This window comes from Sphingobium limneticum, from assembly GCF_008710165.1.
Taxonomy (GTDB): Bacteria; Pseudomonadota; Alphaproteobacteria; order Sphingomonadales; family Sphingomonadaceae; genus Sphingobium; species Sphingobium limneticum.
The window spans coordinates 1-115,343 of sequence record NZ_VYQA01000016.1; the positions used below are offsets into that span (position 1 = coordinate 1).

Annotated in this window: 86 protein-coding genes and 1 riboswitch (1 of these 87 running past the window's edge); of the genes, 41 read left to right on the plus strand and 45 right to left on the minus strand. The window is 62.6% G+C overall.

Annotated features, from left to right (window positions below; genetic code table 11):
- Nucleotides 1-115: 115 nt before the first annotated feature.
- The gene (locus F4U95_RS18320; protein WP_150412116.1) at nt 116-1,195 is read right to left on the minus strand and encodes a glycosyltransferase family 4 protein; all 1,080 of its coding nucleotides are present in this window, start codon (nt 1,193-1,195) and stop codon (nt 116-118) included.
- 322 nt (nt 1,196-1,517) lie between these two features.
- On the opposite strand from F4U95_RS18320, the gene F4U95_RS18325 reads away from it, so the two are divergent.
- Nucleotides 1,518-3,518, plus strand: a complete 2,001-nt coding sequence (locus F4U95_RS18325; RefSeq protein ID WP_150412115.1) for a hypothetical protein — start codon at nt 1,518-1,520, stop codon at nt 3,516-3,518.
- Here F4U95_RS18325 and F4U95_RS18330 read toward each other — a convergent pair.
- Nucleotides 3,441-4,562: a hypothetical protein gene (locus F4U95_RS18330; protein ID WP_150412114.1), complete on the minus strand. Its 1,122-nt coding sequence runs from the start codon at nt 4,560-4,562 to the stop codon at nt 3,441-3,443. The two genes, F4U95_RS18325 and F4U95_RS18330, sit on opposite strands and share 78 nt — an antisense overlap.
- A 64-nt stretch (nt 4,563-4,626) precedes the next feature.
- Nucleotides 4,627-5,460 carry a WecB/TagA/CpsF family glycosyltransferase gene (locus F4U95_RS18335; protein ID WP_120253475.1) on the minus strand — a complete coding sequence of 278 codons (834 nt, stop codon included), beginning with the start codon at nt 5,458-5,460 and terminating at the stop codon, nt 4,627-4,629.
- 286 nt (nt 5,461-5,746) lie between these two features.
- On the opposite strand from F4U95_RS18335, the gene F4U95_RS18340 reads away from it, so the two are divergent.
- The 6 genes from F4U95_RS18340 to F4U95_RS18365 all read left to right on the plus strand — a co-directional run bounded on the left by F4U95_RS18340 (nt 5,747) and on the right by F4U95_RS18365 (nt 12,065).
- Nucleotides 5,747-6,361: a polysaccharide biosynthesis/export family protein gene (locus F4U95_RS18340; protein ID WP_246171638.1), complete on the plus strand. Its 615-nt coding sequence runs from the start codon at nt 5,747-5,749 to the stop codon at nt 6,359-6,361.
- On the plus strand, nt 6,342-7,550 hold the full coding sequence (locus F4U95_RS18345; protein WP_120252606.1) for a hypothetical protein: 1,209 nt from the start codon (nt 6,342-6,344) through the stop codon (nt 7,548-7,550). Before F4U95_RS18340 ends, F4U95_RS18345 begins: the two co-directional genes overlap by 20 nt.
- On the plus strand, nt 7,547-9,037 hold the full coding sequence (locus F4U95_RS18350) for a GumC family protein (RefSeq protein ID WP_120252607.1): 1,491 nt from the start codon (nt 7,547-7,549) through the stop codon (nt 9,035-9,037). The genes F4U95_RS18345 and F4U95_RS18350 overlap by 4 nt, the downstream gene beginning before the upstream one ends.
- Nucleotides 9,037-9,786 (plus strand): CpsD/CapB family tyrosine-protein kinase, encoded by a 750-nt coding sequence (locus F4U95_RS18355; RefSeq protein ID WP_161601901.1) that lies wholly within the window; start codon nt 9,037-9,039, stop codon nt 9,784-9,786. The genes F4U95_RS18350 and F4U95_RS18355 overlap by 1 nt, the downstream gene beginning before the upstream one ends.
- Nucleotides 9,787-9,940: 154 nt before the next feature.
- Nucleotides 9,941-11,107, plus strand: a complete 1,167-nt coding sequence (locus F4U95_RS18360) for a DegT/DnrJ/EryC1/StrS family aminotransferase (RefSeq protein ID WP_120252609.1) — start codon at nt 9,941-9,943, stop codon at nt 11,105-11,107.
- Between the two features lie 259 nt (nt 11,108-11,366).
- Nucleotides 11,367-12,065, plus strand: a complete 699-nt coding sequence (locus F4U95_RS18365; RefSeq protein WP_150412113.1) for a hypothetical protein — start codon at nt 11,367-11,369, stop codon at nt 12,063-12,065.
- Between the two features lie 81 nt (nt 12,066-12,146).
- Here F4U95_RS18365 and F4U95_RS18370 read toward each other — a convergent pair whose 3' ends face one another.
- From F4U95_RS18370 to F4U95_RS18380, 3 genes are all read right to left on the minus strand, one after another.
- Complete coding sequence (locus tag F4U95_RS18370; protein ID WP_246171639.1) at nt 12,147-13,574, minus strand: esterase-like activity of phytase family protein; 1,428 nt, start codon at nt 13,572-13,574, stop codon at nt 12,147-12,149.
- A 22-nt stretch (nt 13,575-13,596) separates the two neighbouring features.
- On the minus strand, nt 13,597-15,972 hold the full coding sequence (locus F4U95_RS18375) for a TonB-dependent receptor (RefSeq protein ID WP_232016493.1): 2,376 nt from the start codon (nt 15,970-15,972) through the stop codon (nt 13,597-13,599).
- Nucleotides 15,973-16,202: 230 nt separating this feature from the next.
- The gene (locus F4U95_RS18380; protein ID WP_120252612.1) at nt 16,203-17,183 is read right to left on the minus strand and encodes a threonine ammonia-lyase; all 981 of its coding nucleotides are present in this window, start codon (nt 17,181-17,183) and stop codon (nt 16,203-16,205) included.
- A gap of 183 nt (nt 17,184-17,366) precedes the next feature.
- Here F4U95_RS18380 and F4U95_RS24935 point away from each other — a divergent pair, with 183 nt between their 5' ends.
- A complete protein-coding gene (locus F4U95_RS24935) occupies nt 17,367-17,780 on the plus strand; it encodes a hypothetical protein (protein ID WP_161600415.1) in 414 nt (137 codons plus the stop codon).
- Nucleotides 17,781-17,791: 11 nt separating this feature from the next.
- On the opposite strand, the gene F4U95_RS18390 is transcribed toward F4U95_RS24935, so the two are convergent.
- Nucleotides 17,792-19,243 (minus strand): NAD(P)(+) transhydrogenase (Re/Si-specific) subunit beta, encoded by a 1,452-nt coding sequence (locus tag F4U95_RS18390; RefSeq protein WP_120252613.1) that lies wholly within the window; start codon nt 19,241-19,243, stop codon nt 17,792-17,794.
- Between the two features lie 10 nt (nt 19,244-19,253).
- Entirely contained in the window at nt 19,254-20,828 is a 1,575-nt protein-coding gene (locus F4U95_RS18395; protein WP_120252614.1) for a Re/Si-specific NAD(P)(+) transhydrogenase subunit alpha, read from the minus strand.
- 260 nt (nt 20,829-21,088) lie between these two features.
- Nucleotides 21,089-21,199, plus strand: a riboswitch (TPP riboswitch).
- Nucleotides 21,200-21,233: 34 nt separating this feature from the next.
- On the opposite strand from F4U95_RS18395, the gene F4U95_RS18400 reads away from it, so the two are divergent.
- The 7 genes from F4U95_RS18400 to F4U95_RS18430 all read left to right on the plus strand — a co-directional run bounded on the left by F4U95_RS18400 (nt 21,234) and on the right by F4U95_RS18430 (nt 30,989).
- A complete protein-coding gene (locus tag F4U95_RS18400) occupies nt 21,234-23,525 on the plus strand; it encodes a TonB-dependent receptor (RefSeq protein ID WP_120252615.1) in 2,292 nt (763 codons plus the stop codon).
- Between the two features lie 2 nt (nt 23,526-23,527).
- Nucleotides 23,528-24,643 (plus strand): phosphotransferase enzyme family protein, encoded by a 1,116-nt coding sequence (locus F4U95_RS18405; protein WP_120252616.1) that lies wholly within the window; start codon nt 23,528-23,530, stop codon nt 24,641-24,643.
- A complete protein-coding gene (gene pnuC / locus F4U95_RS18410; RefSeq protein ID WP_120252617.1) occupies nt 24,643-25,209 on the plus strand; it encodes a nicotinamide riboside transporter PnuC in 567 nt (188 codons plus the stop codon). Before F4U95_RS18405 ends, pnuC begins: the two co-directional genes overlap by 1 nt.
- 241 nt (nt 25,210-25,450) lie before the next feature.
- On the plus strand, nt 25,451-26,311 hold the full coding sequence (locus F4U95_RS18415; RefSeq protein WP_120252618.1) for a TauD/TfdA dioxygenase family protein: 861 nt from the start codon (nt 25,451-25,453) through the stop codon (nt 26,309-26,311).
- Nucleotides 26,312-26,324: 13 nt separating this feature from the next.
- Nucleotides 26,325-27,374, plus strand: a complete 1,050-nt coding sequence (locus F4U95_RS18420; RefSeq protein ID WP_150426652.1) for an ABC transporter substrate-binding protein — start codon at nt 26,325-26,327, stop codon at nt 27,372-27,374.
- A gap of 9 nt (nt 27,375-27,383) precedes the next feature.
- A complete protein-coding gene (locus F4U95_RS18425) occupies nt 27,384-28,325 on the plus strand; it encodes an ABC transporter substrate-binding protein (protein WP_232016495.1) in 942 nt (313 codons plus the stop codon).
- A 129-nt stretch (nt 28,326-28,454) separates the two neighbouring features.
- Nucleotides 28,455-30,989, plus strand: a complete 2,535-nt coding sequence (locus tag F4U95_RS18430) for a TonB-dependent receptor plug domain-containing protein (protein WP_150426653.1) — start codon at nt 28,455-28,457, stop codon at nt 30,987-30,989.
- A gap of 46 nt (nt 30,990-31,035) precedes the next feature.
- On the opposite strand, the gene F4U95_RS18435 is transcribed toward F4U95_RS18430, so the two are convergent.
- From F4U95_RS18435 to F4U95_RS18450, 4 genes are all read right to left on the minus strand, one after another.
- Complete coding sequence (locus F4U95_RS18435) at nt 31,036-31,710, minus strand: peroxiredoxin-like family protein (RefSeq protein WP_120252622.1); 675 nt, start codon at nt 31,708-31,710, stop codon at nt 31,036-31,038.
- A gap of 225 nt (nt 31,711-31,935) precedes the next feature.
- On the minus strand, nt 31,936-33,168 hold the full coding sequence (locus F4U95_RS18440; RefSeq protein ID WP_120252623.1) for an FAD-dependent oxidoreductase: 1,233 nt from the start codon (nt 33,166-33,168) through the stop codon (nt 31,936-31,938).
- 49 nt (nt 33,169-33,217) lie between these two features.
- Entirely contained in the window at nt 33,218-36,613 is a 3,396-nt protein-coding gene (locus F4U95_RS18445) for an acyl-[ACP]--phospholipid O-acyltransferase (protein WP_172598861.1), read from the minus strand.
- Nucleotides 36,614-36,665: 52 nt separating this feature from the next.
- Complete coding sequence (locus tag F4U95_RS18450) at nt 36,666-39,614, minus strand: DUF2339 domain-containing protein (RefSeq protein ID WP_150412112.1); 2,949 nt, start codon at nt 39,612-39,614, stop codon at nt 36,666-36,668.
- 98 nt (nt 39,615-39,712) lie between these two features.
- Between F4U95_RS18450 and F4U95_RS18455 the strand changes: the two genes are divergently transcribed.
- Nucleotides 39,713-40,312: a TetR/AcrR family transcriptional regulator gene (locus F4U95_RS18455; protein ID WP_120252625.1), complete on the plus strand. Its 600-nt coding sequence runs from the start codon at nt 39,713-39,715 to the stop codon at nt 40,310-40,312.
- A 28-nt stretch (nt 40,313-40,340) separates the two neighbouring features.
- Nucleotides 40,341-41,492, plus strand: a complete 1,152-nt coding sequence (locus tag F4U95_RS18460) for a sterol desaturase family protein (RefSeq protein WP_120252626.1) — start codon at nt 40,341-40,343, stop codon at nt 41,490-41,492.
- A gap of 33 nt (nt 41,493-41,525) precedes the next feature.
- Here F4U95_RS18460 and F4U95_RS18465 read toward each other — a convergent pair whose 3' ends face one another.
- On the minus strand, nt 41,526-41,849 hold the full coding sequence (locus F4U95_RS18465; RefSeq protein ID WP_145986277.1) for a hypothetical protein: 324 nt from the start codon (nt 41,847-41,849) through the stop codon (nt 41,526-41,528).
- Between the two features lie 109 nt (nt 41,850-41,958).
- Between F4U95_RS18465 and F4U95_RS18470 the strand changes: the two genes are divergently transcribed.
- The 6 genes from F4U95_RS18470 to F4U95_RS18495 all read left to right on the plus strand — a co-directional run bounded on the left by F4U95_RS18470 (nt 41,959) and on the right by F4U95_RS18495 (nt 49,576).
- Complete coding sequence (locus F4U95_RS18470; protein ID WP_232016497.1) at nt 41,959-44,388, plus strand: glucose/quinate/shikimate family membrane-bound PQQ-dependent dehydrogenase; 2,430 nt, start codon at nt 41,959-41,961, stop codon at nt 44,386-44,388.
- A gap of 137 nt (nt 44,389-44,525) precedes the next feature.
- Nucleotides 44,526-45,890, plus strand: a complete 1,365-nt coding sequence (locus F4U95_RS18475) for a carbohydrate porin (RefSeq protein ID WP_246171640.1) — start codon at nt 44,526-44,528, stop codon at nt 45,888-45,890.
- A 9-nt stretch (nt 45,891-45,899) separates the two neighbouring features.
- Entirely contained in the window at nt 45,900-46,112 is a 213-nt protein-coding gene (locus F4U95_RS18480) for a hypothetical protein (protein ID WP_120252629.1), read from the plus strand.
- Nucleotides 46,103-47,428: an NAD(P)/FAD-dependent oxidoreductase gene (locus tag F4U95_RS18485; RefSeq protein WP_425505080.1), complete on the plus strand. Its 1,326-nt coding sequence runs from the start codon at nt 46,103-46,105 to the stop codon at nt 47,426-47,428. The genes F4U95_RS18480 and F4U95_RS18485 overlap by 10 nt, the downstream gene beginning before the upstream one ends.
- A 212-nt stretch (nt 47,429-47,640) precedes the next feature.
- Nucleotides 47,641-48,000, plus strand: a complete 360-nt coding sequence (locus tag F4U95_RS18490; RefSeq protein WP_145986278.1) for a hypothetical protein — start codon at nt 47,641-47,643, stop codon at nt 47,998-48,000.
- A 328-nt stretch (nt 48,001-48,328) separates the two neighbouring features.
- The gene (locus F4U95_RS18495) at nt 48,329-49,576 is read left to right on the plus strand and encodes an aminotransferase class V-fold PLP-dependent enzyme (protein WP_343032341.1); all 1,248 of its coding nucleotides are present in this window, start codon (nt 48,329-48,331) and stop codon (nt 49,574-49,576) included.
- A gap of 303 nt (nt 49,577-49,879) precedes the next feature.
- On the opposite strand, the gene F4U95_RS18500 is transcribed toward F4U95_RS18495, so the two are convergent.
- From F4U95_RS18500 to F4U95_RS18530, 7 genes are all read right to left on the minus strand, one after another.
- The gene (locus F4U95_RS18500; protein WP_120252633.1) at nt 49,880-51,136 is read right to left on the minus strand and encodes an MFS transporter; all 1,257 of its coding nucleotides are present in this window, start codon (nt 51,134-51,136) and stop codon (nt 49,880-49,882) included.
- A 34-nt stretch (nt 51,137-51,170) separates the two neighbouring features.
- Nucleotides 51,171-52,814: a sulfatase family protein gene (locus F4U95_RS18505; RefSeq protein ID WP_120252634.1), complete on the minus strand. Its 1,644-nt coding sequence runs from the start codon at nt 52,812-52,814 to the stop codon at nt 51,171-51,173.
- A complete protein-coding gene (locus F4U95_RS18510) occupies nt 52,811-53,743 on the minus strand; it encodes a formylglycine-generating enzyme family protein (RefSeq protein ID WP_120253480.1) in 933 nt (310 codons plus the stop codon). Before F4U95_RS18510 ends, F4U95_RS18505 begins: the two co-directional genes overlap by 4 nt.
- Before the next feature lie 8 nt (nt 53,744-53,751).
- A complete protein-coding gene (locus F4U95_RS18515) occupies nt 53,752-55,680 on the minus strand; it encodes a glycoside hydrolase family 3 protein (RefSeq protein ID WP_120252635.1) in 1,929 nt (642 codons plus the stop codon).
- Nucleotides 55,674-57,383: a glycoside hydrolase family 3 protein gene (locus F4U95_RS18520; protein WP_120252636.1), complete on the minus strand. Its 1,710-nt coding sequence runs from the start codon at nt 57,381-57,383 to the stop codon at nt 55,674-55,676. Before F4U95_RS18520 ends, F4U95_RS18515 begins: the two co-directional genes overlap by 7 nt.
- Nucleotides 57,380-59,086 carry an arylsulfatase gene (locus F4U95_RS18525; RefSeq protein WP_232016500.1) on the minus strand — a complete coding sequence of 569 codons (1,707 nt, stop codon included), beginning with the start codon at nt 59,084-59,086 and terminating at the stop codon, nt 57,380-57,382. Before F4U95_RS18525 ends, F4U95_RS18520 begins: the two co-directional genes overlap by 4 nt.
- Nucleotides 59,087-59,147: 61 nt before the next feature.
- Nucleotides 59,148-61,523: a TonB-dependent receptor gene (locus F4U95_RS18530; protein ID WP_120252637.1), complete on the minus strand. Its 2,376-nt coding sequence runs from the start codon at nt 61,521-61,523 to the stop codon at nt 59,148-59,150.
- A 253-nt stretch (nt 61,524-61,776) separates the two neighbouring features.
- Between F4U95_RS18530 and F4U95_RS18535 the strand changes: the two genes are divergently transcribed.
- Both F4U95_RS18535 and F4U95_RS18540 read left to right on the plus strand, forming a co-directional pair.
- Complete coding sequence (locus F4U95_RS18535) at nt 61,777-62,832, plus strand: LacI family DNA-binding transcriptional regulator (protein WP_120252638.1); 1,056 nt, start codon at nt 61,777-61,779, stop codon at nt 62,830-62,832.
- Nucleotides 62,833-63,068: 236 nt separating this feature from the next.
- Nucleotides 63,069-63,812, plus strand: coding sequence for a MerR family transcriptional regulator (locus F4U95_RS18540; RefSeq protein WP_120252639.1), 744 nt, complete (start codon nt 63,069-63,071; stop codon nt 63,810-63,812).
- Here the strand turns inward: F4U95_RS18540 and F4U95_RS18545 are convergent.
- A complete protein-coding gene (locus tag F4U95_RS18545) occupies nt 63,787-64,896 on the minus strand; it encodes an NAD(P)-dependent alcohol dehydrogenase (protein WP_232016502.1) in 1,110 nt (369 codons plus the stop codon). The two genes, F4U95_RS18540 and F4U95_RS18545, sit on opposite strands and share 26 nt — an antisense overlap.
- 215 nt (nt 64,897-65,111) lie before the next feature.
- Between F4U95_RS18545 and F4U95_RS18550 the strand changes: the two genes are divergently transcribed.
- The 6 genes from F4U95_RS18550 (at nt 65,112) to pyrC (ending at nt 75,028) form a co-directional block, all read left to right on the plus strand.
- The gene (locus F4U95_RS18550) at nt 65,112-66,413 is read left to right on the plus strand and encodes a cytochrome P450 (protein ID WP_120252640.1); all 1,302 of its coding nucleotides are present in this window, start codon (nt 65,112-65,114) and stop codon (nt 66,411-66,413) included.
- An 85-nt stretch (nt 66,414-66,498) separates the two neighbouring features.
- Nucleotides 66,499-68,862 carry a TonB-dependent receptor gene (locus tag F4U95_RS18555; RefSeq protein WP_197716483.1) on the plus strand — a complete coding sequence of 788 codons (2,364 nt, stop codon included), beginning with the start codon at nt 66,499-66,501 and terminating at the stop codon, nt 68,860-68,862.
- A gap of 66 nt (nt 68,863-68,928) precedes the next feature.
- Entirely contained in the window at nt 68,929-70,437 is a 1,509-nt protein-coding gene (locus tag F4U95_RS18560) for an aldehyde dehydrogenase family protein (RefSeq protein WP_232016503.1), read from the plus strand.
- Between the two features lie 420 nt (nt 70,438-70,857).
- Entirely contained in the window at nt 70,858-73,056 is a 2,199-nt protein-coding gene (locus F4U95_RS18565) for a TonB-dependent receptor (RefSeq protein ID WP_120252642.1), read from the plus strand.
- A gap of 30 nt (nt 73,057-73,086) precedes the next feature.
- The gene (locus F4U95_RS18570; protein WP_150426654.1) at nt 73,087-73,929 is read left to right on the plus strand and encodes an NADPH-dependent oxidoreductase; all 843 of its coding nucleotides are present in this window, start codon (nt 73,087-73,089) and stop codon (nt 73,927-73,929) included.
- Between the two features lie 61 nt (nt 73,930-73,990).
- Nucleotides 73,991-75,028, plus strand: coding sequence for a dihydroorotase (pyrC, locus tag F4U95_RS18575; protein WP_120252644.1), 1,038 nt, complete (start codon nt 73,991-73,993; stop codon nt 75,026-75,028).
- 66 nt (nt 75,029-75,094) lie between these two features.
- On the opposite strand, the gene F4U95_RS18580 is transcribed toward pyrC, so the two are convergent.
- The 5 genes from F4U95_RS18580 to F4U95_RS18600 form a co-directional block, all read right to left on the minus strand.
- Nucleotides 75,095-77,629, minus strand: a complete 2,535-nt coding sequence (locus F4U95_RS18580; RefSeq protein WP_120252645.1) for a PepSY domain-containing protein — start codon at nt 77,627-77,629, stop codon at nt 75,095-75,097.
- A 152-nt stretch (nt 77,630-77,781) separates the two neighbouring features.
- Nucleotides 77,782-78,693, minus strand: a complete 912-nt coding sequence (locus tag F4U95_RS18585; protein ID WP_150426655.1) for a CmcJ/NvfI family oxidoreductase — start codon at nt 78,691-78,693, stop codon at nt 77,782-77,784.
- The gene (locus F4U95_RS18590; RefSeq protein WP_120252647.1) at nt 78,693-80,129 is read right to left on the minus strand and encodes an aldehyde dehydrogenase family protein; all 1,437 of its coding nucleotides are present in this window, start codon (nt 80,127-80,129) and stop codon (nt 78,693-78,695) included. The genes F4U95_RS18585 and F4U95_RS18590 overlap by 1 nt, the downstream gene beginning before the upstream one ends.
- 11 nt (nt 80,130-80,140) lie before the next feature.
- The gene (locus tag F4U95_RS18595; protein WP_232016512.1) at nt 80,141-80,962 is read right to left on the minus strand and encodes a glutathione S-transferase family protein; all 822 of its coding nucleotides are present in this window, start codon (nt 80,960-80,962) and stop codon (nt 80,141-80,143) included.
- 3 nt (nt 80,963-80,965) lie between these two features.
- Complete coding sequence (locus F4U95_RS18600; protein ID WP_120252648.1) at nt 80,966-81,718, minus strand: glutathione S-transferase family protein; 753 nt, start codon at nt 81,716-81,718, stop codon at nt 80,966-80,968.
- 220 nt (nt 81,719-81,938) lie between these two features.
- Between F4U95_RS18600 and F4U95_RS18605 the strand changes: the two genes are divergently transcribed.
- The 4 genes from F4U95_RS18605 (at nt 81,939) to F4U95_RS18620 (ending at nt 84,082) form a co-directional block, all read left to right on the plus strand.
- A complete protein-coding gene (locus tag F4U95_RS18605; RefSeq protein WP_232016514.1) occupies nt 81,939-82,610 on the plus strand; it encodes a glutathione S-transferase family protein in 672 nt (223 codons plus the stop codon).
- Nucleotides 82,607-83,029 (plus strand): acyl-CoA thioesterase, encoded by a 423-nt coding sequence (locus tag F4U95_RS18610; protein WP_120252649.1) that lies wholly within the window; start codon nt 82,607-82,609, stop codon nt 83,027-83,029. The genes F4U95_RS18605 and F4U95_RS18610 overlap by 4 nt, the downstream gene beginning before the upstream one ends.
- 65 nt (nt 83,030-83,094) lie before the next feature.
- Complete coding sequence (locus F4U95_RS18615; RefSeq protein WP_120252650.1) at nt 83,095-83,766, plus strand: DUF4197 domain-containing protein; 672 nt, start codon at nt 83,095-83,097, stop codon at nt 83,764-83,766.
- Between the two features lie 52 nt (nt 83,767-83,818).
- Nucleotides 83,819-84,082, plus strand: coding sequence for a hypothetical protein (locus tag F4U95_RS18620; RefSeq protein ID WP_120252651.1), 264 nt, complete (start codon nt 83,819-83,821; stop codon nt 84,080-84,082).
- Between the two features lie 19 nt (nt 84,083-84,101).
- Here the strand turns inward: F4U95_RS18620 and F4U95_RS18625 are convergent, their stop codons facing one another.
- Complete coding sequence (locus F4U95_RS18625) at nt 84,102-84,938, minus strand: helix-turn-helix transcriptional regulator (RefSeq protein ID WP_120252652.1); 837 nt, start codon at nt 84,936-84,938, stop codon at nt 84,102-84,104.
- A gap of 137 nt (nt 84,939-85,075) precedes the next feature.
- Between F4U95_RS18625 and F4U95_RS18630 the strand changes: the two genes are divergently transcribed.
- Genes F4U95_RS18630 through F4U95_RS18640 form a run of 3 tightly spaced genes read left to right on the plus strand, consistent with a single transcriptional unit; the run spans nt 85,076 to nt 87,769 of the window.
- On the plus strand, nt 85,076-85,933 hold the full coding sequence (locus F4U95_RS18630; protein WP_269462553.1) for a beta-keto acid cleavage family enzyme: 858 nt from the start codon (nt 85,076-85,078) through the stop codon (nt 85,931-85,933).
- A gap of 13 nt (nt 85,934-85,946) precedes the next feature.
- Nucleotides 85,947-86,879, plus strand: coding sequence for an SDR family NAD(P)-dependent oxidoreductase (locus F4U95_RS18635; protein ID WP_120252654.1), 933 nt, complete (start codon nt 85,947-85,949; stop codon nt 86,877-86,879).
- A complete protein-coding gene (locus F4U95_RS18640; RefSeq protein WP_120252655.1) occupies nt 86,876-87,769 on the plus strand; it encodes an SDR family oxidoreductase in 894 nt (297 codons plus the stop codon). The genes F4U95_RS18635 and F4U95_RS18640 overlap by 4 nt, the downstream gene beginning before the upstream one ends.
- 335 nt (nt 87,770-88,104) lie before the next feature.
- Here F4U95_RS18640 and F4U95_RS18645 read toward each other — a convergent pair whose 3' ends face one another.
- From F4U95_RS18645 to F4U95_RS18675, 7 genes are all read right to left on the minus strand, one after another.
- On the minus strand, nt 88,105-88,977 hold the full coding sequence (locus F4U95_RS18645) for an amidohydrolase family protein (RefSeq protein WP_120252656.1): 873 nt from the start codon (nt 88,975-88,977) through the stop codon (nt 88,105-88,107).
- The gene (locus F4U95_RS18650; RefSeq protein ID WP_120252657.1) at nt 88,967-91,096 is read right to left on the minus strand and encodes a PQQ-dependent dehydrogenase, methanol/ethanol family; all 2,130 of its coding nucleotides are present in this window, start codon (nt 91,094-91,096) and stop codon (nt 88,967-88,969) included. The genes F4U95_RS18645 and F4U95_RS18650 overlap by 11 nt, the downstream gene beginning before the upstream one ends.
- 43 nt (nt 91,097-91,139) lie before the next feature.
- The gene (locus F4U95_RS18655) at nt 91,140-92,702 is read right to left on the minus strand and encodes an AMP-binding protein (protein WP_120252658.1); all 1,563 of its coding nucleotides are present in this window, start codon (nt 92,700-92,702) and stop codon (nt 91,140-91,142) included.
- Between the two features lie 4 nt (nt 92,703-92,706).
- On the minus strand, nt 92,707-93,456 hold the full coding sequence (locus tag F4U95_RS18660; RefSeq protein WP_120252659.1) for a glutathione S-transferase family protein: 750 nt from the start codon (nt 93,454-93,456) through the stop codon (nt 92,707-92,709).
- Complete coding sequence (locus F4U95_RS18665) at nt 93,453-94,220, minus strand: glutathione S-transferase family protein (protein WP_150412171.1); 768 nt, start codon at nt 94,218-94,220, stop codon at nt 93,453-93,455. Before F4U95_RS18665 ends, F4U95_RS18660 begins: the two co-directional genes overlap by 4 nt.
- Before the next feature lie 75 nt (nt 94,221-94,295).
- The gene (locus F4U95_RS18670) at nt 94,296-96,797 is read right to left on the minus strand and encodes a TonB-dependent receptor (RefSeq protein ID WP_232016518.1); all 2,502 of its coding nucleotides are present in this window, start codon (nt 96,795-96,797) and stop codon (nt 94,296-94,298) included.
- 274 nt (nt 96,798-97,071) lie between these two features.
- Nucleotides 97,072-97,536, minus strand: coding sequence for a Saro_0803 family transcriptional regulator (locus F4U95_RS18675; RefSeq protein WP_120252661.1), 465 nt, complete (start codon nt 97,534-97,536; stop codon nt 97,072-97,074).
- A 103-nt stretch (nt 97,537-97,639) separates the two neighbouring features.
- Here F4U95_RS18675 and F4U95_RS18680 point away from each other — a divergent pair, with 103 nt between their 5' ends.
- Nucleotides 97,640-99,109: a lignostilbene-alpha,beta-dioxygenase gene (locus tag F4U95_RS18680; protein ID WP_150426656.1), complete on the plus strand. Its 1,470-nt coding sequence runs from the start codon at nt 97,640-97,642 to the stop codon at nt 99,107-99,109.
- 104 nt (nt 99,110-99,213) lie between these two features.
- Nucleotides 99,214-101,721, plus strand: coding sequence for a porin family protein (locus tag F4U95_RS18685; protein WP_120252662.1), 2,508 nt, complete (start codon nt 99,214-99,216; stop codon nt 101,719-101,721).
- Nucleotides 101,722-101,808: 87 nt separating this feature from the next.
- Here F4U95_RS18685 and F4U95_RS18690 read toward each other — a convergent pair whose 3' ends face one another.
- Genes F4U95_RS18690 through F4U95_RS18710 form a run of 5 tightly spaced genes read right to left on the minus strand, consistent with a single transcriptional unit; the run spans nt 101,809 to nt 108,121 of the window.
- Nucleotides 101,809-103,413: an MFS transporter gene (locus F4U95_RS18690; RefSeq protein WP_120252663.1), complete on the minus strand. Its 1,605-nt coding sequence runs from the start codon at nt 103,411-103,413 to the stop codon at nt 101,809-101,811.
- Nucleotides 103,410-104,465: an amidohydrolase family protein gene (locus F4U95_RS18695; protein ID WP_120252664.1), complete on the minus strand. Its 1,056-nt coding sequence runs from the start codon at nt 104,463-104,465 to the stop codon at nt 103,410-103,412. Before F4U95_RS18695 ends, F4U95_RS18690 begins: the two co-directional genes overlap by 4 nt.
- 3 nt (nt 104,466-104,468) lie before the next feature.
- Entirely contained in the window at nt 104,469-105,896 is a 1,428-nt protein-coding gene (locus tag F4U95_RS18700) for an NAD-dependent succinate-semialdehyde dehydrogenase (RefSeq protein WP_120252665.1), read from the minus strand.
- A 5-nt stretch (nt 105,897-105,901) separates the two neighbouring features.
- Nucleotides 105,902-106,660 (minus strand): nuclear transport factor 2 family protein, encoded by a 759-nt coding sequence (locus tag F4U95_RS18705; protein ID WP_120252666.1) that lies wholly within the window; start codon nt 106,658-106,660, stop codon nt 105,902-105,904.
- Between the two features lie 30 nt (nt 106,661-106,690).
- Nucleotides 106,691-108,121 (minus strand): MFS transporter, encoded by a 1,431-nt coding sequence (locus F4U95_RS18710; protein ID WP_120252667.1) that lies wholly within the window; start codon nt 108,119-108,121, stop codon nt 106,691-106,693.
- Nucleotides 108,122-108,269: 148 nt separating this feature from the next.
- Between F4U95_RS18710 and F4U95_RS18715 the strand changes: the two genes are divergently transcribed.
- Entirely contained in the window at nt 108,270-109,172 is a 903-nt protein-coding gene (locus tag F4U95_RS18715; protein WP_120252668.1) for an SDR family NAD(P)-dependent oxidoreductase, read from the plus strand.
- Nucleotides 109,173-109,175: 3 nt separating this feature from the next.
- Here the strand turns inward: F4U95_RS18715 and F4U95_RS18720 are convergent, their stop codons facing one another.
- From F4U95_RS18720 to F4U95_RS18745, 6 genes are all read right to left on the minus strand, one after another.
- Nucleotides 109,176-109,751 carry a hypothetical protein gene (locus F4U95_RS18720; RefSeq protein ID WP_120252669.1) on the minus strand — a complete coding sequence of 192 codons (576 nt, stop codon included), beginning with the start codon at nt 109,749-109,751 and terminating at the stop codon, nt 109,176-109,178.
- 134 nt (nt 109,752-109,885) lie between these two features.
- Nucleotides 109,886-111,271: a sensor histidine kinase gene (locus F4U95_RS18725; protein WP_120252670.1), complete on the minus strand. Its 1,386-nt coding sequence runs from the start codon at nt 111,269-111,271 to the stop codon at nt 109,886-109,888.
- 2 nt (nt 111,272-111,273) lie between these two features.
- The gene (locus F4U95_RS18730; protein ID WP_120253487.1) at nt 111,274-111,957 is read right to left on the minus strand and encodes a winged helix-turn-helix domain-containing protein; all 684 of its coding nucleotides are present in this window, start codon (nt 111,955-111,957) and stop codon (nt 111,274-111,276) included.
- Nucleotides 111,958-111,965: 8 nt separating this feature from the next.
- Nucleotides 111,966-114,557, minus strand: a complete 2,592-nt coding sequence (mprF, locus tag F4U95_RS18735; protein ID WP_120252671.1) for a bifunctional lysylphosphatidylglycerol flippase/synthetase MprF — start codon at nt 114,555-114,557, stop codon at nt 111,966-111,968.
- Nucleotides 114,554-115,285, minus strand: a complete 732-nt coding sequence (locus F4U95_RS18740; RefSeq protein WP_120252672.1) for an AcvB/VirJ family lysyl-phosphatidylglycerol hydrolase — start codon at nt 115,283-115,285, stop codon at nt 114,554-114,556. The genes mprF and F4U95_RS18740 overlap by 4 nt, the downstream gene beginning before the upstream one ends.
- Nucleotides 115,282-115,343, minus strand: the 3' end of a protein-coding gene (locus F4U95_RS18745) for a trifunctional glycoside hydrolase family 18/polysaccharide deacetylase/glycosyltransferase family 2 protein (RefSeq protein WP_120252673.1). The gene runs 3,316 nt beyond the window's last position; the window shows 62 of its 3,378 coding nt (coding positions 3,317-3,378); the start codon falls outside the window, past its right edge; the stop codon is at nt 115,282-115,284. The genes F4U95_RS18740 and F4U95_RS18745 overlap by 4 nt, the downstream gene beginning before the upstream one ends.

Here is a 115,343-nt window from a genome sequence, read left to right on the forward strand (position 1 = left end):
CGGAACCCGAGCTTCGCAGCTCACGTAGGAAAACAACCCTTCGCTCCGGTAATCGCCGCCCCGCATCTCAAATCCTTCAACCTCAGTTGAAGGCGTCTGAATCACCTCAAGCGGCTCAAGGAAAGAGCCTTTTTCCGCAACCTGCTAAGGCCATCGCCTCCAGCACCACGCCTCCGCCAAATTCCCTTATGCTGGGACAGGCCAGAAAATCGCAATCGACCAACAATGTCTGCACCTGCCGATGCTCTACTGCGCCATGAATCGTGACCGCTTTATCGACGCGCATTTCCCTGACCAGCGCGGCGATAATATCGCGTTCCGGCCCGTCGCCGATGATGTCGAGATGCAGGGCATTCGCCCGCAACATGTCTTGTACCGCGCGGATTAGGACATCGGCGCATTTATACGGCACCAGCCGCCCGACAAACGCGCCACGCAGCGGCGCCTGCGCGCGCCTCGTCCGGCGCAAGGCAAAGCGAGCAGGGTCGATGCCATTTTCGGGAAGGTGAAAGCTGCGCGGTCGCGCCTGCTCCGGTAATTCCGAAAGGCTATGGAGCGATCCTGCCAATATCGCTGCAGCGTCGCGGCGGGTCGCCTTATAGCCAGGCAGCCATTTATAGGCGCCGCGCAGTTGCGACAGCCATTCCCGTTCGCGCGTTCGGCGATCCGCAAATCCGTCTGGCCATGGCAGCCCGCCATTGAGCGGCCCGACCACCAGCGGCACGCCCAATCGCTTGAGCCGGGCGGCAAGATAGGAGGGGGTCGTCGGGCTCATCGGCGTCAGGCGATGCACGATGTCATAGGCGCCGGCCTTCAAAGCGGGCCGGAACTTATCCCAGACCGCTTTTTCGAACGCATAGCATCCGATCGGCGCCAACGCCTGATAGATCGTCCAGCCACGATTGTCGCTCGCGCCCAGAAATCGCGCGACGCGAAATATCGTGCGCACCACGGCTTCGGTGTCGATGGTGGAAAAATCGCGGCCTTCCTGCCAGTCCATGGCCATGATGGCCGGACGATTGCGGATATGGGTCACCAGATGCACGTCCGCCTGCCGGGCCAGCGCCTCGGCAATGCACCACCCGATCAGCGGCACGCTCACCATGTCGGGATTGGCGATCTCCGCCAGCAGCAGCACGGTGTGGCGCCTTCGCACGGTCGGTGTGGATTTCTTCCCGGTACATTCAACCACCATAATATCGCTACCTGTCGCATCGGGGGCGGGGGGCTAGAATGGGGGCAGGAGCATGCCTCCTCGAACCCATGTGTCCGCTCACTATATGGACACAGCCTGCAACATCCGATCATGCCCATTGGGAGGGGATAAGTGCGTGGGGAAATCTCCGGCAATTTCAGGCATCACGCGCATGGATGTTCTGTGTCGGAAACCCGCCGCTTTGTTCGTGATGTTGTGTCTGGTGGGGTGCGGGGAAGGTGGCGTCGCCGCCGCGACGGATAAAGACCGCGCGGCGGCGACGCCGGTTTCGCGCTCCGTTTCGAGGCCGGCCCCGGGTGGTATGGCGATGGGCACCAATCTGGACGGCCTTGCCTATTGGAGCAGCGCCATGCCGGTGCTGGACCTGATGAAATCCGCGAGCGTCTGGCTGCCGCAGGCCGAAGGTGTCTACGACACGGGAGAAGCCATAGCGCAGGACCGTAACGGTTGGCCTCTGCTGCCGGTGGACGCCGCTATGCGCCGTTACCGCACGCTGCTCGTCAACATCCTGCATGACAATCCCGCTGCGCTGCCCGCCGAACGCTATGTCGTCCTCTATGAAGGCCATGGTGCGATCACGGCCGTCGATGTGGACGGAGCGCGGGTCTTATCCCGGATCGATGGGGAGTTGCATGTAAGCGCCGGGCGCGGCGGAAGCCTTTACTTGCGCATCGACGCCGATGGAGAGGGGCGTGATCCGATACGGAATATACGCGTCGTCAGGGCAGATTATCTGCCGCTCTACCGGGCCGGGCTGACATTCGACCCGGAGTTTCTAGAACGGATCAAATCCTTCCATGCGCTGCGCTTCATGGACTGGATGAACAGCAATGCGTTGTTCGCGCCCATAGGTGGTCCGCTGACGGACGAGGCGGCCATCGAGCGTGCGCCGCAACTGGACTGGGCGGATCGGCCCAGGCCCACGTCCATGCGTTGGGGGGAGGGCAGCCGCGGGGTGCCGGTCGAAGCCATGGTCGAACTGGCCAATCGTACGGGCGCCGAGCCGTGGTTCACCATGCCCGTCAACGCTAGCGACGATTATGTCCGCGGCTTTGCCTCCTATGTCCACGCGCAGCTGCGTCCCGACCTCAAAGTCCATGTCGAACTTTCCAATGAAGTCTGGAACTGGATATTCCCGCAGGCGCGCTATGCCCGCGCTCGCGCCCGCGCGATTTTCGGCCCCGATGGCGACGGGCTGGAATGGTATGGCATGCGCGCGGCGCAGGTGGGCATGATCTGGAAGCGGGCGTTCGGCGAAGCGGAGAAACGCGGGTTGCGATCGGGCAGGGTGGCGATGGTGTTCGGCACCCAGTTTGGCTGGCGCGGGCTGGAAGCGACCGGTCTTGAAACCCGGCATTGGCGCGACGGCAACGGACGGCCGATGCATGCCGCCGACTATTTCGACGAATATGCCATCACCGGCTATTATGATGGCACGATGAACGTCGATGACGCCGTGCCCATCGTCCAAAGCTGGTGGAAGGATGAGGATGGCGGCTATGGTCGTGCGATCGCAGAACTGAACGAGCGGATTACAGACTTCAACGCGCCGCTCTATCAATATCATGCAGGACGCGCGCGCGCGCATGGCCTTCGCCTCGTCAGCTATGAAAGCGGCTTTGGCGAATATACGCCCATATCCCAGCATGCTAATCAGCCTTACACGGATTTTCTGGCAAAATTGCAGCGCAGGCCGGAATTCAAGGCACTGGAAACCGCCAACTACAGCGCCTTTGCGCAAGCGGGCGGCAGCCTCTTCATGAACTTCGGCATCATCGGCACACCGTCCAAATGGGGGAACTGGTCGGCGCTCGAAACGATCCGGCAGACTGGTTCGCCACGATATGATGCGTTGATGACATGGCTGCGCTTGCATCCGCCCTCTTCGGCACGCGGACCGGCCATTGCCTATGCCGACGCCCGGATCGCACTGGGTGGGACGCAGGGAGAAACCTTTACCGGAACCGCACATGGCTATGATGTGCTGGTCGGAGGCAGCGGTAATGATCGCTTCTTTGCCGGGCGGGGATCGGGCAGCCGCATCGATGGGGGCGGGGGGCATGATATGCTTGTCCTGCCGGAGCGTCGGACATCCTATCGCTTCCAGGCGCAGCCATCGCAGGCCGTGGTGCAGGTGATCGGTCCTACCGGCGTGCAAAGCCTGACCCGCATCTCCAATGTGCGCTTTTCGGACGGGGCGCTGATCGACCTTGCAAGGCTCGTATCAGAGGATCGGAACGACCGGCTCGTCGGTGTGAAACGGGTTGCTGGCGTCTCTGCGCCTGAACAGGCCGGGCCATGAAAGGCGCAGCTTTATCCATCGCAGCCAGATTTTGGCGTCAGGATTGCGGCGCCATTGCAGATCGCGCTGATAGGCCAGGTAGGCAGGCGCAAAATCGTCGCTGAGATAGGACAGGCAGGCGTCGCTTGACATCGGTCTATATGGCCCGGCCAGGTCGGTCGTGAAATTCCACGCCATCTGTTGCAGTCTCTGCGCCGTGTCCTCTCGCATGCCAAAAGGGCGCTCGGGCGTATGAATGGCCCGCCCATATATTATCGCGGACGTCAGCAGCGCGACGAAATATGTGCCTGTCTCGGTAAGGTGGACGTCGTCCCGGAAAAGCGTGGCCATTGTCGCTCGCGCATCATGTCCTTTCAACCCGGGAACGGACATGGGCGACAGCGCCTGCTCGACCAGTGCGGCCAGCGCCGATCCGGCCGGGATCGTCATCAGGCGGTCGGCGCGGCCGGATGCCGCAAGATCATGGTTGACCCGATCCGCGACGCATCGCCATATGGGAGCAGCCGATCGCTCATAGGCGATCCATGATGCAGGATTGTCCATGTCGGCAACGGTCATCCACGCTTCAAAAACATAGGTCCGTGCCTGCGGATTCTGTTCGACCATGCGGTCATGAAAATCGCGCAAATATCGTATCATGTCGTTTCGCACGACAGCGTCCAGCAAGCTATGCTGTTCCGTGATGATCAACGTGTCATAGGGCTGGTTTCCATAGGAACCTGCCCGCTGAAGTTCCGACAGCACATCTATCGGCTGGTCATTCCTGTTTGTCCCCGCGGCATAGCCGGTCCAGCGGCCTGCACCCTGTCCCATGGTGCGATCCTTTATGGACGAGCCGGCCAGCTGCTGCATGTCCCATAGCAGAGGGCGGTCGATGCTTGCGGCAAGGCGTTCGAGATATTCAGGGAAGGGATGGTCCATCAGGCTATGGCCCGACAGGAACAGCCGCCGTGGACCGTCCGGACGCTGGTGGGATGCTGCCATCGGTGCCGCGATACCCGTCATCTGCGTCACGACCGGCGTCGCCGGACCGATTTGCGACAAAGCGACAGTCGCGATCCATAAGCTTTTGCGTCCATGCCGATGCCTCATGTCGTTCGACGGCGGATCACTTCGCCCGTCGGCGTTGCCATTGGCGAAAGATCTGGAAGATAAGGGGACCATCCACCAGATAGCGGCGCCACAATCGCCTGGGATCACGCGTCAGTCGAAACAGCCATTCCAGGCAAAGACGTTGCAGGATTTTGGGCGCCCGAGCCTGTTCCTCGGTCAGGAATTGCAAACTGGCCCCGATGCAAAGCCCGATCCCTACGGCCTGGCCGGTCCGGCTGATGCGGTAGGCGAGCAGTTCCTGCTGCGGGGATCCCACGGCAATGAAGACATAGCGGGCCTGCGCCGCAATGGTGAAGCGTACGGCATTTTGCGTCGCATCGGCATCGTGAATGAAACCCATTGGCGGCTCATGATGGATCAGCTGTGACAGGCCGAAGCGCTGTCGCAATATATCGACCATATCAGGGTTTCCGCCAATGATCGCGATCCGATCGTCAGCCTGAGCGATGTCTCGCAGCAGCGCGACGGTCAGGTCGCTGCCCGGCACGACCGGCAACGCCACACCAGCCCGTCGCGCCAGCTTTCCCAATATGCGGCTGTCGCACAGCGTGATCCAGGCATTGCGATAGATGGGCCACAGATCGGATCGCTTGCACTGGATGCGGACGACATGATCGACATTGGGCGTGACGATATAGGCAAAAGCCGCGTCTGTCGGTCGCCGTTCGATATCGTCCAACAGCTGGGCCTGATCACGCAGGCTGAATGCAAAGTCGAAAAATTCAAATGTCTGCGCCGGTGAATGATATTGCGAATATTGCGGAGCAACGGATTCTTCACCAATGTTCGCAGGGACTGCGTGCGTGGGAACGGACAATGTGAGGGACATGAAATCTTCCATCCTCGGCAGATGTGGGATGAGATCGGATCCGCACTGAACAGATTTGAAATTTCTATACATCCGCGCCGCAACATCGTGGCCGATTTAATATACGGGGGCATTATATCCCCGTATATTCTATCTACGGGTAAAAGCGCGGGCACCTATTCCGCATTTCAAGTGGTCAGAAATAGGACCATCCTCGAACGACTGACGGACACCTGTCGATCAAACTAGACTCGGCGCTCAACTGCTGGGGGCTGTCACGATGCTTGGCGCGCGATCCGATATTTATTTGCGCAAGCTGCTGCTTGTTGTCTCGCTACTACTGCTTTTTGCCGGCCCCTTTGCTGCCATCGCACAGCCCATAACGCCTCTGGCCCCACCAAGCGGTTCCGACCCTGAATATCGCATCAATCCGGGTGACGAACTCGACATATTGATTTGGGGGGAAGAGCGGTTGCAGCGCGTCGTGCGCGTCCTGCCCGATGGTACCTTCACCTTCCCCCTGGCGGGACGGATCGCGGCTGCCGATCGCACCGTGACGGAAATCGCCAACCAGATCCGGCTCAACATCGCACCCAATTACCGGGAAGGCGCGCCGGACATCACCGTTGCCGTGAGGGAGGCCACAGGCATGCGCTTCTATGTGATGGGCAAGGTCCGCACGCCGGGCGGATTTTCGTCCGGCAAGGCAGTCAACGTGATCCAGGCTCTGAGCATGGCCGGCGGGTTGGCGGAGTTTGCGGACGTAAAGAACGCCATCATCCTCAGGCATACGGCGCAAGGGCAGACGGTAGAGCGGGTGCGCCTTTCTGCCTTGCTGAAGGGCGCGCGCGGCATTGATCCGGGGCGGCTCGCCGCGCCTCTTCCTCTGCTGGAGGCGGGCGATGTCCTTCTCATTCCCTGATCGTCAGGCATGGGCCGCGGCCATCGTCATCCCGGCGATGATCGTCGTGCCGGCCAATAGCCGCACCGAACCGCGGCTGGACGTCGATATGTCGGTTCTGGCATCTCCCAATCCCCTGTTGCTGCAAGGCGAACGCAGAGGCGCGACCTCGCTAGAAGTGGCTGCATCGCCCGGCATCACCATCACCTCGCCAGGTGGATCGACCATGGATGCTGGCGGCACGATCAGATATCGCAACTATACACGGCGATATGGCCATTATCTGCTGGGCGATTTCCGTGTCGAGGGGCGCTATCGCGATAGCGAGTATCTCACTGTCGGTGGATGGGCGGGATATAGTCGGGCTCTGGCGATCGACCTGCTTGCATCCAGCGATGATGCGGCCGGCGATCCGCGCGGCATTCGCAACAGCTGGTATGGCGGCGTCGATGCGGCGTGGCGCCCCAATATCTATACGCTCATCACGCCGGACATAAGATTTGAACGAGCCGTCTATGCGGACAGCGATCTGCTGCGCAACGCAAACGCCTTGACCTTCAGCCTGGCTTACGCTCGCCGTGTCGGCCCTCGCACAAGTATAGGACTGCGCGCCCGCGATACCATGAATTCCGTGACCGGCATGGCCGGCATGAACAGTATGGCACTTTACGCCACGCTCAATCGCCAACTGGGGCCACGCGCACGCCTGCTGGCAGAACTCGGCGTGGAACGGGCAGGGCGTCAGATCGAATGGCTGGAAGACGTCAAAATGCGTCGGCCAGGCCGCACCCTGCTTGCAGGCCGGGTCGATCTGTGTCGGGAGCCGGAGGAAGGCGACCATGCGTTGACGGGCTGTTTTTCCGCCATGCTGAACTCGGAAATCAGCGGCTTTGGCGGCCTGCGCCGCGACGCGACGGTGTCGATATCGCTCAGCAAGGCTCTGGGCGAGCATTTCAAGCTGCGCGGTGTCAGCGAATATCGCCATTCCTCGCTGATCGGCGGATCGCTCGTGAGCGCACCTGCCCCAGGCATGCGGACTAGTACGACGGATGCGGTGCGTAACATCGTGATGCTGGACTGGAAGTTGCGCCCTAATGTGACTTTGACCGGCAGCGCTCAATATCTTCGCCGTCAACTGGTTACGGGAAAGCGTATCGGATCGGCCTTTATCGGCCTTCAACTGCGCTACCATTTCGGACAACGCAAATGAACGAAGATCTTAGCCAGAATGGCAGCGTGATCAGCCTGCCGGAACTCCTGGCCATTATTTACAGGCGGCGTTGGTGGATCATGGTACCGACGCTGATCGGGATATTGGTGGCGCTGGCGATCGCGCTGTTGATGACGCCAGCCTATCGTTCGCAAGCCACGCTGCTGATAGATTCGCCGCAGATCCCGACCAGCTTCGCCCCGGTGCGGACCGCCAATTACGCCAATGAACGTGTGGCAAAGATCCGGCAACAGATCATGAGCCGTTCCAACCTGACCAGATTGATCCGGGAAGGGGGGCTTTACGAACGGGAGCAGCGTTCGATGTCGTTCGACGACCTGCTAGGGGTCATGCGCAGCGCCATCGCCGTCGATCTGGTAAGCGCCAGCGGGAACCAGCGTCCGGGCGCTGCGACCGACACGATCGCATTCGACCTGTCCTTCACCTATTTCGACCCTGACGCCACCCATGCCGTCGCCGAGAAACTCGTCGCGATGTTCATGACCGAGGACAAGAGGCTACGGACCGAGCAGGCCGTGGGCACCGCTGCCTTTCTGGGGCGGCGCGTCGATGATTTACGTAATCAGATGGTCGCGCTGGAAGGCAAACGCCGGGAGATAGAGAGCCGTTATGCCGGCGCTCTTCCAGATCAGGTAGCGTTGAGCGCGCAATCGGGGTCATCGCTGCGTTCGGAGGTGTCCCGGCTGGATGCGGAAACACAAGGCCTTGTGCAGCAGAACAGCCTGCTTGCGACGCGGAGCGAGGAAATCGCGGCCGCGCCTCGGCCAGAATTGGACGCGTTGCGCAAGGCCGAAGAACGTGTCGCGCAATTGGGCGCCACTTATTCGGACACGCATCCTGATGTGATCGCTGCGCAAATTGCCGTCGATCGGCAGCGGCGCGTCGCTCAAAGGTCGGCGGGGCCGATGCCGGGCAGCGGCGCGGTAGCGTCTGAAATGGGGGCCACGCGCGCGCGTATCGCTATGCTGGCCGCACGCCGGAACGAACTGGTGGGAACGATCGCGCAGATGGAGCGTGTAACGGCGCTTGCGCCGCAAGCGACCTATGAGTTGAACAATCTGGAACGCGATTACGACAATCTGAAACGCCAATATCAGGACGTGCGCGACACGCAGATGGAGGCGCAGGTCGCCGCCAGCCTTCAGGCAGAGGATAAGGGCGAGCGATTTTCGGTCGTGAACGCGGCCAGTGCGCCGCTCGACCCCATTCGTCCCAAAAGAATGCAACTGCTGATCAGCGGCCTTCTGGGCGGGTTCGTCGTCGGATTGATGTTGGTCATAATTTGGGAATTCATCGCCGGCCCGATCCATGGCGAGGGTGCGGTGGCGCGGTTGATGGACTGTCCGCCGCTTGCCGTCATCCCGATATTGGCGCCCGGCATGGCGATGCCGATATTGGAGCGCGCGCGCCGCTTCTTGCGGTTGCCGTCTAAACGGTCCGACATCCTTCGATCGGGAGTGGAATGATGGCGACCATAGCCAAGGGCACCGCGATCACGGTCGCACATGCAGCCGGAAGACGAGATGTCATTCTCGACCGGTCGCTGCTGCTCGACAATGGCATATTCGGGCTGGAACATATGGATCAGCGCGCACGCAGCTTCATCCTGCTGCGGTCCCAGATCATGAACGGCTTTCACGCCGATGGCGGCAGGATATTGGCGATTACGTCGACCCAGGCGGGCAACGGAAAGACGTTCGTCACCACAAATCTGGCGACGGCGCTGTGCCTGATCCAACCGACGATATTGATCGATTTCGACCTTCGCCGGCCGACGATGGCGGATCGCTTTGGGCTGACGGTGAAGGCCGGCGTGGACGATTATCTGCTGGGCGACTGCGAATGGGAAGATGTCGGGCAAAAGGCGAGAGGACTGGATCTGACATTATTCCCGGTTCGGCTGCCTCGGCAGGATTCCTCGACCCTTCTTGCGTCGGGGCGAATGGCAGGAGCGATACGGGCGATTCAGTCGGCATCCCATCAACCCATCTGCATTATCGACACGCCACCTGCCCTTGTTCTGGACGACATCATGCTGATCGGGCGCAATGCCGACGGTATCGTGATGGTGATAGAGGAAGGGCGCACCACGGCGAGGGATGTGAAGCAAGTCTTGCGGCTGCTCAGCCCGACGCGGATTGTCGGATCGGTGCTGAACAAGTCCATAACCGCGAGGCGGGATCGTTATGGATATGATTATTATGAAGCACCCTGATCGCCGCCATGGCCTGTGGGATGAAGGTCTGGATTTCCCCCACGCATTCCGCTGTCTCCGCGGGCACATGACGATCCTCTATAGCAGATGGCAGGTCCGGCATGCGCCTTTGCAATGTCGTATGACCCTTGCCTGACAAGGTGGAGATGGACGCATGACTCCTCGTGAACTGCTTGCTGCGATCCCCCCCGTGTCTCCCCCACTGACTTTGGTGCAGGAACAATGGCCGACACCCGTTACCCAGCCCTTCATGCCGCCATTGGCTGAATATATGCCTTATCTTCAGACCATCTGGGCCAATCGGTGGCTGACCAACTCCGGGCCGTTCCACCAGGAACTGGAGCGGGCTTTGGAGCAGCATCTGGGCGTGCCGCATCTTTCCCTGATATCCAACGGAACCACCGCCCTATGGATAGCCTTGCAGGCGCTCCGGATCGGTGGTGAAGTCATAACGACGCCATTTTCCTTCGTGGCGACCGCGCACGCGCTGCGCCTTGTCGGCGCGACGCCGGTCTTCGTCGATATTGACGAGGCCGACTGCAACCTCTCACCGCAAGGCATAGAGGCCGCCATCACCGAGAGGACCACCGCCATCTTGCCGGTGCATTGTTTCGGCCATCCCTGCGACGTGAAGGCAATCGGCGAGGTCGCCGACATTCATGACCTCAAGGTGATTTATGACGCGGCCCATGCCTTTGGCGTGCAGGCTGATGGATCAAGCATTCTGTGCCATGGCGACCTGTCGACTGTCAGTTTCCATGCGACCAAGGTTTTCAGCACGATAGAAGGGGGGGCGATCATATCGCCTGACGCGCGGACCAAGGCGAAGATCGACCGGCTGCGCAACTTCGGGTTCGTCGGCGACATGACGCTGGCGGGGGCATCCATCAATGGCAAGCTGAATGAACTCCAGGCGGCATTTGGCCTTTTGCAACTGCGCTATATCGACGACATCATCGCGCGGCGGGCCGCGATCAGCGCGCGTTACCATAGTGCTTTGGCGGAAATGGCGGGTATCATGCCGTTCCACGCCATTGGCGCGACCACGCTCAATCACGCCTATTTCCCCGTACGCGTAACGGAAGAATATGCAGTCAGCAGCGATACATTATGCCGCGAACTGCAATCTGTGGGCATCATGGCGCGGCGCTATTTCCATCCCCTGATCTGCGACATGCCCGGTTATCGCGACCTTCCCTCGGCACGTCAGGCCCTTCCGGTCGCGCGCCGTATCGCACGCCAGATATTGTGCCTGCCGATCCACGCCAATCTGAGCGATGAGCAGGTCGATCGGGCCGTTGGAATATTGGCTCGTGCCTGAGGTGAATATGCGCGATGCGATGGCATGGATGCGCGATCTGCCTGCCCGCATGGCGCTGCGTTGCGCCAATATGCGAATAATCAACCGGCGCCTGGAAAGAGGTCACGCCAAGAGGCTGGCCCGGCATGAGGGTAAAGCGCCCAAGCTGTCGGGGATCGACCTGGAGATCGTGGAGGGACTGCGGCGGGACGGGATTTTCGTGACAAATCTGGCGGCGCTGGGATTGCCCGGTTCGGACGCGATGCTGGCCGCAGGGCGGATGGTCGGCGATGCCTTCTCGGTGGAGGCGCGGCAGCAGTCCGCCGATGGGGCTGCATTGACGATCGCCCCACCCGCTTCGGTCGCGTCGCGGCCAGAGATATTCGCATGGGGATTGCATGAGCGCCTGCTGGATATCGTCGAGGCCTATCTCGGCGTTCCAGTCGGCTATGATGGCGTCAATTTGATCTACACGGTATCTGGCGGCCGGGAAGCGGGTCCGCGTTGCTGGCATCGGGACTGGGAGGACCGGCGCACCATAAAGATCGGCATCTACTGCAACGATGTCGTGGCGGGCGGCGGCCCGTTTCAGCTCATACGCCGCCGCGACCCCACACAGGGCGGGCCTCACGGCTATCACTACAGCTTGGCTGACGATAATATGCTGACGGAAAAACTCGGCGCGGACTATCATCAGGATATCGTCAGTTGCGAAGGTCCGGCAGGAACCGTCTTCTTCTGCGAGACGGCGCTGCATTTCCATCGAGGCGAGCCGGCTGTTCACGCAGATCGCCAGGCATTGTTTCACAGCTATTTTGCGCGCAGACCGCGTCACCCTTTTCTTTGCGAACGGTCGGGATTGAGCCGAAAGCAGATTTCCCACCTCGCCGGGCCATTAAGTCTTCGTCAACGTGCAAGTGCGTGTTGGCGGCGAGATCTGCCTTGGTTCGTCCGGCTCATTCCTCCGGCGAGGATCTAGGCTCAAAATCTATCAATTGTCCGGGCTAATGACGATAGGTTGTTTTTGAAGTCGATCCCAAGTCAACCATCGATCATGTCTTCATGAAGGTGCCGGCAGCCGCACCTGATAAACCAATATGCGGTTGTCATTGTCCAGGTCGGAATCGCAGGATTGCCCGGACATGCGGCAGTGGCGCGCGATGAAGTCATTATCGTTGCCGACGAGCAGGAAATAATCGCCGGGCCGCCCCGGTTGCAGGGTCGGAACCAGGTCCATCGCTTCCCATTTCTCGGACAGGGCATCAACGCTCAGACCGAACCGCGCAAGTTGAACGGGATTGAGCATGTCGATCAGTTCGCCATGTTCGGCAGGAACGATATCCGGCTTGAGTGCCGTTCCGGCCGGGTCTTGGAGCAAGGATATGGTGTCATTTTCATAGGGAAGACCGGCAATGTTGGTCGCATGGCTGACGTCGACCAGCAGAATCTTCTTGTAGACGATGGGCGTTTTGGGATCTGCGCCGCGTCCGGCCGCATCGCGCGCCAGCATCAAGAAGCGATGATCGTCGATCGCCAATATCTCGCTCTGCGCGGCGGTGCGGTCGGGGCGCTGCCCCTTGCCATCCTTGTCATAGGCCGGAAGCTTTACGACATGATGGGCAATGGGTTGCGAAGGGGTTGGTGTTCGGCTGATGTCATATATCAGCACGCGGCTGTTGATGCGGCCCGCGGCGTTGCCCGTCGCGCTGTCCTGGACAAGGGCGCTTTGCAGGACAACGAACAATCTATGTCCATCGGGCGATATCGATAGGCCTTCTGGACCCTGATTATTGCGTCGCCCCGTATCTGGCGCTTGCAGGGATCCGAAATAGGGGCGCCCATTGGACATTGGCATGACTGCGGCGGGCGGACGGATCACACCGCGCAGCTTTCCGCCGCGATCGAAATAATAGATGTTGGCCGTATATTCGTCACCGATGTAGAAATGGCCATCGCGCGTGAATTGCAGCGATTCTGCGTCGAGCGATATCTTGCCCATGCCGGTGCCATCGGCTGGCGCGGGCAGGATGATGCCTCGCTCGGTCTTCGTGCCGGCGGCCGGGTCCGCGCCTGTAAAGGGCCGGCCGTCAAAGTCGCGCAGCTTCAATCCGCCGTCGGGTGTAAAAGTCAGTTGGCCGTCGCCGGGCGTGAAGCGTAGCCGGAACCGGTTCAGTCGCGCGGGGTAATCGAAAAACAGTTTGGCCGCCGGATCGTTGCGACCCCGATCCGGCAAGGTCCACAATATGCCCTCATAATGGTCGCCGACGCGTCTCCAGCTGCCGGGCGCGATCTTCAGAGAGGAGAAAGACCCCAGCGTGTCACCCAGGAAATCGATGGTGTCGGCTGGCAATTGCCCGGCGCCGACCAGGCCTTGATCGACAAAGACCTGATCGTGAAACGGGATATTACGGACGTCGGGAACCTTGTTCCCGTCAGTCCCGGCGATCGCCCCCTCTCCGCCGGCAAGGGGGGAGAGAAGGGCCGTCAATAGCCAAATGATGGTCAGATGTTTAGAAAGCAACGCCGATGGTCCCGAACACTTGCCGCGGTGCCGACGAATGGAACACCAGGATAGAGCCGGTCGGGTCGTTCGGCGCGAACACGCTATTGTCGAAATTGGAAGCATAGCGCTTGTCGGTCAGGTTGGTGACGTTGAGCGACAGCTTCGTATTCTTCAGCGGACCCAGATCGCCAAAGCTGTAGCTGACGCCCAGATCGACCGTCGCATAACCGCCAAAACCCTGATCGTTCATATAGGTGTAATAGCGCTTGCCGGTATATTTGCCCATCACCGATGCGGAGAAGCCGCCATAGTTCAGCGTCAGGGCGCTGGAATATAGCTGCTTGGGCGTATCGACCTGCTGCTTGCCATGGGTGGCGTACAGCACGCAGGTGGCGGTGCAGAAGTTCAGATCCTGATCATAGACCGTCTTGTTCAAGGAGGCGGAATTATACCAGCTCAACCACGGCGCCGGCTTCCACAGGACACCGAGTTCCAGGCCCTTTGCAGTGACGCTGCCGGCGTTGTGGAAGGAATTGCCACAGCCCGGATTTTGCTGCTGGTTCGTCGGGCACGGATTATATTGCAACAGCCGGTCGTCGAATTTCACCCAATAGCCGGTTGCCGAAACCTGAAGCGTGCGGCCGACATAGCGATAGCCGCCCTCGACGCTGCGCGACGTTTCCGGTTTCAGCGTGGCGCCCTGGGCGTTCCAGATCGGCTGTGTCACCGATTGCGGCCCAAGTTTGAAACCACCCTGATACATGGCGATATTTTCGGCATAGCTGGCGAAGACTTCATGGCCGCGCGCCACTTCCCAATGGACGCCGAATTCGGGAAGGAAATAATCCTTGGCCGTCAAAGATCCCGTGGCGAACTGGGTGGATGCCGGCGGCGCTGCCTTGGCAATGCCGCGGATGGCCCGCGCATCGGACCGGGAGTAGGTGCCCTTGAATCCGAAATCGAAAGTCAGTCTGTCGTCGAGCAGCGACACCGTGTCCTGCATGTAGAATTGCCGGGTCGTCCAGTCGGTTTCCTGCACCCATTGTGCCGTGGCCGGCTGGCCCTTCAGAAACTGGCCGAGGTCGAACGGGCCGGTGACGTCGTTGCGGATGTAGCGGGCGGCGCTGCTCTTATTGGCTTCCGTCCATACGCCCGCTTCGAAATGGTTGAACCCGATCCGCCAGCTAAGGCTGCCCAGCACGCCGTCGCGATCAATGGTGTAGCGCGTATCACGGATCGTCACGGGCAGGTCGTCGGCGGTGGTCGCCGTACCCTGAGTCGACAGGCCGGAGATGAAATTGTTGCCGGCACCCTTGTCGGTATGGCGATATCCCTGCACGCGTGCGCTCAGCCCCGTGGCGATTTCGATATCGGCCGCGAGATAATAGAGCTGGTCGTTCCGCAGGATCTGGCCGTTGGTGAAGGTCACGTCGCCGCTTTTCTCCGGCGCCGCGGACGGGACGCACTTGATCGGTGTCGTCGTCACCGCGCAGGCGTTGCGGCTGAGATAGGTCTGCCAATTCGGGGCATAACCGCCCAGATCCCAGCCGCGGCGCGCCAGCGTGTCTTTGGACAGATAGGCATCGTCGGCCTGGTTGGTGCGCGAAATGTCGGCAAAGGCCGTCAGCTTGAAGCCATCGGTCCGATACACGATCTTGGCATTGACCTGCTTGCCCGTGGATTTCTTGTACGCGGCTTGATCCACGAACAGATCCTGTCGGCTGTAATGGCCCGAAACATAGGCCGACAGGCCTTGATACTCGCCGGTGTCGAAGCGTACGAATGTGCGCGCGGTCTTCTCGCTGCCGATGGTCTGGCTGACCTTCAGGCCCAGATCCTTGCTCGGGTCGCTGCTGGTGTAGATCACCGCGCCGCCCAGATTGCTGGTTGAAGCGATCGCAAGGCCGGCAATGCCCGTGGCAAGGTCTGCGCGTCCCAGATTTTCGGAGATCAATGCGCGGCTGATCGTCAGGCCGTTATAATTATTGTAGGCGCCGTCGCCCAGCGGCATGCCGTCCAGCGTATAGCCCAAATGTGTGGTGCTGAAACCACGTACCTGAAGCGACAGGGACTGTTCGTTGACGCCCAGCGCGTCGATGGATTGCGCGCTGACGCCGGGCAGCATGTTCAACGCCTTCTGAATGCTGGTGCCGGGCGGCAGCGCATCCAGGTTGGACGGTACCAGGGTCGAAACCGATCGCGTTTCGCCGCTGCCGACAACGACGATGTCGACATTGCCATTGCCTGCGGTATCGAGCGCCGGTGCGGCGGTTGCGGCCGTCTCGGCGTAGCTGGCGGGCGCGATGGCGACCAGCGCGACGGAGGCCATGAAAAATGCGTAAGCCTTGCCGTGGCGCATATTGCGGCGCGAAAAATTCGTCATGTATATATCCTGTCCCCGGCGACCCTCTCGATCACCCCGGAGAGGCCGCTAAGCCCGCTTCTGGTCATTTTTGTTACGATTCAGAAACGCGGCATTAATGTTGTCGTTTGTGAGACATTTATGCATCATGGCCGGGTGGCGGTGCCCGGCAGAGTAGCGTCCTAACCCGATCGGCCACTTCCGCTAGCCGATCGAAATCATGCTCTATAAGGTAATCGCCGCGTTCGATCTCAGCCGGCTATGATCTGCGCATAGGCTTGCGGATCGACATTGCTGCCAGATATCACGACGACCGTGGCACCATCGGCTGGCGGCGCGATGCCCTCCAGCGCCGCGGCCAGCGCCACCGCACCGCCGGGTTCAATGACCAGCTTCATCTTTTCGAAGGCGAAGCGCATTGCATCGCGGACCTGATCGTCGGTGACGCAAAGCCCGCCGGACAGCAGCGCCTTGTTGATGGGGAATGTCAAAGCGCCGGGGCTGGGCGCCAACAGGGCGTCGCAAATCGAACGAGCCTGGGCCTCCACGCTTTCTCGTACACCACTGGCCAGCGACCGGGCGGTATCGTCAAATGCAGCCGGCTCCACGCTGTAGATAGCTACGCCGGGCGCCTGATCCTTGATCGCCGTGGCGATACCCGCAACAAGGCCGCCACCGCCGCAGCATACCAGCACCCGGCCTATCTGAACCCCGGCCGCCTGCGCCTGCTCCCATATCTCCAGTCCGGCCGTTCCCTGCCCTGCGATGATGTAGGGGTCGTCAAAGGATGGGACGAGCACGGCGTCGCGCTCCGCTGCCAACGCCGTGGCGATGGCCTCGCGCGATTGCGTGTAGCGATCATAGGGCACGACCTGTGCTCCAAGTGCGCGCGTATTGGCGACCTTGATGGCGGGCGCGTCGGACGGCATCACGATGGTCGCCGGAATATCGAGCAACCGCGCTGCTGCGGCAACGCCCTGCGCATGATTGCCCGAAGACCATGCCACAACGCCATGGGCCCGCTGTTCGTCCGGAATACGGGACAGACGGTTATAGGCGCCGCGAAACTTGAACGATCCGGTATGTTGGGCACCTTCGAACTTGACCAGCACCCTGTGCCCGACCCGCTCGTTGAGCGGCGCAAATTCCAGCATGGGCGTCCGGATGATCGCTCCGGAAATACGTTCTGCGGCATCACGAACATCGGCAGCGTCAATGGCAAGGTCGGTCATGATGATTGTCCAATTTGGCGAACGAGGGTCGCAATATATGCCGGCTTTTCTTGATCATTCCACATTGTAAGCCGCACAAACGGTGCCACCTTCGGCCGCCTGTCAGGCCTTCGATGTAGCCGGCTGGCTGGTCGAAACGTGCAATATATGGCTGTCGTCATAGCGGATCCAACAGGCAAAGCCGTGACCACATTCCGCATGAAGTTTCAGAATTTCGGCATGGTCGAAACGGTAGAGATGACCATTGTCTTTGACTTCGATTGTGTCGACGCTCTGGAAATCGACAGGAGCCAGCGGAACGGCATCCCGGCCACGCTTGACCTTCACGTCATACCGCGCCGCGCCTTTGAGATAGGCGATGACGATGTCGTGGGAACTGGCATTCTGCCATCTGGGGTGAATGGGGCCGCATCCCTGCAACAGGGCCAGGGTCGCCATAGCAAGGGCGATTTTGCCGATTATCTTCACCAGATGGTCTCCGCGTTCCGTTGGTTCGCCTCTCCCGATATGGCTTTCATGGTCTTGATTGCGGCTCCTACCTGCCTGAGCATGAGTGCCGGATTAACGATCGGCGGACGGGGTACCGTCCGCCGATGATAAGGGCCGATCTAGCCGATCTTGCCGAGCAAACTGTCCACTGCGACCTTGGCGTCGCCGTAGAACATCCGCGTATTGTCCTTGTAGAAAAGCGGGTTTTCGATACCGGAATAGCCGGTGCCCTGGCCGCGCTTCGACACGAAGACCTGCTTGGCCTTCCACACTTCGAGCACCGGCATGCCCGCGATCGGCGAGTTGGGATCGTCCTGCGCAGCCGGATTGACGATATCGTTGGAGCCGATGACGATCACCACGTCGGTAGACGGAAAATCCTCGTTGATCTCGTCCATTTCCAGCACGATGTCATAGGGCACCTTGGCCTCTGCCAGCAGCACGTTCATGTGGCCGGGCAGGCGGCCTGCGACGGGGTGGATGGCAAAGCGGACAGTCTTGCCCGCCGCGCGCAGCTTGCGGGTCAGTTCGCTCACGCTCTGCTGCGCCTGCGCCACCGCCATGCCATAGCCTGGCACGATGATGATGCTGTCCGCCTCATTGAGGGCGGCGGCCACGCCATCGGCGTCGATCGCGACCTGCTCGCCCTCGATCTCCGCTGCCGGGCCGCTGGTGCCGCCAAAGCCGCCCAGGATCACCGAGACGAACGACCGGTTCATCGCTTTGCACATGATGTAGCTCAGGATCGCACCCGAGGAACCGACCAGCGCCCCGGTCACGATCAGCAGGTCGTTACCCAGCGTGAAGCCGATCGCGGCGGCTGCCCAGCCCGAATAGCTGTTCAGCATCGAGACGACGACGGGCATGTCCGCGCCGCCGATGCCCATGACCAGATGGAAACCGATGAACAGCGCCAGCACCGTCATGGCGATCAGCACGGTCAGTTCGCGGCCCTCGATCCCGATATTGCCGACATACATGACGAGCAGTAGCAGCGATGCGATGGCTGCTATGGCGTTCAGCAAATGGCCACCCGGCAGTTTCTTCGCCTTGCCGTCCAGCTTGCCGGCCAACTTGCCAAAGGCGACGATCGACCCGGTGAAGGTCACCGCGCCGATGAAGATGCCCAGAAATTCCTCGACCTTGAGGATATTGATCTCGACCGGCGTCTTGTGCGCCAGCACGCCGGCAAAGCCGGTCAGGGCGTCGCGCGCGGCGGGATCGAGCGCGTGCACCGTTTCCAGTTCAAAATGCGCATTGAAGCCTATAAGCACCGCTGCCAGCCCCACAAAGCTATGCAGGGCGGCCACCAGTTGCGGCATTTCGGTCATCTGCACCCGCACCGCGACGATCCAGCCGATGATGGCGGCTACGGCGAAACTGCCGATCACGATCGGCAGATTGGCCGCGCCAGGGCCAAGCAGCGTTGCCAGCACGGCCAGCGCCATGCCGGAAATGCCATACCACACCGCCCGCTTGGCGCTCTCCTGATTGGACAGGCCGCCAAGCGACAGAATGAACAGGACCGCGGCCGAGATATAGGCTGCGGACACTATGCCAGTATCGAACATGCAGGCCCCCTTATGACCGCTGGAACATGGCCAGCATCCGGCGCGTGACCAGGAAGCCGCCAACGATGTTGATCGAAGCGATCAGGATGGAAATCGTCGCCAGAACCAGCACGATGGTGCTGGATGACCCGACTTGAAGCACGGCCCCCACCACGACGATGCCCGAAATCGCATTGGTCACCGCCATCAGCGGCGTGTGCAGTGCGTGGCTGACATTCCAGATCACCTGGAACCCGACGAAACAGGCCAGCACGAAGACGATGAAATGCGCCATGAAGCTGGCCGGGGCGACCGCACCGACGCCCATCAGCAGCAGCGCGGCGACGATGAGCAGCGTGACCTGCGACCGGGTCTGCGCCTTGAACGCGGCGATGTCCTTCGCCCGCTTCTGCTCGGGCGTCAGTTCCTCGGCCTTGGGCTTGGGCTTTTGCGCGGCGATCGCCTTGATTTTGGGCGGTGGCGGCGGGAAGCTGACCTGCCCTTCAAAGGCGATGGTCGCACCCCGGATCACGTCGTCCTCCATATCATGGACGATCACGCCATCCTTGCCCGGCGTCAGGTCGGCCAGCATGTGGCGGACGTTGCTGGCATAAAGCGAGCTGGATTGCGCCGCCATGCGACTGGGAAAATCGGTATAGCCGATGATCGTCACGCCATTGGCAGACACGATCTTCTGGTCGGTGACGGTCAGTTCGCAATTGCCGCCGCGTTCGGCCGCCAGATCGACGATGACCGATCCGGGCCGCATCGCCTCGACCATGTCCTTGGTCCACAGAACGGGCGCATCGCGGCCCGGAATGAGAGCGGTGGAAATGACGATGTCGACGGTCGGCGCCAGTTCGCGAAACTTCTTGAGCTGCGCTTCGCGAAATTCGGGGCTGGACGGGGCGGCGTATCCACCGGTCGCCGCGCCATCCTGCTGTTCTTCCGAAAAATCGAGATAGACGAACTGCGCGCCCATCGATTCGATCTGCTCGGCGACTTCCGGCCGCACGTCGAAGGCCAGCGTGATGGCGCCGAGCGATGTCGCCGCGCCAATTGCGGCCAGGCCCGCGACACCTGCGCCGATCACCAGCACCTTTGCCGGCGGTACTTTTCCTGCTGCGGTCACCTGACCGGTAAAGAAGCGGCCGAAATTGGCACCCGCCTCGATCACCGCGCGATAACCGGCGATATTCGCCATGGACGACAGCGCGTCCATTTTCTGCGCGCGCGAAATGCGGGGCACCATGTCCATCGCCAGTATATTGGCGCCGGTGGCATTGATCGCCGCCAGTTCTTCGCCGCGCTGGCCGGGATAGAAGAAGGAGATCAGCGTCTTGCCGGGCGTCAGTCGCGCCGTCTCTTCTGCCTCGGGCGGGCGGACCTTCACGATCACGTCCGCTTCGGCCCATAATGCGTCTGCATCGGCCACGACCGTCACGCCAGCCGCGCGGTAGGCATCATCGGCAAAGCCGGCCTGCTGACCCGCGCCACTTTCGACCAGGCATATATGGCCCAGTTTCTGAAGTTGCCCCGCACTGTCTGGAGTCAGCGCAACGCGCGCCTCGCCCAGTGACTTTTCTCTGGGTGCACCAATCTTCACTCTGCGCTCCTCCCCTTTTCCGGCCATGGTCCGGTCGCCCGGCGCATGAACTTGACCCCTATTGGCGGCTCCAATGCGCTTGGTCCATCGTAAAAGCCTTGCCGCCGTAAAAGCTGAACTTCCTGGCCGTGATAATGACCATTCATGTCAGTTCCAAGCAGTCCGGTGATATGGACCTGAATGCCGGCTCGGTTTTGCTTGGCCGGCTAGCCACTCCTGTTCGATAATGCTTTCCACATCGCGTCCGAACGCCTAGAGGCGCTTTATCCCCGGGGGGCCGCTCATGCGCGGCTGAGAGGTGGTCAGCAGACCACGACCCGCTGAACCTGATCCGGCTGATTACCGGCGTAGGGAGGGCAAGGCGGCGCGTCCGCCAGTCCCTCCGCGTGGAGTGGACGAGAGACGATGACGATATATGTGACTTTTGTTGGCCGGGCCGCTCTTGCGACGGCGTTGCTGGTGTCGGCTTCCGTCGCGATGGCGGCGGACGACGAACAGGATCGCGCGACCATAGAGGTCACGGGCTATCCCGACCCGCAGGGCCTGCTGCCTGACCAGAATGCGCCCAAGGCGGTCAGTTCGATCGCCGAAGCCTTCATCAGCAAGCAGGCGCCAACGCTCAACGCCTTCCAGCTGGTCAACCTGCTGCCCGGCGCGAATGTGTCGTCGAGCGATCCCTATGGTCTGTCCGCAACGTCCAGCCTTACGCTGCGCGGCTTGGGACAGGACCAGATCGGCGTGCTGCTGGAAGGGGCGCCGCAGAACGACATCGGCTATTATTACGCCTATCCCTCGCAATTTGCCGACGCGGAAAATGTGCGGCAGATCGCATTGGCGCAGGGCGCGGCCGATATCGACGCGCCGGTCGTGGCGGCGGCGGGCGGCACATTGTCGCTGACGCTGAATGACCCCAAGGAGGAGATGGGTGGCCTTATCAACCTGTCGGCCGGCTCCTACGACCAGCGGCGCGTCTTCGCGCGGTTCGACACCGGCGAGATCGGGAATAGCGGCCTCAAGGCGTTCATCTCCTACTCCAACAACCGCGCGGACAATTGGCGTGGGGCAGGCTATGACAAGCGCCAGCATATCGACGCGAAACTGCTGCACGAATGGGGCGAGGGCAATCGCGCCAGCCTGGCAGTGTCCTATAATGATGCCATCACCTCCACCTACCCCAGCCCGACCATGGCGGACTGGAAGGCGAGCGGGCGCGGCTTCAACTTTACCAAGCGCTACACGGACGGCGACACCAGCTATTGGCGCCTCTATCGCGCGCCGTTCCGCAACCTCTATTTCGCCGCGCCGGTGCATATTCAGCTGAGCGACAGCCTGACATTCGATAGCAGCGCCTATCTCCAGATGGGGCATGGCAATTCGCCCTATGGCACGCAGCTGGCGACCACCGGCAATTATCTGGGCACCGAAGAACTGACGCAGCCGATCGCGCTGCCCGGCGCCGTCGATGGCGTGGCGACCGTGCTCGGCAACTGGACCGGCAAGCAAAGGCGCGTCGGCGACGTCAGCAAGCTGACCTTGCAGGCGGGCATCCACAGCATCACCGCCGGCCTGTGGTTCGACTATGGCACCGACCGCGTGACACAAAGCTATACGTCGATCGATGCGAATGGGCGGCCGGTCGATGCCTGGGGCTATCAGGACAAGGCGATCCGCACGGCCGACGGCCGCCTGCTCGCCTATGAAAATCAGCGCACCGTCACCGTGACCAAGGGCTTTTTCCTGGCGGACAGTATCGCGCTCACGCCGCGCCTGGGCATCGATATCGGGTTGAAGGGGGTGAGCCTGCTGCGCAACGGCCGCAATTATCTGCCGGGACCGCAGTCGAAAGTGCATGTCGACAGCTTCGCCGCCTTGCCGCGCGCGGCGGTCCATTATCGACTGGACGAGCGGCAACAATTGTTCGCCAACATCACTACCAATTTCCGCACGCCCAACGAATTTTCCCTCTATGACAGCTATTATGGCGGCGAACTGGTCAACCAGGGGACGGGCGCGCTGAAGAATGAATATAGCGTCTCGCAGGAGCTGGGTTATCGCTATATCGGCCCCAACCTGTCCTTCTCGCTGACCGCCTTCCACTATCATTTCCGCAATCGTCAGGTCGCGACGGTGGTCAACAGCGGCGGCGCGCTGGTCAATTCGACGATCAATGGCGGCAGCCAGACCAGCTATGGCCTGGACGGCGAGATCGACTATCGCCCGTTCAAGGGGTTCAGCCTCTACGCATCGGGCGAATATCTGCACAGCCGGCTGGATGACGATCTGTCGGTGGGCGGCGACCGGTTGCCGACGAAGGGCAAGCGCGCGGTCGCGGCGCCACGCTTTCAGTTCGCCCTTGGCAGCACCTATGATGATGGTCGCCTGTTCGGCAGCACGGCCCTTAAATATGTCGGCCGCCAATATGCGACCTTCATGAATGATGAGAGCATCAAGGGCTATGCCACGCTGGACTTGGCGATCGGCGTCCATCTGGCCGGGCTGATCGACGCGAGCGCCATGGACCTGCGCCTGAACGCGATCAACGTCACCAACCCGCGCGTCCTGTCCGGCGTGTCGGCGATCAGCGCCAATGCGCAGGATGTGACCGGCCGCAACGGCACGTTGATCGCGGGTTCGGCGCCCGGCTACTATATCGGCAGCGGACGCGCCTTCGTGGCGACGCTATCGCGAGCTTTCTGACCATGAGCGGCGGCCATCTGGTCCATGGCATGGGGACGGCGCTGGAGGCACCGACCTGGCCCGCTATCACTCAAGCGGAGGCGGAGGCGGTGTTGGACCGCTTTCCGGCGGCAGGGCGTCTGATTGACCTCAACTGGCATTCGCCGCGTCCCTTTTCGGCAGCGGCATTGATCGAGACGGACCGAGGCGTCCATTTCCTCAAGCGCCATCATCAGCGGCTTCGCACGCCCGCAGCACTGGCGCAGGAACATGGCTTCATGGCCCATTTGCGGGCGGCGGGGCTGTCGGTGCCGGACGTGGTAACGGCGGCAAACGGCGCCAGCGTGATCGCGCTGGGTGAATGGACCTACGAACTGCATCATGACGCGCCTGGCATCGACCTTTATCGCGATCGCCAGTCCTGGACGCCGTTTCTGACGCCAGGTCATGCCCATGAAGCGGGCGCGGCACTGGCGCGGCTGCACCGGGCTGCGCAGGGCTATGAGGCACCTGCCCGCGACGATCGTCCCCTTGTTGCCAGCTTCACCATCCTGTCCGCGTCCGATCCGCTGGCGGCTGCGGAAGCCTATATCGCTGCGCGCCCGGCGCTTGCCGGCTGGCTGGCGGACAAGCCATGGCGACAGGAACTGACGCGGTTGTTCGCGACGCTGGGCGAAGGCGTGCCCGACCAAGTGCCGCTGTGGACGCACGGAGACTGGCACCCGTCCAACCTCCTCTGGACGGCAGAGGGTCAGGTCGACACCATCATCGATTTCGGGCTGGCAACACGCACATGCGCGCTCCACGACCTCGCCATCGCGATCGAGCGGACCGCCTTCCGCTGGTTGGATCTTGGGCAGGACGATGCGCTGGGTGATGTCGACACGGCGCGCGCGATCCTGGCCGGCTATCGCACGCTGCTACCGCTTCCGACCGACATGGCAACGCTTGCTCGCTTGCTGCCGCTCGTCCATGTGGAATTCGCCCTGTCGGAGATCGACTATTTCGCCGGCATCGTCGGGGATTCCGATCAGGCGGCGGTCGCCTGGCAGGATTATCTGATCGGCCATGCCGACTGGTTCCTGTCTGCTGCGGGGCAGGATTTTCTGCGCCGTTTGGCAGGGGAGGCTGTGGCCTGATGTCGGCGCTCGAAATCATCGGCGTGATCGTCAGCTTTCTGGGCATATGGCTGACCGCGAAGCGGCGTATGCTGTGCTGGCCGGTCAACCTGCTGGCCTGCGCGCTCTACTTCAAGATTTTCCTCGATGTGCGCCTCTATGCCGACATGCTGCTGCAAGCGCTGTTTGGCATAGCGATCTTCTATGGCTGGATCGTCTGGGCAAGGGGCAGGGCAGATGCAGGCGAAGTCGTCGTCGCGCCCCTGCCGTTCGTGCGCGCGCTGGCGGGCCTTGCGGTCGGCGTCATCGGCGCGCTCGCTATCGGCTGGACCATGCATCGCTTCACCGATGCGTCGCTGCCCTGGATGGATGCCGCGCTCAGCAGCTTCAGCCTGGTCGCGCAATATTGGACCGCACGCCGCCATGCGGCAAGCTGGCTGCTCTGGATCCTGGTCGATATCGTCTATGTCGGCATGTTTGCGTACAAGCATCTGTGGCTGACGGCCGGCCTTTACGGCGCGATGATCATCCTGGCGATACTGGGTTACAGGCGATGGCGCCTTGCGTCGGGACCGGCCACCGCCTGACCGCCTGCTATCGCGCTCACCATGGGCGACCGCTTATGGAAATCGCTCGTCCATCTATGTCCCGCACTAATAGAAAGGCCGCATAAAAGGCCGGAACATGCCGATTTGGCTTGGGTGCGAAGGCAGGTTCATGCCCGGTCATAGACGATCAAGAATTAATCATGGGATTTGCCCTGCGGGATTCCATACCCTTGGCTCATGGCTCCATTTCGGGGGCTTCAAGGCAGGAAAGGATGACATCATGTCCACAGCCGCAGCCGAGATCATCACCGCCACAGGGCTCGACATTCGCCCGCTCCAACCCACGATAGGTGCCGAAATCCACGGCATCGACATCGGCAAGCCGATCAGCCCGGACGTGCGCGATGCCATTCGCGCAGCCGTGCTGGAATATAAGGTCGTCTTCTTCCGCGACCAGCAACTCGACAATGAAAGCCACGCCGCCTTTGCGCGTGAATTCGGGCCGCTCTACACGCATCCCAGCACGACTCATGACCCCAAGGTCACGCCTATCCACAATATCTCCGCCGTGGATAATGCGCGTTTCGACAAACGTCATGCGAAGGTGAAGATCAGGCCGGGCGAGGCCTATCATAGCGACACCAGCTGGCGTCTGGTGCCGACCTGGGGCGCGGTGCTGCGCGCGGTCGATCTGCCGCCGGTCGGTGGCGACACCGTCTGGGTCGACGCCCATCTCGCCTATGAAGGACTGTCGGACGACCTGAAAGCGCGGCTGGAGGGGCTGCACGTCACCCATGATTATCGCCCCTCGCTGCTGGCCGACGGTCATGACTATCCGATCGTCGCCCATCCGGTGGTGCGCACCCATCGGGAGACGGGCCGGAAGATCCTCTGGGTCAATCTGACGCAAAGCCCGCAGATATTGGGCGTCGAACTGGCCGAAAGCCGCGACCTGATCGATCAGATCTTGCTGCAATATAAGCGCCCCGAATTTCAGGTCCGATTCTCGTGGAAGCCCGGATCGGTCGCCTTCTGGGACAATCGCGCCGCCGTTCATTATGCCGTGCGCAACTATGGCGACTATCCGCGCCTGCTTCATCGCGTTCTGATCGCCGACGAACCGCTCTACGCTGACCTTTGAAAAGCGAGAAAGCATGACCGAACCGGTCGCATCCGATCGGCAGGGGGCAGGGGTGGCGCAGCGCCGCTCCCGCCTCTGGCTGTGGGGTGGGGTGGTGCTGGCTCTGGCCGTACTCGCCACCATCCTGTTCCGTCCCGTTAGCGGGGGGACGGCCGACGAAGCGCGCACTTTGGTCGTGGGCGATCAGCGCGGCGGCGCCCAGGCCCTGCTCAAGGCGGCGGGCGAATTGGATGATGTGCCCTATCAGATCAAATGGGCCTTGTTCCCGGCCGCGTCTCCTCTGTTGGAGGCGCTGGACGCTGGCGCCATCGACATTGGCGGCATCGGTGCTGCCCCCTTTGCCTTCGCCTATGCGAGCGGTGCGCAGATCAGGGCGGTCACCGCCTATCGCCCCACCGGCGAACATGCAGGAAGGGCGTCGGCGATCGTCGTGCCGAAAAACTCGCCTATCCAGACGCTGGCCGACCTGCGCGGCAAGAAGGTGGCGACGATCCGGGGATCGGCCGGACAGGATCTGGTGCTGCGCCTGCTGGAACGGGCGGACATCGATCCCCGGACGATCCGCTGGACCTATCTGTCCAATGGGGAATCGAAGGCGGCGTTGGCGTCCGGCTCCATCGATGCCTGGTCGACCTGGGGCAGCTATGTCGGCATCGCGGTTCTGGAAGATGGCGACCGGATCTTGGCCGATGGTGGAAACCTGCCCACCGGCGTCGGCTTCTACGCCGCCAATGACAGGGCGATCGAACAAAAACGCGCCTTGCTGGGCGATTATGTCGCGCGGCTGGCGCGGGCGCGGGCCTGGGCGCGCGATCATCTCGACGATTATGCCCGCGTTCTGGCGAAGGAAACCGGCATACCGTTTGACGTCGCGCGCTTCGCCGCCCAATCCTATGTCGGTAATGCCGTGCCGATCGACGCAGCGCTCATTCGCGAACAGGCGGGCATTTTCGAGCGTTATCATGCGGCCGGGATCATCCCGGACGTGCCAAGGGCGGACAAGGGTTATGACGGATCGTTCAACCGGCAAGTGGCAGAGGCCACCTCTCCTGCAGGAGTATAGGTGGCCGGCATGACTATTCTGTCCCTATCCCGACGCCGGGCACTTATGGGCCTCGCCGCGACCGGCCTTTTTGCCGGCTGCGGCCGCGGCGCGGCTGGCGACACGCTCAAGGTCGGCAGTCAGAAAGGCGGGACGAAAGCGCTGATGCTCTCGTCCGGCGTGCTGAACGGAGTGGGCTATCCGATCGAATGGGCGGAATTTCCGGCGGCCCAGAATCTGCTGGAAGCCGTGGGCAGCGGTGCGGTCGATGTCGGGCTGGCCGGCGACGCGCCGTTCCAGTTCGCGTATCAGAGCGGCCTGCCGATCAAGGCCGTCTCCGCCCAGCGCAGCGATCCGCGCCCGACCCAAGCTGTCGCCATCGTCGTGCCCGGTGACTCGCCGGCGCGCTCCATCGCCGACCTCCGGGGCAAGCGCATCGCCACCACGCGCGGGTCGATCGGCTATTATCTTGCCCTGCGCGCCCTGCATGAAGCCGGACTGCCGCCGGATGCCGTCCATTTCATCTGGCTGACGCCGGGCGACACCCGTGCCGCCTTCGCCTCGCGCACGATCGACGCCTGGGCCTGCTGGGTGCCCTACACCACGACAGCCATCGCGGAGGGTGCACGGGTCGTCGCCGACGGCCAAAATCTCATTCACGGCTATGCCTTCGAAGTGGCCAATGAACAGGCGATCGGCGATAAACGCGCAATCCTGACCGATTTCCTGCAACGGGAATCGAAAGCGCTCGACTGGGCGGCGGCACATTCGGCCGATTATGCCAAAGTGCTGGCGAAGGAAACCGGACTGCCGTTGGACATCGCGCTCGTCATGGTGCGCAAGAATAACCGCCATACCGTGCCGATCACGCCATCCGTGATCGACGATCAAAGGATCGTGCTCGATACATTCGGGCATGCCGGGGAAATAAAGCCGGCCAGGCCGCTTGATCAGGCCTTTGCGATCCTATGATTAATGATCATGGGTATATTGCCAATTCAAAATAAAATTAAACTAAACCTCTGCAAGGTTTAACTCGTTTAAGCTGCGGCGCCGCGTTCGATAGCAAGCATCTCTGACAGATAATAGTCGCAGGGAAAGATGATGATCCTATCGCCATTGCTGAAACATAGCGTTTCGGCTGTCTCACTCGTTGTCTCACTGGCCTGTAGCGTTCACGCGGCCGAACCGCAGGCATCGGCCGCGCCGGACGATGCGGTCGCCGATGGCGGCGCCATCGTCGTGACCGGCGTGCGGGGGGCGCGGCCCCGGACCGTGGCGGACAGCCCGGTACCGATCGACGTCATCGACACGCGCGAATTGCAGGCGACGGGTCGCGTTGGCCTCAAGGACATATTGGGCAATATCGTACCATCGCTGACCGTGCCGGCGCTGGGTGGGGGCGGCACATCTTCGGGTGCCAAGCCTATCTCCATCCGGGGCCTGAGCGGTGATTATGTGCTGGTGCTGGTCAATGGCAAGCGCCGCCACACCACCTCGCTCATCAACAATCTCTCCCGCGTGTCGGGTGGCAGCACGCCGGTCGATATCGATCTGCTGGCCGCCAATTCCATCGGCCGGGTCGAGGTGCTGCGCGATGGCGCGGCCGCCCAATATGGGTCGGATGCGATCTCCGGGGTGATCAACTTCATCCTGGACGCCTCGCCCGAAGGCGGCGAGTTCGCCACCACCGCTGGCAGTCATTATGAAAAGGGCGGGGAACTGATCCAGCAATCGGTCAGCTATGGCACCCGCATCGGGGCGGACGGCGGCTTCATTCGCTTTGCAGCGGAGGGCAAGTTCCACGACCGTGCCGATCCGTCGGGTGCGATCGTCGCGGATTCGGTCGATCTCTATCCGCGTCTGGCGGGCGGTGCGCGTGATCCGCGCGAAGCGACCATCGACCGCAACCGCGCCGGCAATTATGGCCGCACCAATCGCGACTATATCGCCAACGGCTCCTATAATGCGGAACTGCCCGTCAGCGACGTGACGACGCTCTACAGCTTCTCGACGATCAGCTATCGCGACATCAAGGATGGGCGCGGCCAGTTCAACGCAAATAACATAAATTCCCTGCCCGAAATCTTCCCCAATGGCTTCCTGGCCAAGCGGCGCATCTGGGAAACGGATTTCCAGATCACGGCCGGTGCCCGCACCACGATCGGGGGCTTCGACGCGGATTTCAGCAGCAGCTTCGGCCGGGACGATGTGAAGCTGGGCGCGGTCGATACGCTCAACCCGTCGCTGGGGCCAAGCAGCAAGACCAGCTTTTTCATGGGCAAGCAGATTGCCAGCCTCTGGGTCAATAATGTCGATTTCAGCCGCACCTTCGACCTCGGCCTTGCTGAGCCGCTGACGCTGGCCTTTGGGTTCGAACATCGATGGGAACGGTTTCAGAACAAGGCCGGCGAACCCGACAGCTATCGCGACGGCGGCTATGTGATCCCGACCGGTGCCACGCCGTTCCAGCTGGCCTATGGCGGCCAGCGTCCTGCGGCCAGCCTTGTCTCCTTCACCGGCACGACTCCCGCGGACGCCTTTGTCCTCACGCGCAACAATGTCGCGGCCTATGTCGATATCGGCGCCAATATCAGCCAGGCCTGGTTCGTCGGCGTCGCTGGCCGCGCCGAACATTATACCGACAGCTCCGGCGAAACGGTCAGCGGCAAATTCTCCACCCGCTATGAAATCGCTCCTGGTTTCGCGCTGCGCGGCGGCGTCAACACCGGCTTTCGCGCGCCATCGCTGGCGCAGCAGGGCTTTTCGACCTCGCAAAATACCAGCATCATCATCAACGGCGATCGCGTGCCGCAACTGGTGAAGTTCCTGGCGCCAAACGATCCGATCGCCGGCTATTTCGGCGCCAAGCCGCTGACGCCGGAAAAGTCGCTGAACTTTACCGCCGGTGCGACCTTCGAAAGCGGGCCGTTCCGTCTGACGGTCGATGGTTATCAGATCCGCATCAAGGACCGGATCGTGAAGACCGAAATCCTCAACAGCGCAGAGGCTAAGGCGATCCTCGCCAGTCCCGAAGTGACCGCCATATTGGCGGCGCGCGGCGTGCCGGGGATCAGCAGCGCGCAATTCTTCATCAACGGCGTCGATACCCGCACGCGCGGCATTGACGCTGTGGCCGAATATACTTGGCGCACCGGCTCGTTTGGCGACTTCAAACTCAATGCCGCCTATAGCTACAACAAGACCAAGCTGCTCGATGTCGCGGCCAATCCCGCCAATCTCGCCAACACGATATTGTTCGGGCGGCAAGCCCGCGCCGACCTCACCAGCGCGACGCCGCGCGACAAGCTGGTGCTGAGTGGCGAATGGACTTTAGGCGCGCTCCGCAGTCTGCTGCGCGTGACCCGGTTCGGCAAATATACCGAAACCGGCACCAGCCAGACTTCGACCACGGACGATCGGACTTTCAGCCCCAAATGGGTGACCGATCTCGATATCTCTGCGCAAATCACGCCCAAGATCAATGTCGCGGTGGGCGCCAACAATCTGTTCGATGTCTATCCTGACGATATGGGCGTGATTCAGGCCAATACCGGGGCCGGCCTTTACGGCAATTTCGCGCCCTTCGGCCTGAGCGGTGGATTCTATTATGCGCGGCTGGGCGTGAAATTCTGATTGGCCGGCCATCCCGCCTTCTTCAGGAAGGCGGGATGGTTCCGGTTCAGCTATCGACCTTGCTACGCAGATCGGCCAGCGCGGTCAGTATGGCCGGTGCTTCGGTGCGGACCAGCCAGTCGGGACTGATATCGACGAAGCGCACGACCCGTTCGTTGTCGATGATGATGACGGCCGGCTGCGGAAACTCCGCGCTGCCCGTGCCGGTCAGATCGCCGATCCAGCCGGCCGTCGGCTGTCCTTCGGGCACTACATCCCGATCGAAACTGATGCCGAAACGGCGGGCCAGCTTATTGCCCCGGTCGCTTGCCACGGGGAAGCTCAGACCATGCCGTTCGCTGATCGCGCCCAGCCCCTTTTCCGGCAGATGCGGACTGATTGCGACCAATGGGATGCCGGCCTCCTCCAGCGCAGGCCGAAGTTGGCGATCATAATAGGGCAGGGCCAGATTGCATGCGGGACATCCAGCGAAGCGGAAGAAGATCAGCACCGCCGGCCCCCGTGCAACGAGATCTTCCAGCGTCAGTGTCTCCCCATCCGCGCCCTCCAGCGTGAAAGGCTCGACCACGTCGCCGACCTGGACAACCGCCTTGGGATCGAAATCGGCGACCAGCCGCGCGCGCCGGTCGACATTCTTGGCCAGTTGTGCCGGCTCCCATGTACGGACGCGCTCCGCATGCAGGGCCTCAAATTGCGCGGTCAGGCTTTCTGTCTCCGCCATGGATATTCCTTTCTGATCGAACGACGCCCGTCATGGGCACTGTCCAAAATTAAGGCGCGTCATCGATGGCGACCAATGCGCAATGCTGTGCGATTATGACATACGCTCATGGAACATGTGGGAGCAGCTTTTTGCTGATCTGCCGAAGTACGCAGATTTCAGGGGATCCTTCACGGCTCATGGCCACGATGGTGATCGGGCCATGCAAGCCAGCGCAATCCGTGCTCATGCGGCCTCCCACAGCGGTGCTTTTGCCTGATGTTCCATTGCCAGCCCAAGCGGCCCCAGCGGGTTGGCGACCAATCCGCTGACCATCGTCGCCTGTATGGTGGTGGCAGGCCAAAGCTTGGATAGCGGGCCGACCACATGATCGCGGATAAGGGGCAGCAGACGGCTGTCCGATTGATAGACGGGCGTGAATAATGCGGTGAGCCATTGGTAAGTCATCACATGGCGGCGGCGCATCTTGACGGCGCGACAAATGCCTTCATCCACGTCGTTCGCTTCCGCCAGACCTTTTGCCAGCGCCCAGGCATCGAGCAGGGCCATGTTGGCGCCTTGCCCAAGCTGGGGACTGGCGGAATGCCAGGCATCGCCGATATGGACCAACGCAGTTTCCGCTGGTGACCGCAAAGTGCGGTGCGCATAGCGCGCAAAGGTCAGCTGGCCGGGGTCGTCGATCTGGTCGAGCAGCGGCGCGCATTCGGGCCAGAGCGCTGTAACCCGTGCCTTCCAGGAGTCGAGCCCGGCCTTGTGCCAGTCGTCAAGCCGATCGGCACGCAATGACCAGAAGAAGGCGGCCTTTGGCGTCATCGCGTCAGGCGGCGTGCCGATCGGCAAGACCCCCGCCATGATGCTGGCGCGATCATAGCGCTGCGCCAGACTATGCGGATCGAAGCCGGCCTTTTGCGGCCAGTCGAGGCTGGCCCACAGAGCGCCATAGGCCAATTCCCGACCGGTCGGCGGCGCCAGCGGCGTGCGCGTCCCCAGTGCATCGACCACCAGATCATAGGGCGCGCTGGCGTCGCCATCGGCAAAGCGCAGCGTCCGTTGCGTACCGACCGGCTCGCTGTCCACCAGGGCGCGGCCGGTATGGACAGTGATGCCTGACCGCAACACGGCCTCATGCAATATCCTGAAAAGGCTTGCACGATGAATGCCGATGCCGAACGCGCCCTTGTGGCGCAGGGCAGCATAATGGACATTGAGGACCACGCGCTCGCCCGCCTTGCCAAACAGGCGATCGATGCGCGACCCGGCATGCACGACTTGGTCCAGCAGCCCCAACTGCCCCAGAACCGCCATGCCCGTGGGCTGGATCATCAGCCCCGACCCGATAGGGCGGGGCGTGTCGAAACGATCGAAAAGCGTAACTTGATGCCCCGCGCGACTGAGCAACAACGCCGCCGCCAGTCCGCATGGCCCGCAGCCTGCGATCGCGATGTTCAGACCCCGCATGACCGCCGCCCAGACGCGCCGATTTGCCGTTCCAAGAGGATGAGCGGATTCATGCTGATGCCAATGCCCCCATCGTCACATAATCCAGCTTGCCCGTGCCCAACACCGGGAGGGCGTCCACTTCGCGAATGTCACGGGGAATGGCCAGTTCGGTGATACCGTTCGAACGGCCCCAAGCCTGGAGATCGCTCGCCTTCGCCCCTTTGCGCGTGGTGAACAGGACCAGCTGTTCGCCTTTGCGTGCGTCGGGACGCGTGACGACGGCATGTTCGGCATCGGGCCACAGTGCAGACGCATAGCCCTCTACGGCAGGAAGGGAGATCATCTCTCCGCCGATCTTGGCGAAGCGCTTGGCGCGCCCGCGAATGGTGACGAAGCCTTCGGAGTCGATCGTCACGATATCGCCCGTGTCGTGCCAGCCATCTGCGGGCGGTTGCAGGACGCCGGGCGCATCCGCCTTCATATAGCCCGCCATGATGTTGGGTCCACGGATCGACAGCCGTCCGCCTTCGGTGATGCCGGGAACCTCGTCCAGTTGCGGCACGATGCCGGGCAGCAGGCGGCCAACGGTGCCGGCGCGGAAGTGCATCGGCGTATTGACCGCGATCACAGGGCCAGCCTCGGTCGCGCCATAGCCTTCCAATATGCGCAGGCCGAATTTGTCCGCATAGGCCTTGCGGGTTTCGTCGCGCACCCGCTCGGCGCCCGCGAAGATGTAGCGCAGCGAATAGAAGTCGTAATTATGCGCCATGCGGGCATAGCCCGACAGGAAGGTGTCCGTGCCGAACAGGATCGTGGCGTTGCTGTCATAGGCGAGCGCCGGCACGATCCGATAGTGAAGCGGGCTGGGATAGAGCAACGTCTTCACGCCGTGAAGGATCGGCAGCAGCGTGCCGCCGGTCAGGCCGAAACTGTGGAAAACGGGCAGGGCGTTCAACACCGTGTCGGCGGTGTTGAAATCGATCCGCGCGGCGAGTTGGCGGCAATTCGACAGCAGGTTGTGATGGGTCAGCACCACACCCTTGGGCAGGCCTTCTGAACCACTGGTAAAGAGGATGACGGCGGGCGCATCGGGCGCGATGCGCAGTTTCTTGTGGCTGCGCGCGGCAAAGCGGCTGGCGATCATCGCGCGCAATTTCGCGCCCGTGCCGATGCGTGCACCGATATCTTCCAGCCACAGGATTGTGATGCCTTCGGCCTCCAGCGCCGTGACGATATCGCCCAGCTTGGCCTGGGTGATAAAGGCGCGGGCGGTGACGATGGTGCGCACCTGCGCGGCGGTGCAGGCGGCCTTCAAATTGGTAAGGCCGGCGGTGTAGTTGAGCATGGCTGGCACGCGGCCATGCGCCTGAAGCGCGAAGAAGGTGGCGACCACGGCCGAAACATTGGGCAACAGCACGCCGACCGCTTCGCCCTGCCGGGTCGCGGCGGCGAGCGGCTTGCCCAGTGCTAGGCTGCCGATGACCAGCCGATCATAGGTCATCGGCTCGCGCTTGATGTCCTCGACTACGGGCGCCTTGCCGCCATGAATGTGCCGGGCTTCCAGCAGCGCCTCGAACAGCGTTTCGTCGCTGTTCGACGTCGCGAAGATCATCGCGCTCATTTCATCATAGAGACGACGGCCGGCGATGGCGCGACGGGCGCGGGCGGTCATTTCCCCATCGATCGCGAAGCGGCGGGGGGGCAACACGGTCAGGCGGATCTTGGGGAAGCGGCGCAGGCGAACCTTGCCCCTCAGCCTTGAGAAGGGGGTATATTGCGCGCCGTCGATGCGCACGGGGATGATCGGTGCGTCCGCCTTGTCCGCGACCATGCCGGGACCATCGAACACTTTCATCAGCGCGCCGGTGACGGTGATGCGGCCTTCGGGGAAAATGACCAGCGTGCGCCCTTCGCGCACGGCCTTGACCATCGCCTTGGCCGCCATGGGATTGGTGGGGTCGACAGGGAAGGCGTCGAACAGCGGCAGGAAAGGCTTGATCCACCAGGCTTTGGCGATGCGGGTGTGGACCGCGAAGGTCGGCTTGCCCGGCAGGAAAGCGGCGAGCAGCAGGCCGTCGAGGAAGGAGACATGGTTCACAACGACCACGGCGGGCGATCCGGCGGCGGGCATGTTTTCCGCCCCCGTCACATCGACCCGGTAGAGCAGGCGCAGGATGCCGCGGAAAATGGCCTTGATCACGGTTTCGGGCAGCAGCCAGCAGGATATGAGCGCGATCGTCAGCGTGGCAAAGCCCATCGCGCCGATGACGCCGGGGACATCGACGCCGCGCGCGAGCATCAGCGTGACGACCGCCACCACCGCCACGCTGACGGCGGCGTTGACGATATTGTTGGCGGCTATGGTGCGCGACCGTTCCTCACGCGGGGCGTGGGTCTGGAGGATCGCATAGAGCGGCACGATGAACATGCCACCGGCAAAGGCGATACCGAACAGGTCGATCAGAATGCGCCAGCTGCCCGCCGAGGCGACGAAGGTCGCAATACCGGCGTTCGGGCCAGTGGGGACGTAGCTGCTGGTCGACAGCCACAGGTCGATCATGAAGCCGGCGAGCGCCAGCGCCGATATGGGTACGAAGCGGGCCGACACTTCACCGGCCAGCAGGCGATTGACCAGTAGCGATCCAAGCGCGACGCTAAGCGAGAAGACCAGCAGGAACAGGGTGGCGACCTCTTGCCGGGCGTGCAGCACGCCACTGACCAGCGGTGCGAATTCGGACAGCAGAACCGCGCCGACCGCAAAGAACCAGCTGATCCCCAGGATCGAAAGCCATACGCCCCGACCATGGCGGGCGGCCTTCAATATCTGCCAGGTGCTGCGGAAGATGTTGGGATCGACCTTCAACCCCTGCGCCACTGGCGGGGCAGCAGGAACGGCGAGGCTTGTGAGGAAACCCAGCACGGCAATGCCCACCGCGGCGAGGCCAGCGGTCAGCGCCGGAATGACGCCGGCCAGCAACTGTCCGCCCAATATGGCGAGGAAGGTGCCGGCCTCGATCAGGCCGGTGCCACCCATCAGTTCGTGCGATCCCAGATGCTGCGGCAGGATCGAGAATTTGACGGGGCCAAAGATGGTCGAATGCAGGCCCATCAGGAACAGGCAGCCGAGCAGCAGCGGCACCGATTGCAGAGTGAAGCCGATGAGCGCGAGGGCCATGATGACGATTTCGGCCGCCTTGACCGCGCGTACCAGCTTCGCCTTGTCCCAGGCGTCGGCAATCTGGCCGGCGATCGCGGAAAAGAGGAAATAGGGCAGGATGAACAGGCCGGTGGCGACCGTCGCCAGCAATCCGGCCTTGTCCGGCTCGGTCCGGAACAGCACGAAATTGGCGAGGAACAGCAGCGCGAACTTGAGCAGATTGTCGTTGAACGCACCCAGAAACTGGACGACGAACAAGGGCGCGAAGCGACGTTTTCCTAACAGCGATAGATCAGGTGCAGACATGATTTGGAACCCCCGTGGATGAGAGCAATAGGCAGGAAGTATAGACGGGACGTTAATCGGCGTCGCTTTTGAGCTGGCGGCTGTAGAGCCAGCCGATGCCGATCAGGCTGAAGCCAAGCGCAAGGAAAGAGGCGATGCGGAGCAAACCGGTCAGGCCCGCCGCGTCGAGCAGGAACACCTTGGCCACCGCGCTCAGCATCAGCAGCAGGGACGCGATGCGCCAGTCCCGATTGCCGATGCGGATGCCCCGCAGCAGGAAACCTATGGCAAGGCCGATGGCCAGGACCGATCGGCCGATATCCTCCCCCATCGCCAGATGCGGGCCGTTGAGGAGCGATCCTTCGAACAGTTGGCGCAGAACATTATAGGCGAAGAAGAGGATGAGCAGCATTTGCGCGCCTTGGATTGGTCGGTCGAAACGGACGGTCAGATCCGGCGCGATGCGGCGTGTCAGGCTGAGCGCCACGAAGGGCAGCGCGAAGGCGGGGAGCAGGAGCGTTATCAGCGGAAGCGTGCCCACGGCCTGGGTGGCCCAGAGTGGGTTGTGCAGGAACAGGCTGTAGAAAAGACTGTGTGCGAGTGCGGCGGCGATCAGGCCCAAAGCGACCATCCGATGCTGCGCGAAATGCCAGATGACAAAGCCCGCACCGAGCAGCAGCGCTTCCCACACTGTGCGTTCGGCAAGACCGGCGTGGATGAAGCCGGCATGACTGTCGATGGCAAACAGCTGCTTGTAGCCGATGTGCATGGCGACAGCGCCCATCAGGATCGCGGCGGCGACACCGGCACGACGCGCGATCATGCCGAACCGCCCGCGCCACAGCGTCAGCGCAACGAGCGCGGCGGGCAGGGCGAGGCGGCGCAGCATATCAGACATATCGGGCAAGTTGCTTGCCAGCATCGGCTGACCGACCAGCGATAGCATAGCCTGTCCGGTCCAGTGGAGCAGCGGCCACGCCGCCCAGAGCAGGACGACGAGCAGCATCGTCGCGATCGCAGGCAGCAGGCGCTGCGGCGACAGACGGCGCGTGGCTTGCGCCAGCAGGGGCAGTGACAGCGCGGTGATCGGCGCCAGCCAGAGCGCAGGAACGACCTGCGCCACGGTGCCATAGGCGGTAATGGCGGCGGCGGCCTGCGCGACGACGCGTCCTTCGGCAAAGCGTGCGCGCCAGGCGAACAGGGCGGCGACGGCTGCAACCACACTCCAGCGCAGCATGGCGGAAAGCGGGGCGATGGCCGTCGCATCGCCGATCAGGCGCAGGCTTTCCTCCATACCGCGATCCCCCATGAACAGAGAGGTGAGCGCGACGAAGGTGAAGACCCAGCCGCTATATTCGACGCGATAATCCTGCGCCTGTTCGGACAGGGTCAGCAGCGCCGCGCCGACCAGTGCCAGCGTGACCGGCGCCAACCAGCCGGGCAGGCCGAAAGCGCCCGCGACGGTCAGCAGGACGGCGGCGCCGGTTGCCAGCATGACGAAACGCGCACCATGTTTCCGGTCCGCACGACGCCAGCCCTGCGCCATGCCCGATAGCGGGAGGGCGGCAGCAAGGAGAGCGATCAGGGCGAAACGGATATCGTCGGCTGGCGCGGCGCGGTAGAAATGGATGGCCGCGACGGCGAGGCCGCCCAGTGCAACCGCAACGACCTGACCCGCTTCGATCAGGCCGCCAGCCGGACGCCAGAGCCGCCGGAGCGCGGCGCTGCCATAGAGGGCGGCAATGCCCGTGATGACTAGCGTGAAGGACAGCAGCGGCGGCGACGGCCACACGCCTGCGAGCAGCAACGCGATGCCGAGGCCCACGGGGACCAGGCGACGAAGCGAGGGTTCGTGACCGCTCAGCCAGAGCAAGGCAATCGAAAGGAGGCCAAACAAGGCCCAGTGGAGCGGCGCGAAGCCACCGGTCGCGACCAGTGCCGCCATCTGCGCGGCAGCCACGGTGGCGGACACGGCACGGATCAGGGTGGCGCGGCTGCCGGAGAAGGCGAGGAGCGGGAAGCCGATGCCCAATGCCAGGATCAACAGGCCGACAGAGAGCGCTGACGCGACGTCGAGCGCGCCGGTCAGGATCAGCAGGCTACCCCAGCCAGCGCCGCCGACCAGCGCGCCGACGCCCAGCCATAGCCAGCGCTGGGTGCGGGACAGGGTGCAAAGACCGCCGATCGCGAGCGCAAGATAGCAGGACAATAACGGCACATTGGGTTCGCTCGATCCCGCCAGCGCCGGCGCGGCGAGGCCGCCGACCAGCCCCAGCAGCGCGCTCGGCGCGCCAAAGCGCAGCGATAGAGCCATGGCGAGCCCGGTCACGGCGGCCAGGCCGGCAAAGGCGGTCGTCGGGCCGATGAGATGATAAAGGTTGGCGGCAGTCAGGATGGCGGCATAGAGCGTGGCGATGCCGGCGCCGGCCAGGGCCTGCCGCACGCGCGGATCGCGCAGGCGCTCCTCCTGCCGCAACGCGCCTTCCGCTGCGGCGATCAGGCTGCCACCGAATAGCAGGCCCAACATCACGCGGACGACCGGCGACAAAAGGCCGGTATCGATGGAATATTTGACGAGCAATATGCCCGCGACCGCCAGCGTGATGCCACCCGCCCAGATAGGCAGGCGGCGGCCGAACAGATCCTCGAACGCGGAGCCGGGACGCGACGAGGCGGCGGCCTGTCTGACAGGCGCGGGCACGGGCGGAGTACCGATGGCCGGTTCCGGCGCGGCGATGGGTGGTGCTGGGGGAGGGGGCGGCGCGGCCGGTTCCGGCCGGCTGACTTTCGCGGGCTCGACTAGTGTAGCAACAGGTGCGACTGGTTCTGGGCGCGGCGTGGCTTGCGCCTTAGCAGGTGCGCGGGTGAAGGGAGACGGCCTGACAGGTGGCGGGGCCAAGTCCGCGCGGACGAGCGATGTATCCATCTCGATCAGCGCAAGGCGCGTTTCGAGCCGTTTCATACGAGTCCGGGTGTCGAACAGCACGACCCCCAGCACGACCAGGACCAGCATAACCAGCATGACTCACCCTCCAGTTGGTCAGCAGGAGATAGATTTTAATTAGACAGTGTTCAATTAAAATATTAGACAGTGTTCAATTAAATTTCTAGAGCGGCTTCATGGGCAGACGATCCGATCATAGCCGCGCCGAACTGGAAGCGTTGATCCTGACAGAAGGGCATCGCCATATGGCGGAAGTGGGCTTTGCCCGCTTTTCCGCGCGCGAAGTCGCCAAGCGCATCGGCTATGCCGTGGGAACCCTCTATAATGTGTTCGGCAGTTACGATCGGCTGATCGTGGCGATCAACACGCGCACGTTCGAACAATGGGCCGCGCATCTGGAAGAGCGGCTAGCCCGGCCATCGACAGATCGCATCGCGGCGCTGGTGGAGGGCTATTTCAGCTTCGCAGCGGACCATATGCCTTTATGGACGGCCATATACGACCATCGGCTGCCGCCTGATATGGCGATGCCGGAAGGCTTTGCGGCACGGCGCGGGGCGCTGACCGATGTGGTTGTGCGCGAAGTCGCGGCGGTCTTGTCGCCCGATATGCAGGATCGGGCGCCGCGCTTGGCCCGGTCGCTGGTAGCGACCGTCCACGGTCATTGCATCTTTGCGCTTAACGGAAGTTTTGCCCTTTTGGGCGAAACCGCGCCGCTGGACATGGCGATCGCGCGGGTCAAGGAGTCGCTATCAGCAGCCGGCGCGCGTCTGTAGCATCGGCTGTGGAAGGGGAGTATGGACGATGAAATGGCTCGAGAATCTGGAGCGTGACTTGCAATCGCCCTTGGCCGTGCGGCGGTTCGGCAGCGGCTGGTTTTCCGGTTTCTTCGGTCTGCTCCTGGCTGTCACCGGCCTTTGCCTCGTCGTGGCGCTCCGCTGGCCCGACTGGTTCGCGATGCCCGAATTGGCACCGCTGCGTGATTCCAGCAGCCTGCGTCCGGCGGTGCACCTGATCCTGATCGCTGGCTATGGCCTGGCGTTGCTCAGCTTGTTGCTTCGACCACGCAAGGCGATCGGCGCCACCGCTCTGGTGATCGCATTGATCGCTACATTGCTCGGCGGCGCGGATGTCCAGCCGCGTGAAACCCATGACTGGGGCGTGTTCTTCGGTGTCGATTTCTTTGCGGTCAACATGATCGTGACCGGGCTGATGTTCGCGCCGATCGAAAGGCTGTTTCCGCGCCGCCGTGAGCAGCGCCTGTTCCGGCAGGAATGGCGTGAAGACCTGTTTTATTATCTGCTCAGTTCCATGCTGGTGCAGCTCATCACCTTCCTTGCGCTCGCGCCGTCCGGGTTCATCAATGCGTCGACCGGCGGGCTGGCGGGCATCCGGGCCATGGTGGCGAGCCAGCCCTGGGCGCTCCAGTTTCTGGAGGTCGTGCTGCTGACCGACCTTGCCCAATATTGGTTCCACCGCGCCTTCCACCGCGTGCCGTTCCTCTGGGGCTTCCACGCCGTGCATCATTCGGCCAAGTCCATGGACTGGCTTGCCGGCGCGCGCATGCATTTCTTTGAAATTATAGCGCTGCGCAGCGTCACGTCGCTGCCGCTGTTGACCTTCGGCTTTTCGCCTTCGGTGATGCAGGCCTATATCGGCTTCGTCTACATCTACTCCTCGTTGCTGCACGCCAATCTGGGGGGCGACCTCAACTGGCTCGGCCGTTTCGTCGCGACGCCTCGCTTCCACCATTGGCATCATGGTATCGAGGCGGTGGCGGTGGACAAGAATTTCGCGATCCACTTCCCTTTCCTCGATCGATTGTTCGGCACCCATCATTTGCCCGACGGTGTCTGGCCGAGCGGTTACGGCGTTCCCGAAAATGTGCCCCAGGGCTATTGGTCTCAATTCGCCTATCCCTTTCGTCGGAAAGCAGATGCGCCAGGCGGCGGATAGAGAATGAGTTCGGCAACAGCAGATGGTTCGTAATCAGTAACAAGCAGTCGGCGCCTGCGTAGCTGAACGATCGAAATCGAGCGGCTGAGCTCGGCTTTCACCGGCATTTTCGGCGGTTATCATGACAAACAGTGATGCGTCACGGAGCGCCTGCACTGCACCTGCTTCATCGCGCCAGAACAGGATCGGCTCGCTATGCAAGCGAGCCGACGGCAAGCCGCCCGACTTCACTTCGTCGGCCCAAGAGAGGCCTGCAGGCGCGTTGGACCGCAGCGCCCCGCTTTGCGACTTTATCCAATTCCAGAAATCGGCCGGATGGATCCTTTGTGCCATCCCGTCTTGTAAATCGCGCAACATGTACTAGATGGTACACAGCGTCGCGGCCGCGACGATCTGGCGGATCAGCTTTTTTCCGACCCCCAGAGCGGCACTCTCCGACGCCCATAAGAGATGAAGGAGGTGCCACGTGTCAGGCACGAAAATGCACGGCCATCCGCTTGTTCGCGGATGGCTGCTTCTGTTGGGGGCGGTAATAGTTGCCGCTGGACTGCTGTTCACGATCGGCGGGGTGAAGCTCGTTGGCCTTGGCGGCAGCCCATATTTCCTGATCGCCGGAATTGCGCTTTTCGGCGCCGGCATACTTATCATGTTGCGCAGGGCAGGTGGCGCATGGCTGTTTGGCGCCATCCTTCTGCTCACCCTTTGCTGGGCGCTGTGGGAAGTGGGTTTCAGCTTCTGGCCGCTAATCTCCCGCCTTTTGGCGTTTGGGGTCGGCGCTACCGTCGTGTCCCTATCCTATCCGTTGCTGCGTCGGCGGGATGGCTCCAAGCCGTCCTGGCGACCCGCTCTGATCGTGGCTGCGCTGCTTGGCCTATGTTCGACAGGCGGCGTATCGGGAATGTTCATGGCTCATCCCACGGTGCCCTTCGCGGGGAAGGCCGATGCTCTCACCCCGGTCGATGCTGCGCATGAGCAGAAGGATTGGACCGCTTATGGTAATACGCCCGGTGGCAGCCGTTTCGTCGCCCTTGATCAGATCACCCGCGACAATGTGAATAATCTCAAGGTCGCCTGGACCTATCGCACCGGCGACATCGCGCAGAGCGACGGCAATGGCGCGGAGGATCAGAATACCCCGCTCCAGATTGGCGATACGGTCTTCATCTGTACCCCGCACAATAATGTCATTGCGCTCGATGCCGATACCGGCCGCGAAAAATGGAAGACGATCGTCAATGCCAAGGCTTCGGTCTGGATGCGTTGCCGCGGCCTTGCCTATTTCGACGCCCGTGCACCGCTCAATCAACCCAGCCTGCCCGGCGCGACCCCGGTCACGCCCGTCACCGTGCCGACCGGCGCCGCGTGCCAGCGCCGCATCCTTATGAACACGATCGACGCCCGCCTGATCGCGCTTGACGCCGACACCGGCAAATACTGCGCCGACTTCGGCGCGAAGGGCATCGTTGATCTGAAATCTGGCTTGGGCGACGCGCCCGATCCGCAATATCAGCTCACGTCCGCCCCGACCCTGGCCGGCACAACCGTCGTCATCGGTGGCCGTGTCGCCGACAATGTCCAAGTCGACATGCCCGGCGGCGTGATGCGCGGCTTCGACGTCATCACCGGCAAGCTGCGCTGGGCCTTCGATCCCGGCAACCCCGCCATCACCGGCATGCCGGCGGCTGGTCAGACCTATACCCGTTCGACCCCGAACGTGTGGGCCGCCATGTCCTACGACCCGGCCTCCAATACCGTGTTCATGCCGGTGGGTAGCGCTTCGGTCGATCTCTATGGCGTAACGCGCAGCGCACTCGATCATGAATATGGCGCCTCGATGCTCGCGCTCGATGCGACCACCGGCCGCGAAAAATGGCATTTCCAGACCGTCCATAACGATCTGTGGGACTTTGACCTGCCCATGCAGCCCAGCTTCGTCGACTTCCCGGTCGATGCGAAGCGCAAGGTGCCCGCACTGATCTTCGGCACCAAGGCGGGGCAGATCTATGTCCTCGACCGCGCCACTGGCACGCCGTTGACACGGGTCGAGGAAGTCCCGGTCAAGGCCGCCGACATCAAGGGTGAGCCTTATGCGCTGACCCAGCCAAAGTCGCTCGGCATGCCGCAGATCGGCGTCGGCGCGCTGACTGAAGCCGACATGTGGGGTGCCACGCCGTTCGACCAGCTGCTTTGTCGCATCGCGTTCAAGAGCATGCGTTACGAAGGGCTGTACACCGCGCCCGGCACGGACAAGTCGCTCAGTTTCCCCGGATCGCTCGGCGGCATGAACTGGGGCGGGGTTTCGACCGACCCGACCACCGGCACCGTGTTCATCAACGACATGCGCCTTGGCCTGTGGGTTCAGATGTTCCCGCAGACGGCGGCACAGCGCGGCCAGTCGGGTAGCGCGGGCGAAGCGGTCAACACCGGCATGGGCAGCGTGCCGCTCAAGGGAACGCCCTATTCGGTGGTGAAGGATCGCTTCCTTTCGGCGCTCGGCATTCCCTGTCAGGCACCGCCCTATGGCACGCTGACCGCCGTCGACCTCAAGAGCCGCGCCATCAAATGGCAGGTTCCGGTCGGCACGGTGCAGGATACCGGCCCCATGGGTATCCGCATGGGCCTGCCCATCCCGATCGGCATGCCGACGCTGGGCGGAACGCTGGCGACGCAGGGCGGCCTCGTTTTCATCGCCGGTACGCAGGATTTCTACCTGCGCGCATTCAGCGCGGCGACCGGCAAGGAAGTGTGGAAAGCCCGCCTGCCCGTCGGCAGCCAGGGGGGCCCGATGAGCTACAAGTCGCCCAGAACCGGCAAGCAATATGTCGTGGTGACGGCGGGCGGTGCGCGCCAGTCCACCGACCGGGGCGATTATGTCATCGCTTATGCGCTGAAATGAGAGACGGCGCGGCGTCCCGGACGCCGCGCCCCCCTATGCCGGTTTTAACATCTTTCACATGCTGCTCGCCCCTGATCGGGGCGCGTGAGACGGAGGGGGCTTTGGCCCACCATATTCATATTCCCGGTCGCCTGACCATGATTGGCCTGCTGCTTGCCCTGCCTTTGATGAGCATCGACGCTTATGGCGCCGACATGCCCAACGCCACGGCACTGGCGGCAAATGCCGCCGCCATGCCTGCATCCTCGCAGGAGGCGACGACGGCTGCGACCATATTGGCGCCCGCTGCTGCTCCGTCCCGCCCGGCCCCGCCGCGTGAGACGTTGACGGGCGACTGGGGCGGCCTGCGCACTCGTCTCAAGCAGGCGGGCGTCACCGTGCGCGCCGACTATGTGTCGGAAAGCTTTTCCGCCGTCGACGGCGGCGAGCGGCGCGGCACCGCCTATACGCAACAATTGCGGGGCGGTTTGGACTTCGACATGGGCAAAATCGCTGGCTGGTCAGGCGCGACCTTGCACCTGACGTTCAACGACCGGCGCGGCATCGGCATCTCGTCCGACTATATCGGCAACCGCCTGCCCGTTCAGGAGGCCGCCGGCGGCTATTATGCCCGCCTCGCCGAATTCAGTTACGAACAATCTTTGCTCGACGGTCGCCTTAACCTTAGGCTGGGCTACTTCGCCATGGGCAATGATCTGGGCGGCATGATCCTGGGCTGCAATTTCGTCAACGCCGCCTTTTGCGCCCATCCGTTGTCGGAATCGGGTAATAGTGGATGGTATAATTATCCCAATGCCCGCTGGGGCGCGGCCGTGCGCTACCGCATCCGTCCCGACGTCGCGATCCGCACCGGCGTCTATCAGGTCAATCCACGCCTCAATGAAGAACGCGCCGCCTGGCGTCCGTTCACCGGCGGAACGACCGGCATGCTGATGCCGCTGGAGGTCGAATATGATCCGGGCATCTTACCAGGCAGCCGAGTGCTGCCGGGCCATTACAAGCTTGGCGTCTATTATGACACCTCGCGCGCCGACCGTCGCGGCGAGCTGGGCATGTTGCGCGGTCGCTATGGCATTTATGCTCTCGCCGATCAGATGATCCTGCGCGAAGGAACCGGTGACCGCGGCCTCTCCATCTTTGCCCAGTTTACCGCCAACCCGCCATCCTCGGCGCAGATCACGCGCTGGTATGCGGCAGGCTTGGTCAAGACCGGCACGTTCCCCGGCCGCGACGCCGACACCATTTCGCTTGGCATCGTACATGCGCAGGTGAACCCACGCCTGCGCCATGCCCAGGCCGACCTCGCCACCGATGCACTGGTCGAGGGCTATGCTTCGCTCCCTTCAGGCGAAACCGCAATCGAAGCCAGCTACGGTATCCAGATAGCCCGCTGGCTCAGCGTCCGGCCCGACGTGCAATATATTCTCGACCCCGGCGCCTTCGCCTATCGCCGAACCCCTGATGCACTCGCGCTGGGCGGTCAGATCAAGATGCAGTTTTGACCCAAGCCCATGACCATAACCCAGCCTCTATGGATCGACCCGACAATGGCGCAGCGCAGTGTCGATCACTCGCGCCCGACGTCGGCTCTTGGCCGCCTGACGCTCGGTGAAATTCTGCCTGTCCATGCCTCGCTTTGCGATGGTGAGCGACCTATTGCAATGTACGACCGGCGCGTGGAAGACCGTTCCATCACCCTGTCGATCGAGGAGGAATACGCTTGATCCCCGACAAGAAGATCCAGATCGTCATCGTCGGTGGCGGCGCCGCCGGCATCGAACTCGCGCGAAAACTCGGCGCCCGATACGGTCGCAAGCGTCACGACATCATCCTGATCGACCGCAATCGCACCCATATCTGGAAGCCGCTGCTGCACGAAGTCGCGACCGGATCGCTCGACGCCAGCCTGGATGAAGTAGGTTATCGCAGCCACTGTCACCGCTGGGGTTATCGCTATCTCTATGGCACGTTGCAGGGCATCGACCGCGCGGCGCGGCGCGTCCATATCGCGCCTGTCTTCGATCCCAAGGGGCGCGAAGTGGTCGGCGCCCATTCGGTCCGGTACGATTATCTGGTGCTGGCCTATGGATCGGTCACCAATGATTTCGGGACGCCGGGCGTTGCGGAGAATTGCCTGTTCCTAGACAGCCGGGTTCAGGCGGACGGCTTCCGCGACCAACTGCTCGACCATTGCCTGCGCGTGTCGCGCGCCATGTCTGCCGATCCGGGATCCGACGCACGGGTCCGGATCGCGATCGTCGGCGGCGGAGCGACCGGGGTCGAGCTGGCGGCGGAACTCTATAATGCCGCTGATGCGCTGGGATATTACGGGCTGGAGGTGTTCGATCGCCAGCGGATGGACGTAACCCTGTTGGAGGCAGGGCCACGTATCCTGCCAGCCTTGCCCGACCGGCTGGCCGACGCCGCGCGGGAGGAACTGGAGGCGCTGGGCGTCAAGGTCCGCGCCGGTGTGGCCGTCACCGCCTCCACCCCGCTTGGGATGGAAACGAAGGATGACGGTTTCGTCCCCGCCGATCTTCAGGTCTGGGCCGCAGGCGTAAAGGCGGCGCATATCCGCGACGGGTTGGATGGGTTGGAGCTTTCCCGCGCCGGTCAGGTCATCGTGCGGCCGACGCTCCAGAGCTTGGCCGACCCACATGTCTTCGCCATGGGCGATTGCGCATCCTGCACGCCCGAGGGCGCCGACCGGCCGATTCCGCCGCGTGCGCAGGCGGCGCACCAGATGGCCGATACCGTCTTTGCCAATCTTGGCCGCCTGATGGCAAATCGTCCGCTCAAAAATTTCGAGTATAAGGATCACGGCTCACTGGTCTCGCTCAGCCGCTATTCGACGGTCGGCTCGCTGATGGGCAAGCTGGTGGGCGGTCGCATGGCGGTGGAAGGGCGGCTGGCCCGCTTCGTATACATGTCGCTTTATCGTATGCATTTACTCGCCGTGCACGGAAAGATCCGCGGCCCTGCTCTCATAATAGTCAGTCATATCAACCGTTTCGTGCGTCCACGACTGAAACTTCATTGAATTTAGGGTCGCTATATTGCTGCGACGATCGGACCGGTGCCCTATTCTTCATGCAATGGCGTGCGGCGGATTTGGCGCTACGGCCACAGGAAACCCGAAATTCCGATGGTTGCTGCGCATGTGCAACATGTCTCAAGCACGTAGCAGATGAGCGTGGGTAGCAAATTTGAACTCACCCTAATTTAGATCGTTCACTTGCCTCGGAGAGTGAGATGGATGCTAAATTCGATTGTGTTGCCGATCCTCGTCGCAATCTGATGCGGGTAAAGATGGCAGGATTTTTCAGTGAGGAGGATGTGCAGCGCTTTGCCGGTGCCTATCGCTCGTTGTTGCCGCAACTCGACGCTCCCGGACATTTGACGCTGGTGGACATCAAGCAGATGCAAATCCAGCCGCAATCGGTGGTGGGTGCCTTTTCCACACTTCTCGCGTCACCCGACGTGCGATCGCTACGACTTGCTTTTGTCTGTAGTTCAACTCTGGCCCGCCTCCAGGCGCAGCGACTGACCGATCGGGCAGGCGTCAGGTTTTTTGAAGATGAGGCCGAGGCAGAGACATGGCTGCTCGGATAAAAGCCGTTTTGCGTCCGTTCTGCGCCGTTCATTGCTGCGAGCGGGCAAATTCCATTTCCCAAAAGCTGCCGTTCTTTCAGATTTCCATCATGCAACAGGCGACGCAAAAGCGGTCGGTCGGCGATCGCCAGATTTGACCATCCTCGATCCGGGGCAGTGCCGAAAATATCCTCAACACTTACCCGGCAGAAGCAACCAACCAGGCGGTTCGCGGCCTCATCTATTCGCGCAATGCGCCCTATGACACAGATGGTGGCCAATATTATGTCCGCTTGGGCCTGACCTTCTGATCGGTTAGGGATGGGATATGGATATCAGCCGCAGACAGATGATGTTGGCCACGGCGGTTACGCCGGTTGCGGGACGGTTGGATGCCGCCCTGTCGCCGGCCGCCGTCGTTCGTCCCGATGATGAAGGCTATTGGGCAAAGGTCGCCGCTCACTATGACGTCACCCGCGATGTCATCCAGTTGGAAAACGGCAATTGGGGCATGATGTCCCAGCCGGTTCTCGAGCGCTATGAGCAGGCTGTGCGCCGGGTCAATCGAGAGACCAGCTATTATGCCCGGCGCGGCCTTACGCCGGACCTGATCGCCGTACGGGATCGCGTGGCGGCCAAAATGGGCGTCGCACCCCAGGAAATCGCCTTCACCCGCAACGCGACCGAAGCGTTGAAGGCGCTGATCGGCGGCTATAATCGGCTACGACCGGGTGATGCGGTGCTCTATGCCGATCTCGACTATGATAGCATGCAGGCCTGTTTTGACGCGCTCAAGCACAGCCGTGGCGTAGATGTCGTGCGGATCGACCTGCCCGAGCCGGCTACCTATCAGGGACTGATCGACGCCTATGACGCCGCGCTCAAGGCCAATCCGAAAACCCGCCTGATCCTCCTGACGCATCTCAGCCACCGTACCGGCCTGGTGGTTCCGGTAAAGGAAATCGTGGCGCTGGCCCGCGCACGCGGCGTGGATGCGATCCTCGATGCGGCACATAGCTGGGGCCAGCTCGATTTTCGTCCTGCCGATCTCGATGCCGATTTCATCGGATTCAACCTGCATAAATGGTGGGGCGCGCCGTTGGGCGTAGGGGTTGTCTATATCCGTAAGGACAAGATCGATCTGATCGATCCGGACAGCGCCAACAGCCCGCCATTTGCCATCAGCGCCTACTCACGGGTCCATACCGGCACGGTGGATTTCGCCGCTCAACTGACCGTTCCGGCTGCTCTGGATTTTCAGGATGGTATAGGCGATGCGGCCCGCGCCGCGCGTCTGCGCCATCTTCGCGATCTATGGACGGAAAATTTGCGGGGAGCCAAGGGTCTGGAGATACTGACGCCTGCTGACCCTCGCCTACATGGCGGTATCACCTCGTTTCGTTTCGAGGGGCGTGCCAGCGTGCAGGACAACGTCAATATCGCCAAGCGTCTGCTGGACGAGCATCGGATGTTCACGGTCCATCGTGACGGACCCGCGCGCGGGGCGTGTATTCGTGTTACGCCAGCCTTGTTCAATAATGCGGCAGATATGGCTGCACTGGAAAAGGCGATTCGATCGCTTCTGCCTCCCGGTTAAGATCGAAATGCAGATAAAGGTATAGAACTCTGCGCGATATTCATGCCGAATTACAGGATTTATCCGGCTATACCCCGGAATGATGAATATTTGCGGAGATCCAAGTGGAATTTCCGCATGTGCATGACTGTATTTGAAATATAGCGGCGTATGTGAAATTTGACTGGTCCCCGCTTCGGAGCCGATCCACACTTCCTGTCTAAAACCGGGCAGTCATTTAGGCGACCCCATCAAAATCATGGCGGATAGGAATACCTTTGCGATTCAGAATTGCCGCAAAACCGCTATAAAATCAGTAATTTGTCACCTAGATCGGCGCACCGGGCAGATGGTGATCGCGCCAAGCACGGCGAAGAGGCAACCGACGATATAGATGGCGGCATAGCCATTGCCATGCGCATTGCCGATCACGAGAATGACCGGCGCAATGGCGGGGGCGAGCGACTGGGGCAGGCTGTTGGCGATCTGGAACACGCCCATATCCTTGGCGCTGTCCTCCGGCCGGGGCAGGATGGCGGCGAGCAGGGCCAGGTCGACCGCGAAATAAAGGCCCTTGCCTATACCCGCCATGGCGACGCCGACCAGGAATTGCGAGACGGACGGGGCGAGCGCGATCGTCAGGAAACCGGCGCCCTCCAGCGCGGCGGCGAGGAAGACCAGCGGCTTGCGGCGGCCGGTCCAGTCGGTGATGAAGCCGCCGACCAGCGAGATGGCGATGGTGGCAGTGGCGATGATCGCCATGGATTTGACCATGACCTGCGTTGCATCGGCCTTGGGCAGCGAGAGCTGGTCGGTCAGGAAGAAAAGCTGGTAGGTCAGCAGGAACGACCAGGCCATCATGATGAGGAAGCGGCTGCCAAAGGCCCAGCTGAAGTCCCAGTCGCGAAACGGCGCGCCGATCGCGCGCAGCATGGCGATGGGGCCGAGGCGGCGGTCGTCACCGCCGTCGGCCGGGCGATCGGGCAGGATCAGACACAAGATAGTGATGCTGATGATCGTGATGGCGAAAGGCGCGAGGAACATCAGCAGAGGCGAGCCCTGCGTATATTGGGTGATCCAGCTGCCCGCGAAGGTGCCCATGGTCGATGTCATGCCCAGCATGCCCGCGACCCGGCCCTGCCAGCGGACCGGGATGACGTCCGGCAGGATCGGCAGGCACCCCGCCTGAATGGCGTTGAACCCGGCTTGGCAGATGATCCAGCCCACGCCCAGCAGCAGCAGATTGGGCGCGAGGCCGAGCAGCAGCAGACCAGCGCCCGCGACGACAAGGCCACCCAGCAACCAGGGCCGGCGGCGACCCAAGCGGCTGCGCGTCCGATCCGACAGGGCGCCGCAGATCGGCGTGGCAACCAGTGCGACGAAGCCGCCGATCGCCAGGATGATGCCGAGCCAGCGACCCTTTTCCGCTTCGCTCGCAATCTCGCCGACGCGCAGCGCCAGCGTCATCACCACCGGCGTCAGTAGTGCGACCCAGATGCCGAACTGGGCCAGCACATAGATGGCGACGAAACCCAGCGACACGGCGGGGCGGGTGGTTTCCGGCGAAGGGGATGCGGTCATCGACGCGAACTTTCAATGCGGGCTGTAGGCCGGATCAGGGGTGGTAGCTTTTGCCTTGCGCGTCGGCCTTAGCCTTGGCGGGGCTGTCGGCGAAGAGATCGTTCATCTTGGTCGGCAGGTTGGGTTGCACATACCAGTCGGCCGGGAAGTCGGCGGCATGCGGGCCATCGATATTGCGATCGACAAGGCCAGAGCTGGTCTTGCGCGTATAGGGGACGACATGCGCACCCTTGTTGTTGGCCAGTTGATCGAACAGCGCCTTGCGCAGCGTGATCTTGCTATCCAGCCATTTGGGATCTTCGATCAGATTGTGCATCTCGTCAGGGTCGCTCTTGAGGTCGTACAGCTCCTCCAGATCCCAGACGCCATGATATTGGATATATTTCACCCGGTCGCGCTCGATCGCGAAGGTGGTGGGGGTCTGCGGAAAGCTCCATTCCCAATAATATTCATAGACGAAATCGCCGGGGTTCCAGGTCTTTTCGTCAATCTTTCCCTCGGCTACGGGCAGGAAGCTCTTGCCCTCCATCTGGGCGGGCTTTGCCACATGGGCGATGTCGAGGAAGGTCGGCGCGAGGTCGAGATTGCGCACGACCGCGGGGTTGGTCACCCCCTTGGGCACCATGCCGGGTGCCCAGACGATCATCGGCACGCGGACCGAGGGTTCATAGGCGTTGCGCTTGTCGATCAGCCCATGTTCGCCGATCAGGAAGCCATTGTCGGAATAGAAGACGACCATCGTATTTTTATCGAGATGGTTCTTCTTCAGATAAGCCAGGATGCGACCTAGGCTCTCATCCACAGGGGACAGGGTGCGATAATAGTCGCGCACCTGCTCCGTCATGGGGTTGTTGGTGTGATAGGGGAAGTCCGCGCCGTGCCAGCTGTTGCGCTGGTTGCGGACCCAGAGCGGCTTGCCTTCATTATTTTCCGGCGTGTTTGCCATGCTGGCGGGCAGCTTGATCTGAAGGTCGCTATATTGCGCCTTGTAGCGGTCTGGCGGCAGAGGATCGCTATGGACCGCCTTGTGGCTGAGATAGAGGAAGAAGGGTTTGGAAGGATCGCGGCCCTTCTCCAGCCAGTTCATGGCATAATCGGTCAGTTCGTCGGTGATATAGCCGGCGCGCTTCACATGCGCGCCATCGACGTTGAGCATCTGCCGCTCGCCCGCCGCGATCTTCTCCGGCGACAATTGCTCGGTCGGGAAATAGGTGCCTTGCCCTTTGAAGCTGACCCATTTGTCGAAGCCGGGGCGCGGGGCATCGGTATCGAAGCCCATATGCCATTTGCCGAAGAAGCCGGTTTGATAGCCCGCTGCCTGAAGATATTTGGGGAAGAAGGTCAGCCCTTCCTCCGAACTATTATTATTGTCCACCACGCCATGGTTGCGCGCGGTCTGGCCGGTCAGGATAGTCGCGCGGCTGGGCGAGCAGAGCGAGGAGGTGACGACGGCATTGGGGAAATAGACGCCGTCCTTCGCCAGCCGGTCGATATTGGGCGTTTGAAGCCCCGGCGTCAGGAAGCCCATTGCATCATAGCGCAGATCATCCACCAGCACGAATATCATGTTCGTGGGCTTTGGCTGTGGCGCGTTCACCGGCTTGGCAAAGGCGCCCGGCCCCAGCAGGGTGCAGGCGGCGATCGCGGCGGCGCGCAGCGCGCGGCGGGCGTGGGTCATGGACGGGTTCCCTTCTTGTCCCGGATGATGCAGCGAAAGCCGATATGGCTGGTCGCGCTGTCCACCGCCTGCGCATGGCGGGCGGCGGGACGATAGCGCTGGCAATAATTGGGCGCACATAGATGCGATCCGCCCTTCAGCACCTTGCGCGGAATGGCGATGTCGGGCGTGGCGGGATCGAAACTCTCCCGCTTCGTGCCGCCGCGCGGATTGGCGGGGACGCAGCAGCTGCCCTTGGCCTTGCGCTCGATCCGGGGCTGGGCGAACCAGTCGGTCGTCCATTCCCAGACATTGCCGATCATGTCGTACAGGCCATGCCCGTTCGCCGCATAGTTGCGCACGGGGGAGGTGCGCTCATAACCGTCCGCCAGCGTGTTGCCGTAGGGGAAGGCGCCCTGCCAATAATTGGCCAACATCGCGCCGCCGGGCGCCAGTTGGTCGCCCCAGGCATAGTCTGCGCCGTCCAACCCGCCCCGCGCTGCATATTCCCACTCCGCCTCGGTCGGCAGTGCCTTGCCGGCCCATTTGGCGTAGGCCAGTGCATCTTCATAGGCGACATGGACGACGGGGTGATCCTCCAAGCCCTCGATCCGGCTGTCCGGGCCATGGGGATGGCGCCAGTCGGTGCCGAAGCTGAATTGCCACCACTGGCTATAGTCTTCGAGCGATACCGGACCTCCCGTGCGCTGGAACAGCAGCGATCCCGCCTGTGCCATGGCCGGGTCCATACCGGGATAGTCCTTGGGGTCTGGCGCGATCTCGGCCAGCGTGACATGACCGGTCGCGTCCACGAAGCGGGCGAAATCCCGGTTGGTGACGGGGGTTGCGTCGATCCGGAAGCCGTCCACCTGTACCCGGCGCACCGGCGCTTCCTCCGGGTAGAAACGGTCAGACCCCATCAGGAAGGCGCCGCCGGGCAGGTGGATCATGCCGTCCGTCATTGGGCGGACGCCTTGAGGATGATCCCGGCGCCGCGCGGATAGGCGGGGGCGGGGCCATCGTCAGGCAGGTCGGGGCTTTGCGCCTCGACATCGGCCATGGAGCGGGGGAGGGAGAAAGGCATATGGCCCTTCGCCAAGGCGCGACCGGTGACGACGTCCAGCAGCGCGGCATCGCTGGCGCCGAAAGTGACGAGGATCGCGCGGGCCATCGGCTCGATCGCGGTCAGGATGGCGGGGCGGTCCATCTCCACGGCGACGACGGTGGGGACACGAGCCGATGCGCGGGCAATGGCCCGCATATCCTTGTCTTCGGCACGGAAATCCAGCCGGCCTTCATGCTGGCGCGCGCCGAAGAAATGATGCGGGTGCAGCGTTTCGAACGGGGTGGCGGTGCGGACCAGCGCGATGTCGGCTTGCGCCGGATCTTCCACTACGGTGAAGCCGGCGGCGCGGGCGGCGGCGGCATCGACATTGTGCAGCCAGATACGTTTACCCGGCGCGACCGGCAGGGTCGCCTTGTCGTTGCGCAGCAGCACCTGGCTGGCGCGCTGGACGGTGTCCGCTTCGGCTTGCGCTTGCGGGTTGCCGACGATCCGTACGGCGGCGGCTTCGTCGACATAGGGATTGTCGAACAGGCCCTGTTCGAATTTCAAACGCAGTACGCGGCGGACGGAGTCGTCGATCCGCTTTTCGCTGACCAGTTTCCTGGCGACCGCGTCCAGGATCGGGGCGGGATCGTTCGCGCCGCCGAACTGGTCGATGCCCGCGTTCAGCCCCTTGGCGAAGCGGGTCGTCTTGTCGGCTGTCTCCATGCCCCATGGGGTGCCGATCGAGGCGGGCGTCTGCGGGTTCGCGGCGTCGGGCGCCATGCAGGCCTGCGGGCAGTCATTGGTGATCGACCAGTCGGAGACGATCAGGCCGGAAAAGCCTTTCTCCCCGCGCAACAGGCCGGTCAGCATCTGCTTGTTGAAGCCGGCGGCGACCGGCTCGATCGGCTGGCCTGCGATATTGGGGCCTTGGACGATGACATAGGTGGGCATAACCCCAGCGCTATGGGCGGCGAGGCTGTCGTCGAAGGCGCGGATATGCTGGGCGAAGGATGCATCGGTCAGCGGCGCGTTGCGGCCATAATGATTGTGACCGTCAAAGCCTTCGGGTTCGGCGCCATAGCCGACCCAATGTTTGACCACCGTGGCTACACCGTCGGGCTGCACGCCGGTGCGGCCATGCTGGAAACCATCGACATAGGCGCCGGCAAGGCGCGACACTTCGGCCGGATCGGAGCCGAAGGTCGCGGCAAAGCGCGGCCAGCGCGGTTCGGTGGCGAGGTCGGCTTGTGGGGAGAGCGCCATATGGATGCCGACGGCCCGATATTCCTGCCGGGCGATATCGCCAAAGCGACGCACAGTTTCGGTGTCGCCCAGCGCGGCAAAGCCCAGCGTGTCTGGCCAGAGCGAGAAGCCTCCGCCTGTCGTGCTGGCGCCTAGCGTCGCCTGAAAATGATGACGGGGATCGGTGCTGATCGTGGCGGGGATGCCGAGCCGGCTCGCCTCCGCCAGTTTCTGCACAGCGTTATTCTGTGCCGCCAATTCGGACGGCGACACGACGAGGCGCGTGATGAAGCTGCTAATGTGGCGATCGTTCAGCAGCTTCGCGGTCGCGTCGGCATCATAGGCCTTGCCGGCGAAGCCGATCGCGGAACCGGGCGTGGGCAGCGTGCCGTGCAGCAGCATGCCAGCTTTCTCCGCCAGCGTCATCTGCTTCAGCAAATCCTCGACCCGTGCGTCGATGGGCGCGCGCGCATCCTCATAAGGGTCGATCCGGCCATTATGGTTGAGGTCGCGCCAGCCCTTGGGCGGAGACGCCGCGCCGCCCAGCGCCAGCACGAAGAGCGATGCGGCGGCAATCCTGCGAGCGCTTACCATGTCAATTGCTCCTTACCGCAAAAGGCGTCGACCGGACTGTTCCCGGTAAAGGGCGCATCCCCGACCAGCCGCTCCACCAGTGCCGTCTGCACATCGGGCAGCGAGGCATAGGCGTTGATATAGGTCGCGAAATTCGGCGCGTCATACAGATAATAAGGCTGGCCGAAGGAGATGAGCAGGGTCGGGATTTCGCGGTTGAACTGGATCATCGCGTTGCGCGGGCTGGCGTGCAGCTTGGCGAAGTCGAGGAAGATATGGCTGAGCGAAGGCGTCGCTTCCTGCCCGATCAGATAGAGTATGAGGTCGGTATCGTCGGGGGTCGGCATCGTATCGGGGTCGAAATGGCGGACGGTAAAGCCGTGACCTTCCATACTTGCGATCAACTGCGTGAAATCGCGTTCGGGTGCGCCGGAGAAGAAGCTGGCCCCTTCGTCCGATATGATGAGCACGCGCTTATGCTTGTCCGGTGTGATCGGGATCAGCGTGTCGCGATTCTTGACCAGGGTGATGCTGGCGGCGGCGGCGCGCGCGGCCCGGTCCAGATGCGCGGGCTGACGCAACAGGTTGCGGGTCTGATCGAGCGGAGCGATGCGTTCGTCCGGCGTCTTGCGGTGCAGCCCCAGCTTGGCCTTCAAGGACAGGAAGCGGGTGACGGCGTCATGCAGTCTCTGTTCCGACAGGCGGCCTTCGCGAAGTCCTTGCAACATGAGATCCATGTCGGCGACCGGATCGCGGCTGAAGAGGAAGACGTCGCAGCCGCCTTCGATGACGGCGGGGACGGCTTCGGCCCGGTCCATCCAGCTGGTCAGGCCACCCATCACGGTGGCGTCGGACACGATCAGGCCGTTGAAGCCCAACTCACCGCGCAGCAAATCCTGATTCAGCAGGCGTGAGACGGAAGCCGGCTCGAACGCCTGCGCGCCGGCCTGTGGCAGTTTGTCGCGTATATAAGCGGGCAGGGCGATATGGGCGGACATGATCGTCATCACACCATCATCGACCAAAGTACCGAAGATGCGGCCGAAGGTCGCGCGCCATTCGTCCATATCCATGTCGTTGACGCTGGTGACCAGATGCTGGTCGCGATCGTCCAGCCCGTCGCCCGGCCAGTGCTTGGCGCAGGCGGCCACGCCCTGCGCCTGTAGCGCGCTCACATAGGCGCGCGCCTGCGCCAGGATGCGGTGGGGATCGGAGCCGTAGGAACGGGTGCCGACCACTGCGTTGCGGAAGGCGCGGTTGATGTCGACCACGGGGGTGAAGGACCAGTTATAGCCGAGCGCCCGGCTTTCCTGCCCGACGATGCGGGCCAGGTCGGCGCTTAGAGTCAGGTCGTCGCAGGCGGCGATGCCCATCTGGTTTGGGATGGCGGTGGTAAAGGGCGCGCTGACCGTGCCGCCTTCGATATCGCCGGACAGGATCAGCGGTACTTCGGAGCGCTCCACGGCATGGCGCGTCGCCGCCCACGCGGCATCGAGATCATGGGTCGGGAAACGGTGGATGCCGCCCGGCGTATGGGCGAGCAGCCCGTCCGTCTCCGCGATGCTGTCATGGCGCGCGGACAGGACGAAAAGTTGCGCGATCTGCGCCTCGACGCTCATCGCGTCGCGGGTCTTTTCCACCCAGGCCATGTCCTCCGGGGAGAGGAACAGAGGACCGGCACTGGGTGAAAGGGGGGAAAGCAGAGTGGTGATGGCGTTACTCATTTCGGATCGGTGAAGGCGTCGTCGTAGCGGGCGCGCCTGGCGAAGATTTCCGGCGGTTCGGCGAGGGCGGGGGTGCTGAACTTGCGCGCCTCCCGCCACCAGAGCGCCTTCATCTCCGCCAGCTTGGCGGGGTGGCTGGCGGCCAGGTCGGTGCTTTCGGAAAAATCCTTCGACAGGTCGAACAATTCCCACCGGTCCTTGGCGAAGTCGGTGCCATATTTGTGCATCGCGACCGCGCGCCAGTGGCCCGAAGTGATGGCGCGCTGACCACGTAGTTCGAAATATTGGACCGATCGGGTAGCGGCGGCCGGATTGCGGAAGGTGGCGCGAATGGAGCGACCGGCGACCGGCACCTGCGCCACGCCATCGACGCTGCGGGCAAAGTCGCTGCCGGCGGCATCCAGCAATGTGGGGGCGAGGTCGATCGGATCGACCATCTGGCTGCGGACTGCGCCCTTGTCCCTGATCACCGCCGGCCAGGAGACGATCATCGGCGTGCGGACGCCACCGGCATAGGGCCATACCTTGTAGCGGCGGAACGGCGTGTCGCCGGCCCAGGCCCAGGGACGGGGATATTCGGGTTGCAGCCTGTCCGTGCCGATATCGTCGATGCGCGCACGCTGCTCTGCGAAGCTCAGCTTATTGGGGCGATACATTTTTTCAAAGCTGCCATCCTGACCCGCTTCGGAGGCGGCACCATTGTCGGAGATCAGCAGGATGATGCTGTTGTCATATTGGCCGCTGTCTTTGAGCCGCTGGACGACCCGGCCGATCTGCGCGTCGGCATGTTCCAGAAAGCCGGCATAGGTCGCCATATAGCGGGCGAAGACGGCCTGCTCATCGGCGCTGAGCTGGTCCCACGCGCGGTCGCCGGCGGCGCGGACGGTGTTGACCGCATGGGCAGGGATAATGCCCAGCTTTTGCATCCGCGCGAAGCGTTCGGCGCGCAGCGCGTCCCAACCCTTTTCATATGTCTCACGATAATGGTCGATATAGGCGCGCGGCACCTGCAACGGGGCATGGCCCGCGCCCATCGCGAAATAGAGGAAGAAGGGCTTGCCCGCCGCATCGTCTATGTCGGCGATGGCATGGTCGGCCATGTCGGCGGAGAAATGATAGCCCGGCCCGTCGGGCTTGGGCAGGGTGGCGTTCCCGTCGATCAGGTCGGGATGATATTGGTCGGTCCAGCCGCTGTAGAAACCATAGAAGCGGTCGAAGCCACGCTGCAAAGGCCAGGACGCATTATTGCCGGGCGTGCCGTCCTCAAATTCGGGGCCGAGATGCCATTTGCCCACGCCATAGGTCCGGTATCCTGCGGCTTTCAGCGCTTGCGGCAGCATTTGGGCGTTGGCGGGCAGTTCACCGCGATCGCGGCTCATGTCGTTGGTGCGCTGGTTGGTCGGCAGGTCCGCCATCCGCACGGTCTGGTGATTGCGCCCGGTCAGCAGCGCGGCGCGGGTGGCGGTGCAGATCGCCTTGCTGTCGAAGCGATTGTAGCGCAGCCCGCCGGCGGCCAGCGCGTCGATATTGGGGGTGCGGATTTCGGAACCGAAGGCGCCAAGGTCCGAAAAGCCTACATCGTCGAGGACGATCAGGACGATATTGGGTTTGGCCGGTGCCTCAGCTTTGGGCGCGGCGTGCGCGCTGGACAGGCCGAGCGCCGCCGTTAGCATGGTTGCTGCCATCAGGATGCGCTTGCCCATTCGTCCTGCTCCATACCGTGTGAATAGGAGGCGCGGCGGCCGTGCCGCCGCGCCCGAAAGATCAGAACTTCACGCCAAGCGTGGCGCCGAAGTAACGATCCGCATCCTTGTTGTAGGTGCCGACCAGATCGTAATTGCCACCCAGGAAGGAGGTGTGACCGATGCTGGTCAGGTAGTTTTCGTCGAACAGATTCTTGACGAACAGGGTCAGGCTGTAGCGGCCATCAATCTGCTTCACGCCGATGCTGGCGTCGACCAGCGTATAGGCGGGCTGTTCCAGCAGCGGATCCTGCTCGACCGAGAAGTTCATCGCGCTCTGGAAATTGACGCCCACCTGCATGAAGCTGGCATAGTCGGTTCCCGGAATCTGCGCTTCATAGCGGGGTGCGATGCTGATCTTCCATTTCGGGCTGACCGGCAAGGTGGCGCCGCGCAGATTTTGCGTCGGGGTGACGCCCGCCGCCGTGCGGTAGCAGACGTTGATCGGCGTGCCAGTCCTGATCGGCGCGGTGGCGGCGATCTGCTGCGGGCAATTCAGGCCGTCGATGTCGATCTTCGCGTCCGAATAGGTGACCGCGCCGGTCAGGCTGAAATGATCGTCGGGTCGCACGGTGGCCTCGATCTCGAAGCCCTTGGTGCGCGACTTGCCGGCATTGGTGGAGACGAACTGGACCACGCCGGACGTGATGTCGGAGCGGTTCGCCTGCACCTGCAGATTGGTGTAGTCGGCCAGGAACAGGGCGGTGCTGACGCTCAGCACACCGTCGGCGGTGCGACCCTTGAAGCCAACTTCATAAGCGTTGACATGTTCTGGCTCCAGCACGCGCTGGTCGGCGAGGTTGGCGGAGATTTCCATCTCATAACCCAGCCCCTTGTAGCCGCGGGTATAGCTGCCATAGACCTGCGCGTTGCGGCTGAATTCATATTGCAGGCCTGCCTTGCCGGTGACTGCCGTGTCGCTGGCGGTGACGGAGCCGCTGGTCGATGCATTGCCGGGGAAGATTACGTCTCCCGCCACGATCGGCGCGGTACGGGTGCCGCTGTTGGTGCCCTTCTCATACTGCACGCGCAGGCCGCCAATCGCCTTCAGACCGCCAATGATGCGGTAATCGATCTGACCGAATGCAGCGATGCTCTCTTGCTTCAGGCGGATGTCGCTCTTGGCCGATTGCCAGATGATATTGGTGGGCGCGCAGGCTTGGCCGAAGGTGCCGGCGGTGCAGCGGGCGCGGCGGCGATCAAATGGGCGCTCGATATCCGAATGCATGTAGAAGGCGCCGGCGACATAATTAAGATCGCTATTGCCATTATTGGCGATGCGCAGTTCCTGACTGAAGGCATCAAGGTCGACAATGCCATGATTTTGGCTGAAATAGGAATAGGTCGCGCCACTGCCTACGAACAGCGGCACATTGCTGTTGATGCGTTCGATCGGCTGGTTCACGTCCAGATGATATTTTTGGTAGGCGGAAATGGAGGTGACAGTCGCGCCACCCAAATCCCAGTCCGCCTGCAACGAATAGGTCTGTTGCTTGCTATTGGAATAGGTGACGGTTTCGTCATTCAGCGTGCGGTTTTCACGGGTGGCGTTGATCGGGCCGACCAGCGACTGAAGGTTCGGATTGGTGATTGCGATCCAGGTGGAGGCGCAGCAATCCGCGTCGGTCTTGCGATATTCGGCCGCGAACAGCAGGTTCAGATTTTCGGTCGCATCCCATTCCAGCTTGCCGCGCACGCCCCAGCTCTTGGATCCGTTGTCCCAGCCGCCAGTTGCGATGTTGCGGGCGATACCGCGCACGTCGTTGTAGAAACCGGTAACGCGGGCGCGCAGCGTGTCACTGATCGGGCCGGACACGGTGCCACGGGCGCGATATTCGCCATGTTCGGCAATGGTCGCTTCGGCCTTGCCCTCAAAATCGCGCGAGGGGCGAGCTGTGGTAACATTGACGACGCCGGCGGTCGCATTCTTGCCGAACAACGTGCCCTGCGGGCCGCGCAGCACTTCGACACGCTCGATATCGGCGAGGTCGGTGAAGCCCTGGGTCTGGCGCACGGCCACGACACCATCGACGACGGTGGAGACGGAAGATTCGACGCCCTGGCCGAACAGCGCGGTGCCGATGCCGCGAATGCGGAAGCTGCTGTTGGTGGGGGTGGCGCCCTGCTGGAAGGTCAGCGACGGGACGGCTTGTACCAGCGAACTGCTGTCATTGATCTGGCGATTGGCGAGTGTGTCGGCGCCCACCGCAGTCACGGCCAGCGGCACGTCTTGGAGGCGCTCGGCGCGCTTTTGCGCGGTCACGACGATATCGGTACCGTCCTGCGGGGCCTGCGGCGCGCTATCTTGCGCCATCACGGCAGCAGGCGCCAGGGCGATGCCCAGGCTGAGAGCGGACACCGCGGCGCGGCGCAACGTCATGGTCTTGGAAAAACGCATATATCCTCCCCTATTCGCACAGTTTGGGCGTGCGATCGTATGAACTGATCCCACCAGCGGTTTGGCCGCTTGGTTGTAGCGCTACATCTTCCAGTATCGCGATGCTGTCAACAGCAATATTATAGCGCTACATTTTAATGAACAATCGTGGAATTCTGACAGCTGGATCGTCCGTAGCCATTTGCAACCGCCAGAAATATAGCGTTAAACATATAGCGAAAGCGTGCGGTGCGTGGCACAGGGAGTAACAATCATGGCCCGATCGGGGCGTCGGGCCAACCAGGCCATTACCATTCAGACGGTTGCGAACCATGCCGGTGTGTCGCCCATGACCGTGTCCAACGTCCTCAACAACAGTAGCAAGGTGCGACAAAGCAAGCGCGACGCGGTGATGGCGGCGGTGCGTGAACTCAATTACGTGCCCAATATGGCCGCGCGGTCGCTGGCAAGCGCCAGCGCGACGCGAATTGGCCTGCTCTATCGCAATATCGAAAACGCATTTCTCAGTTCCATTCTGGTTGGCGCACTGGATGCAACCAGCCGGCTGGGCGCGCAGCTGTTACTCCGGCCGCTGGAAAATGGTGACCCCAAGGAAATTGCGCAGCAGATTCAGGGGCTGGTGGAAAATGGCGCGAATGCGATCCTGATCGTCCCGCCCTATTGCGAAATTGCCAATCGCCATGGCCTGACCCGCGACTGTCCGGTGCCTGTGGTAGCGATGTCTCCGGGTGATGCGCTGTCCGGCGACCATTGCGTGCGGATTGACGATTATGGCGCAGCGCGGGATATGACCGCCTATCTGATCGGCCTTGGCCATCGGAATATCGGCTTCATTCGCGGCGGCGCCGGCCACCTGATCCATCGCACCCGCTGCGAAGGCTATCAGGCGGCGCTACGCGATGCGGGTTTGCCGGTCCAGCCAGAGTTGATCGCGACCGGCGACATGAGCTTTGAATCCGGACTGGTCGCAGGCGCGGCGCTGCTGGACCTGACCGACCGGCCGACCGCGATCTTCGCCAGCAATGACGACATGGCCGCCGCCGTCGTGTCGTTGGCGCATCGGCGCGGGCTGGATGTGCCGCGTGACCTGTCGGTGGTGGGGTTTGACGACACGCCGATCGCGGTAAAGATTTGGCCATCGCTCACGACCGTGAAGCATCCAGGGCGGCAAATCTCCAGCGACGCGGCGACACTGGCTGTGAAACTCGCTAAAGACGTCAGTGTGGGACAGCCATCAATGCTGATATATCTGGAACATAAGATCGTTCTAAGAGAATCTGCAGGTCAATGTTTGAAATTGAGCAGTTAACAGTCAATATAAATTGAAGGATCCTGGATTTCATCAAGGATGGGAATTACGTTAACCCACATTGTGGACGTGATGATGTGCTGGCCTATCCGGGCTTTGGCAACGGCCCTCAATCATAATTTCTGGCCATTCCGCAGACGCAAGATCAGCTATGCTGTCAAGGCGTCGTGAGGCTGTTGCGTATATATCAAACATAGCAGCTTGCCACATTTTGCTCGTCATGCTGTAGCGGTGGAATGAAGATGCGCGAACTGGAGTTGCGGACCGGGGTCCATCGCGAGACGATCCGCGTCTATCTGCGCGAAGGAGTAATCCCCGAACCCGCCCGCCCGCGCAAGACCGTTGCCGATTATGGCGAAGAGCATGTCCAGGCGATCCTGGCGGTGCGGCGATTGCAGCGAGAGAACCGGCTGACGCTGGGGCAGATCAAGGCGATTATCGGCGGCGAGGGTATGGACGGCCGGGTGGAGGCCAGTGCATTCGACCAACTGGAGCAGCTGGTATCGCACCGTGCCGGCGTGGATGGTCCGCCGGTGACGATCGCGTCGCTGCTGGATCGTTATCCGCATGCGGCGGAGGATGCCCGCACGCTCGCCAAGATCGGTATCCTGTCCATCATCGACACCGATCAAGGGGAGGCGTTGAGCATCACCTGCGCGCAACTGGTGCGCATCTGGGGTGATATGCGCAAGGCGGGCTTTGATCGGCGGTTGGACTATACGCCAGAGATATTGGGGTTTTACACCGATGCTGCCGACTTTGTCGGGCGGTGGGAGGCAAAGACCTTCATGGAGCGGGTCGAGGGACATATCGACGTCGGCGAAGCTGCGACCATGGTGGAACATGCTCTGCCGCTGATGCTCGATTTCTTTGGCCTGATGCGCCAGCGTGCGTTTTTCCGGCATGTCGAGGCGATCCGCGCCGGCAAGGAAACGGATCGCCCCGCAGACGGTATCACGCCATCGTCAGCACGGCCTTGACGCAGCGACCCTCATGCTGGTCCGTGACGGCCTGGTTGATATCCTCCAGTCGATAGCGGGTCATCAGCTTTTCGAAGGGGAACAGCCCCTTTGCATTGAGGGCGATCAGTTCGGGCAGGAAGCTTTGCGGATCGGCATTGCCCTCCGTGACCCCGCAGATGCTGATGCCAAGCGAGAGCATATGCAGGATATTGACGCTGACCGCGGCGTCCAGTGCCTTGGGCACGCCGACCATGGCAAGCCTTCCGAGTGGACTGAGCGCGCGCATGCCTGCATCGATCGCAGGTACGGCGCCCGATGTGTCGAGCACGCAATCGACGCCCTGAGGCCTGATCGCGCGTAATTGTTCTGCCGTGTCGCCGGCGGCCACATCGATCACATGGGTGGCGCCCAGATCCAGCGCCATGACCCGGCGACTTTCCAGCGGATCCGCGACGATGATCGCCCCGGCACCGGAAGCGCTGGCCGCCATAACGGCGCTCAGTCCCACCGGGCCGCCGCCGGTGACGAGAATGGCTTCGCCGACCTGTAGTTTGAGCGCCTTCATGACGGCGCCCGCGCCGGTCATGATGCCGCAGCCCAATGGCCCCAGAAGCTCCAGCGGTGCGTCGGCCGACACTTTCACCACATTGTGCGCCGCGACGATGGCATGACGCGCGAAGGAGGATTGCCCGAAAAAATGGCTGCTGACCTGCGCCTTTCCATCATGCAGGCAAGTCGAACCGTCGGTGCGGCATCCGCCGAAATTGAGCGCGGCAAAATCGGTGCAATAGGCCGGCTGGCCATTTAGACATTGCGGGCATTGGCGACAGGCGGCAAAGCCCATGACCACCCGGTCACCCGGCGCAACTGATGCCACTTCGGCGCCGATCGCTTCTACGATGCCGGCCCCCTCATGGCCCAGCACGACAGGCAGTGGCGTCGGCAACAGCTGATCGCGCACGACGATGTCTGTATGGCAAAGGCCGGTCGCCACGACCCGCACCAATATCTCGTCAGGGCGTATGTCGCCCAGCGTCAGATGCTCGATGGTGAATTCTCCGCCCGCCGTCCGGGCGACCGCTGCCACTACTTCCATGGTCATCCTCTCATTCAAATTGTGCCCCTGCATTCAAAAGCCGGGATCTTGCAGTCCATTTCTTTCCTGCGAGCCGCACAAAAGCGTCGCTTTGCCCGACGTCATCACTAAATGGTCCGACCGCTTTTTACGATTGACGATCGGCCTTGTCCACAACTACGTAATAAGCATACGCAATACGCAAATGGCCCAAGGGCAGCGTGGCAGGAGAGGGTAGTTTCATGGCGACTTCGCTGGATGCAGACACGCGTCCGATCATCCCCGACGATATCGCGCGGATCGTGGTCGCGCCCAAAAGCTACACGGACGATGCGACCATCTATGGTGCGTTCAAATGGCTGCGTGAGCATATGCCGTTGGGGATCGCGCAGGTACCGGGCTATGATCCGCTCTGGATCGTCACCAGACATGCCGACATCAGGGAAGTGGAACGCAATGCCAAGCTGTTCCATAATGCCGATCACAATCCCGTATTGAACGATCAGGCATCTGACGCCTTCACGCGGGAGATTACCGGGGGGACGACGCGACTATTGTCGTCGCTGACCTATATGGACCCGCCCGAACATGCATCCTACCGCACACTGACTTCCAACTGGTTCCTGCCGGGCAAGATCAGCAAGCTGGAGGAGCAGGTGAGGGTGCTGGCGCGCCAGTCGGTCGACAATTTGCTGAGTTTTGACGGCGAATGCGATTTCGTCCGCGACTTCGCGCTCCACTATCCTTTGCGTGTCATCATGTCGCTGTTCGGGGTACCGCCCGAAGACGAGCCGAAGATGCTCAAGCTGACGCAGGAATTTTTCGGCGTCCATGATCCTGAGGAGCAGCGGCCGGAAATGGTGGCTGACCCTGTGGTAGCTGCGAAACAATGGGCGGCTTCGATCGAGGATTTCTATACCTATTTCGACAGGCTGAGTGCGCAGAGGCGCGAGCAGCCGACCGACGATCTGCTGTCGCTGATCGCCAATTCGCGGATCAATGGGGCGCCCATCCCGCGTGACGAAGCGAATGGCTATTATGTCGCGATCGCCACGGCGGGGCATGACACGACATCATCGTCCACCGCTGGCGGCCTGCACGGAATGATGGCCTATCCGGAAAACTGGGCGAAGGTGAAGGCAGACCCGGCGTTGATTCCGGGCCTGGTGGACGAGGCGATCCGCTGGACCAGTCCGGTCAAGCATTTCATGCGCAACGCCACTGCCGACACGCAGGTGCGGGGCATGGACATCCGCGCGATGGAACGGCTGATGATCTGCTACCCGTCGGGCAATCGGGACGAGGCGGTGTTCGCGGACGCGGATCGGTTCGACATCACCCGCTCGCCCAATCCGCATATCGCCTTCGGCTTTGGCCCGCATATGTGTTTGGGCCAGCATCTGGCCAAGCTGGAGATGCGCATCCTGTTCGAGGAACTGCTGCCCCATCTGGCGTCGGTGGAAATGGCCGGACCGCCGCGCCTGGTCGAGACGAACTTTGTCGGCGGTTACAAGGCGCTGCCGATCCGTTTCAAGAAAGCCTGATTTTTCAAAAGCCGGGACATCGCGCACGCGGGGTCGGCACAATGCCCAAGGGTGGACAATCCGGGCAATATGGGAGGAGCCTGACATGCAAAAGACAATAGTCCTGCTGGTCGCCAGCGTATCGATGGCGGCAATGCACGCATCGGCATTTGCGCAGACTGAGGCCGCGCCGCAGGCGCAGTCTGCCGGTTTGGGCGACATCATCGTCACCGCGCAAAAGCGTGAGCAGGCGATCAACGATGTGCCGCTCTCGATTACGGCGGCGTCGGGGGAGAAACTGGCCAATCAGGGGATCACCAATGTCGCCGATCTGGTGAAGATCGTGCCGGGGTTCAACTATACCGAAAGCGCCTTCGCAACGCCGGTCTACACGTTGCGCGGCATCGGCTTCTACGACACCAGCCTGGCGGCCAAGCCTACGGTCAGCATCTATCAGGATCAGGTGCCGATCCCCTTCTCCATCATGACGCGTGGCGCGACGCTCGATCTGGAGCGGGTCGAGGTGCTGAAAGGACCACAGGGCACCTTGTTCGGGTCGAATGCGACCGGCGGCGCGATCAACTATATCGCGGCCAAGCCGACATCGACCTTCAAGGCGGGGATCGACGCTGGGGTGGACAGTTTCGGACAGGTATCGGGCGGCGGCTTCATCAGCGGACCGATCAGCGATACGCTGACAGCGCGGGTCGCGCTGCGCACCGAGCAGGGCGGCGCGTGGCAGCGCAGCTATACCCGTGACGAGAAGCTGGGCGATCGCAACTTCACGACCGGGCGTATTCTGATCGATTTCGAGCCGTCCGATGGCGCGCGCTTTTCGCTTAATCTCAATGGCTTTATCGACAAGAGCGACGGCCAGGCGGCGCAACTGATCGGGGTGGTGCCGCTGGGCAATCCGGCGCGGCTGGGTCCACTCGCCACCTATCCGATCGCACCGCGCAACAATCGCGATGCGGACTGGACACCGGAGCAGAAGCCAGGGCGCGACGACTGGTTCTATCAGGCATCCTTTCGGGGCGATATCGACCTGACCGACGATCTGACGCTGACGTCGATCAGCAGCTATTCCCAATATCATAATGATCAGGACATCGATCCTGACGGCGTGGCGCTGCGCGATTATTTCTACAACACCACCGGCAAGATCACATCATTGTCGCAGGAATTGCGGCTGCAGGGGCGAACGGGCGGCCTGACTTATATTCTGGGCGCCAATTATGCGCGGGAAAAAACCTATCAGCAGGATGATGCCGGTCCCTACGACCAATCGACATCGGCCTATAATTTTGTCGATGCAGGCCTGGGCATCCCCTTCTTCGTCTACAGCCAATACGCGCAACAGAAGTTCGTGAACAAGGCGGTGTTCGCCAACCTGGATTATGACATTGGCGATCATCTGACCCTGCATGGCGGCGTGCGCTATACGAAGACCAATATCGATTTCGCGGGCTGTACCGCTGATCGCGGCTTTGCTCTGGGGCAGGGGATCCAGAATCTGGTGAACTTCATCCGTGGCGGCGCGGGACTGGCGCCCATCGCCATTCGCGATGGTGCCTGCGTGACGATCGATGGTCCGACCCTGACCGTCGGTGAAGTGCAGCGGACCTTGGATGAGGATAATGTCTCCTGGCGTGCGGGTATCGATTATAAGCCGAGCAAGGACGTGCTGCTCTATGCCTCGGTCAGCAAGGGCTACAAATCGGGCAGTTTTCCGCTGCTGTCAGCCAGCGATGCCAACCAGTTTAATCCGGTGACGCAGGAATCGGTGACTGCCTATGAGGTCGGAGCCAAGCTGACCTTGCTGGAGAATAGGGCTCAGATCAACGGCGCGCTCTTCTATTATGATTATAGCGACAAGCAGTTGAAGGGCCGCGTGATCGCCAATCCCGATGTGTTCGGCCCGCTCGAAGCGCTGGTCAATGTGCCCAAGTCGCGCGTGCAGGGTGCGGAGATGCAGCTTGATCTGGCGCCGGCCGACGGTCTGCGCGTGAGCATAGGCGCGACCTACCTCGATACCAAGATCAAGGGCAGTTTCGTCAATTATGACAGCTATGGCAACCAGCTGGACTTTGGCGGATCGGCCTTTCCCTATACCCCCAAATTCCAGATTGTAACCGATGCTCAATATGACTGGGCGCTCAGCGACGATGTGGAAGCATTTATCGGCGCCAACCTCAATTTTCAGAGCGATACCAAGGCGGTGTTGGGCAATGCCCGCGCTACGCCGTCGCGAGCGCTCACCGCGCAGGGTGGCCTGACGATCGAGGATTATACGCTCATCGACCTGCGCGCCGGCCTGTCCTTCGATGACGAGCGTTACAAGATCAGCGCGTTCGTGCGGAACCTGGGCAACACCTATTATTGGTCCAACGCCACCCGCATCACCGACACGACGGTCCGCTTCGCCGGGCGCCCCCGCACTTTCGGCGCAACCTTGTCGGCGCGTTTCTGAACCACCTCCCCTGGGCCGCGTCCTGAACGGTGGACGCGGCTCCTTCTTGCTTCCCGGAGAAACCCTATGACTGCACGCTCCTCCCACGTTGCCGGCCTGCATGGCGAACCGGGACATGAGGTCCGTTTGCCGACCACGCGCATGCTGATCGGCGGTGGGTGGGAGGAGGCAGCGGATGGGCGCCGCATCGATGTGGAAGATCCGGCGACGGGCAAGATTTTCGCCAGCGTGCCGGCAGGCACGGCGGCCGATGTGGACCGGGCGGTGCGGCAGGCGCGCACGGCGTTCGAATCCGCAGTCTGGGCACGGATGCGGCCGCTCGATCGCGGCAAGATCATCGAGGCGATCGCCCGCAAGATCGAGGATCACGCGCAGGAACTGGCGCTGCTGGAAAGCTATGACAATGGCAAGGCGGTGCATCATGCGCTGGCGGTGGATGTCCCGGCCGCCGTGGATATCTTCCGCTACATGGCGGGCTGGTGCTCGAAAATTTATGGGCAGGTGAACCCGATTTCCGGCGATGGCCGCCAATATCACAGCTATTCCGTGCGCGATCCGATCGGTGTCGTGGGCCAGATCGTGCCGTGGAATTACCCCCTCGCCATGGCCGCGTGGAAGATCGCCTCGGCATTGGCGGCGGGTTGCACCATCGTTCTAAAGCCTTCCGAAGTCACGCCGCTGACCGCGCTGCGCCTGGCGGAACTGGCGCTGGAGGCGGGGCTGCCCGAGGGCGTATTGAACATCGTCACCGGCTACGGGCATGAGGCGGGGCAGGCGCTTGTCGAACATCCAGGTGTCGACAAGATCGCGTTCACCGGATCGACCCGCGTGGGCAAGCAGATCGTCCAGACCGCCGCGAAGGATCTGAAGCGCGTGACGCTGGAACTGGGCGGAAAGTCGCCCTCGCTGATCTTCGCCGACGCCGACCTCGACCAGGCGGCGATCGGCGCCGCGCTCGCCATCTTCTTCAATTCCGGGCAGGTTTGTCTTGCCGCCTCGCGCCTCTATGTCGAACGATCCGTGTTCGACAAGGTGGTCGAAGGAGTCGCGCAGGTCGCGAAAACCTTCAAGCTTGGCCATGGGCGCGATCCTGACACGATGCTGGGGCCTTTGGTGTCGAAGGTACAGCAGAGCCGCGTGCTGGATTTCATCGCCCAGGGCAAGGCGAGCGGGGCGGACCTCGTCACCGGTGGCGGAACAGGCGAGCAAGACGGCTACTTCGTCGAGCCGACCATCTTCGCCAATCCCGACGCCGACGCCAGCATCGTGCGGGAGGAGATTTTTGGCCCGGTGCTGGTTGCCACGCCTTTCGACGATGCAGATGAGGTGGTCCGGGCGGCCAACCACACCCGCTATGGTCTGGCCGCCAACATCTGGACCCGCGATCTGTCGCGCGCCCATCTGACCGCCCGCAAGCTGCAAGCCGGCACGGTGTGGATCAACACCCATGGCATGAATGATCCCTCCGCGCCTTTTGGCGGGGTCAAGGAATCCGGCTGGGGGCGGGAGGTCGGCGAGGAAGGGGTGCTTCACTACACCGAAACCAAGACGGTGACGGCCCTTCTGGACAGCTAGCTTTTGTGAACTGGAAACATAGCTATTCAGACAGACAGGTCGTTGGCACATCATTCAGATAGGAATGATCCGTTGCTCGGTCCTTCTGGCTGCGATTGCTGCTGCACATCGGGCTTTGGAAAAATTCTCGACAGGCAGCTCTCGAACCGGCGTGATCACGGCAATATGTTCCAACCATAACCTGGCTGCATGTTAGCGGCGGGGAGGAAATGGCGGTGGGACCGCCAGTTGAATGTCAGAATGGAGTGACTGCAGACGACTTGCGCTCACCAGCGTCCGGGACGAGGCGATATGGCAAGCCGTATGACTTCAGCGCTTCTCAACAGCGCATGCGCACAACTTGTTTGCTCAAAATATCTACCAATCTAGTAGAAAATTCTCAAATCCGCGCGGGGCGGGTGGTTAGAGAAATGCACGTCCATGAAATTCACTTATCGCTCGTTTGATTTTTATCTGTCCCTGGCATCGGCCCTGGTCCTGGCCCAAACCGCCCAGGCCCAAACCGCTCAGGCCCAGACGGCACCGACCCAGACGGCACCGACCCAAGTGACCCCGGTTGAAGACACCGGGTCCGGGGGAGAAATCATCGTTACCGCCGAGCGCCGCGCGACGGACCTGCAAAAGACCGCCATCGCCATTTCCGCTTTCACGCCCGAGTTGCTGGAACAGCGCAATATCACCAGCGTGCGCGATCTGGCTGGGCAAGTGCCCAACCTGTTCGTAGCCCGCACGTCGATCAGCCATACGACCCAGACCTTCTCGCTACGTGGCGTGGGTGAGAGCGATCCGATCCAGGAACCTGTGCTGGCCGTCTATGTCGACGACGTCTATGTTCCGCGTCAGATCGGATCGATGAGTGAATTCGTCGATCTGGAGCGGGTCGAACTGCTGCGCGGACCGCAGGGCACTTTATACGGCCGCAACAGCAGCGCGGGCGCTCTTCGCCTGATCACCCGCGATCCGGACGATACGACCCATGTGACGGCCGAGGCGGGCTATGGCAGCTATAATGACGTGCAGTTGCGCGCGCTTGTCAGCGGGCCCATCGTCAAGGACGTGCTTTCGGCCAGCATCTCCTACATTCACCGGACGCGTGACGGCGTCACCTACAACCCGACGCTGGGCCATGATGTGAATCGCATCGACTTGGACGGATGGCGCGGCAAGCTGCGCTTCACCGGCATCAACGACCTCGATGCGCTGTTGACCCTCAACGTGATCCGCGACCGCAGCGACAGCCGATCCTATATTCCGGTCAACCAGCCGGGCGGGACGTTCAGCCGCCGTCGATCCTACTCGGAAGTCGAGCCGCTCCAGCATCTCAATGCGCTCAACGGCTCCTTGCGCCTTATCTACACGCTCTCGCCCCAGCTTTCGATCAAGTCGATCACGGCGGCCGGCGGCTTCAACCTCAACCCCGTCTATTATGAAAATGACGGGCAGGCCGCACTGATCCAGAAAAATCTCATCCATTATAATGACAAGTTCCTGAGCCAGGAGGTGCAGTTGAATGGTGAATTTGGCGATGTCAGCTTCACCAGCGGCCTTTTCTACCTGCATGAACGTTTCTTCGTGGAACGCGATGGTTTCAGCCGGACCGGCACGGCTGCGACCGCGCCCGTCAACAAGCAGCGTGCGCATAATATCACCTATACCGACGCCTATGCCGTCTTCGGGGAAGGGACTTGGAAGGCGGATGATATTTTCAGTGTGACGGCCGGTATTCGCGGCACGATCGAGAAGAAACGGTTCGTCTTCGATAACAAGGTGATCGACGATAACCGCAATGTCGTGTCGCAATCCATCGCGGGGGAAGCGGAAAAGACATGGAAGGCGTTGACGCCCAAGGTTTCGGTGCAGGCGCAATGGACACCCAACCTGCTCAACTATCTGACCTGGTCGCGCGGCTTCAAATCGGGCGGTTTCGATAATCGCGCCACCCGACTGGACCTGGCGACCTTGCCCTTCAATCCTGAAAAGGTCACCACCTATGAAGGCGGTTTGAAGGCGACATTGTTCGGCCGGGCGCTGCGCAGCAATCTGGCGGTCTTCTACAATGACTATAAGGATTTGCAGGTATCCTTCTATGACCCCGCTTATGTCGGCAGCCGGCGGGGCAATGCTGGCAAGGCGCATAGCTGGGGCGTCGAGCTGGAAAACGACCTGCGGCTGACCGATGCCCTGAGCTTCCAGGGGTCGGTCGGCTATCTGAAGGCGGTCTACGACGATTATAAGGGGGCCGGTGGCAACGGCGTGAATGCCGACGGTAATCCGCTGACCAACGCGCCCAAATGGTCGCTGTCGGGTGGCACGACCTATGACCTGCCCCTGGGCGCGAGCGGCAGCCATTTGCGGCTCTCCGCCAACGCTCAATATCAAAGCAGCTTCTATGCCAATGCGCTGGCGCGGACGCAGGATCGGGTGCCGGGGCAAACCTTCGTCAACGGGTCCGTCACCTGGGTTCTGCCGGACGACCGCTTCCAGGTCGCGCTCACAGGCAAGAATATATTGGGTGCGAACAAACCGGTCAGTTCGGCCTATACGCCGACCACCGGGGTCTATTATCGCAACTATGCCGATCCGGCGACGGTATTGGCGAGCGTTCGCTTCTCATATTGATCGGCACTCGCATAGAAAGGCGCTGTGGGCATGGCCTTGGACGATCCAATCGCGCACCCGGACCTCCATGCCGCGCTGGCACGGCGCTATGGTGGCGATGAACCATCCGGCCCCCTGCTATGGAATGATGTGATTGGGCACCTCCTGTCACATCGCTCCATACGCGCCTATCGCAAGGATGCATTGCCGGACGGGACCGTAGAAACGCTGGTGGCCGCAGCGCAATCTGCGGCCAGTTCCTCCAACCTCCAATTGTGGAGCGTCGTTGCGGTCGCCGATGCGGACAAGCGCGCGCAACTGGCGCAGCTGGCGGGCGGACAACAGCATATCGCGCATGCTCCGCTGATTTTGCTGTGGATCGCGGATCTGGCCCGCGCGCATCACATCGCCGCCCGCAGCGATGCGCCGGCCGAAGGTTTCGGTTATCTCGAAAGCTTTCTGGTCGCGTCGATCGATGCCGCATTGGCTGCGCAAAATGCGGTCGTGGCGGCGGAATCGCTCGGTCTGGGCACCGTCTATATCGGCGCGCTGCGCAATCGGCCGGAAGATGTGGCTGCCCTGATCGACTTGCCGCCCAATGCCGGCGTGGTATTCGGCCTGGTTGTCGGCTGGCCCGATCCCGACAGGCCGGCATCCATCAAGCCACGCCTGCCGCAGGCCGCCGTGCTGCACCATGAAGGCTATGCGCTTGAGCCGCAGCAGGCAGCGATCGACAGCTACGACGCGACCTCCCGCATATTCCAGCACGGACAGGGGCTGCCGACTGTCGGCTGGATCGCGCAATTGCTTCAACGCGGGGCGTCGGCGGCCTCGCTCAACGGGCGGCAGCGACTTAGCGCCGCGCTCAAGGCGCTTGGCTTTGGCCTGCGTTAACGGCGGCGCATTTCCCAACTAGCCTATCGACTGCCATCACACAGGTGGCTAGAGCGAGCGCATGACAGCACAGATAACGATACGCCGCCCGGATGACTGGCATGTGCATCTTCGTGATGGCACGATGCTGGAAGCGATCGCCGGTTACACCGCACGCCAATTTGCGCGGGCCATCGTCATGCCCAATCTGACCCCGCCCGTGGTCAGCGTCGCGGCGGCGGAGGCCTATCGCGATCGCATATTGGCCGCCTTGCCGCAGGGTGCGGATTTTACCCCCCTTATGACCTGTTATCTGACCGATGGCGCAGATCCGGCGGAAATTGAAAGGGGGTTCGAACAGGGCGTGTTCGCGGCCTGTAAACTCTACCCCGCCCATGCCACGACCAATTCGGCGCATGGTGTGACCGACATTCGCAAGTTGACCGCCGTTCTGGAAACCATGCAGCGGATCGGCATGCCGCTATTGATCCATGGTGAAGTGACGGATCGCGATATCGACATTTTCGATCGGGAAGCGGTTTTCATCGAACGTATCCTGACGCCTCTCGTCCGCGACTTTCCGGCGCTCAAGATCGTGCTCGAACATATTACCACGGCGGAATCGGCTGAATTTGTTGCCGATAGCGGGCCTCAAATCGGTGCGACGATCACGCCCCAGCATCTTATCATCAACCGCAACGCCATTTTCGATGGCGGTATCCGTCCGCATGCCTATTGCCTGCCCGTCGCCAAGCGGGAGCGTCATCGCCTTGCGGTGCGCAAGGCGGCCGTGTCCGGCTCGCCTAAATTCTTTCTGGGTACCGACAGCGCCCCGCATGGCGTCGATCGCAAGGAATCGGCCTGCGGCTGTGCCGGCATCTTCAACGCCCCCTTCGCGCTGGAAAGCTATGCGCAGGTTTTTGAAGAGGAAGGCGTTCTCGACCGACTGGAAGGCTTCGCCTCCGAACATGGCCCCAATTTCTACGGTCTGCCGTTGAACGAAGGCACGGTAACGCTGCAGCGGGAGGAAACGATCGTGCCGGATGTGGTCGGGCAGGGCGATATTCGCGTCGTGCCTTTCCATGCGGGCGAAACCCTGCGCTGGCGTTTCGTCGACTGACAGATTGGATAGCGGGTTGCAGGCTGCTCTTCTCAAACGGACGACCTGCCACCCGCTATGCCCTGATCAGTAAACGTCCCGTCGATAACGGCCCTCTTCGGCCAGCGTTTCCAGCTTGTTTTCGCCCAATATCGCAACCAGCCCATCATGGACGCCCTGGGCCATGCCATCCAGACTGCCACAGACCAGGATCGTCGCACCACGGTCGATCCAGTCGGTCAGGGCAGAAGCCGCATCGGGCAGCATGTCCTGCACATAGCGCGCGCAATCGCTGTCTCGCGAAAAACTGCGATCGAGGCGAGTCAGAGTACCATCCTCGATCCATGCCGACAGTTCATCGTCGAAGAAGCTCTCATGCCGACGGCTCCGTTCCCCGAACAGCAGCCAATGCCCCTTGTGCCCGTCATGGGCCTGAGCCCGCAGATGCGCCCGCAGGCCCGCTATCCCGGTGCCGTTGCCGATCAGGATCAGCGGTTGGCCGCCCTGCGCCGGGTCGGTGCGGAAACCTGGATTGGGGCGCACGCGCAGCAACGTGGTCGATCCGACAGGCATATGCGCCGTCAGCCATCCCGATCCTATGCCCAGCCGCCCATCGTCGCCACGCACCTGCCGGATCACAAGGTCCAACGTGCCATCGGCCGCGATCGACGCGGCCGAATATTCGCGCACCGGCAGAGGACGAAGCGCGCGCGCGCTGTCCATGGTCATGGGCTGATCGTGATCGGGCAACATCGCCGTCATCAGATGATCGCGCAGCGCTGTCGATCGGTCGAGCAGGTCTGTGTCCTGCGCCTGTGCAACCAGCAGGGCATCCACTGTCTCGGGCGCATTGCAGGGTTGAACCTCGACGATGTCCCCCGCTTCCCACATGGCGTCCATGTCGGCGGCCGGCTCGAACTGCAAGTGGAAGGCCTTGAGCGCGTCGCTTTGCGGGTTGAGCACATGGCGCGCCACCAAAGTCCAGGCGATGAAGGGGATGACGGTCTGCCCGCGCCGCGCGTCTGCTGCGCCCAGATCATGCAGGGCGGCATCCCATTGCTGTTCTGCCGCCTGATCGCCATGATCCATCGCGATCAACGGGAAAAGGGCGGTCGCGCCTGCTCCGCGCAACCAGGGGTCCACCTTTTGACCGAACGCGCAGAAATCCGGATATTCCCGATCGCCGAGCGCCAATATGCCATAGCGAAGATGACCAAGGTCCAGTGCGTCGCCGTTCACCATGCGTGTAGCAAATCCGCGCGCCATGTCCGGCGGCTCGCCTTCGCCATAGGTGCTGGCGACGAACAGCAGGCGTTGGTTTTGCGCCAGCAATGCAGGCGTCAGCTTTCCGACCGGCAGAACCTGCGCTCGCACGCCGCCTTGCGCCAAGGCCAGCGCCGCATTGCGCGCGCGGATTTCGGCCGTACCGGTCTGGCTGGCATAGGCGATCAGCAGGTCACCCGTTCCTGCGCCAGCGGCCACGGTGATACCGGCTTCCAATGCCTTCGCCTCTCGCTTGCGCCGGCGCCGCGACAGATAGAGCAGATAGCCGGTAACGGTGAACAGAGGCATGGTGAGACTGGTCAGCAGCAGTGCGATCCGACCGGGCAGACCGAAAAAGGCGCCCCGATGCAGTTCGAACATGCTCTGGGTGATGATGGTGCCCAGCGGCCGCCGATCATAAAGATCGCGCTTCGTAACGGCGATCGTTTCGGGATCGTAGCTGTAGCGATCGGTCTGGCGCAGATGGCGCGCGCCTTCCGGTCGGGCATCGAAATTGATCGTCTTCATCGGCTGTGCCGGCGCTGGGCGAGCGATGCGGACCCAGACATAATCATCGCCCGTCGCGCGTCGGAAGGCCGTCCATGCCGGATCAATGGCGGGACGCGGGGCGATGCCGTCCTTCTTGCCTTCGCGTCGTCCCTCCTCGCCGCCTGCCTTGCCGGTCAAGGCATAGATCACGCTCTGTCGATACCAGTCATAGCTCCACCACAGGCCCGTCAGCGCGCTCAGCAGATAGAAGAGCAGCACCCATGTCCCGATCACGACATGCAGCGCGCGCCACAGATTACGGCCGGTCTTGCGCAGATCCAGCACCATCCAGGCGCGCCAGTCCAATGCCTGGCGCGGCCAGCGCAGATAAAGGCCGGACAGGGCGAAGAAAATGAGGGAAATGGCGCTGAACGCGGTAATCTGTCGACCGACGCCGTTGCCGCCGCCGGGCAGCGCAAGCCAGCGATGCAATTCGTCCATCAGGTGGAAAAATCCGGCCCCGGCTGGCTCACCCAGCCACCGCCCGGTGGCACGATCGACCTGGCCCTGCATGCGGCCACGTCCTTCGCTGGCGAGCAGGCGTATGGCGTGGGTGCGATCGCGTGCCGTCTCCCAATCGAGGCGGGCGACATAATAGCCAGGATGGTCGGCCTCGACCCGGGCGATCAGCCGATCGGGTGACATATCTGCCCCGGCTGGCACGCCCGGCGCGAACAACGTTGGGGACAGGGCTTCGGTAATTTCATCCTCGAAGCTCATGGCGGCACCGGTCACGCCCATCAGAGCCAGCACGATTCCGGCAGTGATGCCCAGGAACCAGTGGATTTGGAAGAAGACGCGCTTGGTCACAGGAGCTCCGATAATGATATCCGAACCCTATTACGCATGTGCAACATGAATGCAATTGCGAGATATTTGCAGTAACAATATTGATCGAATGATCGCTTCGCGGCGCCAGCTACCGCCGATTGTCATTCGGCCTTTACATAACGCGCCGATGCCTATTCGAAAAAGGCCACAGCCCGCACCTCGATGCTCGACCGGACCTTCCTGTCTGGCAGGCTGCTGTCATGGAAGGCGGTATGCGGGCAGCGCCATGTCACATCATGGTCGCTATCCTGAAATTTGAACAGCAGCACGTCGCTTGCCGCCATGTTCGAGAAATACCACCAGCGATGCCGCGCCCTATGCCGGAAGATGGACGCCGCGATCATCTGATCCTCGCCGGCCACCGGTGCGGTCAGCGCGTCGCCGATCGGCAGTTCGTCCACCACGAACAGGGTGTTGGACGTCGCCTCTTCATCCGACACGGTACGCCCGTCGCATATGGCGAGCGGCCAATCCTGCGGTCCCGGCGAAAATGTGCGCCAGAAACTGACGCAGACATAGCGTTTATAGCCCGGGCCTTCGGGAAAAGCGGCGGCATAGGCGCGTTCTGCCGCACGGCGGCCGGTAATCTCATTATAATCGACATGCGCCTCGCCGGCCGGCGGCTGAATGCCGCCTTCATGGCGATAATTTTCCACTTTCTCCTGCGCGCGGGCGGTCAGGTCCGCAGAAGTGCGGATCATCCACCCGCGGGCCGACACGCAGGATGCGCCGGTCAGCGCCTGTATCGCCGCCTCACATTCGCGCAGATAGAGGCGATCGACCTCTTCCTTGTCGAAGAAATCGCGGATGGCGCTGCTATGCCTGCCAAGCATGAAACCATGGGTATCGAAGCGGAAATGGTCGCGGATCGGCATGCCGTCGCGCACCACCATGCGATGGTCGCTATAGCGGCCGGTGTTGATCTCCACGCCACGCGACACATAGCGCCGCGTGACGAAATCGCCATCGTCCAGATAGCGGATCAGCGCGGGCGCCTGCCGCGCGCTGTCCTCCACATCGGTTTCGATCGGCAGGCTGGCCATCAGCCTACCTCTTCGGGCAGCGCGCCGATCACCGACTTGACCTCCAGAAATTCCTCCAGCCCGAACTTGCCAAATTCGCGGCCATTGCCCGACTGCTTATAGCCGCCGAACGGCATGTCGAAGGCAAGGCCACCGGCATTGACGAACACAGCGCCCGCGCGGATGCGGCTGACGAACTTGCGCGCATGGGCGGGATCACCCGCGACATAAGCGCCCAGGCCATAGGGCGTGTCGTTGGCGATGCGGATGGCATCTTCATCGTCTTCATAAGGCATGAGGACCAGGACGGGGCCGAAAATCTCTTCCTTGGCGATCGTCATGTCGGGCGAGACATTGGCGAAGACGGTGGGACGGACATAGCTCCCCTCGCTCAATCCGTCAGGGCGCCCGGTGCCACCGGTGACGAGCGTCGCGCCTTCATCAATGCCGGTCTGGATCAGGCCCTGGATACGCTCCCACTGTCGCTGGCTGACGACAGGGCCGATATGATCGCCCTCGACCTGTGGATCGCCGACCTTCTTGGCGGCGAAGAGCGCGCCGACCTTTTCGGCTGCTTCGTCATGTTGGGACCTGTGGACCAGCATCCGCGTCGGTGCCACACAGCTCTGCCCGCTGTTGAGCAATACGCCGCCCACGCCGCCGGGCAGTGCCTTGTCGAGCGGCGTGCCTTCCAAAATGATGTTGGGCGATTTGCCACCCAGTTCCTGCGCGACCCGCTTGACCGTATCGGCGGCGTTCTTGGCTACCATGATGCCGGCGCGCGTGGAACCGGTGAAGCTCACCATGTCGATATCGGGATGCTGGGCGAGCGCGGTGCCGACGCCTTCGCCATCGCCCTGCACCAGATTGAAGACGCCGGCCGGCACGCCTGCGGCATCCAGTATCTCGGCAAAGATGGCCGCGCAGCTGGGCGCTTCTTCGGAAGGTTTCAGGATCATCGTGCAGCCCGCAGCCAGCGCCGGGCCGACCTTGGCCAGAATCTGATTCATTGGCCAGTTCCAGGGCGTAATGAGCGCAACCACGCCGATCGGCTCGCGCACCACCCGATTGTCGCCGATCTTCTCGGAAAATTCGTAATTTTTAAGCGCGTTCAGCGCCTGCCCCAGATGGCCGAGGCCCGATCCCGCCTGCGCGGTCTGCGCCATGGAGATGGGGCAGCCCATTTCGGTGGCGATGGCGCGGGCGATATCGGGCACGCGCTTTTGATATTCGGCAACGATCCGTTCGAGCAGCGCGACCCGTTCTTCACGGCTGGTCTGCGAAAATGTCTCGAACGCGCGGCGGGCGGCCACCACGGCTGCATCGACATCGGCCGCTGTGCCCAGGATCAGGTCGGCGGCGCTCTGGTCGGTCGCTGGATTGACGACGGCGACGGTGCGGCCGCCCTGGCTGTCGACCCACTGGCCGTCGATATAGTGCTGGAGCGTATTGGGCATGATGAATGTCCTTATGCGGGAAGAAGGCCGAGATCGGCGTCGGTGGCGGGGGCGCCCCATTTGTCGCGCGGCGGCAGCGGGCGGTTGTCCCAGGGCGGATCGAGGGTGAAGCTGGAAATGGCGCGGCCTTCAGGCAACCGTCCGTTGCCGCCACCCTGGGCATAGTCATAATAGAGCGTCATCAGTTCGCGATGACCATGATGGCGCTGCGCAACCGGGTGTGACAGGCAGGCATCGTGCCAGCGCAGCAACCGGGTCAGATGCTGGGGGATCTGATAGGCTTCATAATAGTCTAGGAACCAGAGCCGCTTGAACATCGGTGTGAAGGCCACTTCCGCCCAGCCGAAACGGTCGAACAGATAGTCGCCGTCCGGTGCATAATGGCGCAGAAATTCGTCCAGCCGCGCATATTGGGCATCGACCTCTGCCTTATGCTCTTCTCTTTTGGCCGGATCGCGGTTCAGAATCATGCGATATCCTGCACCGGTAAACTGGCCGTCGGACGCGCACAGCATCGCCTCGAGCGCATGTTCAAAGGGGTCTTGTCGCGCCACAGGCGGATCGCGAAAGCGATCCTCGAAATAGCGCATGATGACCATGCTTTCCTTCAGCGTCTCGCCATTTTCCAGTTCCAGCGCGGGGAGCGCGGTGGTGCCGCGCGTCTTGGCGAGCAGCCAGTCGGGACGGGGCTGCGATATGTCGATTTCATGATCGGCCATGATGCCGTGCAGCCCCTTCAGGTCGAGCAGCAACTCGATCCGCTCGGAAAAGGGGCAGCCGGGGATGTGGTACATGCGTAACTGCCCGGCGGGCGGTTCGTCTTGCCAGCTCATGGATCAGGCCGCCGTAGCGGTGGGACGGGCGGGCATTTCGCTCTTCGATTTGGCGAACATCGCCTGTGTGGCGGGCCGGGCATTGATCCGGTCGATCCAGGCGACGAGATGCGGAGTCGCTTCCTTATTGACGATATCGGCGTGACCGAATTGCATGCCGTTCGCGATCGCGAAGTTGCAGACATCCGCCAACGTATAGTCGTCGCCGGCCAGCCAGGGGCCTTGCGACAGGCGTTGTTCCAGCCGGTCGACAGACACGCGGATCTTGCGCATTTCCTCGTCCAGCACTGCCTGGGGGAAGCCGGCGCGGGCGCTACGCCATTTGGCCTGCTGCTCGGGGATCGGGATGTGTTTCAGCTTCTCTTCGAACTCTGCGTCGCTCAGCCTACGCGCTTGCGGTCCGATCATCCGTTCCCAGCCGATGGTGGATACGCACCAGCAAAAGTATTCGTCCACCCATTTGGTCCAGACGCGCATTTCGGCGATCTGCACCGGATCGGCCGGGCGCAGCCGTATCGCATCGGGAAAGGCATCCTCCAGATATTCGCAGATGACGGTCGATTCGGTAATGATATGGCCGTCATGATCGAGCGCAGGCACCTGACCGCGCGGATTGATCGCCTTGAACCAGTCTTCATGATGTTCGAACCGGGTCGGATCGACGAAACGGGGCGTGAATTCCAGCCCCTTTTCATATAAAGCCAGCAGGGGCTTCAGGCTGTTGGCAGCCGGACCGAAGCTGTAGAGCGTCAACATGCGCTGTTCATCCTCACCTTATGGTTATGGCGTCTGGTGCGCCTTCGGGGATGAAACTGGCTGGCGTTGGGGCGGCCCGCAAGTCGTCTGTCGATACTATCAGCCAAACTACCCGGCAGGGCGGGCCGCTCAACCTGTCAGTTTCAATGATAGCGCCGCCACTCGTCTTGCGGCGGGGGCAAGGCTTTGCTTTGGATAGCGACAATAAAAACCGGAGAGAATGATGCTGGAACTGCTGACGTCGGAGACGCCCAACGGGTGGAAGGTGTCGATCCTGCTGGAGGAACTGGGCGTGCCGTACAAGGTGACGCCGATCTCGCTCACCGACCGGGTGCAGAAGCAGGACTGGTATGTCGCGCTCAATCCCAATGGCCGCATCCCGACCTTGGTGGATCATGACGCGGGGGATTTCGCCATTTTCGAATCCGGCGCGATCCTGCTCTATCTGGCGGAAAAATTTGGGCGGTTCCTTTCCGTTGACCCGCAGGACCGCAGTCGCGTCATCCAGTGGGTGATGTGGCAAATGTCCGGCCTTGGCCCGATGATGGGGCAGGCGACCGTCTTCAACCGCTATTTCGAGGAGAAATTGCCATCGGTGATCGACCGTTATGTGCGCGAAAGCCAGCGCCTTTTCGGCGTCATGGATGCACAACTGGCGACGCGCGACTATCTGGTCGGCGACTATTCGATCGCCGACATCGCCTGCTTCCCCTGGGTGCGCGGCCATGACTGGGCCGGCGTCGACATGAGCGGCTTCCCCCACCTTCAGCGCTGGTTCGAAAGGATTTCAGCGCGGCCCGCGGTGCAGCGCGGGCTTCTTGTTCCCACTCCGCCGTCTGATGAGGAAATGGCTGAAAAAACCACCAAGCAGGGAAAGACCATTCTCGCGTGAGCGCTTTCTTGCAGCGGATCGTCCGCATCGAATGGGGGCATTGCGACCCGGCCGGCATCGTTCATGCCCCGCGCTATTTCGACATTTTCGGCGAAAGCACGATGCTGCTGTTCGAACAGGCGGGCCTGCCCAAGAAGCGGGAGATGCTGGCGACCATGCCCTTTGCCGGTTTCCCGATGGTCGATGTTTCGGCGCGCTTCTTCGTGCCGACTGCCTATGGCGACGATGTGCTGGTGGAGGCCGATGCGCCAATCTTCGGCAACAGCAGTTTTACCGTTGCGCACCGCCTGTCGCTGGACGGCAAGCTGTGCGTCGAATGTATCGAAAAGCGGGTCTGGACCGTGCCGGATGCCAGCCGACCGGGCGGATTGCGGGCAGAGCGCGTGCCGGACTCGGTGCGGACGCTGTTCGCATCCTGATTCATGTTCAGGCGCAAGCAAGCCTGACGCGGCCATAGCGATTTCCACGAAAAGGGAGATGCGTCATGGATCAATCAATCGGCTTTTCCGACAGGCGCAGCCTGATCGCGACGCTGGCGCTGCTGCCGCTGGCGGCCTGTGCTACGCCGATGGGCCGTTACACGGTCGAGGATGCGGTGCGGCGGCTGCTGCAATTGTCGAGCGAGCGCGCCTTTGCCCGGCTGACGGAGCCGGGCGGATTTTATGACGATCAACTGACCCGAATCGTGCCGCCGGATTTGAACGGCGGCAAGGGCGGTGCGGTTCTGTCCGCCCTGCTGCGCACCAATGCAGTGCGCAATCAGGTTGCGCGGTCGCTCAACGATGTGGCGGTGGACCTGGCCGATAATGCCACGCCGATCGTCATGGATGCGGTGCAGCGCATGACGCTGGCCGATGCGGTGTCGGTGCTGCGCGGCGGGCCGACGGCGGCAACCGACCTGCTGGCCCGGCAAGCGCGAGGATCGGTGGTGGAGGCGCTGATGCCCGGCGCGTCGCGGGCGCTGCGGTCCGATATGTTCGAAATGCTGTCGGCGGCGCTCTCCGCCAGCGGGGGCAAGGATTATGCGGCGCTGGCCGACAATGTGTCGGGCCAGATCGGCGATGCCATCTTCCGCGCGATCGGTCGGGAGGAGGCGGAAATTCGCCGCGATCCGGGCGCGACCCGCGATCCCATTCTGATGGCGCTGCTGCGCTAGTTTTTGATTCTTAGACCTTGATTTCGTCGCCGGGCCATGGTGTCCCCGCGTGATGGAACAGAAATATCCCGGCGTCGCCGGCATCCCCTGGGATCAGCCCGCGACCATGATCGACCTGGACGGCAAGCCGCCGCTGATCGGCACGATTCGCGACTGCGCCGTCCATTTTGGCCTCTACAAGGACCATGCCAAGGCGCAGGCGCGTGTCCTGTTGACTCAGCCGGTCCATCGCGAAGGGCGAAAGACGCGCACCTGGCTGTTGGACCCGGAGGAGATCGCGGCTCTGGCCGAGCGGCTGAAGCGCGAAACGAACTGATATCGGCCGGCACCGGCGCTCAGGCGAGCGCCGGTGCTTCCGTTTCCGCCACCAGCTTGGCAAGGCGGGCTGCGCTGACATCGTCGAGCGGGGCGAAGAGCAGCAAGCGCTGGCCCGGCGCTTCCTCGATCGCATAGCTGGTATGGCGGAACATGATTTCGCCCACGCCCGGCATGTCGGCGATATTCGTGTCCTCGAAATGAGCCATGATCTCCGAATCCTGCCAGTAGCGTTGGAAAAATTCGGACTGTTCCATCATGTCGGCGATGATGCCTTCGAACACCTCCGGCTGGGCGGTGCGGCTATAATCCCATTTGAAGCGGGCGATCAGGCGGCGGCACATATCTTGGAACTTGTCCGGATCGGCGCGATAGCGCGGGTTCAGCATCAGGATGCGGAACAGGTTGCGCTCTTCTCGCGGCAATGTGCTGTAGTCGCGAAAGGCGCGGGGAACTAACCGGTTCCACCCGATCACGGTCCAGTCCTCCACGATCACCAATGCGGGAATCGATAGCGCATCCATCAGATGCTGTGTGCCGGCATGGATCGTTTCGTCCGGGCGGCGCGCCAGCGGGGGCGGGCGATGCTGGGCCAAAGCGAAGAGAAATTCGCGCTCATTGGGATTGAGGCGCAGGGTACGGCTGAGGCGTTCCAGCATCGGCGCGGACAGCTGCACCTCGCGGCCCTGTTCGAACCATGTGTACCAGGTGACGCTCATCCCCGCGAGCGTCGCCACTTCCTCGCGCCGCAAACCGCGCGTGCGCCGGCGTTCGCCCGGCGGCAGCCCCACTTCCGACGGCGCCAGCTTGGCACGCGCCGCTTTCAGGAACCGCGACAATTCTTCCCTTTGTGCCATGCCTTATCCAGTTACTCGCAATAATGGGACATCCACCGGCCTTCTTGCGGGCCTTCTCCTCTGCAAGACCCTTGGGTCTGCGATCGGCAACATAGCCGAGACTAGACAGGAGAGCGATATTGGCTGGCAAGCTATTTGTGACATGCGCGGTGACCGGAAGTTCGCCGATGCCGTCACATCCCAATTTCCCCTTTCGCCCGGACCATGTCGCGGCCGAAGCGCTGGCGGCGGCGGCGGCGGGTGCGTCGATCATTCATCTGCATGTGCGGGATCGTGAAACCGGCGTTCCATCACAATCGCTGGAGGATTATCGCGAGGTCGTCGGCCTGATCCGCGCCAAGAATGATGAGGTCATCCTGAACGTCACCACCGGGCCGGGTTGCACCTGGATGCAGGGCGACGAAGACCCCGCCGTCTGCGGGCCCGGCACGTTGATGTTCACTGCAGAGCGGCGGCTGGAGCATATTCTCGACCTGAAGCCCGATATGTGTACGCTCGACATCTGCACCATGCAGCTGTGGGGTGGGGTGGCGATCAACCTCGACCCCATGATCACGAAGATGGGGCATATGATTCAGGATGCCGGAGTGCTGCCGGAGATCGAATGTTTCGAGGCAGGCGATTTCGTCTTCGCCGACGATCTGATGGCCAAGGGGGCGATCCCGAAGAACGTGCCCTTCACCTTCGTCCTGGGCACCAAATATGGCCTGCCCGCGACGCCGGAGGCGATGCTCTATGCCAAGAACCAGATCCCGCGCGGCGCGCGGTTCACCGGCTTTGGCGTAAGCCGCCACAGTTTTCCCATGGCAGCGCAGTCGGCGCTGCTGGGCGGTAATGTCCGCGTGGGATTTGAAGATACCATCTATTTGCGGCGCGGCAGGCAAGCGGCGGACAATGCTGAACTGGTGCGCTGGGGCGTGGAACTGGTTGAGCGGATCGGCGGCGATATCGCCAGCGCCGCAGAGACACGGGCCATGCTGGGCCTGAAACAATAAGGGAGAGGATCAGATGACGATAGCAACCAGCCCGATGGGCGACGTGCATGGCAGGACGGCCTTCATCACCGGGGGCGCGAACGGCATAGGCCTGGGCATAGCCCGCGCTTTGGTGCGGGCGGGCGCCAATGTGGTGATAGCCGACATTCGCGAAGATTCGCTGGCGCAGGCGAAGGCCGACCTTGGTGCCGACGCACAGGTGGAAACGGTGCAGCTGGATGTCACCGACCGCGCGGCTTTTGCCCGCGCCGCAGATGCGGCGGAGGCCCGCTTCGGCAAGATCCACATGCTGGTCGGCAATGCCGGCGTCGGCGTGATGGGGCCGGTGCTGGACGCGCGGTTCGACGATTGGGATTGGGGCATGGGCGTCAATCTGGGCGGGGTCATCAACGGCCTCGTCACGATCCTGCCGCGGATCAAGGCGCATGGGGAGGGCGGACAGATCGTCACCACCTCTTCCCAATCGGCGCTGATCCCGATCAGCTATTCGGCCATTTATACAGCGGCGAAGGCCGCCGTACTGGGCATCTCCGAAGCGATCCGGGGCGAGTTGGCAGCGGAAAATATCGGCGTATCGGCCTTCATGCCGGGGCCGGTGCAGAGCCATATTGCCCATAGCGGCGAGTTGCGCCCGGCCGAATATCGCGAAGACAGCGGCTATCGCCAGCGTGAGGAGGAGCTGGAGCAGCGCCCCGTCTCCCCGCTGTGGATGAGCGCGGACGAGGTGGGCGAGCGGGTGCTGGCCGGCATCCGGAACAACGACCTTTACATCCTGACCCATCCCGAATTTGGCGCCGGGATGAAGACGCGCTTCGACGCGATCCTGGCGTCCGTCCCGGATGAGGCGATCAATCAGGACCGAGCGAAGGAGATCGGCTTCCTGCTCGGCAATTCGGTGTTCGACGACCAACTGGCCCGCCGCAATGCGAAGGAACTGGCGGCATGACCAAGGTAGCGGGGCGTACCGCCTTCATCACCGGCGGCGGATCGGGCGTGGCGCTGGGGCAGGCGAAGGTGTTTGCGCAGGCCGGCTGCAAGGTCGCGATCGTCGACATCAGGCAGGACCATCTGGACGAGGCGATGGCCTGGTTCGAGGGGCGTGGCCATGATGTGATGGCGGTGAAACTGGATATCACCGACCGGGATGCCTATGAGCGCGCCGCCGACGCGGTGGAGGCTAAGCTGGGGCCGGTCGAGCTGCTGTTCAACACGGCGGGCGTGTCGATCTTCGGCCCGCTCCAGAACGCCACTTATGATGACTGGGATTGGCAGCTGGACGTCAATCTGAAGGGCGTCATCAACGGCATCCAGACCTTCGTGCCGCGTATGATAGAGCGGGGCAAGGGCGGGCATATCGTCAATACCGCGTCCATGTCCGCCTTCGTCGCGCTCAAGGGGACAGGCATTTACTGCACGTCGAAAATGGCGATCCGGGGCCTCTCCGAATGTTTGGCGCTGGATCTGGCCGACCACGGCATCGGCGTGTCGATGCTCTGCCCCGGCGCAGTCAACAGCAACATCCATGAAGCGGTGCTGACCCGCCCGGCGCATCTGCAGAGTACCGGCTATTATGGCGCGGACCCCGATGTCATGGCGCATCTGAAACAGGTGATCGCCGTCGGTATGGAACCCGAAGTGCTGGCCCAATATGTGCTGAAGGGCGTGGAGGCGGACCAGCTCTATATCCTGCCCTATCCCGAATTTCGCGGGACGCTGGAGGACATCCATGAGCGGGTCATGACATCGCTCGCCAAGCCTGAGGATGATCCCGATTATGAAAAGCGGGTCGCCCATGGCGTGCCAGGCGGGGAGAAGCGGGAAAAGGTCGATAGCTAAGTCAGGCAGTTTCCTCTGGCCGGGACGGATAAAGGGGTCTGCCCGGCCAGCTTTTTTGAAGCGGATTATTCTACTGGCGCTGCCTTAGCTTCGCACATTTCCCGCTAAATTTATTGTTTCCGAACAAGAGTTGGAAATTTTACGACAAAACCGCACCCTCCAGTTCCCTGCGCTCGCAAGGGCGATATCATGACAGGATCGCCGCTTGTAGGACAGATGCAATAGCAAGAAGTTGACACATAGGAAGCGTTGCCCGGCGCAGGCCGGGGTCCAGTTCGACGGTCTGAACTGGGGCCCGGGCTGCGCCGGGAACGCAAAGTTCATCGCTCGTTTGCTTAACCCAGCCCCAGCAATTTCACCGCATTATCTTTCATGATCAGCGGCAGCACTTCCTCGCGGAAGCCGGCTTCGCGGGCGGCGTCGATCCATTTTTCCGGGCGGATGAGCGGCCAGTCGGAGCCGAAGAGCATCTTATGCTTCAGCTGGGTGTTGGCGTATTGGATCACCTGTTTCGGGAAATATTTGGGCGACCAGCCGGACAGGTCCATGAAGACATTATCCTTGTGCAGCGCCATCGACAGGCTCTCGTCGGTCCAGGGCCAGCTTGGATGGGCCAGGATGATCTTCATGTCGGGAAAATCGACCGCGACATCGTCCACCAATATGGGCTGACCATATTTCAGCCGGACGCCGCCGCCGCCGCGCATCCCCGTCCCCATGCCCGAATGGCCGGTGTGGAAGATGGCGGGCAGCTTATATTCCGCGATCACTTCATAAATAGGATAGGCGACCCGGTCGGCCGGGTGGCAATCCTGCATGATGCCGTGGAATTTGAAGCCTTTGACCCCGTAATTCTCCACAAGATCACGCGCTTCGCGCGCACCGAACTTCCCCTTGCGCGGATCGATTGAGGCGAAGGGGATGACGATGTCGCTATCGTTCGCGGCCAGTTCCGCCACTTCATAATTGCTGATCCGCTTGGCCCCGATGCCGCTCTCGCAATCGACGGTGAACAGGCAGAAGGCGATATTCTGCGCCCGATAATAAGCGATGGTTTCAGGGATGGTCGGCCGCTTGCGGTCCGCCTTAAAATAGGCCGACGCCGCGTCGAAATATTTGGCCATCACCGGGTCTTCGGGATCATGGCACGACACTTCGGCATGGACATGGACGTCGATGGCGAGAACCTTCGTCGGATCAACGGGCATTGGGCTTGCTTTCCAGTGTCTTGTCCTCATTGGCGCGGTGGATGACGTAGGCGCGAATATCCTCGATCTCCTTGGGGGAGAAGATCGATGCGAAGCTGACCATGCCATTATCCTTGAGCGCGCCGTCATGCACGATCATCTGCCAAGTGCCCTTGTCGTTCAAGGCAGCGCTGCGGCGCAAATCTGGGACGATGCTGCCGCCGATCGCGGAATCGCCGTGGCAGGTGCTGCAATAGCGGCCAAAATGCTTGGCACCGGCCGCTATGTCCGCCGCGCTGGCGGTGGAGGGCGGCGGGTCGAGCGGCATGGCGTTATGGGGCGGGGGCGCGGGCAGTGTGCCCTTGCCATCCAGCTTGAAGACGAGCAGGCGGCTGATGTTGCGGCTGGGACCGCTCTTGTCGGACAGGATGCCGGGCGCCAGCGCCCAGACGCCGCCCCAGCCGGCCATCACCGCCACATATTGCGCCCCGTCCAGTTCATAGCTGATCGGCGCCGCGACGATGCCGGTCTGTGCCGGGAAAGACCAGAGTTTGCGGCCGTCCTTGGTCGCATAAGCGTTGAAGTCGCCGGTCGCCGTCCCCTGAAACACCAGATCGCCGCCGGTGGCGAGCAGACCGCCATTCCACGGTCCCTTGTAGGAGACGCGCCATTTTTCCTTCTGCGTGACCGGATCCCAGGCGATCAGCGCGCCGGTGGTCGCCTTCATCGCCGCGTCACGCACCGCCTTGTCGGCCGGCATAGCGGCCGCCGCGATATCGACGCCGACATTGAACCCCAGTCTGTTCGCCTTCCATCCCTTTTCCGGAATATAGGGGAAGGCGGCCAGATTGGCGGGGATGAAGACGGTCCGGCTTTTGGGATCGAAGGCCATCGGATGCCAGCTATGCGCCCCGGTCGCACCGGGGGAGCCGATGAACGGCTTGCCGGTCTTGTAATAGCGCGCCTCCGGATTTTCGATCGGGCGGCCGGTCGTCATGTCGATGCCGCTGGCCCAATTGACCGGCACGAAATTCTTCGCCGACAGCAGTTTGCCGTTGGTGCGGTCCAGCACGTAAAAGAAGCCGTTCTTGGGCGCCTGCATCAGCACTTTTTTCTTCTGTCCGCCAATCTCCATGTCGGCGAGCATGATATGCTGGGTGGCGGTAAAGTCCCAGCTGTCGCCGGGCGTGGTCTGATAATGCCAGGCATATTCGCCCGTCTTCGCATGCACCGCGACGATGGAAGAGAGATAGAGATTGTCGCCCTTGCCCTCCGACCGATAGGCCTGGTTCCAGGGCGAGCCATTGCCGACGCCGATATAGAGCAGGTCCAGCTCCGGGTCATAGGCCATGGCGTCCCACACGGTGCCGCCCCCGCCCTGTTTCCACCACTCCCCATACCAGGTGGCGGCGGCCTTCTTGAGGTAATCCGCTTCCTTCTCCGTGCCTGGCTGGGCCGGGACGGTGTAGAATTTCCACTTTTCCGTGCCGGTGTCGGCGTCATAGGCGGCGACATAACCGCGCGCGCCAAATTCCGCGCCGCCATTGCCGATGACGACCATGCCGTTCACCACGCGCGGGGCGCCCGTGATGGTGTAATTCTTCGTCTGGTCGAGCGTGACCTTGCTCCAGACCGGCTTGCCGCTCTTGCGGTCGATGGCGATCAGGCGACCGTCCAGCGTGCCGACGAAAATCTTGTCGCCCCATGCCGCCACGCCGCGATTGACCGCGTCGCAGCAGGCTTTCACCAACGTCTCGCGCGGCACTTGCGGATCATAGGACCAGAGCAGCTTGCCGCTGCGCGCGTCATAGGCCTTCACCATGCTCCAGGCGGTGGAGACATAGAGGGTGCCGTCGATGAAGAGCGGGGTCGCCTCCTGCCCGCGATTGGTATCCATGTCGGCGGACCAGGCGAGGCCGAGTTTGCCGACCGTATTCTGATTGATCGCGGACAGCGGGCTGAAGCGCTGTTCATCATAGGTGCGGCCGGTCGACAGCCATTCGGCGGGCTTGGCCGCGATGATCCGGGCGGCATCGACCCCGCTGGTGGAGGTTGGCGTGACCGCGTCCTGGCTCGTCCCCTTGCCACAGGCCGACAGGGCCAGACTCGTTCCCAACAGCAGCGCAATCGCGACCCGCATCCTCTTCCTCTCCATTTGTGGCGCGGATGTTCGCATCCGTCGCTCAGTTCACCATCCGCCCGCCGGTCCAATAGGCGGCGCGCAGGGCTTTCTTGTCCATCTTTCCCGCAGCAGTCCGGGGAATGGCGCGGACGAAGGCAACGCTTTTGGGCGCCTTCACTCCGCCCAGCCGGGCCTTGGCATGGGAGATGATCTCTGTTTCCCCGATATTGTCGGCGACGACAATGGCGTGGACGGCCTCGCCCCATTTTTCATGGGGGATGCCGATGACCGCACATTCGCGCACGGCGGCCAGTTCGGTGACGGCGGCCTCCACCTCGGCGGAGAAGACGTTGAAGCCGCCGGACACGACCATGTCCTTCTTGCGGTCGACGATATAGAGATAGCCGTCCGCATCGCGCCGGGCGACGTCGCCGGTGTGATGCCAGCCATGAGTGCGCACCTCGGCAGTGGCATCGGGCATCTGATAATATTCTCGCGAGACGAGCACGCCGCGCACCACCAGTTCGCCCGCCTCGCCATCGGGCAGGAGCGCGCCGTCTTCGCCCATGATGGCGACGCGCACGGAGCGGGTCGGTCGCCCGCAACTGGCGAGCCGTTCTGGGCGATCGCCGGCTGCCGATTCTGCGACATCCTCGGGCGCGAGCCAGGTGACGATCATCGGCGATTCCACCTGGCCGTAAGCCTGGCAGAGGCAGGGGCCGAATATCTCCACCGCCTGCCGCAATTTTTCCGGCGAAACGGGCGATCCAACCAGCAGGAAGATTTTGAGCGAGGACGTGTCGCTGCCCACCAGCTCCGGCGCATCGAGAAGGCTGTAGAGCGCGGTCGGCGGCATATAGACATGGGTGACGCGGTGGCGCGCGATCGTGTCGAGCACGACGGCGGCGTCAAAACCGGGCAGGATCACCTGCGTCGCGCCCAAGGACAGGGTGGCGAGCGCCACTGGCCCTGCGGCGTGGGTGATCGGTGCGACAACGAGTGAGACAGGTGATTGCGTTCTGCCATCGACCGAAGCGGCCAGCGTTTCGATCATCGTGCCCCAGCCCAGATTGGTGACCACTACCCCCTTGGACGGACCGGTGGTGCCGCCGGTGGGGAAGAGGCCCACCACATCGTCGGGCTTGCCGAACGGGTCGGAAAAGTCGGGAAGGCTGTCCAACTCGCTGTTCGCAATGAACTGGTCGAGCGAGGGATCGCCATCATGCGCGCGGTCGAGACAGACGAAGCGGGTGAGGCTGGGCACGCGTGCCTTGAGTGCCGCCACATCCTCTGCCTGGCTGCTGTGATAGAAGAGCCAGCCGCAACGGACATAGTCGAGATAGGCGGCATTGGCGTCGATCGCGTTGCGGGTGTTGACCGGCACCCACTGGCCATTGGCGCGCCAGATGGCGAGCAGGGCGACCATCATCGTCGCACTGTTGGGGCCATAGAGAGCGATCGGCTGCTGATTGCGGAAGCCTGCCGCATGAAGCGCGGCGGCGATCCGGATCGTCTGCGCCCTGACCGCCGCGAAGCTCAGCGTCTCGCCGCTCTCCACGTCGATCAGGCAGGACCGTTCGGGGTCAAGATCATGGCCCCGGTCGAAATAGTCGATCGCGCGCATAATATCAGCCCCAGCGATTGATCTCCGGGCCGGGTGCCCAGATGGTTTCGGGTTTGGGGACGGTGGCAAGGCCCAGCGCCTGCGCCACGGCGGGGCGGGCACGCAGCCGCGCTTCCCAGGCGTCGGTCAGCGGCGCGGCGGTAAAGGCGTCCGGCACGATCGCGCGCATCCCCGCCAGCCAGGCATGGGTTTCGAGGTCCGCGATGGAGAAATCGCCCATCAGCCAGTCGCGGCCATCGGCCAGTTGCGTTTCCAGCTTCTCGACCGCCTGCACGATCTTGGCGCGGCTGTCGGCCAGTTGGGCTTCGTCCACCTTGCCCTCGACTGCCTGCGTCCAGCGCGCGGCAAGGTCCGCGCTGACGATGCCGGCAGGGACGGCGGGGGGCGGCGTGGCGGCATTGCCCAGCGCGGCGGCGGCGGGGGCGACGCGCTCGATCACATAGCGACACCAGGCCATCATCTGCCAGCGGGCATAGGGATCGGCCGGGCGGATCGCAGGGTCGGTGCCGATATCATCCAGATAGCAGGCGATAAAGACGCTGTCGGTCATGGCGACGCCATCGACCACCAGCACCGGCCCTTCGCCTTCGATCGAATGGTCCACTTCTAGGGGATGGGGCAGGGCGGTCGAGTGCCGCTCCCCAGCGACAAGATCGATCGGGCGACGGTCCAGAACGACGCCTTTCTCGACGGCGGCGGCCAGGACGGTGAAGGACGGGCCATTGGGCTGGCCATGATAGAGGGTGCCGGTCATGCAGGTTCGCTTTCGAGCAGGGAAATACGACGGGCGAGGTCGGTGCGGCCCAAGGCCCAGCAGGCGCGGGTCGCAGGGCGCGCATAGATGGCGCGCAGCCAGCGCATGATGTTGGGGGTCAATTTGTCGTTGCACAGATGCGGCTGCGACAGCGGCATGGCATAGGCGAGGTTGAAGCCGTTAATGTCGGCCAGACCATAGCTGTCCGACGCCAGCCATTCCCGCTCACCCAGCGCCTGCTCCAGATAACCGATGCCGAGGCCGACGCGGCGATGCGATTCCGTCATTTCCTCCGCAGAGAAGGCGCCGTTGATCGCTTTGCGCCAGGCGACACGCCGTTCGGGCATGGGGATGCGGTCGATCGCCGCTTCCAGTTCGGCCGGGTCTTTCTGCCGCACCGACGGGCCGACGAACACGCTCCAGCCGATCATCGAGAAGCTGGGCGCGAGCCACTGGTCGAGGAATTTCATCCACCAGCGGGTGCGCCATTGATCGACCGGGTCGGCGGGCATCAGGCGCGGGCCGTCGAACGCTTCATCCACATATTCCATGATGGCGGTGGATTCGGTCAGCACCAGCTTGCCATGGGTCATGGCGGGAATGGTGCCGAGCGGATTGACCGCCAGATAGTCCGGCTTGTGCTGATCGAAATTCAGCAGGTCGAGATAATGGCTGTCGAACGCGACGCCCTTTTCGAACAGTGCCAGCATGGGCTTGCCCGAATTGGCGTTGGGTTCCCAATGATAAAGTGTGACGTCGGTCATGCCGCATGCGTCTCCAGAAAGAAGCCGGTCGGGCGTGCGCAGCCCGACCGCGAGTTTTCCCACTTGGGGGGAGGCCTAAAATTTCTTTTTCACCGTCACCGCCCATTCGCGCGGGTTGCCGGGGCGTGCCTTGCGCACGCCCGCGCCTGCGCCGCGCAGGTCGAAGACGGAGAGATAATAATATTTGTCGAAGAGGTTGGTGACTTCGAACGAGACGTCGAGATCCTCGTCCGCATTCTGCCAGGTCAGGCGTGCGTTTGCCAGCGTGTAGGCCGGCACGAAGTTGAGGATGCGGGTGCCGTTGATGACCGCCGAACCGCCGAACTTCTTGTCTTCATAGGTGACGTCGAAGCGCGGGGTCAGGCTGCCGGCTTTGTCCAGATCGATCTTATACTGCGCCCCAAGGCTGAACTTCCAAGGCGGCGAGACTGGCGGATCGTCGGCCGATACACCGCCAGGATTGGTCGGATAGGCCGCTGCGGGATCGAGGCTGCTCGCCTTATATTTGAAGTCGAGATAGCTGATCGACGCATCGATCGCGAGGCCGTCGATCGGATAGGCAGACAGTTCGGCCTCGAACCCCTTGACCCGCGCGTCGCCGGCATTGAGGCGGGCGGCGCAGGGCGCGGTCGGGCAGGTCAGCACCGGAATCTGGATATCGACATAGTCGTTGATGAAGGCGGCAGCGTTCAGGCGGACGCGGCGATTGAAGAAGTCGCTCTTGAAGCCGACTTCATAGGCGGTCAGTTTTTCGGGACGAAAGGCGATGACCTGCTGCGTGGTGAAGGGGCGTGGGTTGGAGCCGCCGCCCTTGAAGCCGGTCGATACCGATCCATAGACCATCAGACTGTCGGTCAGGCGATAATCGGCCGCAACGCGATAGTCCCAACGCTTGGCGCTGTAATGGGCGGTCAGGCCCGACAGCGCCGTGACGGTTTCGGTTCTGTTGCCATTGCCATTATAGTCGAGTGTATCCGCGCCGGAATAGCCGATGCCATAGGCTGCCCCGACCGGATCGAGGAAGCGGTTGACCGTACCGTCGAAGTTCAGGCGATAATAGGTCTGGTCCTTGGTTTCCGTCGTGTAGCGCAAACCGCCGCTCAGCGTCAGGCGATCGACCGGCTTCCAGGAGATATGGGCGAAGGCCGCCTTCGCTTCTGCCTTGGTGGGATCGGGCTGGCGGAATTGCAGAGGATAGACCGGGACGTAGCGAATGTCCTGAAGGGAGTCGTAAGTGGAACTCTGCTTGAAATAATAGCCGCCGACCGTGGCATTGAGATTGTCGCCCAGTTCCGCGTTCAGCCGGACTTCCTGGCTGAAGCTCCAATTTTCCAGATAATTGCGGCCGAAGCCGATGTTGGCAGGTGAGATATCATCATCGGAATCGAACCGGGTGTTGAAGGTGCGGTACCCGGTGATGGACGACAGTTTGAAGGCGTCGGACAGGGCATAGTTGATCTGCCCCGACACGCCCCAGCCCTTGTAGAGGCTGCGGTCCGTGCCCTGCGTCGCGGCAAGCGGCGTGCCGGCTGCGCCATAGGGATCGACCGGGATGGGCGGGGTCCAGACGCCGGCAGGCTGGCCGGTGCCGATATAGTTGCAATAGCGGCCGCAGATGAAGCGATTATCATAGACGACGCCGGGCGCTGGATTGGTGTTGGGCGACGCGACCGTGCTGGTCGCCAGCAACACTTCGCCGGCGATCGTATGTTCGTCGCGGGTGTAATCGCCGATGACGGTGACATCCAGCTTGTCGCTGGGCTCCCAGAAGGCGATGGCACGAATTGCCTGATAACCAACGCCGCCCAGCTTGCTGATGGTGCAGTCGCCGGCCGGCTGGGTCGACGGGATGCCGCTGCCCGGATTGGCGCAGCCATAGTCGACCCGGTCGACGAAACCGTCCTGCTGCTTGGCGACGCCGGAAATGCGAACGGCCAGCGTGTCGGTGATGCCGAAATCGGCGGCTGCACGAATGCCGATGCGGTTGCGGATGCCGTAATTGACCTCGACGAAGCCGCCGCCATCGCCGCTGGGGCGCTTCGAGTAGAGCTTGATCGCGCCGCCCTCGGCATTGCGGCCGGCCAGAGTACCTTGCGGGCCGCGCAGGATTTCGACGCGGTCGAGATCGAGCAGTTCGAACACCGCGCCGGTCAGCTGCGGATAATAGACATCGTCGATATAGATGCCGACGCCCGGTTCATAAGCGGGGTTGAAGTCGTTCTGGCCCACGCCGCGGATCGAGGCGGTAATGGAGGGGCCGAAGGAGGCACCCTGCGGCTTTAGGGAAACGTTCGGCGCGGAATCGGCCATTTGCGCCAGGTTGGTCTGGCTCTTGGCCTCCAGTTCGGCGGCGCCGACGGCAGTGATGGAGATCGGCGTATCCTGCAACCGCTGAGCGCGGAACTGGGCGGTGACGACGATGTCCGCGACGGACGATTGCGAGGCGGCTTCCTGCTCGGCCGCTTGTGGCGCGGCGGCGGGCGGCTGGGCCTGTGCCGAGGCTGGCGTTGTGATTGCGAGGATGGAGGCCGACGCCAACAGGGCGCGCGACATCATTGCACGAAGATCGTGTTGCATGGGTAATCCCCTCTCCTAATCCGGCTTTGTTAGATCCGCCCTGACCGGACGTGACCCGCCTTGTGACATGCTGTGTGTCGATTGTTAGTAAGACATACAATTTTGCCCGTTGCAAGGGCTTGGTAGCCCCGACGACGAACATTGTCGCAATATTTGCCAATATTGCGAGAGGGCAAATAATGCTGTTGTCTCTATTGGTAGTAGCGGCAGTAACAGGATGATGGCGGCGGGGACGGGAAGGCCACGAAAATCCCGGATAATGTCCTTTGCCGGGTCAGACGTAGACGCGGCGCAACAGCTCCACCAGCATGGCGGTTTCGGCCGGGCTGAACCGCGCCTTGAGCCAATTTTCATGCGCCGCGATGCAGGCGCGCGCATCGGCCAGCGAGTCGCGGCCGCTGTCGGTCAGGCTCAATGTCTGGCGGCGACGGTCCTGTGCGGAGGCGCCGCGGGTCAGGAAACCCCGGTCCTGCATGCGGTTTACGATGGCCATGACGCTGGCCCGGTCCATCTTCAACCGGCGACCGATATCGGCCTGGGCGATACCGGGCTGATCCTCGATCAGCCAGAGGACGGCGACCTGCTTCTGGGTCAGGCCAAGGTCGCTGAACGTCTCGGTAAAATGCTGGTAGACTGCTGCGCTGGCGAGCCGGATGTGGAAACCGACCAGCCCATCGATGCCGCTGAGGCCAGGATCGGGGAAGAGGTCGAGCGGTTCGATGTCTTTCATGGTATTCATAGTAACAGTGTGTGCAGTAAGTGTTGGTCCGTCAATCCTGCGGCTTGAAAAAATGTGAGTGTCACATACAATATCCTCAACCAGAACAGGGAGAGGATCAGCCGTGGCGCATTTTCCGGACACACCGTCCTTCACGGGTTTCAACACGCCTTCACGGATCGAGGCGGATATTGCCGATCTGGACGTGAAGGGGGCAGTGCCGACCGAACTGGATGGAGCCTTTTACCGGGTGCAACCGGACCCGCAATTTCCGCCGTTGCTGGGCGACGACATCGCCTTCAACGGCGATGGCATGATCTCCATGTTCCGGTTCAAGGACGGCCAGGTGAGCCTGCGGCAGCGCTGGGCAAAGACCGACAAATGGAAGCTGGAGCATGAGGCGGGGCGGGCGCTGTTCGGGGCCTATCGCAATCCGCTGACCGACGACGAGTCGGTAAAGGGCAAGACACGAGGCACCGCGAACACCACTGCCTTCATTCATGGCGGGCGGCTCTATGCGCTGAAGGAAGACAGTCCGGCACTGGTGATGGATCCGGCGACGCTGGAGACGGACGGCTATACGCGCTTCGACGGCGCGATGACGGGGCAGACTTTTACCGCCCATCCCAAGATCGATCCGGCCACCGGCGACATGATCGCCTTTGGCTATGCGGCCAAGGGGGTACTGACGCGGGACATGACCTATTATGTCGTGTCGCCCGACGGCATGCTGAAACAGGAATTGTGGTTCGAACTGCCCTATTACGCCATGATGCACGATTTTGCGATCACGCCCGATTATGCGCTGTTTCACGTCGTGCCGAGCACGTCCAACTGGGAAAGGCTGGAACAGAGGCTGCCGCATTTCGGTTTCGATACGACGCTGCCTGTCTATCTGGGCGTGTTGCCGCGCCGGGCCGATGCGAGCGCGGCGGACATTCGCTGGTTCAAACGCGACAATTGCTTCGCCAGCCATGTCATGAATGCCTTTCAGGAGGGGACGAAGATCCATTTCGATACGCCCGAGGCGAAGAATAACATGTTCCCCTTCTTCCCCGACATTCATGGCGCGCCGTTCAATGGGCCGGAATCGGCGAGTTTTCTGACGCGCTGGACGGTGGACATGGCTTCCAATGGCGAGGATTTCGCGAGCGTGCGGCGATTGACCGACATGATGGGGGAGTTTCCGCGCATCGACGATCGGCAGACGGGGCTGCCCTATCGCTATGGCTGGCTGCTGGTGATCGACCCGACCAAGCCGGTGGAATTGAAGGGCGGCAGCCCGTCCGGCATGCTCATGAACACGCTGGGCCTGATCGATCATCAGACCGGGGAAAAGCAACGCTGGTGGTGCGGGCCTGTATCCTCGTTGCAGGAACCCTGCTTCATCCCGCGCACGCCGGATTCGGCGGAGGGCGATGGCTGGATCGTGCAGGTCTGCAACCGGCTGGAAGAACATCGCAGCGACCTGCTGCTGTTTGATGCGCTGGATATCGCCAAGGGACCGATCGCGGAAATCCAGGTGCCCATCCGGCTGCGCTTCGGCCTGCATGGCAATTGGGCGAATGCGGACCAGATCGGGCTGGTAGGGTAATGCATCCGCCCAATTGAGACGCATTTGCACTTTTGTCTTGCCTGTACCTGACATTTTTTGAATTCATATCTTCGCATAAAGTCAGGTGGTTATTTGCGGCGGGCATGATTGGACAAAAGCGTCATGGCAGGCTGATCGGCTGCACCATCCTGTTGCTGTCGGGTGGGGGAGCGATGGCGCAGCACAGGCAATCGGCGTCGGCCGATCCCATCGTCGTCAACGGGCGAAAGCAGCTAGGCGAGACGCAGCCGCTCCGTCATTTCGATGCGGACGAATTGCGGGCCATGGGCATCACCAGCATCAAGGACATGATGGAGCGCCTGGGCGCGCAGTTGAAGGGCGCGGATGGCGCTAATCCGGTCTATGCCATCAACGGGCGGCGTCCGCTGGACGATGAAGAAGTGCAGAGCCTGCCTTTCGATGCGATCCAGTCCTTCGACCTGCTGCCGCAGGAGGCCGCGGCCGGACTTGGCTATTCGCCCAATCAGCCGGTCCTGAATTTCACCACCAAGGCGAAATTCCAGGGTTTCGAAACGATGGCCAATGGCCAGACCAGCACCGATGGCGGTGGCGGCTCGGCGGACGGTCGCTTTGCCGCGACCCGGCTCCGCGGCAAGACACGCTTCACATTGACCGCCACCTGGTTGCGGCAGAACGAATTGCGACAGGACCGGCGGTCGATCCGTCCCGATCCCAGCCTCCCCTTCGACAGCGTCGGCAATGTGACCGCTCTGGGGGGCGGAGAGATTGACCCGCAACTAAGCGCGCTGGCGGACAATCCGGTGACGATCGCCGCGGTCCCGCGCGATCCTGCCGCGCGACGGGAACTGGACGCCTATCTGCCCGGCGCCAATCGCCCCAATGTCACCGATCCGGGCGCCTATCGCAGCTTGCAGCCACGTCAGCGCACGATGAAGATTGCCGGCTTTTTCAGCCAACCCATCAGCGAGCGGACCACCGCCGCGCTCAGCCTGTCGGCCGAACGGCAACGCAGCTGGTCGCTTCAGGGGCTGGGGACGGCGTCGCTGCTGGTTCCAGCGGGCAACATCTCCTCCCCCTTCGCCAACGACATATGGCTCAACCGCTATGTCAACGAGGCGGATCCGCTGACCCAGAGTGGCAGCATATGGACGCTGCATGCAGGCTTGGGGTTCGTCGGTGCCTTTGGTGGATGGAATTGGTCGCTCCGGCTCAATCATGATCGCAAACATAATCAGAACGATAGCGAACTCGGGTTCGACATGGCCGGCGTTCAGGACGCGATCATGCAGGGCGGCGATGCCTTCGCGCCTTTTGCGGCCGATCAGATCGGCGTGGCCATCCGCGATCGCTCCCGCTCGATCGTCACGACGAACGATGCGCAACTGATTCTCAACGGCACAGTCCTGACCCTGCCGGCCGGCCCAGTCGCGGTGACGACGACGTTCAATGCACAACGATCCCGCAGCGACAGCCAGTCTCGCGCTTTCCCGGATGCGGATAGCCTGCTTGGTCGCAGCCAGGGAGGCAGCAGCCTGGCTCTGTCCATTCCCATCGCATCGGCGGCGGATAATATTCTGCCTTTCCTAGGCCGGCTGTCGGCCGATGTGTCGGGTGGTGTCAACGCGGTCAGCCGCTATGGCCCGCTCTACACTGCGCATGCCAGCCTGATCTGGACGCCGGTGCGGCGGGTTCAACTGCTCGCGACGCTCAAACATGCGGAAACCGCGCCGACGCTGGATCAACTGGGCGCGCCCCGCATCGCCACGCCCAATACGCCCTTCGTCGACCTGGTGTCGGGCGAAAGCCTGTTCGTCACATCGGTGTTCGGCGGTAATCCCGGCCTGTCTGCCGAAAAGCGACGGACGTTGACGCTGACCGCCAATATCCAGCCTTTGCGAACCGACGCCTTTCGCGCCAGCCTCTTCTATGAAGAGGCACGCCTTTATGACCAGGCGGCGACCCTGTCGGTCCTGACGCCGGCGATTGCGGCGGCCTTTCCCGATCGTTTCGTGCGGGACGCGGCCGGCCAGTTGACCAGCGTGGATCTGCGCCCGCTCAATCTGCATCGCGAACGGCAAAGGACGGTGAAGGCGAGCCTGTCCTTTTCCGGGCCGATCGGTCCCAAGCCGGCAAAGCCACCGGAAGGCCAGCCACCCAAAATGACCTATCTCCATGCGTCGTTGACGCCTGCGTTGCGGCTGGAGGATCGGCTCTTGCTCAGCCCCGGTGCGACGCCGCTCGATCTGCTGGACGGCGATAATATCGTCGCGAGCGGCGGTCGGCCCCGCTGGGATGTGCAGGGCGATCTGGGGCTGTACCGCAATGGGATCGGCATGTTCGTGCAATCCGTCTATCATTCGGGGAGCCGTGCGCGAAGCCCGATCGAAACGGCGGATCTGCGCTTTGCCAGTTTGGGCACGACTGCGCTTACCCTATACGCCAATATGGAGCAGTTGTGGCCCAAGGCAGGCTGGGCCAAGAAGCTGATGATCGACGCGACCATCCGGAATGTCGCCAATGCACGGCCGCAGGTTCGGGACCGGCGGGGCGATACGCCCATCGGTCAGCAACCGGCCTATCTCGATCCGCTGGGGCGGGTCGTCAGCCTGCGAATATTCAAGCGTTTCTAGATCGGATTTCAAATAAATCGGACCGCCCGCCGGTTAAGACAAGGCGCCACATCTTGCCCGTGCCGCCTGACCGGGATCGGCGCCGGATCATAGCCTCTCCCCCGCCGCCCGCGCGCGCGGGATCAGGCCGGCATGGTCGCGCTCCACCCGCCACAGCAGGATCAGCAACAGCAGCACCAGCGGCGGCGCCACCCAGTTGATCGACAGGATCGCGCCGCCCAGATCGCCGCCGCGCGCATCGCTGATCATCCCCACCGCATAGGGGCCGATACCAAGACCGAAGATGGTCGACACGACGATATAGAGGCTGACTGTCAGGCCTCGCATGCGCGGCAGCACCTGTTCGAACAGCACGGCGTAAAGCGGCGGCATCCACATGGTAAGGACAAGGCTGTAGAGGGTGAAGCGCAGGTAGAAGCTGCTCGCATCCCCCGCGCGATAGACCCACAGCGCGATCAGCGGCGACAGGCTCATGGCGAACAGCGCCACCCAGACACGGCGCGACAGGCGATGCGCGCCGATCCGGTCGGACAGCGGCCCGGCCAGCAGTGGCCCGGCCACGCCCAAAGCGGCGGACAACAAGCCGAATTGCATGCCCGTGTCGGCGGGCGAGAGGCCGTAGCTTTTCATGAGGAAGGATGGCGTGAAACCCATCACGCCATAGTTGATGACGCCCTGCAACGATCCCGCCGCGATGCACAGCAGCAGTGAGGGGTTGCGGGTGATGAGCGCGAAGGCGACCGGATCGCGCCCTTTGAGATTCTGCATCAGGTTGATGATGACGAAGGCGCCGAAACCGATGACGCTCCATTGCACGACATGCGGGCTGATCGCGACGCCGCCCAGCATCAGCGGCGGGCGCGGCGAGAAGGCCTCGGCCCAGCGGATCGCCAGAAGCATGACGATGACGATCAGCGCCAGCGACGCGATGTTGCGCAGCCAGTCGCGCCCGCTGGCGCGGGCATGCGCAAGGCTGAGCCAATGAAAGCCCGGCGTCACCGCGCACAAGACGGACAGGCTGGCGCGGAAGGGATGGGGATCGGGCGGCGTCGGGATGCCATCCATCGCGCCGCGCGGCGGCTCGGCAAGGCGGCTCATCAGGAAGGCGATGAGGAAGCCGGGTGTTGCGGCCACGGCAAAGGCGAACTGCCAGCCTTTGAGGCCCAGAGGCGCCGTGCCCGCTGCATAGCGCGCATCCCACCATTGGGCCGCGACGCCGCCGATGATCAGCGATCCGCCAAGGCCGATGGCGATCGCGGCGGCCATCACCGCCATCACCATGCCGCGCTTTTCACGCGGGAAATAATCATAGGTCAGGCTGGTCCCGGCCGGCTGGGATGCGGCCTCGCCAATGCCTACGCACAGGCGAGAGAGCATCAGCGTGAAGAAGCCGGTGGCAAAGGCCGCGCCGCCGGTCGCCAGCGACCAGAAGCTGATGGTGATGGCGAGCAGCTTCGTGCGTATCCACCCGTCCGCCAGCCGTCCTAATGGCAGGGAAAAAAGCGCGTAGAAGAGCGCGAAGACGGTGCCGTAGAGCAGCCCCATCTCGGCGTCGCCGATCTTCAGGTCCGCCTTGATCGCCGGGGCCAATATGGCGAGGATGTTGCGGTCGAGCAGGCTGACCAGATTGGTGCCGGCGACCAGAGCCAGCGCATAATAAGCAGTGCTGCGGGGTGGGATCGTCTGGTTCACAGGCGGAACACACGCTCGGCATTGCTTTGCATCAGCTTGCGCTTCGCGGCGTCGGACATGGCCAGCAGGTCATGCGTCCGGACCTCGTCCGCCACATATTGATAGGGATAGTCCATCGCATACATGACCCGATCCTCCCCCAGTACGGATTGCGCGAATGTGATCGCGGGCGCCCATGCCATGCCGCTGGTGGTAACGCAGACGTTGGATCGCATATAGTCATGGATCGATTTATTGAGTGGCTTCATCCGCTCATAGCGCTGCGAGCGCACGCCGGCCTGGTGCATATAGTCCAAGCGATAGAGCCAGTAAGGTAAAGCTTCCCCCATATGGCCGACGACGATCTGCAAGTCGGGATAACGGTCGAAAATGCCGATGGTGATGAGCCGCAACAGGTGCATCCCCGTCTCTACGCCAAAGCCGAAGATCGCTCCGTCCAGCCCCGCGTCCAGCATAGGCCCGATCATCGCGTCGGGCGGGGTCGAGGGGTGGATGTAGAGCGGCTGGCCGGTATCGGCGAGCGCGCGAAAGATCGGGTCGAATTTGGGATCGTCCAGATACTCGCCCTGGCTATGGCTGTTCACCATCACGCCTTTGAATCCCAGATCGTGCGCGCCGCGCCGGATTTCGGCAGCGGACCAGTCCGGGTCCAGCGGCGCGATGGAGGTCATGCCGACGAAGCGGTTGGGATGGGCGGCGCAACGACCGGCCAGATGATCGTTGGCGCGGCGCACCATCGCCTTGGCTTCGGCGATATCCAGCAGGGGCTGCACCCCTGGCGATGTCAGCGAGAGGATCGCCACGTCTATACCGGTCGCATCCATATCCGCCAGCCGCTGGTCGCCCAGGTCCAGCAATCGGTCGATGATCTGGGTTGCGCGCTCCGACGGTGACTGGGCGTAAAAGCCCCAGAGTGACGCCATGCCCCGGTCCGCCGTTCCGTCACGCACCATGCGCAGATAGGCGTCGATCTGCTCGCGCGTAGCGAACGCCTCTTCGGTGGCGATGCGCAAATAGCCGCGATCGCCGCCGGTTTTGAGTTCATGCGTCATCGCTTATCCTTCATGCACGGCTTTGGTGACGAGGCAGGCGTCTATCCCTTCCGGTCCGTCCTCCGCGCCATGGCCCGACCATTTAACCCCGCCAAAGGGGGAGTCCGATCCGCCGATCATCGCCGTGTTGATGCCGACCATCCCAGCCTCCACCGCTCGCGCGACCCGGCGCTGTCGCGCGGCGTCGCTGGTCCAGGCATAGGCGGCCAGCCCATAGGGCAGACGATTGGCCTCCGCGATCATGGCGGATTCATCGGCATAGGCGTTGATGAGGGCTACGGGGCCGAAGGGCTCCTCGTTCATGATCGTGGCGTCGATCGACGTGCCCGACAGCACCGTGGGCGCGTAGAAATAGCCCTCGTTACCGATCCGTTCGCCACCAGTTTCCAGACGGGCACCTTTCGCCACCGCATCACCGATCAACCGGCCCATCGCGTCCAGTCGCCGGGCATTGGCCATCGGCCCCATGATGCTACCGGGGGAGGAGCCATCGCCGACCACGACCTTCTTCGCGCGATCGACGAAGCCGGTAAGGAAGCGGTCATGTACGCTGGCTTCGACGATGAAGCGGGTCGGCGACACGCAGACCTGTCCTGCATTGCGATATTTGCCGGCCACCACGGTATCGAGCGCCTTGTCGATATCGGCGTCGGCAAAGATCAGCACCGGGCCATGGCCGCCCAGTTCCATCGTGGTGCGCTTGCAATCCTCCGCCGCGAGTTTGGCCAGATGCTTGCCGACGAGCGTGGAGCCGGTGAAGCTCATCTTGCGGATGATGGGGGAACCGAGCAGATGACGCGACACCTCATCGGGCACGCCGAACACCGCCTGCGCGACATCGCCTGGCAGGCCGGCGTCGAGCAGGCATTGCAATATGGCGAGCGCGGACGCCGGCGTTTCCTCCGCCGCCTTCAATATGACCGAACATCCCGCCGCGATCGGCGCGCCCAGCTTGCGACCGGGATTGCCGAGTGGGAAGTTCCACGGCGCAAAGGCCGCGACCGGGCCGACCGGCTCCTTCGTCACCGTCGATCGCTGGCCGACCGGGCGCACCAGTGCCCGGCCATAGAGGCGGAAGACTTCGCCGGCGTAGAAGTTGAACAGGCTGACGTTCATCATTACTTCGATGCGCGCCTCAGCCAGCGTCTTGCCCTGCTCCAGCGTGGCGATCCGGGCCAGTTCCTCCTGCCGTTCGACCATCAGCCGCGCCGCGCCTTGCAGCACGGCGGCCCGCTCCTGCGGGGTGCTATCGCGCCAGCGGTGGAAGCCCCGCTGCGCTGCCGCAAGCGCGGCGTCCAGGTCTGTCGCATCGGCCAGCGGCAAATCGGCCAGCGCTGCGCCGGTAGCGGGATTGACGACCACATGAGTCCGCCGCCCGCCGCCCGACAGCCGCTGGCCGTCGATCATCAGATAGAGATCGGGATAGGCCATGGCGCTCAGGCGCTCACCGCTTCGCGCGCCGCCGTCTCGCGGTCGATATCGCCCTGCCAGCGTTCGGCGACGATTTCCCTGCCCGTCACCGGATGTGGCATGTGGAACGGCACGAGCTTATGGGTCGGCCACAGCCAGTGATCCTCGATCAGCGCGTCGGGGCCGGTCGGGTCTTCGGGATAGGTGATCTTGGGGAAGGGCACATATTCGGCCGGCGTGTTGGCCCAGCCCTTGTCGAAATCGGCATGCCATTGCGGCATGTAGTTCAGGATCTGGATGCGCCAGATGCCGTCGACCTTCTTATAGGTATTTTCGTAGATGCCGCCTTCCCACCATTGGCGCGCCCCCAGCATGGGGTTGGACGGGTCGGTATAATCCTTGTGCCGGCCGGCCTGCATCATGGATCGGGCGCGGGCATGGGCGGTGACGCCGTCGGGGGCGACGTCGACGATATCCTGCAATTGCGGATGATCCAGCAGGAAGCCGTCGATCGGTCCGTTGGTGCCATGGGTGAAGCGCGCCTGGAACCGCTCGACATAGAGGCGGCGGACGCCCGCCTGACCGCGCCACACGCCGCCGAAGAAACGCACTTCGCCATCGTCGGTGAACAGGTCCGCCGTTTCGTTATAGAGACATTTGTCGATCAGATAGCCGTAAAGATGCTGGAGCTTGCGGACGTCCAGTTCATCCTCCCGCCGTTGCAACCGGGTCGAAAGGTCGGTGACGGTCTTTTCCAGATGCGCGATGCGATCGGTGTCGGACATGAATCTCTCTCCTATCATTGTATGTAATACTTACGAATTTGCCGCTTCGGCAGCCAGTCGTTCCACTTCCTCCCGATAGGGACGGATTGCGCGGATCATGCAGAGCGTCGCTATCGGCAACAGCACGCCGGCGGTCATCACCAGCGACTTCCACAATTGGCTGGGGTCGCCGACGATATAGTCCTGCACCAGCCCGACCAGGAAACTGCCCATCGCCCCGAAGAAGGTGAACATGAACAGATAGATGGCCGTCACCTGCCCCCGCATGGCATTGGGCGCGACGCGCTGGATCGCTGCATTTTGCGGCACGGCGCCGGCGATGCCGAACATCGCGCCGATGCTGGCGACGCCCAGCGACGCATAGCCATTGGGCATCAGCGGGGCGAGGATGGCACAGATGGTGACACAGCCGAAGAAGATGGCGGCGGCGCGGACATTGGCGTCGGCATGGCGCTTGGCCAGCCATTCGACGAAGATGCCGCCCAGCAGCAGCCCGGTCAGCGACGCCGCTAACGTCATCGTGCCCATCACCGCGCCGATCTGCGCTTCGTTCCAGCCATAGGTGCGGATCATGAAAGGCACGCGCCAAAATTGCAGGCCGAACACCTCGATCGCGCTCAATGCCAGTCCCGCGAAGAGCGGATAATAGACGCGGCGCTTGGCATGAATCGCCTTGGCTGCGTCGAGGCCCGTGAAGGTGAGGATGCGGCGGCCCAGCGATGCGTTGGTGGGGGGCATGATGGTGCCGGCCGGAGGAGCCTGTCGCGGCGGTTCCTTGACGGTCAGGAACAGCAGGGCCACGAATAAGGCGGGCAGGCCCAGCCAGATCATCAACCATTGCCAGCCCAATATGGTCAGGCCCCCATGCTGCGTCGGCGCCCATCCGGCCGCCATGGCGATCAGCATCCCGCCGACGGCCGGGCCGAGCGTCGTGCCGCCGATGAAGCCGAATTGCAGCAGCGCGAAGGCACGGGTCAGGATGCGCGGCGGAAAGGCGTCGGCCAGCAGCGAATAGGAGGATGGCGCATGGGCCGATCCACCTGCCGCGAGGAAAACGCGGGTGCCGACGAACTGGCCGAAATTCTGGGCGAGGCCGCCCATCGACGTGATGATACCCAGCGCTGCGGAGCCGCCCGCCAGCACATATTTGCGGGGAAATATGTCGGCCAATCGCGCCAGCGGGATGCCGACGAACAGATAGCATATGATGCTCGCCGGCCCGGCCAGGAAACCGAGCTGCGAATCGGACAGACCGAAATCGGCCTTGATCCGCTCTGCCAGCATCGCGAACACCACCTGTTCGAAAAAGGTGACGAAGGTCGCCAGGATGATGACGAACAGCGCCCAATAGGCCGCCATGGTGGAATAAGGCGGGCGGGCGGACGCGGCAGCATCGGGTGACGCTGCGTCATCTCCATCCCATATCGTGTCGGTCGCAATCGGCGCGGGCGCTAAAGCCATTGACCTTCTCCTCTCCATCTCTCCCTTTGTTCACAGGGATGAAATTTCGGCTTGGCGAATTTGTAAGTGAACTATACGATTATGGCGAGCGAAAAATGCACGCCTGTTATAAAGATTGGCGTTGCAAAGATAATCGTAGGAGAATGGGATGCTCGACTTTGCGGGACGCACCGCCTTTGTGACCGGCGGCGCTAACGGGATCGGCTTGGGGCTGGTACGCGCGCTTCTGGCGCAGGGGTGCAAGGTGGCGATCGCCGACATTCGCGAGGATGCGCTGGCCGCCGCGCTCAAGACGCTCGATAATCAGAGCGTTTTACCTGTCCAACTCGATGTCGCATCGCGCGCCGGCTTTGCCGATGCGGCCGACCGAGCGGAGGCGGCGTTGGGGCCAGTCAGCCTGCTTTTCAACAATGCGGGCATCAACCTGTTCCAGACCATCGACGAGTCCAGCTATGATGATTGGGACTGGGTGATGGGGGTCAATCTGAACGGCGTCATCAATGGTGTGATGACCTTCGCTCCGCGCATGAAGGCGCTGGGGCAGGGCGGGCATATCGTCAACACAGCATCCATGGCGAGCTTCCTGTGCGGCGGCGCGCCCGGCATCTACAACACCACCAAATTTGCGGTGCGTGGCATGAGTGAATCCCTGCGCTACAGCCTGGCGCCGCACGGTATCGGCGTGTCGGTTCTTTGCCCCGGTCTGGTGAAGAGCCATATCTATGCCAGCGATGAGGTCCGCCCGGCGGCGCTCAGCGGTGGGGCGAAGCCGGTGGACAGTGCGGCAGTCGACCGGCTGGAGCAATTGCACCAGTTCGGCATGGAGCCGGACGTCATTGCCGCCCGCACATTGGAGGCGGTTCAGGAGAACCGTTTCCACATATTCCCCCATCCCGAATTTCGTGACGAGCTGGCGACGGTGTTTGGTGAGATATTGGCGGACTTCCGCGATTATCCGCAGGATGCCGGGTTCGACCAGCGTGTAGGGTTTGAGGCCATGCGCCGGGACAATTATGCCAAGGCCCGGCGATCGGCGCGCGAACGCGCCTGACCCTTAATGCGCGAACAGGTCGCCCTGCCGTGGCGGGGCGACCGTGCGGCGTGGCGTCGCTGGCGCACCGATCAGCACCCGCGCGCGGCCGATCAGCGTATAGACCGCCTGACGTTGGGCACCGCGATTGAGATGATCGACGCGATAGCCCTGATAATGGCGCTTAAGCAGCCCTGCCTTCACCAATTCGGTGACGGCGCGGCTCAGATTGGTCTTGCCCGACGCGCGGACGCGGCCCCGGACTTCCTCCTGCACCAGCGCTTCGTCCGCAGCGCTTTCGCCGGACAGCCGCTCCTCCTTGCGCAATTCCTCGCGCACCCGCTCGACCAGTGCCATGCGGCGCGGATCGCGATGCCCCATCGGCGTCAACGCATCGCAAAGCCAGTCACGCAGGGGGATAAGGCCTTTGCCCACGCGGACCTCCGGCCCGGCGCTGCCATCCGCCTTGGTTACATCGGCGATCAGCGTCAGCAGCATGAAGGCGTAACGCGGCCGCGAGCAGCAATGCGACAGCTGATCCAGCAGCAGCGACAAATCGCTGCCACCGGGTATGCGGGACGAGACGGGCGCATGAAACATATCGTGAATCAAGCATAGTCTGACCCGCTTGTGAATCCCGTTTTTCTGCCGAGTCGCATTTTGTCGCTCGTGACACTTTGCCCATCGGTAAAGTGTCACGGTCGGCACTTTACCGATGGGCGGCACATGCCTTGTCAGGCCAAGGAAGAGTCCGCTTGCGCCGTATCAATGGCCGGCAGGGTCAGCATGACCCGCAAGCCCGGTTCCGCGTCACCCAGCGTCAGCGTACCGCTATGCATATGGGCCACGGCCGATGCCAGCGATAGGCCCAGCCCGGCGCCGCTGATATGGCGGGAGGCATCCAGCCGGGCGAACCTGCGTAGCGCTTCGATCCGCCGCTCTTCGGCAATGCCGGGGCCATTGTCGGCCACGGCAATCTCGATCCTGTCGCCCGATCGCCGTGCCGACAGCAGGATTTGGTCGCCTCCATATTTCAGCGCATTGTCGATCAGGTTGGACAATACTTGGCCGAATATCTCCCGGTGCGATCGGATATGCAGGTCCGGCGGCGTATCGACGCTGATCGTCACGCCCTTATCCTCGGCCAAGGCATCATACATGTCCTGAAAATCCAGCAGCAGCGCGGCGACGTCGACCGCCACAAAACTGTCGCGGCCGATGCCTGCCTCTGCCCGGCTGATCAGCAGCGCAGCGTCCAGCATGCGCAGCAGCGTGTCGCCTTCCTCCAGCGCCTTTTCCAGCGCCGCAATAGATTCCTCGTCCCGGCTCTGGCGCAGCGCATTGTCCAGTACGGCGCGCATTCTTGTCAGCGGGGAGCGCAGGTCATGCGCCAATCCGTCCGTCACCAAACGCATCTCGTCCACCAGGCCGGTGATCCGCTCCAGCATGGCGTTGATTTCCTCACCCAGCGCGTCGAACATGTCGCCGCTGCCGGACAGGATGATGCGACGCTTCATGTCGCCGGTGCCGACCGCCGCCGCCGTGTCGATGACCGACCGCAACCGCCCCCGGATGATCGCAGCGGAAAAGAAGGCCGCGCCTGCCGCCAGCGGGATCGCAAGTATTACCGCGCCCAGCAGCGCGGCCTCCAGATAGCCGCCGAAACGCAAGTCATTTTCCACGACATGGCCGGTCAGCAGTCGCGTGCCATCCGGAAACTGCGTGCTGACGATCCCGATGCTCTGGGGCTCGCGCTCCTTCTGGCCGATGCGCAGCAGGTCGAGTTGCCGCCAGCTTTCCGCCGGGCCGATCGCTGATGGCCAATTGGGAATATTGCCCGCTACCCGCTGACCATTGGGTGCGATCAGCAGCATGACCGAACTGCCGTCCGGATCGGCGGTCATGCGGCTGCGGACCGTGGCGCCGGCCGCCTGCAATCCGGCCGCCGCATAAGTGGCGGCTATGTCGTCGCGCAGATTGACCGCGACGGCGCGGCTCGCTTCATCCACCGAATTGTTGGTGAATTGATGCACAGCCCATAAGGCAAGCAGTACGCAGGCGATCTGCATCAGGAAGACGAGCGCAGCGAACCGCCAGATGACGCTTTGGCGCCAACGCATCGTCAACCCTGTTCGCTCAGCCGATAGCCGGCGCCGCGAATCGTGTGGATCAGCGGGCTTTCGCCCTCTTCATCTACCTTGCGGCGCAGGCGGCTGATATGCACGTCGATGACATTCGTGCCGGGATCGAAATGATAATCCCATACGCCCTCCAGCAACATGGTGCGGGTGACGACCTCGCCCTGATGGCGCAGCAGATAATCGAGCAAGCGAAACTCGCGTGGTTGCAGGTCGATGGTGCGGCTACCGCGCTTGACCTTGCGCGAGAGAAGGTCGACCTCCAGACCGCCGCAGGACAAACGCGTCTCGGCCGCTTGTCCGCCGCCACGCCGCAGGATGATGCGCAGTCTGGCGAGCAATTCGGCAAAGGCGAAGGGCTTGGCCAGATAGTCGTCCGATCCGCCGGTCAGGCCCTTGACCCGTTCGTCGGCGGTGGCCAGCGCGGATAGGATGATGACCGGGGTTTCAATACCGGCGGCGCGCAGCGCGGCGAGCACGGCCATGCCGTCCATTCCCGGCAGCATTCGGTCGAGAATGATTGCGTCATGCGCGGCCTCGGTCGCCAGGAACAGCCCGTCGCGGCCGTTATCGGCCCGGTCGACGGTGAAGCCTTCTTCCACTAGCCCCTTGGTGATATAGTCTGCGGTGGTGGCATCATCCTCGACCAACAGCACCTTGTAGCTCATGACCGTCCTCATTTCCCGGCCTCCCGCATCCGGGCGGCCATGCTGCCTTTCCCGCCGCCGATCAGCCGCTGGAGGTCCACCATCGCCCGTGCCAGCGAAAGCCCCTGCGGCCCCGCGATGAAACGCGGTTCCCAGATCGGCACGAACTTCGCCTTATAGGCACGCAATCCGCCAAAGCCATAGAAGGCATCGCCATGGCGGTAGAGGAAGGCCGCCGCCTTGACCCAAAGCGGGGACAGGCGCCGCGCCTCCAGCCCCGACAAGGGCGCAATGCCGAGCGTGAACCAGCGATAGCCATGGGATTGGCCCCAAAGCAGCAGGCTAGTGAAGATGAAGTCCATGACACCGGGTGGCGCATCGCCGCTGTGACGCATCAGATCGACGGACAATTCCTGACCGTCCGCCGTCGACCAGATATTGGCGAAGGCCACGATCCGCCCGTGGCAGCGCACGACCGCGCAGTCGAACCTTGCCATATAGATATCTCCAAAACGACCGACGCTGAAGCTTTTCTCGGTGGCGCCCTTGGCGGCCAGCCAGTCGTCGGACACGGCGCGTAATTCGGGCAGCAGGGCCGGCAGGTCGACCGCCGCCACGATTTCGAAGCCGGCGCCATCGCGGGCGGTGCGGCGGACGGCGTGGCGCAGGGGGCGGGCCTGCGATCCTTCCAGCGTGAAGGTGCTCAGGTCGATCCGTGCCTCCTCCCCATATTTGACGATGGACAGGCCAAGGTCGATGGCCAGCGGCAGGGATTCCAGGCTTAGTTGATAGAGCAATAGTCGCCCCTGCGCGGCGTCGGCCCGCTCACGCATGCGCCATAGCAGGTCGCCCCATTCAGCCGGATCGCCGACCGGATCGCCCATGACGATCCAGCTATGCCCTTGTACCTGATACATGAGAAAGGCGCGACCGGACGGGGATGTCAGGAAACGCTTGTCGCCCGTAAGCGCGAGGCAGGCGTCCGTCCGACGGGCGAGGGCGAGTGCGGTTTCGCTGGGCGGGCCGCATGGCTCATCGTCGCCACGGTCGGTAGCCGGGCGCAGCAGTCCCATCATTGCGGCGCCGACCATCACCACGCCGGTGGCCAGCGCAGCGCGCAGGAAGCGCGAGGCGTCCTGATGCCGCCCGAACTGCCACCACAGATCGCTTTGATAATCGACATGGCGATAGGCGATGAAACCGATCCAGATGGACAGGCCGACCGCGACGCCCAGCGTAGCGATCCATCCTGGCGTCAATATGGCCGATGTCAGGCTGGTGCGGCGATAGAAGGCCGCATGGCTCCATTGCAGCAACGCGGCGATGGACAGGAGGATGATCGCCTCCTCATAATCCAGGCCCTTGCTGAGCGAGAAGAGCGCGCCGGCGACCAGCAGCAACCGCGTCAACAAGAAGGCGCCATCAAGCCGTCGATAGAGTCCCGATGCCAGCAGGATCAGCATCGCGCCGGTCATGCTGGCGGCCAGATGGGACGCCTCGACAAAGGGCATGGGTATGATGCCCGCCACGATGCGGAACCGCCCCGGAACGGCAGGGAGCGATCCGGAAATAAGCAGGATGGTGCCGCCCACCGCCACCAGCGCGGCGAACATGGTGGGGGCGATCGCGCGGGCCAGCGTCTGCGCGCCACCCATCACCTGGCGTACTGGCCGTCGCCATGCATGGCTTTCATGCGCGGTGATGAGGATGACGGCCACGAACAGGGGGACCAGATAATAGAGGATGCGATAGGCGATCAGCGCCGCGATCAACACCGGCTGGTCGACATTGGGCAGGGTGGCGACGATCACGCCTTCGAATATGCCGATGCCGCCCGGCACATGGCTGATCAGCGCTACGATGATGGCGAGCGCATAACCCAGGAAGAAAGTGGGATAGAGGGCAGGGGAGAGATGGGGGACGAGGACGAACAGCGCGGCGCTGGCAAAGGCCAGGTCGATGCAGGCGATGCCGATCTGCGCCAGTCCCTGTGTTCTGCTGGGCAGCGTCAGGGTCCAGCCGAAGAGGTTGATCGAACGGGCGGCTGGGCCGAGCGCGGCGAGGAGCAGCATCGCACCGATTAGCAGGGCAATGCCGATGGCGCGCTGCACGACCGGATCGAGCGCGAACCCACCCAGCGCGATGGCGGCGGGATGCAGGGTCATCGCCAGTGCGGCAAGGGTGAAGACGCCGCCCCAAAATGCGAAGCTGGCCGACGCGATGATGCGTGCGACATCCCCCGGCCCCAGACCCGCCGCGCCATAGATGCGCAGCCGTGCCGACCCGCCGGTAACGATCGCCAGGCCCAGATTATGGCTGAGCGTATAGCTGCAGAATGACGCCAGCGCCGCCGTGCGCCAGCCGATCCCGCTGCCGATGATGCGGAGCGCCAGATGATCGTAAAGGGTAAGGGCAAGATAGCTGAGGACGGTCAGCAGCACGCAGGCGGCGATCGCGAGCGGTGGGATGGCGTGGAAGGCCGCCCGGACATCATGCCATTCTATTTCGGTGAAGAGATGGTCGAGCGCGGCGAAGGCGAGAGTAGCCACCAGCAGGAGCAGGCCGACGCCCAGCAGTTGCCGACGCGGGCCGATGGAGCGGGGAAGCGTGAGGCTGGTCATCGGGCAGCGTCGCGCGCGCCGACCGCGCGCCCGATCCCCTGCAACAGGGCGGCGCTCACGGCGTCTGCGTCATGGTGCAGTGGATGGCCGCCGGGCAGTTCCAGCCGGGTGACGTTGGACTGACGCAGCGCCGGGCACAGGCTGCTGTCCTCGTCCGCGCCATGGATGCAGAGCAGGGGCGTCCAGCTGAGCTTCTGGGCGGCGATGACGGCATCCTCTTCGGGTTCGTTGAAGGAGAAGATTTCGGACGGAGACGCGCGCCACTGGCGCGTCGCGCCGGGCACGATCAAGCCGATAAAGGCGATCCGGCGGCGTAATTCCGTCGGTACATAAGGCAGCGAGGGTGCGATCACGTCCGCCCCGAAGGACTGGCCGAGCAGCAGCAGCCGGGCATCTGGATCGAGCGCGATGGCGCGGCGCAGGCCATCGGCGATCATCGCGCCGGCTTCTTCGGGCGTGCGACGGGTGCGGAAGAAGTGCAGGCTGTTTTCGGCCACGACCGGGATGCCCTGCCGGGTCAGCCGTTCGGCGACGTCCGGCCCCAGTCCGGCATGGAAGCCCATATCGCCGGACAAATAGAGCGCGACCGCGCGCGGTTGATGCTGGCGTAGGGGCGCCTGTGCGGGGAGCGTGTCGAACAGCGCGCCATTGCCGATATAGCCGATATAGCAAAGCGCCAGGAGCAGTGCGCCGGTGAAGCCCGCCAGGCCGATCGTCGTCCGGCTCATGACGGGTTGCTCCAAGCCGGGCCTGTACCCCGCAGCGCGTCTGTCGATTGTACCCGAC

What these genes read in the sequence shown, in the direction of transcription:
- F4U95_RS18715 (WP_120252668.1), top strand. Translation starts at nt 108,270, where the DNA reads ATGCTCGACTTTGCGGGACGCACCGCCTTTGTGACCGGCGGCGCTAAC.
- F4U95_RS18620 (WP_120252651.1), top strand. Translation starts at nt 83,819, where the DNA reads ATGGAACAGAAATATCCCGGCGTCGCCGGCATCCCCTGGGATCAGCCC.
- F4U95_RS18420 (WP_150426652.1), top strand. Translation starts at nt 26,325, where the DNA reads ATGACCGAACCGGTCGCATCCGATCGGCAGGGGGCAGGGGTGGCGCAG.
- F4U95_RS18355 (WP_161601901.1), top strand. Translation starts at nt 9,037, where the DNA reads ATGGCGACCATAGCCAAGGGCACCGCGATCACGGTCGCACATGCAGCC.
- F4U95_RS18540 (WP_120252639.1), top strand. Translation starts at nt 63,069, where the DNA reads ATGAAGATGCGCGAACTGGAGTTGCGGACCGGGGTCCATCGCGAGACG.
- F4U95_RS18475 (WP_246171640.1), top strand. Translation starts at nt 44,526, where the DNA reads ATGATTGGCCTGCTGCTTGCCCTGCCTTTGATGAGCATCGACGCTTAT.
- F4U95_RS18530 (WP_120252637.1), bottom strand. Translation starts at nt 61,523, where the DNA reads ATGCGTTTTTCCAAGACCATGACGTTGCGCCGCGCCGCGGTGTCCGCT.
- F4U95_RS18435 (WP_120252622.1), bottom strand. Translation starts at nt 31,710, where the DNA reads ATGGCGGAGACAGAAAGCCTGACCGCGCAATTTGAGGCCCTGCATGCG.
- F4U95_RS18480 (WP_120252629.1), top strand. Translation starts at nt 45,900, where the DNA reads ATGACCATAACCCAGCCTCTATGGATCGACCCGACAATGGCGCAGCGC.
- F4U95_RS18700 (WP_120252665.1), bottom strand. Translation starts at nt 105,896, where the DNA reads ATGGCCTATCCCGATCTCTATCTGATGATCGACGGCCAGCGGCTGTCG.
- F4U95_RS18720 (WP_120252669.1), bottom strand. Translation starts at nt 109,751, where the DNA reads ATGTTTCATGCGCCCGTCTCGTCCCGCATACCCGGTGGCAGCGATTTG.
- F4U95_RS18615 (WP_120252650.1), top strand. Translation starts at nt 83,095, where the DNA reads ATGGATCAATCAATCGGCTTTTCCGACAGGCGCAGCCTGATCGCGACG.
- pnuC (WP_120252617.1), top strand. Translation starts at nt 24,643, where the DNA reads ATGTCGGCGCTCGAAATCATCGGCGTGATCGTCAGCTTTCTGGGCATA.
- F4U95_RS18360 (WP_120252609.1), top strand. Translation starts at nt 9,941, where the DNA reads ATGACTCCTCGTGAACTGCTTGCTGCGATCCCCCCCGTGTCTCCCCCA.
- F4U95_RS18645 (WP_120252656.1), bottom strand. Translation starts at nt 88,977, where the DNA reads ATGCCCGTTGATCCGACGAAGGTTCTCGCCATCGACGTCCATGTCCAT.
- F4U95_RS18325 (WP_150412115.1), top strand. Translation starts at nt 1,518, where the DNA reads ATGGCGATGGGCACCAATCTGGACGGCCTTGCCTATTGGAGCAGCGCC.
- F4U95_RS18555 (WP_197716483.1), top strand. Translation starts at nt 66,499, where the DNA reads ATGCAAAAGACAATAGTCCTGCTGGTCGCCAGCGTATCGATGGCGGCA.
- F4U95_RS18705 (WP_120252666.1), bottom strand. Translation starts at nt 106,660, where the DNA reads ATGTCCGACACCGATCGCATCGCGCATCTGGAAAAGACCGTCACCGAC.
- F4U95_RS18425 (WP_232016495.1), top strand. Translation starts at nt 27,384, where the DNA reads ATGACTATTCTGTCCCTATCCCGACGCCGGGCACTTATGGGCCTCGCC.
- F4U95_RS18450 (WP_150412112.1), bottom strand. Translation starts at nt 39,614, where the DNA reads ATGCTGGTTATGCTGGTCCTGGTCGTGCTGGGGGTCGTGCTGTTCGAC.
- F4U95_RS18585 (WP_150426655.1), bottom strand. Translation starts at nt 78,693, where the DNA reads ATGGCCAGCCTGCCGATCGAAACCGATGTGGAGGACAGCGCGCGGCAG.
- pyrC (WP_120252644.1), top strand. Translation starts at nt 73,991, where the DNA reads ATGACAGCACAGATAACGATACGCCGCCCGGATGACTGGCATGTGCAT.
- F4U95_RS18515 (WP_120252635.1), bottom strand. Translation starts at nt 55,680, where the DNA reads ATGGTAAGCGCTCGCAGGATTGCCGCCGCATCGCTCTTCGTGCTGGCG.
- F4U95_RS18560 (WP_232016503.1), top strand. Translation starts at nt 68,929, where the DNA reads ATGACTGCACGCTCCTCCCACGTTGCCGGCCTGCATGGCGAACCGGGA.
- F4U95_RS18405 (WP_120252616.1), top strand. Translation starts at nt 23,528, where the DNA reads ATGAGCGGCGGCCATCTGGTCCATGGCATGGGGACGGCGCTGGAGGCA.
- F4U95_RS18535 (WP_120252638.1), top strand. Translation starts at nt 61,777, where the DNA reads ATGGCCCGATCGGGGCGTCGGGCCAACCAGGCCATTACCATTCAGACG.
- F4U95_RS18685 (WP_120252662.1), top strand. Translation starts at nt 99,214, where the DNA reads ATGATTGGACAAAAGCGTCATGGCAGGCTGATCGGCTGCACCATCCTG.
- F4U95_RS18550 (WP_120252640.1), top strand. Translation starts at nt 65,112, where the DNA reads ATGGCGACTTCGCTGGATGCAGACACGCGTCCGATCATCCCCGACGAT.
- F4U95_RS18460 (WP_120252626.1), top strand. Translation starts at nt 40,341, where the DNA reads ATGAAATGGCTCGAGAATCTGGAGCGTGACTTGCAATCGCCCTTGGCC.
- F4U95_RS18455 (WP_120252625.1), top strand. Translation starts at nt 39,713, where the DNA reads ATGGGCAGACGATCCGATCATAGCCGCGCCGAACTGGAAGCGTTGATC.
- F4U95_RS18465 (WP_145986277.1), bottom strand. Translation starts at nt 41,849, where the DNA reads ATGTTGCGCGATTTACAAGACGGGATGGCACAAAGGATCCATCCGGCC.
- F4U95_RS18520 (WP_120252636.1), bottom strand. Translation starts at nt 57,383, where the DNA reads ATGAGTAACGCCATCACCACTCTGCTTTCCCCCCTTTCACCCAGTGCC.
- F4U95_RS18495 (WP_343032341.1), top strand. Translation starts at nt 48,329, where the DNA reads ATGATGTTGGCCACGGCGGTTACGCCGGTTGCGGGACGGTTGGATGCC.
- F4U95_RS18740 (WP_120252672.1), bottom strand. Translation starts at nt 115,285, where the DNA reads ATGAGCCGGACGACGATCGGCCTGGCGGGCTTCACCGGCGCACTGCTC.
- F4U95_RS18525 (WP_232016500.1), bottom strand. Translation starts at nt 59,086, where the DNA reads ATGGGCAAGCGCATCCTGATGGCAGCAACCATGCTAACGGCGGCGCTC.
- F4U95_RS18375 (WP_232016493.1), bottom strand. Translation starts at nt 15,972, where the DNA reads ATGACGAATTTTTCGCGCCGCAATATGCGCCACGGCAAGGCTTACGCA.
- F4U95_RS18635 (WP_120252654.1), top strand. Translation starts at nt 85,947, where the DNA reads ATGACGATAGCAACCAGCCCGATGGGCGACGTGCATGGCAGGACGGCC.
- F4U95_RS18430 (WP_150426653.1), top strand. Translation starts at nt 28,455, where the DNA reads ATGATGATCCTATCGCCATTGCTGAAACATAGCGTTTCGGCTGTCTCA.
- F4U95_RS18350 (WP_120252607.1), top strand. Translation starts at nt 7,547, where the DNA reads ATGAACGAAGATCTTAGCCAGAATGGCAGCGTGATCAGCCTGCCGGAA.
- F4U95_RS18320 (WP_150412116.1), bottom strand. Translation starts at nt 1,195, where the DNA reads ATGGTGGTTGAATGTACCGGGAAGAAATCCACACCGACCGTGCGAAGG.
- F4U95_RS18345 (WP_120252606.1), top strand. Translation starts at nt 6,342, where the DNA reads ATGTCCTTCTCATTCCCTGATCGTCAGGCATGGGCCGCGGCCATCGTC.
- F4U95_RS18600 (WP_120252648.1), bottom strand. Translation starts at nt 81,718, where the DNA reads ATGTTGACGCTCTACAGCTTCGGTCCGGCTGCCAACAGCCTGAAGCCC.
- F4U95_RS18710 (WP_120252667.1), bottom strand. Translation starts at nt 108,121, where the DNA reads ATGGCTTTAGCGCCCGCGCCGATTGCGACCGACACGATATGGGATGGA.
- F4U95_RS18605 (WP_232016514.1), top strand. Translation starts at nt 81,939, where the DNA reads ATGATGCTGGAACTGCTGACGTCGGAGACGCCCAACGGGTGGAAGGTG.
- F4U95_RS18670 (WP_232016518.1), bottom strand. Translation starts at nt 96,797, where the DNA reads ATGCAACACGATCTTCGTGCAATGATGTCGCGCGCCCTGTTGGCGTCG.
- F4U95_RS18590 (WP_120252647.1), bottom strand. Translation starts at nt 80,129, where the DNA reads ATGCCCAATACGCTCCAGCACTATATCGACGGCCAGTGGGTCGACAGC.
- F4U95_RS18415 (WP_120252618.1), top strand. Translation starts at nt 25,451, where the DNA reads ATGTCCACAGCCGCAGCCGAGATCATCACCGCCACAGGGCTCGACATT.
- mprF (WP_120252671.1), bottom strand. Translation starts at nt 114,557, where the DNA reads ATGACCAGCCTCACGCTTCCCCGCTCCATCGGCCCGCGTCGGCAACTG.
- F4U95_RS18400 (WP_120252615.1), top strand. Translation starts at nt 21,234, where the DNA reads ATGACGATATATGTGACTTTTGTTGGCCGGGCCGCTCTTGCGACGGCG.
- F4U95_RS18440 (WP_120252623.1), bottom strand. Translation starts at nt 33,168, where the DNA reads ATGCGGGGTCTGAACATCGCGATCGCAGGCTGCGGGCCATGCGGACTG.
- F4U95_RS18730 (WP_120253487.1), bottom strand. Translation starts at nt 111,957, where the DNA reads ATGAGCTACAAGGTGCTGTTGGTCGAGGATGATGCCACCACCGCAGAC.
- F4U95_RS18510 (WP_120253480.1), bottom strand. Translation starts at nt 53,743, where the DNA reads ATGATCCACCTGCCCGGCGGCGCCTTCCTGATGGGGTCTGACCGTTTC.
- F4U95_RS18545 (WP_232016502.1), bottom strand. Translation starts at nt 64,896, where the DNA reads ATGACCATGGAAGTAGTGGCAGCGGTCGCCCGGACGGCGGGCGGAGAA.
- F4U95_RS18335 (WP_120253475.1), bottom strand. Translation starts at nt 5,460, where the DNA reads ATGTCCCTCACATTGTCCGTTCCCACGCACGCAGTCCCTGCGAACATT.
- F4U95_RS18595 (WP_232016512.1), bottom strand. Translation starts at nt 80,962, where the DNA reads ATGAGCTGGCAAGACGAACCGCCCGCCGGGCAGTTACGCATGTACCAC.
- F4U95_RS18725 (WP_120252670.1), bottom strand. Translation starts at nt 111,271, where the DNA reads ATGCGTTGGCGCCAAAGCGTCATCTGGCGGTTCGCTGCGCTCGTCTTC.
- F4U95_RS18505 (WP_120252634.1), bottom strand. Translation starts at nt 52,814, where the DNA reads ATGACCCACGCCCGCCGCGCGCTGCGCGCCGCCGCGATCGCCGCCTGC.
- F4U95_RS18445 (WP_172598861.1), bottom strand. Translation starts at nt 36,613, where the DNA reads ATGTCTGCACCTGATCTATCGCTGTTAGGAAAACGTCGCTTCGCGCCC.
- F4U95_RS18695 (WP_120252664.1), bottom strand. Translation starts at nt 104,465, where the DNA reads ATGACGCATGAACTCAAAACCGGCGGCGATCGCGGCTATTTGCGCATC.
- F4U95_RS18640 (WP_120252655.1), top strand. Translation starts at nt 86,876, where the DNA reads ATGACCAAGGTAGCGGGGCGTACCGCCTTCATCACCGGCGGCGGATCG.
- F4U95_RS18660 (WP_120252659.1), bottom strand. Translation starts at nt 93,456, where the DNA reads ATGACCGGCACCCTCTATCATGGCCAGCCCAATGGCCCGTCCTTCACC.
- F4U95_RS18390 (WP_120252613.1), bottom strand. Translation starts at nt 19,243, where the DNA reads ATGTTCGATACTGGCATAGTGTCCGCAGCCTATATCTCGGCCGCGGTC.
- F4U95_RS18490 (WP_145986278.1), top strand. Translation starts at nt 47,641, where the DNA reads ATGGATGCTAAATTCGATTGTGTTGCCGATCCTCGTCGCAATCTGATG.
- F4U95_RS18625 (WP_120252652.1), bottom strand. Translation starts at nt 84,938, where the DNA reads ATGGCACAAAGGGAAGAATTGTCGCGGTTCCTGAAAGCGGCGCGTGCC.
- F4U95_RS18380 (WP_120252612.1), bottom strand. Translation starts at nt 17,183, where the DNA reads ATGACCGACCTTGCCATTGACGCTGCCGATGTTCGTGATGCCGCAGAA.
- F4U95_RS18500 (WP_120252633.1), bottom strand. Translation starts at nt 51,136, where the DNA reads ATGACCGCATCCCCTTCGCCGGAAACCACCCGCCCCGCCGTGTCGCTG.
- F4U95_RS18665 (WP_150412171.1), bottom strand. Translation starts at nt 94,220, where the DNA reads ATGACCGACGTCACACTTTATCATTGGGAACCCAACGCCAATTCGGGC.
- F4U95_RS18570 (WP_150426654.1), top strand. Translation starts at nt 73,087, where the DNA reads ATGGCCTTGGACGATCCAATCGCGCACCCGGACCTCCATGCCGCGCTG.
- F4U95_RS18675 (WP_120252661.1), bottom strand. Translation starts at nt 97,536, where the DNA reads ATGAATACCATGAAAGACATCGAACCGCTCGACCTCTTCCCCGATCCT.
- F4U95_RS18565 (WP_120252642.1), top strand. Translation starts at nt 70,858, where the DNA reads ATGAAATTCACTTATCGCTCGTTTGATTTTTATCTGTCCCTGGCATCG.
- F4U95_RS18655 (WP_120252658.1), bottom strand. Translation starts at nt 92,702, where the DNA reads ATGCGCGCGATCGACTATTTCGACCGGGGCCATGATCTTGACCCCGAA.
- F4U95_RS18365 (WP_150412113.1), top strand. Translation starts at nt 11,367, where the DNA reads ATGGTCGGCGATGCCTTCTCGGTGGAGGCGCGGCAGCAGTCCGCCGAT.
- F4U95_RS18650 (WP_120252657.1), bottom strand. Translation starts at nt 91,096, where the DNA reads ATGCGGGTCGCGATTGCGCTGCTGTTGGGAACGAGTCTGGCCCTGTCG.